Here is a 115,343-nt window from a genome sequence, read left to right as displayed (position 1 = left end):
ACATTATTGAATTTTTGTTATTTGTGAAGAAACGATGCTTGTTTGATTCTCATCATCTAAAACATAAGATGTTTTCCCATTTTTGAATGACACCGACAGGACACTTGCGGATTTTTCCTGTTTGTTTTCGTCAAGGTAAGTGACGGTTTTACCAATCAACATACTAGCCTGAAGCATTTGATTTTCGCTTGAGACTTCATTGATTTGAGAAATATTTGCCGGTTCCAGTTCTGTACCGTCTTCAAGCAAAAATGCTACGGTATCCTCCTTAAACTGGACAGATGCGACCTTTCCGCTTCCCTGCCGAACTGTCTCCTGTCCGTCGGCTGTTTCTATCTTATGCCATGTGATTTCCCTGCCTACGAACTGGCTATAGGAAATCATCTTGTTTTGCTGTTCAGCCTGCACAAATCTGTCAATGGATTTCCCCATATTTGTAATCTGTTCAAGGGTTGAAAAGGTTGCCATTTGGGCAATGAAATCTTTATCCTGCATCGGATTCAAAGGATCCTGATTCTGGAGCTGTGTCATCAGGATTTTCAGAAAGTCATCTTTTCCCAGAATATCTGAACCAGCTTTCCTATCTTTCTGAAGATTGGAAAGCAGATAAGAAGAATTAATTGAATTCACCATTTCCTTGCTCCTATGCTTCTGTATTTAGCAGTGCTTCCTCAAAGGTAAGATTAAAGTTCCCGTTATCTTCCTTCTTTTCACGTTCCCTATTGTCAGGCTGTCTTTCTTGCTGCTGTTGGGAATCTCTATTCAGGAAACGTTCCTGCTGGCTTTGTTGCTGAGAAACTTCAATCCTGTCTACTGAAAGGTTTTGTGCAGCAAAAGCCTGCTTAAGACCATTAATCTGTGACTCTAATGTTTCTTTTGCCGTACCAGAACTTGTAATGATTCTAGCCATCATCGTCTGATCCTTTTGGAATAACTCTATCCGGATGCTCCCGAGGTGTTCGGGAAACAGTTTTATGAAAAGCTTTTGTGTTCCGCCGCTGTTCATGAATTGAGACCTTGAAAGAATGGACTCAAATTGTTTGATTAATTGTTCTGCAGAAACTGGCTTATCTGGACCATTCATCATCAATGTCAACTGCTCGGATTTCGTCATTTGAGGAAGAAATGAGATAGCTCCTGTTTGTCCCTCGCTCTTTATGGACGCGCTAGATTCTATGAAACTATTACCTTCTGAAAAAGTTACTTTTTTCGCATTCATTAGGTTTAACTCTTTAGCTAACTGGGTAAAACGATTTTGGATATATTCCGTTTGGGCCATTCCTTTGTCAGGTTTTATTAGACCTGTCAACCCTTCGTTAATAGTCTGCATCGATTCCTTTATTGATGCTGAGTTTTTTGATTCATAACCGTCCGCATACTTGGACATCAGCTCAAAAAGTTTTAGAGCCTTAATTACTTGTGCGTCGTTTGCATCAAGCTTGGATGCTAGTTGTTTTTGGGGCAAATTCGCGATTCCCGCCAGCATTGCGGTTAATGAATCGAGCAATTCGCTTCCCGGATCGCTATCCGGTAATCCCTCATTGAAGCCCGACCATTTCTGCAGAAGAAGCTGAATTTGATCTACGCCTACTCCTAAGTGAGAAAGAGCCTGCTCTAGAATATTGCCGGGATCCGCCATTAGTGTTTCCAAAAGCTTTAACCCGTCTTCTAATTCCAGTAGGTCCCCAGTGTTTAAAAAGTCGGCAATATCTGTTAGCACAGCCAGTGATTTTGACTCCCGTTCTGATGTTTCAGCTGTCTTTGCGCTATTTGCTCCAGATACAACCGTTGCCATCATGCCAGCAAAACTGCCTGCGTTTTCACTCTTGCCGGACACAGACTGTTTACCAGCTGCCATTGTATTAACCAAACCAAGGCCGCCTATCTCCATATTTTCACCCCCTTTCAGATTTTCTGAGTTTAATTGCTGCCCGTTTCATTTGTTAATAACTCTGTATACTTGGCCGCTTCATCAGCTGGCATTTTCTCCATAATCGCAGCAAGCGTTTCAGGCTTTATATTAGTCAGAATTTTAACTGCTTCCTCTGTTTTCATATTGGAAATAATCGGTGCCGCACTTTTGGCTGACATCGTTTCATAGGTTTTGACGATTTCCCTGAATGCTCGCTTGTTGTCTTCCTGGATCGCTGTCAATTCCTCTATTTGTGCCTGAAGCTGGGCTTTCTCCAATTCCGTTCTTTTAAGCTGTGTATCCTTGCTTTCAATTTTGGACTGAAGCTGTTCCACCTTGGCTTCACGGTCCTTTATCTCCGCTTCCAGACTGACGATATTCTTTTGAAATTCCTCGACAGATGGCTGCTTATCCTCTTTTATGATTTCTGATATGAAAGGGACCTTCCCGCCGATATCCTTGGCTGTTTCAAAAATATTGATTCCAAGAAAAGAAAGGGCAACCAAAGCGACCACAATCGCAAATAAAATGGGTATTGCTACAACCAGCAAAAATCCCTGAAACTTACTTTCATGCTGACTTTCTTTTTCTTCCATACTCTGCGCCATTCGATCACCTAATTTCCCGGTTCATGTATTGCTGAATCGAGACTTCGTCCATCAACCTGCTCTCTGCATACTTTTCATTCGCAAGAAACTGGAGATGGTCTTTCTCTTTAATTTTTTCATATTTCTTCACTTCGATATTTTTTTCCATTAGCTGAATTTGTTGAAAGTTCATTATATTTCTCGCGTTCATAACAATTTTTTGATAATGGGCGATTGATTTTTCCAGATTGCCGATAAATTGTTGGTGGTGTCTAATTTCCTGTACCGGCAATCCCCCGAGAAGGCGATCAGACTGAAAGCTCTCGAGGTCCTCTTTTTTCTTTAAGAGATGATAGAGTCTTTCAGCTGCATCTTCGAATTTCTTGACTGAATCCTGATAAACGACTTGTGCCTCGTCCATTTCTCTCGACTTGAGCGAAAGGATCTTATCAAATTTGTATTGATAACGCATGAAACGATCAACCTTTCCTTACTAGCTTCAATAGGGCCTCTACACTTTCATTGATCGAGACCTTTTCATTGGTACCCTGCTTCAAAAAATCAAGTATAAGTGGATATCTCATTATAGCTTCATCGATTTCCGGAGATGTGCCTTTCTTATAAGCTCCAATATTGATCAAATCCTCGGAGTTAATATAAGTGCTTAGCAGTTCCCTCAATCTCTCTGCCGCCTTGACATGCTCATCACTGACAATATTGTTCATGATCCTGCTGATGCTTTTCAAAACATTCACTGCAGGGTACTGGCCTTTGTTGGCTAAATCCCTGTCCAATACAAAGTGGCCATCAAGGATTCCCCGAACTGTGTCCGCAATCGGTTCATTCATGTCGTCCCCATCAACGAGGACAGTATAAAATCCTGTAATCGATCCGAATTCATTTGTACCAGTTCTTTCGAGAAGTCTTGAAAGAATCGCGAACACCGAGGGAGTATACCCTTTCGTGGTTGGAGGTTCGCCAACCGCAAGGCCTACTTCACGCTGTGCCATGGCGACCCTGGTTACAGAATCCATCATGAGCATGACATTCAAGCCCTTATCACGAAAATATTCTGCGATGGCAGTTGCTGTATACGCCCCTTTGATCCGCATCAGTGCCGGCTGGTCTGAAGTTGCGACCACGACAATCGACCGCTTTAAACCTTCAGGACCTAAATCTCTCTCTATGAATTCCCTTACTTCACGTCCGCGTTCTCCAATCAGTCCGATGACATTCAAATCTGCTGTGGTGTTTCTGGCAATCATTCCAAGCAAAGTACTTTTCCCAACACCGCTTCCTGCAAAAATCCCAACTCGCTGACCGTTGCCAACTGTCAGCAGGCTATCAATCATCCTTACCCCGACTTCAATCGGCTCCGAGATTGGCGGCCTGCTCATAGGGTTGGGAGGATCCTGTTCGGTAGGTACGGATGCCAGCCCTTTTGGAAGACTTGTTTGATCCAATGGGACTCCAAGAGAATCTACAATTTTTCCAATCAATCCTGGTCCTGCTTTTATCTCAAGCGGTTTCATCGTCGTTTCCACTAGACTTCCAGGTGAGATATCATGAAGAGATGTATAAGGCATTAGAATGACACTTTCATCTTTAAAACCTACTACCTCGGCCTGGATCTTCCGTTTTTTCTTTGTGCCTACATGGATGAAGCAGACGTCTCCAATTGAACTTTCTGGTCCCTGTGATTCGATCATCAGGCCGACTACCCTCTTAACCCGGCCATAACGTTTAAAGCTATCCAATGAGTCGACATGGTGCAATAAATCCTCAGCCTTCACTATTGTTCACTCTCCAGAATCTCAAAAAGCTTGGTCTTGATTTCCTCCAACTGGCTGTCCATGCAAGCGTCTATCCTGCCATTCTCTGATTCAATCAAACATGCAGTCTCATCCAGTTCATCATCTGGATATATATAGAAAACAATTTCTTTTGGAAAAATGGCAATCAATTCATCTTTATGAGCAAGCAATTCCTGGTAGTGATCTGGGTGGACATGCAGTTGAATGTCCCTATAATCCCTTGCGTTTTTCAGGGCTCTTTTCACCAGTGGAAGGAAACCTTCATCAGCAGCCAGTTTTTCACCAAGAATTTTCCCAGCGATTTTCACACCAAGATTGAGTATCACTTTTTCGGATGAATCTATATGGTGCTGATAATCCCGTTTCGCTGCTTCAACAGTCTCTTGCGCGAACATTATTGTCTGTCGGTATTCCCCGTAGCCCCGGTTTCTGCCTTCTTGAAAACCCTGTTCATAACCGGATTGCCTGGCTTCTTCAGCGAGTAAATTTTTTTGCTGCTCCCACTGCTGCTTTTCCAGTTCAATTTGCTGACGAATATAATCGGCTTCTTCAACTGCCTGTGAAACAATGCGATTCGCTTCTTTTACCGCATTGTCGAGGATTCTATTCTTCTCAGCCTCTGTATGGGTAAATACATGTGAAACTTCAGATTCTCCAGTAGTTTCGAGCATACGAATGGAGATCACTTTCTTTTCGGCTGGCATAGCAGTGGTGAACTGTGATTTGATTAACCTAGACAATGATATCATCTCCCCCGCCACGGGCAATGACGATTTCACCAGCTTCCTCCAGTCGACGGATGATGGCTACAATCCTTGATTGTGCTTCTTCCACATCACGCAGCCTTACAGGGCCCATGTATTCCATTTCATCCTGGAAGGTTTCGACCATACGTTTAGACATATTTTTGAAGACTATTTCTTTTACCTCATCGCTTGATACCTTAAGAGCAAGCATGAGATCCTCGTTTTCACAGTCGCGAATGACACGCTGGATCGCACGGTTATCAAGGGTAACGATATCTTCAAATACAAACATGCGCTTTTTGATTTCCTCGGCCAGCTCTGGATCCTGTATTTCCAGGGCATCTAGAATTGTGCGCTCGGTTGCACGGTCAACGCCATTCAATACATCAACAACCGCCTCAATTCCTCCGGTTTGTGTATAGTCTTGAGTCACGGTCGCAGAGAGCTTTCTTTCCAGTATTTGTTCTACCTCATTGATGATTTCTGGCGAGGTACTGTCCATTACTGCAATACGGCGGGCAATATCTGCCTGGACCTCCTGAGGGAGTTCGGATAGTATCTGTCCTGCCTGAGCAGAATCCAAATATGAAAGGATAAGCGCAATCGTTTGCGGATGTTCATTTTGGATAAAATTCAGTATTTGTCCTGCATCGGCTTTACGGGCAAAATCAAATGGCCTTACCTGAAGCGACGATGTCAGCCTGTTTATAATCACAGCAGCCTGGTCAGTTCCCAATGCTTTTTCAAGCACGGTCTTTGCATATCCTATTCCGCCCTGGGTGATATAGTCTTGAGCCAATGCGATGTGATGGAATTCCTCCAGTATTTCTTCCTTGGCGCTGGAATCCACTTTTTTTACACCGGATATCTCCAGCGTAAGTTTTTCGATTTCTTCTTCGCTTAAATGCTTATACACAGAAGCAGAAACATCTGGTCCAAGCGAGATCAGGAGGATGGCTGCCTTCTGTTTTCCGGTTAACTCTTTTTGGTCTTTCCTCACTGTCGGTCCCCCTCCTAATCTTCAGAAATCCATGTCCGCAATAACTTCGCGAAATCCTCTGGCTTCTCTTTCGCCATTTTTTCCAGCTGTTTTTTCTTCATCGAACTCTCTGTTTCAAATTCCTTGTTCACATCCGGAACACGAATCGGTTCATACTTTTCTTCCATGACATACTCTTCTTCTTCGACGTTATTCTTTCTTGACTTCAAGAATAGCAGCAACAGAACAACGATTGCCGCAAGCAATAATCCGCCGACCAGGTATACCCACCAAGGAAGCTTTTCGACTGTGTTTTTCTCGAATGTAACCTTGCCATTAAAAGGCTGGACTGATACGACGACTTTGTCCTCGACCAATTCATCAGTCAGCTCTGTTCCAAGTGCCTCTTTATCGATTGTTGTCCTGACAATGGTTCCAAGGATTCTAGTAATATCTTCAACGCGTTCCTGAGGCAGTGAATTAGGGTCATCAGGCGTCGGCGGTTCCACCATCACTTGAATCCCCAGGTCTCTGACTTTGTACGGGCTTTCAGTTATTTCTTTTCGGATTCTGCTTACTTCATTATTTATAGTTTCTTCCACTCGTTCATAATCGCCATTCCCGTTTGCTCCCTCAAGATATTGGGATCCAGTCGTTTCACCTGGATTTCCGCCTTCAGGGATGCCTCCGGCCTGGTCTGCGTTTCCGGTAAAAGTCTCAGTAATTCGCTGGGCACTTATTGCGATACCTTCCATATTTTCTTTATCAACAGGCTCCACGAGGTTTTCTTCTCTGTTTTCCTGGGTAAAGTCTATATCGGCAGTTACTGAAACAACTACTTTTTCATGACCCATAAGGGTTCCAAGCATATTCTGGACTTGTCTCTGAACATCCCTCTCAATCTCTTGTTTGATTTCATGTTGAGAGGCGAATGTAGCCCCACTGGAATTTTTTTCATTTTTTAAGTCAAAATACTCAAAAAACTGATTCATGATGACGATATTATCAGTAGGCAGATTTGGAACACTTTTCGCAGCCAGATGATATAGTGCAGTGATCTGCTCTTCCTTGAATTGGTATCCAGGACTCGTATTGAGCACTATAGATGCCGAAGCAGGCTGAGCATCGTCAGTAACGAATATCCCTTTCTCTGGAAGATTGATCATTACCTTTGCATCATTGACTCCTTCAATGCCTTTCATCAAATTAGCAAGCTCTGTTTGCATTGCTTCTAACTTCAGGACCCCAAACTCATTATCTGTCATGCCCATCCCGGCATTCTGGCTAAAGAAAGAATAATCAATACTTCCCGATTTAGGAATCCCTTCAGCAGCCAGCTCTACCTTCAGGTTGTCAACAGACTGTTCAGGTACCATAATTGTCTTTCCGCCGTCAGTTATTTCTGATTCTATCCCTCTGGCATCAAGACTTTCTTTTATCGTTCCAGTTTCAGCTGGTGAAAGATTACTGTACAGTGGAACCAGTGAGGTCCTGGTTGTAAAGAAAGCTGTAAGGCCGGCAACTGTTAATATAAACAACACAGACGCACCAAGACTGATCTTTTGCTTTCTGGTACGTCCTTGCCAGAAATCCTTCATTGTATGTAGATACTTTTGAACGGTTTCTTTCATTTCAATCCCCCGGTTATTAAGTCTCTTCTTTTTTTACAGCTAATAACCGATATATCCTTAGTTTTTAGCCAATATTATTAAACTTGCATTCTCATTATTTCCTGATAAGCCTCGATCACTTTATTCCTGACTTCCATAGTGGCCTGCAATGTTATGCTTGCCTTTTGACTTGAGATCATTACCTGATGGAGATCAACATTCTCTCCGCGAGCCAATTTTTCTGTCAATACATCCGACTGAAGCTGAGTTTTATTTAAATTTTCTATTGATTGCTTAAGTACGGACGAAAAACTTTTCTGTGCTTCGTATGGTGTAGATGTGGGAGTAGACCCTTTTGTTTCAAACGGCTTAACCATTTGGGTTACAGAATTGATCCCAGCTGAGTTCATTTTGTTATCTCCTTACTTTCCTATTTCAAGTGCTTTCATCATCATGCCCTTTGAGGCGTTGAAAACTGTAACGTTTGCTTCATACGAACGTGTGGCGCTTATTAAATCCACCATTTCCCTTAATGGATCCACATTGGGATATGCAACATAACCGTCCGCATCAGCATCCGGATGCTCAGGATCGTATACCATTTTGAGCGGGTTTTCTCTATCTTCTATGATTTTTGTTACTTTAACTCCATTTCCTGCTCCTGAGCCATCTGTTCTTCCCATTGCTTTATTAAGGAATGAAGAGAAGCTGCCTTCGTTCGGCTGCATGACGACCATCTTCCTGCGATATGGCTCTCCATTCACTCCTCTTGTTGAATCGACATTCGCCATGTTGGATGAAATGACATCCATTCTCAGACGCTGTGCAGTCAACGCAGAAGATGTCGTATTCATGCTATGAAAGATTGTCATCCCTACTTACCTCCCCTTATGACCGATTGGAGAGAGTTGAATTTACCATTGATCCTCTCAGTCAGCGCATTATAGTAAATTTGATTCGTTGCCATATCGGCCATTTCTTTATCCAAATCAACGCTGTTTCCATTCTCGTTATAATTGATGTTTGGTTTATTGATGATTCCCGGCATCCTGTTTGGCCTGCTGCTGAAATCATAATGTCTCGAGTCTGATCTATGCGCTTGAAAGGATTGTCCCATCACTTCCTGAAATACCGCTTTAAAAGACACATCCTTCGCCTTGTAGTTAGGCGTATCAACATTGGCAATATTTTGTGAAATAACTTTCTGCTTTGCTGAAGAGTAATTCAAAGCATGTTCCAGGGTTGATACTGTATTGGAAAACAACTTCAATTTTTGCACCTCTCATTTACAATAAAGGATGATTTTGCTGAATTTTGTAATTCCTTGCTGAATTTCGTCATCATAACCCTAATTGTAAAGAATCTGAAATAATCTGTCTATGTACTTTCAGTTAATTTTTATCATGCATTATGCTCATTTTTCAAAACAGGACAAAAGACCTATAAGTTTACTTATTTTTATAGTTTATATAATACCCTCCATTTTTTTGTAAAGTTTTTTTAAATAAACAGGAAAAAAGAATTAAGAAAATAATCAAAAAACATCACCGACAAGGTATAATTACCTATCTGCTTTATTTGTTTTTCCATAATTTTCTTTATTATTTTCAAATAAGAATTCACGTAGAAACTCTTTGTGTAAAAATAATGAAATCAATTTGTAACATTCATAACTGTAAAAAAAAATAAGTTCTGGCGGTCATAAAATCGCAAAAAAAAAATCCGCTGATATTCAGCGGATTTTTCTTAGTTATTTTTGAGCTTTTCCAGTTCAAATAAAAACTTATCATTTAAAACTTTGATGTAGGTTCCCTTCATCCCTAAAGAACGGGATTCAATCACCCCTGCACTTTCCAGCTTGCGCAGTGCGTTAACAATTACAGAACGAGTGATTCCGACTCTGTCAGCGATTTTGGAAGCTACAAGCAAGCCTTCTTTTCCATTTAGTTCTTCAAAGATGTGCTCAATTGCTTCAAGTTCGCTGTATGAAAGTGAGCTGATTGCCATTTGTACTACAGCTTTGCTGCGTGCCTCACCCTCGATCTCTTCAGCTTTCTCGCGAAGGATTTCCATCCCTACTACTGTCGCGCCATATTCACCAAGAATAAGATCATCATCATGGAATTGCTCCTCAAGACGGGCAAGGATCAAAGTTCCAAGTCGCTCACCGCCACCGATGATAGGCACGATTGTTGTTAACCCGCTTTTGAAAAGCTCTCTGTTTTCAACCGGGAATGCTGTATACTCACTGTCCACATCCAAATTTGGGGATGTTTCCTGGATATTGAATAGATTCTTTGTATACTCTTCCGGGAATTGGCGGTCTTCGAGCATTTTAACCATACGCTCGTTCTCGATTTGCTGGTTGATGGCAAAGCCAAGCAGCTTTCCTCTGCGACTGACAACAAAGATATTCGCTTCAATTACTTCACTTAGTGTCTCTGACATTTCTTTGAAGTTCACCGGTTTGCCGGCAGCTTTTTGGAGCAGGGCATTAATTTTTCTAGTTTTTGATAGTAAGTCCATTGTTTGTTCCTCCTATTTGCTTCAAACAAAAATACATTTATTTTTTATACTGGCTTGTTTTAATCGAACAGCACAATAGGCAGCCTTTATTTGTCTACCCTATTGAGTATGCATTAAAACGGTTAACCACTACAATATGAACTGGCTTAAATCCTTATTTCTAGAGATAGCGCCAAGTTTTTCTTCCACATATTGCGGGGTGATTGCTACCTTTTCCAGATTAATATCGGGTGCTTCGAAGCTCAGATCTTCAAGAAGCTTCTCAAGGATTGTCTGCAGCCTTCTTGCTCCAATATTATCTGTATTCTGGTTTACTTCATATGCGACTTCCGCTATCTTACGAATAGCATCGTCAGAAAATTCAATTTGTATACCTTCTGTTTCCAATAAAGCTTCATATTGCTTTGTCAGCGCATTATCCGGCTCAATCAGAATCCGGTAAAAATCCTCAACGGTCAGCTTAGTCAGCTCAACTCGAATTGGGAAACGGCCCTGGAGTTCAGGAATCAAATCGGAAGGCTTAGCCATATGGAATGCACCGGCGGCAACGAATAAGATATGATCTGTTTTTACAGGACCATATTTCGTATTAACCGTCGACCCTTCTACTACCGGGAGTATGTCTCTCTGGACGCCCTCCCTCGACACATCTGCGCTAGAACCGCCTGAATTCTTGCTGGCAATCTTATCTATTTCATCAATAAAAATGATGCCCGCCTGCTCTGCACGATTTGTAGCCTCCTGGGTAACTTCATCCATATCAATCAACTTTTGGGCTTCCTCATTGATCAATAATTTTCTGGCTTCCCTAACAGGAAGCTTTCTTTTCTTTCTCTTTTTTGGCATCAGGCCGCTTAGGGCATCCTGCATGTTCATACCCATTTGTTCCATTCCTGAGCCCTGGAGCATATCAAACATGGAAGGTGCCTGTTCTTCTACTTCTACTGTAACCAGTTCATCTTCAAGTTCACCTTGTTCCAGCTTCTGCTTGATGTTTTTCCTTTTTTCAAATAACCCTAAATCCTCTGATTGACTTGTATCTTGTTCAGGCTGCTGCTGGCTGCCGCCAAACAGCATTTCAAGAGGGTTTTTATAATTCACGGATTTTTTTGCAGATGGCACAAGAAGTTCAACCAAACGTCGATTCGCGTTTTCTTCAGCTGGTTCCTTAACCTTCTCGATCTTTTCTTCTTTTACAAGCCTGATTGAGGTTTCAACCAGATCCCTGACCATTGACTCGACATCACGTCCAACATACCCGACTTCAGTAAATTTGGTTGCTTCTACCTTGACAAAAGGAGCGCCAACCAACTTGGCCATTCTTCTGGCTATTTCCGTTTTACCAACGCCAGTAGGTCCAATCATCAGGATATTCTTGGGGATGATTTCATCTCTAATATTTTCAGCGAGCAATCCCCTGCGATATCTGTTTCTTAGAGCAACAGCAACGGCTTTTTTTGCATCCTTTTGTCCGATGATATACTGGTCCAGCTTTTCAACAATCTGCCTTGGAGTTAAATTTGTCGTTTGCTTCACACTTATCACTCCCCTTTTCATTACAGTTCTTCCACGATGATATTGTGGTTTGTGTAAACACAAATATCAGCTGCAATTTCCAACGAAGATTTCGCAATCTCTTTAGCTGTCAAGTGTTCTCCAGCATATTGCTTTAGTGCACGGCCAGCAGACAAAGCATAATTCCCTCCAGAACCGATCGCGAGTATGCCATCATCAGGTTCAATCACTTCACCTGTTCCTGAGATAAGAAGCATATCACTATCATTCATTACAATCAGCATAGCTTCCAGCCTTCTGAGGACTTTGTCACTCCTCCACTGCTTCGCAAGTTCTACCGCTGCCCTTTGAAGATTGCCGTTGTATTCCTCCAGCTTTCCTTCGAACATTTCAAACAAGGTAAACGCATCAGCGACTGAACCAGCAAATCCAGCAATTACTTTACCATTAAACAACTTTCGCACTTTCTTTGCTGTGTGTTTCATCACTACAGCATTCCCAAAGGTAACCTGGCCATCGCCAGACATCGCACATTGGCCTTTATGTTGAACTGCAAATATCGTTGTAGCATGGAATTCCGACATCTCTTCGTCCTCCTTTTGGCTTATGCCCTCGGATGATGGGACATATAAATACTCCGTAAGTGCTCCTTTGTAACATGCGTATAAACTTGCGTCGAAGAAAGGAAGGCATGGCCAAGCAGCTCCTGGACAGTCCTCATATCTGCTCCATTACTCATCAAATGTGTCGCAAAGGTATGGCGCAATTTATGAGGATGGATTTTTCCTGTCAGAGCCGACTTTTCAATCAGTTTATTCAGGACTTCCCTGATCCCTCGGTCTGTCAGTGGTCCTCCGCGGAAATTTAAGAATAAAAAGCCGTGGTCATCCTTACCTTGCAGCAGGTCTGGCCTTCCATTCTTTATGTAGTCAAAAAGGGCATCTTGAGCAAAACTTCCGAAAGGAACATATCTATCCTTTTTCCTTTTCCCATGAATTAAAACAGTCGAAAGAGATAAATCAAGTTCCTTCACCTGGATTTTACAGCACTCACCTACCCGGATTCCCGTTGCATAAAGCATCTCCAAAAGTGCTTTATTCCTTTTTCCTAACGCAGTATCGGTTTCACAAGCCTGGAATAGCTGAGATAGTTCCTCTTCGTAAAAAAAATCTGGCAGCCGCTTTTCCAGTTTCGGGATGGATACAAGGGAAAATGGATTATCAGTCACCATTTTTTCCCGGAGCAGAAACTTGTAAAAGCTGCGCATGCAGGAGATTTTCCTTGCCACTGATTTTCTTGATAGCTGCTGATCAAACAACTTTGTAAGATAAATCCGTGTATCGGCATACTCGATCTCATCCAGACTGGCCAACCCTTGTTCAGACATGAACAAAAAAAATTCCCTAATATCATGTTGATAATGTTCAATTGTATATTGTGAGTAATTTTTCTCGATTTGTAAATATTCAATAAATAACTTTAAAGAATTGTTCACATTTGCTTCCATTTCGTCACCTCACAAGGGCTACTAAATAGTATCATATTTGTATAGCCCTCGCAATATAAATTACAAATTTTTCACAAATTTCTGAATTGTTTCCAATGCTCTGGAAGCATGCTTTTCGTTACGTTCTTGCTTAGCCCTAATTTTCTCAGGGAGATCAGGGAAAAGTCCAAAGTTTGCGTTCATCGGCTGGAAGTTTTTCGCATTGGTTGTTGTAATATATCTGGCCATACTGCCCATCGCTGTTTCATGAGGGAATTCAACTGGTTCTTCTCCTTTTACAAGGCGTGCTGCATTAATTCCCGCAATCAAGCCGCTGGCAGCTGATTCTACATAACCTTCGACTCCTGTCATTTGTCCTGCAAAGAATAAATCCTCTCTATTCCTAAATTGATATGTCGCTCTCAGAACCTTTGGAGAGTTGATGAACGTATTGCGGTGCATGACGCCATAACGGACGATTTCCGCATTCTCCAGTCCAGGTATCAAGCTAAGCACTTCTTTTTGAGGACCCCATTTCAAATGCGTCTGGAAGCCAACTATATTGTAAAGTGTGCCCGCAGCGTCATCCTGCCGCAGCTGGATAACTGCATATGGCCTTTTCCCTGTTCTTGGATCCTCTAGACCTACTGGCTTCAAGGGACCAAACAACATTGTTTTTCTGCCTCGTTGTGCCATTACCTCAATTGGCATGCACCCTTCAAAAAAGATCTCTTTTTCAAATTCCTTCAGAGGGACTGTTTCAGCCGCGATCAATGCCTCGTAAAATCTGTCGAATTCTTCTTCTGTCATAGGACAGTTTAGGTAGGCAGCTTCCCCTTTGTCATATCTGGATTTCAGGTAAACTTTCTCCATATCGATGCTATCCTTCTCAATAATCGGCGCTGCAGCATCATAAAAATAAAGATATTCTTCTCCAGTGAGCTGTTTCAATTGTTCAGACAATGCTGGGCTAGTCAATGGGCCTGTGGCAATGACTGTAGGCCCTGCCGGAATTTCTGTGATTTCTTCATTAATAACCGTTACATTAGGATGCTCTTTCACCGAATTCGTAACGTGGGCAGCAAATTCGTGACGGTCAACTGCCAAAGCACCGCCAGCTGGAACAGCACATGCGTCCGCCGCCCCAATGATGACAGAGTTCAGCATCCTCATCTCTTCTTTTAAAACACCTACTGCATTTGTTAATGTATTAGCACGCAATGAGTTACTGCATACCAATTCGGCAAATTTATCTGTATGATGGGCAGGTGTCTGCTTTACTGGTCTCATTTCATATAGATTAACTTTAATGCCTCTCTCTGCAAGCTGCCAGGCAGCCTCACTTCCTGCCAGACCGGCACCAATGACATTTACTGTTGCTTCAGTCATATCTCTATTTCCTCCATTGCTAAAAAAAGTAGTCCCAATTGTAAAATTATGTCTTGGTAACAACATTAATTTTTGAATTTTAGGCAAAATCACACCAACAGCCTTATCAAAAAGCTTATTATACCATCTGCCTTAACATAAAGCTTCTATTATATACTCCATCTTACTTACTTTTCCCTGATACCTGTACATTTTGCACTTTACTATACGAAAAAGAAAGAAAAAAGTTTCAAATCATAAAAGCGCAAGCGCCTTGGTCAGCCCCGACATCTTCTATACAAACATAAAGAGTGAGCACTGGGCTCACTCTAGCTTTGGGGTTCTTCTTTGTAATCACATTCTGTACACTGAACCTGGACACCCTTTTTAAGCTTCTTCTCGACAAGCATATTTTCGCATTTCGGGCATTTTCTTGCAAGTGGTTTGTCCCAGGAAAGGAAGTCACATTCAGGGTAACGGTCGCAGCCGTAGAAAATGCGGCGTTTTTTGCTCTTCCGCTCGATGATATTGCCTTCTTCACATTTGGGGCATTTGACCCCGATCTCCTTGACAATCGCCTTCGTGTTCCGGCAATCCGGAAAATTGCTGCAAGCCATGAATTTACCGTACCGGCCCATCTTAAAGACCATCGGCGAACCGCAGTGTTCACAATCTTCTCCGGCAGGTTCGTCCTTGATTTCGATTTCCTGCATTTCCTTCTCCGCTACTTCGAGACTCTTTTCAAAATCACGGTAGAAATCATCAATGACTTTAACCCAATTGATTTTCCCTTCCTCAACATGGTCCAAGTTCTCCTCCATTTTAGCGGTGAACTCCAGGTCGAGGATTTCCGGGAAGAACTCAAGCATTAATTCATGAATGACCTCGCCCAGCTCTGTAGGAACGAATCGTTTATTATCAAGGGATACATACCCTCTTTTCTGGATCGTATCTAGAGTTGGCGCATATGTGGATGGCCGTCCGATCCCCATTTCCTCAAGCGTCCGGACTAGCCTCGCTTCAGTATATCTTGGAGGCGGCTGTGTAAAGTGCTGTTTCGGCTCGATTTCTTTTTTGATGACCTCGTCTCCTTCCTTAAGGTCTGGAAGGAATTTATCTTTTTCCTCAACCTGGTCATCAGTTCCTTCTACATATACCTTCATGAATCCAGGGAATTTAACTTTTGAGCCAGTAGCACGGAAAGTGATATCCCCATTCATTAAATCAACACTCATCGTATCCATGATCGCTGAAGCCATCTGGCTGGCTACAAATCGTTCCCATATCAGCTTATAAAGCCTGTACTGATCCCTTGAAAGAAATTCCTTTATCTTATCCGGTACTTTCAATGTGCTAGTCGGCCTTATCGCTTCATGGGCATCTTGCGCATTGGACTGCTTCTTTTCTTTTCTGGCTTCTGTCTGTACGAAATTTTCACCATATTCGCTAATGATAAACTCCTTAGCTTCTCCCTGGGCAACCTCAGAAATCCTGGTAGAGTCCGTCCTCATATACGTGATCAAACCGACTGTTCCTTCTTTTCCAAGATCGATTCCTTCATAAAGCTGCTGGGCAAGCATCATCGTCTTCTTCGCGCGGAAGTTAAGTTTTCTTGCTGCCTCCTGCTGCAAAGAAGAAGTGATGAATGGCGGAGCTGGATGTCGCTTCCTTTCTTTCTTCGTCACTGAATTCACTGTGAACTTGTTTCCCTTCACTTGTTTGAGAATGTTTTTCACATCCTCCTCTGACTTCAGTTCTGCTTTCTCTTTGCCGATTCCATAAAAAGAAGCTTCAAATGCATTTTTCCCTTTAAGGAATTCTGCACCAATTGTCCAATATTCCTCCGGCTCAAACGCGGCGATTTCTTTTTCGCGGTCAATGATCATCCGTAAGGCAACTGATTGAACCCGACCTGCGCTCAACCCCTTCTTTACTTTCTTCCAAAGAAGCGGACTGATATTATATCCTACCAGCCTGTCTAGTGCACGGCGAGCCTGCTGGGCATCTACCAGATCCATATTGATTGCCCTTGGATGTTTGAATGATTCCTTGATGGCATCCTTGGTAATCTCATTAAATACTACACGGCAATCAGAATGTACATCAACGTCGAGACTTTGGGCCAAATGCCAGGCAATTGCCTCCCCTTCTCTGTCGGGGTCGGCTGCGAGATAGACTTTCTTTGCCTTTTTAGCAGCTGATTTCAATTCCTTGAGTACGGGACCTTTCCCTCTGATCGTAATGTATTTTGGGTTATAATTGTTTTTCGTGTCAATTCCCATCTGGCTCTTAGGCAAATCTATTAAATGGCCCATAGAAGCTTTCACTTTATATTTTTTTCCTAGATAACGTTCAATCGTCTTAGCCTTTGCTGGCGATTCGACGATGACTAAAAACTCTGACATCCAATTGTCCTCCTTAGAGGTTTAAAATTATCATTAATTATTATATACATATCTTAAAATTGTCAAATTTACCCTTAAAGTAAACGGTTTCAACTAATTTGGGGATTTTAAAATACCTGATGCAAAATGTATAACAGTTTTAAAATTATTTCAACCTTTTTGTTGCAAATTTTAATATAAATCTAAAATCCTCTTTCAAAAGCAGGCTGAAAATCCAGCTTATTTGTGCAAATATTTTCACGACCTAGCCCCAATATAAGGCTTTTTAGCATTATATACATTTCTCTTCTTATCATTCCACATTACTTCCCGAGTTCCTCCAGGATATCTTCAGAAGTTCTGATCAATTTTGCACCCTGCTGAATCAAATAGTGGACGCCATCAGAGTCAGGGGTCAGGATACTACCAGGAACCGCAAACACATCCCGGCCTTCATTCAATGCGAAATCTGCAGTAATCAGTGATCCGCTCTTCTTCCTTGCTTCAATAACCAGTGTACCCATTGAAAGGCCGCTGATAATCCTGTTTCGCATTGGAAAATGCCATTTTGCCGGCCGAGTGGCTGGAGGATATTCAGATATAACCAGCTGATTTTCCATCATAAATTCTGCCAGCTTAATATTTTCCCTCGGGTACAAATGATCAAATCCCCCTGCAATGACCCCGATCGTCTTCCCTCCAAGCTTTATGGCTCCCTTATGGGCATGAGCATCAATCCCTTTTGCGAGACCACTGACAATCATTATGTCCCTCTCTATTAATGAAGGAAATAAGTAGTCAATTGTCTTGATCCCATATTCTGTCGCATTCCTCGAGCCAACGACAGCAAGGCTCTTATTCATCTGAAGCAAAGAGACGTCTCCCTTTGCGAAAAGAATCCAGGGAGGCTGATAGATGGTCTTAAGTCTAGCGGGATAATTATCGTCAAAAATAGTAATCAAGTGAATATTCTGTGAGGAATAATGATAGAGAAGTTGTGCTAGGGAAATTCGCTGATGGTCTCTGAGGAGTTTTTGGGTTTGAGGCAGATAGGAGGCATATCCGGTTTCTTCATTATTATTGCTGGCAGAATCGCGTTTCAGGATTGAGTATATCGCTTTCCAGTTTGCATGCCTGCTGTGGACAAGCTGGATTAGCTTCTTATTAAAATCATCCATTTTCATCCCCCTGGGATTAATAAACAGCCCCTCTAGTTAGAGGGACTGCTTGTTAAATTATATTAGTGAGTTTTACACTTGTCGTACAGACCTTGCTCTTTCAATACGCCAATCAAGGTTTCACCCATAACAGATGGAGTTTCAGCAACCTGGATGCCGCATTCGTTCATTACGCGAATCTTTTCGTCTGCTGTACCTTTTCCGCCAGAAATAATCGCACCGGCATGACCCATGCGCTTCCCTGGAGGGGCAGTTCTGCCGCCGATAAAACCGACAACAGGCTTAGTCATGTTAGCCTTCACCCATTCAGCTGCTTCTTCTTCAGCTGTACCGCCGATTTCACCGATCATGATGACAGCATATGTTTCTGGATCTTCATTGAATGCCTTAAGGACATCGATAAAGTTTGTTCCGTTAACTGGGTCTCCGCCGATACCAACAGCTGTAGACTGGCCGATCCCTGCTTGAGTCAACTGGTGTACTGCTTCATATGTCAGCGTTCCTGAACGTGATACAACGCCAACATGGCCTTTTTTATGGATATATCCAGGCATGATACCGATCTTGCACTCTTCAGGAGTAATGACACCCGGGCAGTTAGGACCAACAAGGCGTGTTTTCTTCCCTTCCATATAGCGCTTAACCTTAACCATATCCAATACCGGAATATGCTCAGTGATACAGATTGCTAAATCAAGCTCTGCATCAACAGCTTCGATAATCGCATCCGCAGCGAATGGAGCGGGTACATAGATAACAGATGCGTTTGCGCCTGTAGCATCGACCGCTTCTTTTACTGTATTGAAAACAGGAACGCCTTCTACTTCAGAGCCGCCTTTGCCTGGAGATGTTCCTCCAACAATTTTTGTACCATATTCAAGCATTTGTTTTGTATGGAAAAGGGCTGTTGAACCCGTAATACCTTGAACAATGACTTTAGTGTCTTTATTAATGAATACGCTCACGTCAAATTCTCTCCTTTCGATCCTACTTAACTAATGAAACGATTTTTTCAGCGCCGTCTGCCATAGATTCAGCCGCAATGATATTTAAGCCAGATTCGTTTAGAATCTGCTTTCCAAGATCCACGTTAGTACCTTCAAGGCGAACTACAAGCGGAACTTCCAGCCCAACTTGCTTTGCTGCTTCAACTACTCCTGTAGCGATAACGTCGCACTTCATGATGCCGCCGAAGATGTTAACAAAAATCCCTTTAACATTAGGATCCGAAAGGATGATTTTAAATGCTTCCGTTACTTTCTCAGCAGTCGCACCGCCCCCAACATCAAGGAAGTTGGCCGGGTCCCCGCCATAATGCTTAACGATGTCCATCGTTGCCATCGCAAGTCCTGCACCGTTGACCATGCAGCCGATATTTCCATCCAAAGAAATATAGCTAAGGTCGTACTTAGATGCTTCGATTTCCTTTGGATCTTCTTCCTCAAGGTCACGGTATTCAAGTATATCCTTTTGGCGATATAGAGCATTCGAATCAAAATTCAATTTAGCGTCAAGTGCCATAACCTGACCGTCGCCAGTAACGACAAGCGGATTGATTTCAGCGATCGAGCAATCCTTTTCGATATACGCATTATATAATCCCATCATGAATTTAACAGCCTGGTTGACAAGCTCTTTTGGGATATTGATGTTGAATGCGATGCGGCGAGCCTGGTAAGGCATAAGACCTAATACAGGATCGATTTCTTCTTTGAAGATTTTCTCCGGAGTCGCTTCTGCAACTTCTTCGATTTCGGTTCCGCCTTCTTCTGAAGCCATCAGGACAACATGTGAAGTAGCGCGGTCAAGTACAAGACCTACGTAGTACTCCTTCTTGATGTCACATCCTTCTTCGATTAACAGGCGTTTTACTTCCTTGCCTTCTGGACCAGTCTGGTGAGTAACCAGTGTCTTGCCAAGAATTTCAGAAGCATATGTACGTACTTCATCAAGGTTTTTCGCTACCTTGACACCGCCGGCTTTACCCCTTCCGCCAGCATGGATTTGAGCCTTTACGACAACTACTGAAGACCCAAGCTCTTTTGCTGCTTCAACAGCTTCGTCAACTGTAAAAGCAACCTTTCCATTCGGTACTTTTACCCCATATTTTCTGAGGATTTCTTTTCCTTGATACTCATGGACATTCATTTCCCATCCTCCTATCTATTAGAAAAACACACTGATCACTAAGAGTTACACGGTGATCATTCATTCTCCTAAGTAGAAAATATAATTCATTTAAATTTTGAAAAAATAGACTGCGCTTTCATTTTATATAATGAAATATTGATTGTCTACCTTTATGAATTAAATATTTCCTCATTTTAAATATTGCAAAAAAGCTTCACAGCCATAGACTTACATCATAAAAAGCCGGGATGATAACCTTTCCCGGCTTTTTGCGTCGAAATTATAGTTAAAAAAACTATTTTTGTTTCATTTATCGATACCAGAAAATATTAATTTCGCTTGCCTGTTTGCTGGTCGAGATGATAGATAAAGGAAAAAACCTCTGCTACTGCCTGGTATAACTCTTCTGGTATTCTCTCATTTAATTCCAGCTGCGACAAAACTTCGACAAGTGATGGGTCTTCCTGAATGGGAATGTCATGATTCTTTGCTTTCTCAATGATTTGCTCTGCTACGAGACCCTTTCCCTTCGCCATCACTTTTGGAGCGTCCATACTTCCTGCATTATATCCAAGTGCTACAGCTGTTTTCCTCGTGTGCTTAGGAGTCTTCATATTTTTATATCCACTCCTGAATATTCTTTTTGCCCATATAATTCTGACAGACTCCGCTGATTCCATACTGCCTTTGATTCTCCTGGAGTATGAAAGTGGACAGAGGATAATTTGTAATCCAGTTCAGACAACTTCTTTTTCAATATCGGCGTCATCTGTTCGGCCATTTTCTTCAAAAATGGATGATCATTAAAAATCTGTAAACTCATCACTCGATTCTGAACCTGCATATCGACGATTGTATCATCAAGATTCTGTAACTTCAGATAGAAGAGCACGCGGCAGTAATCAGCGTCTATTTTTCCGTCTTCGGTCCTTTTGCCACTCCACTGCATTGTCAGATCTCTCGCGTTTCCCCCAAGAATAAATGGAACCTGAACGACCAGCTGCTGGATGGGGCCTGCCTCCTGCGAAAGCAGCTGAAATCCTGTCAGTTTATTTAGAAGCGGCTCCGCAGCTTCCCTCACCACCGGCGGAGGATTCTCATTCAACAAACGAAGAAGCAAAGATTTAAGTGTATCCGGTACTTGGAGCCTTCCACTCTCCCCAGCCTTCATGGCTTCACTAAGTTGCTGTTCATAAGATAGTCCCAGAGCGGAAAGGAAGCTCTTAATCCTGGAATCAGTCAGCAGTGAAGTGCCATTTTCACCAGGCACTAGAGTAGGTTCAGTTTTGACAATTGCCTCCGTTAACAGCTGTGCCTGCACACCTGTCAACGGGATAGACTGCTGCCGGCTGGCTGCCTCCAATAACTTCACTCCAGCCTGCTTCCAGTCAGCTTCCCCCCTCAGCAACAGAGGTAGAGTCCTGCCATCATTGGTGAGTGACAATAACCCCTTAAAAGCCTGTAGCCCTTTCTGTAAATCTCCCTCTTTGCCATTTGTTTGGTCAACAAGGAGCCTAAGAGAGTCCAATATGCGGTTAACAGCGACTGTTTTATCGTTTGTAGAGCCTGTTAACAACTGTCTTGCGGCTGGAATTTCACCATTCTCCAAGAGAGTTATGACAGACTTAACGAACCTTAGTCCTGCAGGCAGATCCTCTTGCGCAGTCTCTAGACTTTGAAGTTTCGATAACATCTGTTGCAACACGTTGCTTTCCTCGTTTTTCGATGGAACCGCTCCAAACCGTTTAAGCAGATCCAGTGCAGCTTGACTTTCCTTTCCATTGTCCTTCAGCCATGCTGAAACCAGGTGGTTCAGGGCAGTCTCTGATGTCAGAGACCTGTTTGATGGCAGCATCTCGTTCAAAAGCCTTCTTAGGCTGGCACCTGTATCTGTTTGGTTCACGGATTCCAAAGCCTTTCCCAGCTGTTCCATAAGAAGCACCAGTGACTGTTCCTTGGTGATCGTAGATAGGGCGTCGAATGAAGACCTTGTGACGGGAATACCCCTTGTCAGCATCATTTTTATGGCATCCTGACCGGCAGACAGGGAATCGGCTGTTTTTAGCCATTCTGACGCCTGCTTAAGGAGATCAATGTTAACAGGGAGTTGTTCCTTTATGAAAAAACGGATGAGCTCGAGATTTTCCTTTGTCGGCTGCATTGAAAATTCGGCCAGGATTTTCGTAAGGTTTCCTGACTGGCCCTTATCCTCTCCACTTGCACTGATCACCTTTAAATGGACCTTTCCTTCTCCAGACTGGACCTGAAACCAGTAGCGTTCATTTGCTGACAATGGCACTTCTAATTGCGCTACCATGATCTGGTTCCCAATTTGAACTTGAGCTACTTGGTCAGGATAAAGTTTTACTATTTTACCATTAATGATTTGTCCTGGACGAAATTCAGCAGCTTTTGTCTGCTGTGTTGTCTTAAGGTTAAATAAGCTTTTCAGTGCTCCTGTTTCCATATTTCACCCGCTTTGCCTAGTTCTGCTGGATACACTCTCTTACTGGAGCGAATGTCTTCCTGTGGTGGTCTGTGACGCCGTGCTCTCTTAAAGCATTTAAATGCCCAGCGGTTCCATATCCCATATTTGCATGGAACCCATATTGAGGGAACCGGTTACCTAGCTCCTTCATCAGCCCGTCCCTTGTTACTTTGGCAATGATGGATGCTGCTGCAATGGAGATGCTCCTGGCATCACCTTTGATTAATGCTTCATATGGATAAGGTGTATCCAGGCTGACAGCATCAATCAATAAAAAATCAGGTTTGGTCTCTAACTGTGCAACAGCATTAAGCATTGCTTTTTTGCTGGCCTGAAGAATATTAATCTCATCAATTTCTGCAGCCTCGATGATGCCGACCCCGACAGACAAGGCTTCCTCAATAATGATTTTAAAATATTCTTCCCTTTTGGCTTCTGTCAGTTTTTTAGAATCATTGATTCCCAGAAGATAAAAGTTCTCCGGCAGGATGACTGCTCCTGCAACCACCGGTCCGGCAAGCGGACCTCTGCCAGCTTCATCAATACCAGCAATTAAATGGAAACCCTTAGATCGATATTCCCTCTCGAAGGAAGTCATGTCGATGAACTGCTGATGGACTTGCTTTCTTTGCTCTTCTTGCTTCTCCCACTTCATAACGAGTCTTTGGACACCCTTGCGGTTATCTTTTTTTAATTGCTCAATGAATCGGCTGTCAACATCCTCTTCACTGAATAACCGGCGATCGATTTCGCCGATAGTCAAATTTTCCATATTCAACTTCCCCTAGCTGCTTCTTTATTATGTATCGTCAGTAGGAACGAAAAATAAAGGCCCTGGTTTCAGGACCTTTATTTTTCTTCTTGTTTTTCTGTAACTTCATCTTTTACCAGATCCTGAGGCCTTTCAAAGGAAAGAGGTCCTAATTTTTCAGTACGTATTTCCCTGATTACCAGTTCAGCGACTTTATCATAGTCGACATAACCCCCTGGCATTCTGCAGCCACGGAAATCGCCAATCTGGTCAAAAAGTTCAACGATTTCCTCAGGCAGGGCAGACAGCTTGTATCTTTCCTGCAGACGCTCAGGATAGCGTTTTTCAAGGAACCTTAGTGCATATACGGCCAAATCCTGGAGATTAAGGATGGTATCCTTGATTGCCCCTGTGACCGCGAGTTTTGTTCCGACTTCCTGATCCTCAAACTTCGGCCATAGGATTCCAGGAGTATCAAGGAGTTCAAGTTCCTTTCCCACCTTAATCCATTGCTGGGCTTTCGTTACACCAGGCCTGTTTCCGGTCTGAGCGATATTTCTCCCGGCAAGGCGATTGATCAATGTCGACTTCCCGGCGTTAGGGATGCCCACGATCATGGCCCGTATCGCCCTTGGCTTGACTCCCTTTGACTTCAGCCGATCGAATTTATCTTTAAGCAGCACCTTAGATTCCTGTACAATCGGCTTTAATCCTGTCCCAGCCTGCGAATTGATTGCAAGAGCGGTAATCCCTTTTTCGCGGTAGTAGCGGAGCCATTCTTCCGTGACAGCCTTGTCAGCCATATCCGCTTTATTCAATAACACAATTCTTGGTTTGTGCTGAATGATTTCATCAATCATTGGATTCCTGGATGAATATGGAATCCTTGCATCCACCAGTTCAAATATCACATCAACAAGCTTTAATTTTTCCGTGACCTCTCTGCGAGCCTTGGCCATATGGCCTGGAAACCATTGGATCGTCAAAGCAGCCACCTCCTATCTGTTTTACATCTCTGTTATCGGCGGCCGGTCCCTATCTAGTCTATTGTTCTAATATCCTCAATTGGCCAGTAGATGACATTGGTTTTTCCCAGCACCTTTTCGAACGGTACAGTGCCAATGTGCCGGCTGTCCTTGCTGAATCGGCGATTGTCACCCATTACGAAAAGATGGCCTTCAGGGACTGTTTCTGTTCCAATCTTCTCTTCTAGCGTGAATGGATCAGTCAACGGACCATCGATCACCTGTTTTTTATATTCTTCCAAGTATGGTTCTTCATATGCTTTGCCATTCACATATAGCGTATCATTTTTATATTCTATCTTATCCCCAGGCAGGCCAATCACTCTTTTTATGTAATCCTTGTTCTCGGGTGCGTGAAAAACAATGATATCAAATCTTTCAGGCTCTCCGATTTTATAGCTTAGCTTATTAACGATCATCCGATCCTGGTCATGGAGAGTCGGCATCATCGATAATCCATCCACCACTATTGGTGCAAATAAAAAGTATCGAATCACTGCTGCTAGTACTACAGCAATGAGAAGCGCTTTCGTCCATTCCCACAGTTCATTCTTTTTTTTCTCGGCCATTCTTTTCCCACCATTCTAAAATAAATGTAGTTTGAGTACATAACTTTATTTTACATAAGTCAGTCAAGATAAACACGATGGGCGATGATTTTTTAATTTTTATTTAACATTACAATGAATCATGTTCCATTCTCGCGAGCAGAAACTGAATGAAAAAGGAGCTTGGCTAGGCAAGCTCCTTTTTGACATTCATTCTTATCGAATTTCTTTAATACGAGCTTTTTTACCACGCAGGTTGCGCAGGTAGTAAAGTTTCGCACGGCGGACTTTACCGCGGCGGATTACTTCAAGCTTCGCAATTTTTGGTGTGTGAACAGGGAAAGTACGCTCAACGCCTACTCCGTAAGAAACTTTACGTACTGTAAAAGTTTCGCTGATTCCACCGCCACGACGCTTAATCACTACACCTTCAAACAACTGGATACGTTCACGAGTTCCTTCAACAACCTTAACGTGAACACGTACAGTGTCACCAGGACGGAAAGATGGAAGATCAGTGCGAAGTTGTGCTTTTGTGATTTCTTCGATTAATTGTTGCATCGTTTTCAACTCCTCCCACGAATGCTCTTGCACACTTTCATTGCAGCGGAACATTGTTATAAGCAGCATAAAGCACGTTTGCTTCAAGCCACAAGAAGTATCTTAACATAAACTAGGCCTGACTGCAATATTATTCATTAAGTTTTACTAACTCATCCAGCCACTTTTTTTGCTGCTCGGTCAGATCTGCATCCTCAAGAAGATCTGGTCTTCGATTCATAGTTCTTCTCAAGCTTTCCTTCATCCGCCACTCATCAATCAGCTTATGATTGCCAGAGATCAGGACATCCGGCACCTTCATTCCCCGGAAATCAGCTGGTCTGGTATAGTGGGGATGCTCAAGCAGGCCAGTACTGAAGGAATCCTGGATGTGCGACTCTTCGCTCCCCAGCACACCTGGAAGAAGGCGCACTACACTGTCGATCACCACCATAGCCCCCAGTTCTCCTCCTGTCAGGACATAATCGCCGATTGAAATTTCATCTGTGATGACATGCTCACGGATGCGTTCATCATAACCTTCATAATGGCCGCAGATAAAAATTAAATGCTCTTCCTTCGCCAATTCCTCTGCTTTTTTCTGCGTATACCTTTGCCCCTGGGGACACATGAGAATCACTCTTGGTGAAACACTTTTTGCCCGTTCTCTTAAATCCGTTACTGCATCGAAAATAGGCTGCGGCTTCAATACCATCCCAGCGCCGCCTCCATAAGGATAATCATCAACTGTCTGATGTTTGTTATCGGCATAATCACGGAAATTGACTACATTATATTTAGAAGCCCCTTTTTCAGCCGCCTTTTTTAGGATTGAATGGCCGAAAACGCCTTCAAACATTTCGGGAAAAATAGACAAGACATCGATATTCATCATGAGAGAAGCCCTTCCATCGGCTCAATCAGAATCATCTTTTCTTTGAGGTCAACTTTTTTCACGATGTCTCCGATATACGGAATCAGTATTTCTTTGCCCTTCGATCCCTTTACAACCCATACATCATTGGCGCCTGGCGACAGTATCTCAATAACCTTGCCAAGTTCTTCACCTTCTGTAGTTACCATTGTGCATCCGATAATATCCTGGAAATAAAACTCGCCTTCCTCAAGTTCTCCTCTTTGAGTTTCAGGAACCTTCAGAATGCCGCCCTTCATTCTTTCCACCTGATTGACATTGTCATGGCCCTCGAATGTCAGCAGGTTGAAGTTTTTATGGGTCCTGTGGCTTTTCACTACAAGCTCCTCAGGATCCTTAGAACCAGGCATGAATAAATATAGAGTGTTGCCTATCTTATAACGCTCTTCGGGGAAGTCTGTCCTAGAAATCACTCTTACTTCTCCTCGGATGCCATGAGTATTGACGATCTTACCGACATTAAAAAATTTCTCCATTCTTTGATCACCTCTCGCGTATTTCGGCCACGATGCCATCTTTTACAATAATAGTCTTTCCTGAAAGAAACCCTTCCCACTGGTCACCTTCATTTATTTCAACGATGCCCTGCAGCTCTGTTTCTTTAATTTCACTCCCAAGCGGAAGAATATGTAGTTGTTCTATTTGAAAATCCAAAAGCTTGATCTTTTCTTTATGGACTTTAATTTCTTGTTCGAAATGCTTTTTCAAGGTTTCAGGCGGAAACTTTTTAGATTTTTCGAGTTTCTTCATCTCAAATTTAAGCTGGTCACATTCCTTCTGAAGCTGCCGTTTTTTTGAGTGATACTTTTGGTGGATTCTTTCCCTGCTTTCTTCTGTCAGCACCTGTTTGACGATAATCGTTTGAAGTACCTTCAAAGCATTTCCCCCTTAAAGCTAACATCCTTTATGGCTGCGAAAATCTGTTTTAGAAGTGACTTTTCCTATATTAAATAATCCATACCATAAATTCCCTTTTGAGTTAATGGTTCTAGTCATTATTCCTATGTCGACTGGAGCAATGCCAATGAACTCTTCGGTTATTCATTATACATTAATTCTTGATAAATAGAAAAAAGGAGGGTCACCCCTCCCTTTAAAATACAATCATATAGAGTTATCTCCATCTGCAAACGCAGCTGATTGTCATTCGACGATTTCCAAGAAAATCTTCTTTTGCTGTGACGAGCCTGCTGCATAGACTACTGTTCGAATCGCCTTTGCAACGCGTCCCTGCTTTCCAATTACTTTGCCCATATCACTTTTGTTGACGGAAAGCTTGTAGGTTACGCGCTGATCCTCTTCATGTTCATTGACATGAACATCTTCCGGAAAATCAACAAGTGGCTTCACGATCGTCTCGATTAATTCTTTCATGGGCGTGTCCACAATTACTTGCTAAGCTTTGAGTTGTGGAATTTTTCCATGATACCTTGTTTTGAGAACAAGTTACGTACTGTATCAGATGGCTTAGCGCCGTCGTTTAACCACTTAAGAACCAATTCTTCGTTAAGTTCAACCTGTGCTGGTTGAGCAACTGGGTTGTAAGTTCCTACAGACTCGATGAAACGGCCATCACGTGGTGAACGTGAATCAGCTACTACAATACGATAGAAAGGAGATTTTTTAGCTCCCATACGCTTTAAACGAATTTTTACTGCCATTTTAAATAAGCACCTCCGAATAGTTTCACACAAGATAGAATAATACCAAATTGAAAACAGCTTGTAAAGTGTTTTTTCTTTACAGACTGAAATTACCGGAATTTTACATGTCAAAAAGGATTGAACGGCAGTTTGAATCCGCCTTTTTTCTTGCCTTTTTGCTGCATGTTCGTCATCTGTTTCATCATCTTTTTCATATCTTCAAATTGCTTGAGCAGACGGTTGACTTCTTGGATGGATGTACCGCTTCCTTTAGCAATCCGTTTCCGCCTGTTGGCGTTGATGATTTCGGGATGAGTCTTTTCATTCGACGTCATCGACTGAATGATTGCCTCGACATGCGAGATTTGCTTTTCATCGATTTGAAGATTGTTCATGCCTTTGATTTTATTGGCTCCAGGCATCATTTTGAGAATTTCATCCAGCGGTCCCATCTTCCTAACCTGGCCAAGCTGGTCCAGGAAGTCATCAAGGGTAAATGATGCTGTGCGCATTTTCTTCTCAAGCTCTTTCGCTTTTTCTTCATCGACGTTTGCCTGGGCCTTCTCGATCAGGGTAAGGACGTCGCCCATACCAAGGATTCTGGAAGCCATCCTTTCAGGGTGGAATGCTTCCAGTGCATCAAGTTTTTCTCCAAGGCCGACAAATTTGATTGGCGTATTTGTCACGGCGCGGATGGAAAGCGCTGCACCGCCTCTAGTATCGCCATCAAGCTTTGTCAGGACTACCCCTGTCAAGCCTAACTGTTCATTGAAGCTCTGGGCTACGTTGACAGCATCCTGCCCTGTCATTGCATCGACGACAAGGAAGATTTCGTCCGGCTTGGAAAGCTCTTTAATTTGCTTAAGCTCATCCATCAGGTTTTCGTCAACATGCAGCCGGCCCGCGGTATCGATAAGCACATAGTCATTGTGGTCTTCCTTCGCTTTAGCGATCGCCTGTTTCGCGATCTCGACGGGGCTGACCTGGTCGCCTAATGAAAATACCGGCATGCTAAGCTGTTTGCCAAGCGTTTCAAGCTGCTTGATTGCCGCTGGACGGTATATATCCGCAGCTACTAGCAACGGCTTTCGGTTGTATTTTTTTCGAAGAAGATTGGCAAGCTTTCCGGTCGTCGTCGTTTTACCTGCACCTTGTAGACCGACCATCATGATGACTGTCGGCGGACGGCTGGAGGCAGCAATCTTGCTTTGCTCCCCACCCATCAACTCGGTGAGTTCTTCTTTTACAACCTTGATAACCTGCTGTCCTGGAGTAAGGCTTTTAACGACCTCCTGGCCAATTGCCCTTTCAGTGACCTTCTTTACAAAATCTTTTACAACCTTAAAGTTAACGTCTGCCTCAAGGAGAGCCAGACGGACCTCTCGCATCATTTCTTTAACATCCGCTTCGGATACCTTTCCTTTGCCGCGGATTTTTTGCATCGTATTTTGCAGTCGGTCGGCCAATCCTTCAAATGCCATATCATGTGCCTCCCTAGTCTAATTTCTCAATCTCATCTACTAGTTCTCCCAAAGCGCCGGGGTCTCCATTTTCAGCAATGAGCTCTCTCACTTTTGAAAGCAGCCCGCTTCGCTTCTGGAATTTGTCGAACAGAAGAAGCTTCTCTTCATACTCCTCGAGCATCGCTTCGGTACGTTTGATATTGTCGTATACAGCCTGCCGGCTAACATCATACTCCTCGGCAATTTCCCCAAGAGAGTAATCATCAAGATAGTATAGAGCCATATAACTGCTTTGTTTTGGAGTCAGCAATGCCTGATAAAAATCATACAAATAATTCATGCGGTTCGTTTTCTCAAGCATTCATATTCCCCCATGTTAAGTGAAATACCTTTACATTAAGAGTTTACACACGTTCGTCTTACCTGTCAAGAAAAGTTCTTTACAGCAATTTACTGGTAAATCAAGATTCTTCGGCTGTTTCTTCTTCCTCTACCAGGTCAGCGAACAGGCCATAAACATATCTTTCAGCGTCGAATTCCTGTAGGTCATCCATTTTTTCGCCAAGACCGACAAATTTTACCGGAATATTGAGCTCTTTGCGTATCGCTAGCACAATACCGCCCTTGGCTGTCCCATCAAGCTTGGTAAGCACAATTCCGCTTACGTCGGTTGCTTCCTTAAAAGTCTTAGCCTGAATAAGTGCATTTTGGCCGGTAGTTGCATCCAGAACGAGCAGAACTTCATGTGGTGCGCCCGGCACTTCGCGTTCAATCACACGCTTTACCTTTTCAAGCTCCTTCATTAGGTTGACCTTATTTTGCAATCTGCCAGCAGTATCACAGATTAGAATATCAGCTTTTCTTGATTTCGCAGACTGAACCGCATCATACATGACTGCAGCCGGGTCGGAGCCTTCTGCCTGCTTGATGACATCCACACCAACGCGATCGCCCCATACTTCGAGCTGCTCAATTGCCCCAGCACGGAAGGTATCTCCAGCAGCAAGAAGGACATTCTTCCCTTCGCTCTTGAATTTGTGAGCCAATTTGCCAATGGTCGTCGTTTTCCCTACCCCATTCACGCCTACGAATAATATAACAGTCAATCCGTCTTCCTGAATGTTCAGCCTGAACGATTCATCCTCAGTACCGTCCTCATAGATTTCTACAAGCTTCTCGGAAATGACTGCCTGTACATCCTTCGTATCCTGGATGTTTCTGCGCTTGACTTCTTTTTTAAGCTCTTCGACTAATTCCATTACGGTATCAAAGCCGACATCTGCCTGGATCAAAATTTCCTCAAGTTCTTCAAAAAACTCCTCATCCACCTTCCGGTAACGTGAAACAAGATCATTTACCTTGTTGGAAAAATTGTCTCTTGTTTTCGTCAGGCCATCTTTGAATTTCTCTGTAACACTTTCAGTCTGTGTCGAAAACTTTTCTTTTAATTTCTTAAAAAAACTCACAGTCCATCGCCTCTCTCATTACATTTTGACAAGTTCTTTTGAATCCTCCAGCCTGACGGATACAAGCTTGGAGACACCTGATTCCTGCATGGTGACACCATAAAGGACATCCGCTTCCTCCATTGTACCCTTACGGTGGGTGATGACAATAAATTGCGTTTCATCACGGTATTTTTTCAAGTATTGGGCGAAACGGTATACATTGGCTTCATCCAATGCGGCTTCCACCTCATCCAGGATACAGAATGGAACGGGACGGACCTTAAGAATCGAGAATAACAGTGCAATCGCAGTCAATGCCCGCTCACCGCCAGACAAAAGCCCAAGATTCTGGAGCTTCTTCCCGGGCGGCTGTGCGACAATTTCCACACCTGTGTTTAAAAGATCATCAGGCTGTGTCAATTTCAGATCTGCTCTTCCGCCGCCAAACAAGGCCTGGAAAACAGACTCAAAGTGTGATCGGATGCCAGTAAAGGTCTGCTCAAAACGTTTCTTCATTTCCTGGTCCATTTCCTCAATAACAAGGAACAATGTGTCTTTTGCTTCCTGCAGATCGTTCTTTTGCTCGAGCAGGAATTCATAACGCTCAGATACCCGCTCGTATTCTTCAATTGCTCCAATGTTGACTGTGCCGAGCTCTTCAATCGCCATTTTGATAAGCTTCACTTTTCTTCTTGCTTCATCAGCCGGGATTGTCAGCGGATATTGTTCTTTAGCGGCTTCATAGGAAAGCAGGTATTCTTCCCGAAGATGTGCCAGCTTATTGTCCAGTTCTACATCGAGCCTGTTCAATTTCACTTCCTCATCCTTCAGTACTTCATTCATTCCTTTTTGCAGTCTTCTTAGTTCCTTCGACTCTAGTTCCTGATCCTCAAGTTTGTTTTGCAGCTCGAGACGTTCATGTCTTCTTGAGGCAATCAATTTAAGTGTTTCATTTTTATCCTGGAGCTTCTGTTTTGCTGCTTCCTCCAGCTGGGATTCACCAGACGAGCTATCAGTCATCTCTGATGATAGCAAAGAAAGATCTTCTTTCATGAAAGCCAATTTTCCTGATTGCTCTTCTGCCTGAAAGATTGTGGACTCCAGTTTTTCCTTCACATGGGTAAGCTGTTCCTTTTTGGAGGCCAGAATGATTTTCAAATCACTGATTTCAGAAATAAGCGTATCCTTGGAAGTAGAGTTAGAGTTTTTGAGCTCAGTCAATCTTTCTATTTCTTTATCTAATTGGACAAGTGTCTGCTGATGCTTGGCCAATAGCCGATCAAGTTCTGCCAGTCTCGATACCAGCTTTTCCCTGTCGGTATCCATCTGGGTCTTTTCAGAATCGTACACAGACAAACGTTCATTGATATTTTTCTGCTCAAGCTCGACTTCCCTAAGGTCGCCTTTTAGGGTCTGTTGCTTAAAACGAAGCTCTTCCCCTGTTTTCCTCAGTTCTTCCAGCCTCAATTCGCTTGAGTGGATATCCGCCTTCAATGCTTTGACCCTGGATTCTAGCACCCTTGTTTTTTCTTCCATATCGGCTAGCTTGTTGGTTAAATCCTCTAATTCGCCTTTTCTGCTTAAAAGAGAGGAGGATTTTTGCTTTACCGCTCCACCAGTCATCGAACCGCCAGGGTTAACTACATCTCCATCAAGGGTGACGATTCTGCTGCGATATTGCAGCATTTTTGCTATTTCGTTGGCACCCTTCAAATCCTTGGCAATAATAACATTCCCTAACAGGTTTTTGACCACCTCGGCATACTTTTCATCATATTGAATCAAATCCGCAGCAGTGCCGATATAGGCACTGTATCCCGAAAGAAGCGTGGTCTGCGAGCCGGTCAGGTATTTACCCTTTATGATACTGAGGGGGAGGAAAGTCGCCCTGCCAAATGACTTTTGCTTTAGATACTGGATGGCGGCTCGTGCATTCTCTTCAGTCTTGACAACAATATGCTGCATAGCGCCGCCCAGAGCTGTCTCGATTGCCGTTTCGTATTGCTTAGGCACGTTAATCAGCTCGGCAATTGCTCCTTCAACTCCCTGTAGTTTGGAATTCCTGGCTTTCAGCACCTCTTTTACTCCCTGGAAGAAACCAGAGTAATCCTCTTCCATTTCCTCCAGCATTTCCTTCTTTGATTTTGCCTGTTGCAGGAACTGATAAGCTTGATAGAGAGTTTTCTCTTGCTTTTCATAATTACTTCTTAAAGATTCCAGCTTTTTCTGTTCTTCAAAGAATAGCTTTGCCTGTTCTTCCAATTCTTGCTGTGCGGATGCCACCTTATCCTCGATTTCTGCTTTCTTTTCATTTATTTCATCGCGGATCCCTACAAATCTGTCATTGTCATGATCCAGTCTGGATCCTTTGGCTTCCTGCTGCTGCAGCTGCTGCTCGATATAGATTTTTTCATTTTTAGCGCTGGCCTGTTCATTCAGCACCTCGATGTAATCACTTTTGATTGAATCGATTTTAAGCTCGACATCTTCGCTATAGAGCTTTAAATGCTCCTGTTTTTGCTGCAGCTCTTTTTGGAGGGCACCGGCTTCTTCGCTCAATTCGAAAACAGCTTTCTTATACTCGGCCTTCTGTTCCTCCAGTCTGGCAATGGAAGAAGTCAGTTCTTCAATATTCTTTTCAAGCTGGCCTTTATTTTGCGAAGCATTTTTCTTTCGTTCCTTGAGGACTTCTCTCCTGCCTTCCAGCTTCTCGAGCTCCTCACTCGCATGCAGAAGGACATTCTGAAGGTCGCTGACCGATTCATCGAGTGCAGCTAAGTGGTCCCTCATCTTTTCAATTTCCGCTTCTTTCTTCTGCAAAAGGGCAGACTGCTTTATTTCATCTTCTTTATGGTGTTCCAGCTGTTTGGAAAGCTGCTCCCATCGGGCATGCAAATCTTCAATTTCATAGGCTGTCAGCGCTACTTCAATTTGCTCAAGCTCTTCCTTTTGCTGAAGATAATCCTTAGCAATGGAAGCCTGGATTTTTAACGGCTCAACCTGAGCTTCCAGCTCATGGATAATGTCTGTTACACGGTTTAAATTCTCCTGCGTTTCAAAAAGCTTGTTCTCAGCTTTTTTCTTTCGGGATTTATATTTAAGGACACCTGCCGCTTCTTCGAAAATCGTCCTGCGGTCTTCTGGCTTGCTGTTGAGGATTTCCTCAACTCTTCCCTGGCTGATAATAGAGAATGCTTCACGGCCAAGTCCTGAGTCCATGAATAGATCGACAATATCCTTCAATCTGCAGTTCTGTTTATTAATTAAATATTCGCTGTCACCTGAACGGTAGACACGTCTGGTTACACTTACTTCGTTGTAATCAAGCGGCAATGATTGATCTTCGTTATCAAGAGTTAACGTGACTTCTGCAAAATTCAGCGGCTTCCTGGAATCACTGCCGGCAAAGATGATATCTTCCATCTTCGAACCTCGGAGCGACCGGGCAGATTGTTCACCAAGAACCCATCGAATGGAATCTGTGATATTGCTCTTTCCGCTTCCATTGGGTCCCACGACAGCAGTAACACCCGGTACGAATTCCACAGATATTCTCTCGGCAAATGATTTAAAGCCGACTACATCTAATCGTTTTAAAAACAATAGGGCTCTCCCTTTCCTGTTACTTTTTATCTGAGATGTCGTAAGAAAAGCGCCAGCGAATAGGCCATTTCTAAGCCACCACTTCTCGGAGGATACATGGGGAAGCTATCCTGGGAAGAAAGTTGGCCAGGCTCTTATGCTCGACACTTCTCACTTTTTTGTATTAGTTAAGTTGTTAGGATCAATCTATTATGCTATTTAGCTGTCCTGCTCAGGGGCAGCCTCTATATGAGCCTTCAGCTTTTCAAGGGCCATCTGGGCAGCATGCTGCTCTGCTTCTTTCTTGGAGCGGCCAGTTCCTGTTCCTAATTCCTGGCCATTCAGGTAGACTCGTGATTCGAACTCACGGCTGTGCGCAGGTCCAATCTCCTTCATAATCCGGTATTCCAAGGACCCTGCGGCGTCACGCTGTACCAGTTCCTGTAGCTGGCTCTTAAAATCCATCACATGAGAAAAAGCACCGGCATTGATTTTTGGAAATACAATTTCTTCAAGAAATGTAGTGACTGTATCAATTCCTTTATCCAGGTACAATGCACCAATGAATGCCTCAAAAACGTCTGCCAGAAGTGCAGGCCTCGTTCTTCCGCCTGTCATTTCTTCTCCCTTGCCGAGTAAAACCAACTCTCCAAAGACTAACTCATTGGCAAACGCAACGAGTGACGGCTCACAAACTACAGCTGCCCGCAGCTTGGTCAATTCTCCCTCGCTCATCATCGGATATTTTTTAAATAAAAATTGAGATACAGTCAGTTCCAAAACAGCGTCCCCGAGAAACTCAAGTCTCTCATTATCCTCATGGGGTTTCCTGCGATGCTCATTCACATAGGATGAATGTGTAAAAGCTTGTTTTAATAGCTTGTCACTCTCAAAATGAATCCCGATTCTGTCCTGGAATTCTCTGAATTTTTGGTCCTTTGCGCGGATATTCTTCTTTTCTCTTTCTCTTCCATTGTTGCGCATGATTTATTCCACCTTGCTCATAATTTAAAGCTGTTAATTATGAATCGCATTTTTTCAATCCAACCGCAATTCATTACAGACTACTAACAGTTTACAAAAAATAATGTCCATAAAGCAAAAAAACTTGAAGTAATTCCAGCAGATTCCTTCCTTCTTCCGGCTTATTCCGTTATTACTAACTGGAATGTATCTTGGAAAGAGCACGAAGCAATCGAGAAAAACAAATAAAGAACTTTATGTAAAAAGCAATTCAGAAAAGACAAGAGCTTTTTTACAGAAGAAAGCCCCGTTTTTTATAAACGGAGCTTTTCAGTAAATAGAAATTACGCTTGGTTATTTATGTAGTTCACAGCGTCACCAACTGTACCGATTTTTTCAGCGTCATCGTCGGAAATTTCCATGTCGAATTCGTCTTCCAGTTCCATAACTAATTCAACAACATCAAGGGAATCAGCACCAAGATCATCTTTAAAAGATGCTTCTAAAGTTACTTGAGACTCATCTACTCCCAAACGGTCAACAATAATTTTTGTTACGCGTTCTAAAACGTCTGCCATGCTCGTTCACCTCCCCTCAAGCCATTATAGATGATTTTATATAATTAATAAATGGCTGCAATAATTTTTATTTTCATGATCCTGAAGATGCTCAGCAATGCTGAACGTTTACATGACCATGCCGCCATCCACATGGAGGGTTTGCCCTGTCATATAGGCACCGTCTTCAGATGCAAGGAAAATAACAGTCCGGGCAATATCCTTTGGCCCCCCAAAACGTGCCAATGGAATCTGCTTCAGCATTTCCGCCTTGACGTCTTCATTGAGCTTATCTGTCATGTCTGTCGTGATGAATCCTGGTGCAATGGCATTCACCGTGATTCCTCTTGAGGAAAGTTCCTTCGCTGTTGTTTTCGTCAGTCCAATCACTCCTGATTTTGCCGCGACATAGTTAGCTTGACCAGGGTTTCCACTGACACCCACAATCGAAGAAATGTTAATGATCCGGCCATTTCTCTGCTTCATCATTTGTCTCGTGACAGCTTTTGTACAAAGGAAAACACCCTTCAAATTGATGTTAATGACATCATCCCACTCGGACTCTTTCATTCTCATCAAAAGGTTATCTTTTGTTATACCCGCATTATTCACAAGTATGTCAAGCTTTCCGAAGCGTTCAACCGTTTCCTTGACCATATCAGTGACTGAGTCGGAGCTGGAAACATCTGCCTGAATCGCAAAAGCATCCCGGCCCATAGCTTTGATCTCATCCACCACTTCAAGTGCTTTTGCTTCGCTGCCCGCATAGTTGACAGCAACTGAAGCACCTTCCCTGGCAAGTTCCAATGCGATTTCCCTTCCGATTCCACGTGAAGCCCCTGTTACGAGTGCTGTTTTACCTTCTAGTCTCATTCCTCTTCCTCCTTCAATGCGGCAACGGCCGCTGCACAAGTTTCTGCGTCATAGATTGCGAATGTCCTTGCAGAGCGGTTCACTTTCTTAACGAGACCTGACAACACCTTTCCAGGACCAATTTCTACGAAAGTATCGACACCAAGTTCAAGCATTTTCGTTACGGAGTCTTCCCATAATACAGGAGAGTAAAGCTGCTCTATCAGTCTCTTTTTGATCTCCGCTGCTTCAGTAATTGGTTCAGCAGTCACGTTGCCGATCACTGGGATCGATGCATCCTTGAGAGTAACAGTATCCAATACTGACTCAAATCTCTCTGCTGCCGGCTTCATTAACGAAGAATGAAATGGCCCGCTTACATCCAAAGGAATCACTCTTTTCGCTCCAGCTTCCTTTGCTTGTGCAGAAGCTTCTTCCACTCCTTTTCTGGAACCAGAGATGACAATTTGCCCGGGGCAATTCAAGTTAGCAAGCTGAACAGCACTTCCGCCGGCAGATACCGTCTCGGTCACATCCTGAAGTTTTTCTCGATCCATCCCAAGAACAGCTGCCATCGTGCCTTCGCCATTCGGCACTGCTTCTTCCATGAGTTCTCCACGTTTACGGACAGCATACACAGCATCCTCAAAAGAAATCGCATCAGATGCTACCAGTGCTGAATATTCTCCCAGGCTGTGGCCGGCGGTGAAATCAGGTTTAATACCGAACCGGCTGAAATATCTGAGGATGGCAATGCTGGTCGTCAGCAGTGCAGGCTGCGCATTAGTTGTAAGTGTCAGTTTGTCCTGGGGGCCTTCAAAAATCAATTTGCTCAAAGACTCCCCAAGGACTTCATCCGCTTTTTTAAAAGTTTCCGAGACTGTTTGCTCTGATTGAGCCAGTGCCTGTCCCATGCCAACTGTCTGTGACCCCTGCCCTGGAAACAAAAACGCGATTTTTCCCATGAAAGATTCCCCTTTTACGTATTATTTTATGATTCTATTGAATGACGTCTTCTTGTCTCTCTACTGCCGTCCTGATGGTGCCAGATACATCCTTTTCAACCATTTCTCTAGCCTGTCGGATTGAGTTGAATACTGCATTCGCATCCGATGATCCGTGTGCCTTTATGACCGGGGCCTTTAAACCAAACAAACCTGCACCACCATACTCCGTATAATCCATTTTATTTTTCAACTGAGCAAGATCAGGCTTCAGAACAGCTGCAGCCATCTTGCTCTTCAAGCTGGAAGTCAGAGCGGTTTTCAGCATCTTAAATACTGACATGGCGGTTCCTTCAATTGTCTTCAGCACCATATTGCCGGTGAATCCGTCAGCCACGACAACATCTGCCACACCATCCAGTAAATCCCTCGATTCTACATTTCCGATAAAGTTGATGTCAGCCTCTTTCAGTAATTCGAAGGTACTCCTGACTAACTCATTCCCCTTCTTCTCTTCTGTACCGATATTAAGCAAACCAACCCGCGGTCTTTCTATCCCTCTTGCCTTCTCACTGTAGATGGATCCCATAATCGCATATTGAACGAGATGCTCCGGCTTAGCATCAGCATTAGCACCTACATCAAGCAGCAAGAAACCCTCTCCGCCAATGGTAGGAAGTGTTGGCGCAAGAGCTGGCCTTTCAATTCCATTGATCCGGCCAACTACGAACAATCCCGCTGCCATGAGAGCCCCTGTGTTTCCGGCAGAAATACATGCATCGGCATTCCCGTCTGCTACTTGCTGTGCCGCAAGAACCATTGATGCGGTTTTTTTCCGGCGAACAGCCCTGACTGGTTCATCTGTACCTAGGATGACCTCTTCCGTATGAAGGATTTCTATTCTTTCTTCATTCGTCAAATGCTCCCTGATTTTTTTTTCATCACCCACAAGAAGAATATGTATGTCTTTGAAATTATCTACTGCTTTCATTGCTCCGAGGACAATCTCTTTTGGTGCATTGTCTCCGCCCATAGCATCTACTGCAAGCCTCATCGCTTTTCATCCCTTACTTATCATTATTTGATCTGTACATTTCAAACTCACCTTTGAAGACAAGCTCATTGTTCACATAACTCATTACTTCTACTATTGTCCGGCCATTTTCATTATCTATGTTCGTGACCCTTGCTTTGGCGATGACCCGTTCACCTTCTTTTACGGATCTTGTAAACTGGATATTTGATTTTGCTGTCAGCGCCAGCTCATCGTTAATCACAGCCACCGCCAAAGAATTCGCCTGAGCAAACAAGTGGTGCCCTCTGGCAATTTTATTCCTTTTAAAAACATGTTCCCTTTTTATATCAAGTATTGATATTGCACTTTGGTCAAGCTCAATATCAATGATTTCTCCAATAACCTCTTCCAGCGGCAATGAACGGACTTCGTCTTCAAAACGTTTTTCAGCAACGTTCTTGATTCGCTCCCTTAGTTCAGGAATCGACAATTCGAGTCTGTCCAGCCTTATAGTCTGGATGCTGACAGCAAATTTCTCAGCCAGCTCCTCATCTGTTATAAATGGATTTTCTTTTATCGTTTCAGTCAACATTGACTGCCGATCTTTTTTATTGCGTTTCATCTATAAAACACCGCCCGAGCTATTAAGACTAGGTACTAATAGTAGTATATATATAATAAAAAAAGATTGCAAGAAGAAATATATTTATTAAAAAGGCTGACTTTGCAGCTGTCTCACTTTCCGCTGAGTCTCCTCTTTTCTTTGCTCCTGCGGGACTCACCTGACCAGCTGCGCCCGCCGGAGTCTGCGCGCCTTCCATTATAATCAACAGGTTATATAATTCAAAATTCAGCCTTTACAAGTCCATTAAAAAAGGAAGCAGATCACTGCCTCCCGCTCTATCATTCTACTAAATATAAATAGATTGGATGTAATCAATCCAATTTTTCATTCGCAAGGGCTCCAGACTCCGCCAGATACTCCCGCAATGAACGATATTTTTCACTTTGCCAAAAAGCTTCTGACTTGACCAGCAATGATGCATCATTCCTGGCAGTTTCAAGTGCACGATAATCATGGACCATGTCTGCTACTTTGAATTCAGGCAGCCCGCTTTGCTTTTTGCCGAAGAAATCGCCAGGTCCTCGCAGCTCTAAATCCTTTTCACTAAGAACAAAGCCATCATTCGTCTCAGACATGATTTTCATGCGCTCTTTTCCAACTTCACTTTTGGGGTCGGCGAGCAAAATGCAATAAGATTGGTCACTGCCGCGTCCAACCCGGCCTCTTAGCTGGTGAAGCTGCGCCAGTCCAAATCTTTCTGCATCATAAATCACCATTACTGTAGCATTCGGAACATTCACACCTACTTCAACGACAGTAGTAGATACAAGCACCTGGACTTCATTTTCACTGAATGCCTTCATGACCTGGTCTTTATCTTCTGAATGGAGCCGTCCATGCATTAAGCCTACAAGATAACGTTCCTTAAAATAGAAACTCAACGTGCTGTGAACATCAATCGCATTCTGGACATCCAATTTATCCGACTCCTCGATCAATGGACAGATCACATACGCTTGTCTTCCTTTTGCCAGTTCTTTTTCCATGAACGAGAGTACCCGCTCAAGCATTTCATGTTTGGCCCAATAAGTTTCAATTATCTTACGGCCAGCCGGCATTTCATCGATCACTGAGACATCCATTTCACCAAAAACGGTGATCGCCAATGTCCTCGGAATTGGTGTCGCGGTCATGAACAGGACATCGGGATTTTCGCCTTTCTCCCTCAGGACCCGCCTTTGTTCAACCCCAAATCGATGCTGCTCATCTGTGATGACGAGACCGAGTTTTTGAAAATCCACTTCATCCTGAATCAAGGCGTGCGTACCAATTAATACATCTATATCACCCTGTTTCAATTGTTCCAGAATCTCTCTTCTGCGTTTCCCCTTTACCGAACTTGTCAGCAGGGCTGTTTTCACTCCAAATGGTTCTAACAATTGTGTCAGGGACTGTGAGTGCTGTTCAGCCAAAATTTCTGTTGGGACCATTAACGCACCTTGATAACCAGCTGTCTTGGCGGAATACAGGGCAATTGCAGCTACAACTGTTTTACCTGAACCAACATCACCTTGAAGGAGGCGGTTCATGCGATAAGGAGATTTCATGTCACCAAGGATCTCATTGACTACCCGCTTTTGTGCCCCAGTTAACGGAAATGGCAGGCCGCTGATGAATTTTTTAAGCTTGTCCAATTCATATGAAATAGAAATTCCAGGACTCTGTTCCCGCTCCAGCTTCCTCAATGATTGCATCTTAAGCTGGAATAATAGGAACTCCTCGTAAACAAATCTCCTTCTCGCCTGCTTCATCTCATCGGAACCTGACGGAAAATGCATAATTCTCAGAGCATCCCTGCGGTTCAGTAATTTATATTTCTGAAGAAGCTCCGATGGCAAAATCTCGCCAATTTCGTGTCCGAACTGGGAGAATGCCTGTTTGATCAGTCTTCTGATGGTTTTTACCGTCATCTTCCCTTTCACCGCATATACCGGTTCAAAATCCTGACTTTTTGCATGCTCACCCACTGACATGTGACTGGCTGTGATTGTCTGTCTATGCTGGTCCCATTTACCAGTCACTGTAATTGTTTCACCAACAGCAATTTTTTGCTTTAAATAAGGCTGATTAAAGAATGTGACAATGATTAAGTATCGTCCAACAAGCATCCTGACAGTTAAGCGATTTTTTTTACGGCCATAGTATACAAGTGCCGGCTCACTGTGAACCTTCCCCTCCACCGTGACCTTCTCATCATGTTTTACTTCTGCCAGATCTTTCAGGCGATAATCCTCATAACGATACGGGAAGTATTCCAGCAAATCACCGACAGAGCTGATGTGCATATCCGCCAGAGTTTCCGCCATTTCATTCCCGATACCCTTAACTGCTGTTACTGGTTGCATTAATTGCTCATTCACGTTTATCAAGCGGTATGCCGAAATTCTTGGCCTTCAGCTCCCGGCCAATCGGTGTAGCCGCTTCCCCCCTCACGCTGTTCCTGTATTTCTCATTTACCCTTTTTGCCAGGGTTGATCCTTTTTGGGTAATGCGAGTGTTTTTCTCACTGCAGTCCCCATGCTTTTGCCCTTTTTCCTCATGCAGCACGTCTTCGGGCAATGCATACCCTTTGCTTTTACTGTTTTTCAACTTGCTGCACGTTTTCTGGTAGTGCAAACCTTTTCCTATTACCCTTTTTGCCAATATTGCACGCTTTAGGGTCATGGGTCTGTCATTACATTTAACTTTTCACATAAGATTCTATATATATTAAATCTCTTTATAAACAAAACGAAATAGAAGGGGATTCCCCTTCTATTTCTTAGTATCATATACCAATTTTATTTGTCCAGCAGGAGAGTCTCCCATGCAGGAATAATTTATTCAATTGCAAAAATGAAGGCGTATAATGGCTGTTCTCCATTATGAACCTCGATCTCCACATCGCCATATTTACCTTCTACAAACTCGACGATTGAATCAACATCTTCATCTGATGCGTCTTCACCTTTTAGGATTGTCAGGATTTCAGAGTCTTCATCCAGCATCTGTTCCAGCAGATCCTTCGCTGCTTTAACTTTGTCCTGATCTTTCAGCACGATTTTTCCATCCGCTAGACCCATGAAATCACCTGTTGAGATTTCAAGGCCATCGATGCTTGTGTCACGGACGGCATAGGTCAGCTGGCCGGTCTTCACATGCTGCATTGCTTCGGACATCGCTTCTTTATTTTCGGCAGGATCAGCTGATGGGTTGAATGAAAGCAATGCTGTCATTCCCTGTGGCACAGTTTTAGAAGGAATGACTACCACTTCTTCCTCTGCTACCTCAGCAGCCTGTTCCGCCGCCATTATAATGTTTTTATTGTTAGGAAGGATGATAACCTTTTTCGCATTTACCTCTTTAATCGCCTTGACGATATCCTCAGTACTTGGATTCATCGTCTGGCCGCCTTCAATCACCGCATTGGCACCGATGCTGCGGAAAAGTTCAGCAATTCCGGAACCCATCGAAACAGCGACAATTCCGTATTCCTGCTTTTCTTTCTTGGAGTCATTTGACTTTGTACGCAGTGGTGTAGTCGGTTCACCAACGATATCCGTGTGCTGCTGACGCATATTTTCGATTTTCATATTGATGAGGCTTCCGTATTTTTGTCCATAAGTCAGAACCTGTCCAGGCTGTTCCGAATGGATATGTACCTTTACGACCTCTTCGTCAGATATAACAAGGAGAGAATCACCATACTTACTTAAGTCCTGACGGAAATTTTCCTCAGAAAAATCCTTTCCTTCAAGCTTGACCATGAATTCAGTGCAATAGCCGAATTCGATGTCCTCCGTATTCATGTGACTCTGGATGCTCTTGTGATGCTCGGCGCTTACAAGGTCATTCATGTTCGGCATGGCAGATGGGGAATCAGGCAGCTTTTCGCCCTTCAATTCTGCAAGGAAGCCTTCATAAACGAATACTAGGCCCTGTCCTCCACTGTCGACGACTCCTACTTCCTTTAGGACTGGGAGCAGGTCAGGGGTACGGTTCAATGACGCTTTTGCTTCTTTCAGCACTTCTTCCATTAGGCCAATAAGACTTTGATGGTTGTTGGCAACGGCCACTGCGTGCCTGGCAGCATCCTTGGCAACCGTCAATATCGTGCCTTCTACAGGTTTCATAACCGCTTTATATGCTGTTTCGACACCTGCATTCAAAGCAGCGGCAAACTCTATAGAATTCACAGTCGGCTTACTTTCGATTGATTTTGCAAAGCCGCGGAACAATTGGGAAAGGATGACTCCAGAGTTTCCTCTTGCTCCCATCAGCAGGCCTTTCGCCAGGGCAGAACCAACCTTTCCGATATGTTCCTGCACATTGTTTTTTACTTCCTTGGCACCGGAAGTCATGGATAAATTCATATTCGTTCCTGTATCACCATCAGGAACAGGGAAGACGTTCAACGCGTCGACATACTTTGCATTCGCCGCCAAATGATTGGCACCCTGAATCACCATCTCCGCAAAACGTTTTCCGTCTAGAACATTAATAGACACAAATCTTTCCTCCTCTTACGGGTTCGTTACACGAACTCCCTGAACGTAAATATTGACCGAGTCAACAGCCAGCCCGACCGTTTTATCAAGGGTGTACTTTACCTTTGACTGGACATTGTGGGCAACTTCGGAAATTTTCGTCCCATAGCTCACAATAATATACATATCAATATGTACTTCCTCATTTTCCTGGCGAACGATTACTCCGCGAGTGAAATTCTCCCTGCGCAGGATATCTGTCAATCCGTCCTTGATCTGGTTCTTTGAAGCCATCCCGACAATACCATAACAATCAACTGCTGCACCGCCTGCAATTGTTGCAATGACATCATTTGATATATCAATTTGTCCGTACTTCGTTTTTAGCTCGATGGACATGATTCGTTCCCCCTTTGGAAAAATAGCATTATGCTACAGTTATTTTACTATAAGCCAATCAATTTTTAAAGTTATTCTGCACTTCCCTATATTATTCAGCAAGAATCTTAACTATATGTCAAGGTTTTTTTCTTTATAGCTTTTGCCAGAAGTATTGCAAATGGGAAATTTCTATGATAAATTATTAAAGTATGTCAGAGAAAAGGTTATCCTGTTTAATTCGCCGTTCTGACGATATGCAAATAATTGCAGCAAAAAATAGTATCAGCTTTTGTCAGTTAGGAGGGAAATCATATGCCACGTAAATGTGTAGTAACTGGTAAATCAACTCGTTCTGGTAACGCACGCTCTCACGCAATGAACGCTAACAAGCGTACATGGGGTGCTAACCTTCAAAAAGTTCGTATTCTTGTAGACGGTAAGCCTAAGCGTGTTTGGGTATCTGCAAGAGCTCTAAGATCAGGTAAAGTTGAACGTGTTTAATTAAAAAGCCGCAGATCTTCTGCCTGGCTCCAGCAGCCGGCAGGAAGCTGCACGGCATCCACCGGGGTGCCTTTTTTATTTGCCTGATTTTTGTCGCATTGCCACTCCGTTACTCCTCATTCTTCCCAATTGAGATCAAAATAATAGCACCCTGTTTCAAGGGTGCCCAAACCGAATATTTCATTCTTTATTATCTTTCAGCTAAGCGGTCTCAATCCTTTTTAAATGCACCTAACATCGCCCGTACGAGGCCCCCTAAAAATTTAGGAAGTTTGATTGTATAGAATCTCATACCGTCCCTCCTCACCATCTCTCGCCAAACCAGTCTTCTTTCTGCATCCCTATAGTATATTCAAGGGTATTCAAAATTTGCTCCTTCCAGGGGAAGAATTCATCTCCTCGAAAAGAACCCTGAGCTAAGTGAAGACATTTTAATCCCTGCTTCTTACAACTAATAATATGCCTTCAGAAAATGAAAAAGTACCATGACCTCTAATAAGTTCATTACTAATACATAGTGTCGACCCTATGGGAATATGACAATCATTTAAAGGGTATTTAAAATTTTCGAGCGACAGTCCGGAGACAGCCGGCGTGATTGGAAGGAATGAAATATATTTAAATTCGTCATTCGGTTCAGCAGTATAGCTTCCTGGTTTTTTTACATATAAAATGTTCTGGGTATCAATGATTTCTATGTGGACAGCAGAATTCTCCTGAAGGGGTTTGACCAGCAGCTGAATATTGGCCGTTAAATGATCCAGACGCCCGCCTGTTGCACCAAAGATGGCAATCGATGCTGGATTTTGGCAAAGAGCCCAGTTTAGAGCCAGCTCCATATCCGTCTCGTCTTTTTCAGGCCTGAATTTTTTAAGATCAGCAACCGCTTTTTCAATTTGTACCATCTCTTCATGTGAAACGGAATCAAAGTCGCCAAATGCCGCTGCCGGCTTGACTCCTGATTCCAATAAGTAGAATACGCCCCTATCAATCCCAACCCAGACTACTTCATTTCCATCGTGTAAATGAAATTCGGGAATCAAGTTACGCGGTCCACCCGCTACCAAGTTTATTTTCATCAAGATGATCTCCTTTAGTTCTGGACATTTCCTTTTCATTCTATTGAATAAAGCCAGCCTTTGACGGCTGGCTTTTATTTATGGTCTCAAGCTGGCAATTGCAGCTCCTCTGTCTTCTTTATTGAAAACAGCCGATCCTGCCACTAAAACATTCGCTCCTGCTTCTATAACAAGCTTAGCGGTTTCCTCGTTCACTCCGCCGTCAACCTCGATTTCCAAATGTGGATTCAGTGCCTCAGCCAGTTCTTTGACCTGCCTGATTTTCGGAATAACTGAAGAAATGAACTTTTGGCCGCCAAATCCAGGATTAACGGACATAAGCAGAACCATATCCACATCCTCGATGATGTGCTTCAGACTATCTACTGGAGTTGCAGGATTTAATACAACACCCGCCTTGGCACCAGTAGATTTTATTAACTGAATAGTCCTGTGCAGATGCCTGCACGCTTCTACATGCACTGTGATATAGTCTGCACCCGCCTTAGCAAATGCTTCGATATATTGGTCAGGATTTTCAATCATTAAGTGCACATCAAGCGGAAGCTTGGTAACCGGCCTGATTGCCTCAACTATCAGAGGCCCGATTGTGATATTTGGCACGAAATGTCCATCCATTACATCTACATGAATATAGTCTGCCCCGCCGCGCTCGACGTCCTTTATTTCTTCACCCAGACGGGCAAAGTCGGCTGATAAGATTGAAGGTGCGATCTTTACCATGTCAATACCTCGGCTTTCTATCTTTGATTTCTAACAAAAAGTCTTTATAATGCTCATATCTGTACAAAGGCAATTCACCTGAGTCGACTGCTGCTTTTACTGCACATTTAGGCTCGGCCATATGAAGGCAGCCGCGGAACTTACAATCGTCGCTGATTTTAGAGATTTCAGGAAAGCAAGAATTAAGTTCCTCGGCCTCAATTTCGGTGAACTCAAGGGAACTGAAACCCGGTGTATCAGCTACAAGCCCATTGTTAATGGAGATTAATTCCACATGTCTTGTTGTATGCTTTCCACGTCCCAGGTGGGAGGATATATCATCAGTTTTCAGTTCCAGATCAGGTCTGATGGCATTGAGCAGAGACGACTTTCCGACTCCAGACTGTCCTGCAAAAACAGATATCTTGCCTTCGATGTGAGGGCTTAGCTTCTCCAGCCCCTCTGAAGTTTCCGAAGAGGTAAAAATGACCTCATATCCCGCATTTCGATAATCTTCTGCAAATGCCTCAAGTCTCGACTTCTGCTGGTTATTTGTCAAATCCATCTTTGTAATGCAAATGATGGGCTCGATATGGTTATACTCAACAAGGACAAGGAACCGATCAAGCAGTGCCGTACTGAAATCAGGCTCTACTGCCGAAAAAACAAGTATCGCCTGGTCCACATTTGCAATAGGAGGACGGACAAGCTCATTTTTCCGTTCTTTGACTTCGAGGATATAGCCTTCTGTGTCATTTTCAGCTTGATAAACGACCTCATCGCCTACTAGCGGTGTAATCTTATTCTTGCGAAAAACCCCGCGTCCACGGCATTGCACTATCCCATCTTCATTCGCAACATAATAAAAACCGCTCAGCGCCTTGATAATTTTGCCCTCAGGCATAGCAACACTCCCTGTCTGTTAGTCTTTTGGATACTCAACGCTGCCACTATCAAAGATTTCTCCATCGCGTATGATTCGATAATCACCCTTTTTGCCAGGCGCGATTAGAAAATCAAGACTAATAACTGTGTCCTCTGTGATTTCAATCGTATCTATTGGAGTTTCATCTGTATGGTTTACGTCATTCATGTAAATCTTGATTTCCTGTGGAACGCCTTCTTCTTTAGGCTGATATGGTACAGTAATTTCAAGTGTCTTTTCTTTCGGAACAGGTTCCGGTCCTTTTGAAATGACGACACTTACCTTACTTCCTGGCTGCAATTGAGTTCCTGCTTCAGGTTTTTGTGAAATAACCAATCCGACGGGTACGGTATCATGAAACTCCTCCGTACTTTCAATAACAAGCCCAGTGGTGTCAGCATAAAGATCGAGATTTCTCTGGTTATATTCTTTTAAATCACCTAGAGTTACCAATTCCGGCCCCATGCTGATCTTGAATTCCAAAATTGTGTCCTCTGGAACGACAGATTCCCCACCAGGAGGATATTGTTCTAGAATGGTACCAGGCTCGCTATCATCATGCTCTTCGGTTTTTTTGATATCTTTAAAGCCTTTTCCTTCAAGCAGTTTGACGACATCATCGTAGATCCTGTCGGTGTAATCCGATAATTCAAGTTCTTCTTTACCGGTACTGATATACAAATCGATTTCATTACCCTCTTTGATCATTTTACCGGCTTTCGGATTTGTTCTTATGACATTACCTTCTTCGATCTCTTCATCGCTAATTTCTTTTTTATCACCAATAATAAAACCAGCTGACATGAGTTCAGCGACAGCTTCTTCTACTTCCATTCCGCTGACATCGGGCACTTCCTTATCCTTTGGCCCAAAAAGATCTGGACCAATCGTCACCATGACAATACCCGCAGTAAGAATGAGCAAAAACAAAACGGTTAGAATAATCGGCCACTTCTTTTTCTTCTTTTTCGCCGGTTTATCCTTTGGTGCCTGCTCCTGCGAACCAGGTGCATCTTTGCGGATGATGGTTTCATCAAGATTATGATAAGGGCGGTCATTCGTTATGATAGGAATTGCCTTGGTTGCTTCATCGTCCTCGGGTATGACAAATTTGTCCTCATTCAAACGCTTGCTGTCAAGTGCCGTCCTTAAATCCTCTTCCATTTCATCGACATTATCATATCGATGGAACGGATCCTTTGCAGTTGCCTTCAGAACAATATTCTCAACGCTTTGGGGAATTTGAGGATTCCATCTTTTTAAAGAAGGCGTCTCTGACTGAAGGTGCTTCAATGCAATCGAAACGGCTGATTCACCTGAAAAAGGAAGCCTGCCTGTGAGCAATTCAAACATGACAATCCCGATTGAATAGATATCAGATTTTTTGTTCGCCATCCCGCCTCTGGCTTGTTCTGGCGATAGGTAATGCACCGAACCGAGAACTGAATTCGTTTGGGTTATGCTTGTTGCACTCAATGCCATCGCAATACCAAAGTCAGTGATTTTGACAGTTCCGCTTGCGTCTATCAAAATATTATGCGGTTTAATGTCACGATGGACAATATGATTATGATGCGCATGTGAGATAGCGGATGTTAGTTGTTTCATGATGTCCAGGGCTTCCTCTACCGGGACTGGCGCATGCTGCTGTATGTATTGCTTTAAAGTCTGGCCATCGACATATTCCATCACTATATAGTATAGCCCGTCCTCTTCCCCGACATCATATATACTGACAATGTTCGGATGTGCAAGACTAGTTGCGGACTGGGCCTCTCTGTGGAACCTGCGGATGAATTCATCGTCATTGGCAAAATCAAGACGAAGCATCTTGACTGCCACATCCCTGTCAAGGATCATGTCATGTGCCAGATAGACATTCGCCATGCCTCCGCCGCCAATCATATCCTTGATTTTATAACGACCGCTGATTCTTTTTCCGATAATCATATTCTTCACCTGCCCTCGTTGAATTCCTGGTATTCGACGATTGCAAGAGTAATATTATCTTCGCCGCCGTACTGATTGGCCCTTTTGATGAATTCTGCAGCTTTATCTTCAAAAGACATTTCCTTGTCCGTTATGATGCTTTCCATCTCTTCCTGGCTCACTTTATTGGAGAGCCCATCAGAACAAAGCAACAATACATCTTCCTCTTCAAAGATAATCGTCTTAACATCCATCTCGACTGATTCTTCTGTCCCAAGGGCTCTCAAAAGAACATTTTTACGAGGATGATGCTCTGCATCTTCTTTTGAAATTTGCCCAGATCGAACAAGCTCATTTACAAGAGAATGATCTTCAGTCAACTGTTTGAAGCCTGATTCGTTCAGTAAATAACAGCGGCTGTCACCTATGTTTACAACAGTCGCGAATAGATTTGTGCAAATGGCCGCCACTATGGTTGTTCCCATGCCTTCACATTCAGTATTTTTCAAAGAGTGCTCATAAATCTTATGATTGACCTGTAAAACGGATTCTTCCAGCCAGTTTTCTGCCTCTTCTGCTGTTTGTATCTTCGCTGATGTTTCCCAGAGAACCTTCAGATGCTTGATTGTCATATCACTGGCTACATCCCCTGCACGGTGGCCGCCCATGCCATCTGCTACGATGGCAAGGCGCTGCCCGTGAGAATTCATAAAGATGCCGCCGTTGTCTTCATTATGCAGGCGAACCTTTCCCCTGTCTGTCATGAAAACAGCCTTCATCTTGTCACCTCGTCTCTTCTTTTCTTTCTTTCGCCCGAAGTTGTCCGCAAGCTGCTTCAATGTCATGCCCTTGTTCTCTTCTTATTGTTACATTCACTCCACGGTCGCGAAGAGTACGTTCAAATTTGAAGATTTGGCTCTTAGGTGTTCTTACGTAATCACGTTCAGGTACATAATTGACCGGTATCAAATTGATATGGCACTTCAACCCTTTTACAAGTTGTGCAAGCTCTTCAGCGTGTTCAACCTGATCATTCACTCCTCCAAAGAGCCCATATTCAAAGCTGATTCTTCGGCCGGTTTTGTTGACATAATATCGGACTGCGTCCATTAAATCCGGAAGCTTGTATGCACGGTTGATTGGCATCAATCTGCTGCGAAGCTCGCTATTCGGTGCATGAAGGGAAATCGCAAAATTGATCTGCATGTTTTCATCAGCAAATTGGTAAATCTTCGGAATGATACCGCTTGTTGATACGGTAATATGACGAGCACCGATATTCATTCCTTTTTCATGGTTCATAATTTTCAGGAATGAGAGCATACTGTCATAGTTATCAAACGGTTCGCCGATACCCATTATGACAATCGAACTTACTCTCTCATCTGTCTCATCAAGTGCCTGTTGTACTTTTACGACCTGGGCAACGATTTCTCCTGCTTCAAGGTTCCTTTTTAAACCGCCAAGTGTAGAAGCACAGAACGTACACCCAATACGACAACCAACCTGAGTAGTGACACAAACAGAATTTCCATATTCATGCCTCATAAGAACCGTTTCAATTGATACGCCATCTTGCAGTTCAAACAAGAACTTGATCGTTCCGTCAGATGATGTCTGCTGCACAATCGTACTCAGGGTTGTGAGCACAAAATGCTGCTCCAGCTTGTCCCTTAACTCCTTTGACAAATTGGACATATCCTCAAATGATGCTGCTCTCTTTTTGTAGAGCCAGTCATAAATTTGTTCTGCCCTGAATGGCTTTTCTCCTTGTTCCTTCAGCCAGTCTTTCAATTCGTTAAGCTGAAGGGAATAAATGGATTTTTTGACTGTTTTTTCTGTCGCTGATATTCTTGTTGTTTTTTCCTGTTCCATTATTCCACCTTCTTTCTCAAACAAGCAATGTAAAATCCATCAGAGCCAAAGTCCTGAGGAAGAATCTGTACATCAAAGCCATGTATTAAGGGCCTGATTGCTTCTGGCATTCTTTCTGCAAGTGTGGTATCTCCTGAAAATTCGGGATGCTCGCGTAAAAATTCTTTAATTACTTCCTGATTTTCTTCTCTGTCCACCGTGCAAGTGCTATAGACAAGCGTACCGCCAGCCTTAAGCAATGGGGCGACAGATTTGAGCAGACTCAGCTGAATTGATTGCAGCTGGCTGAGATCCTGTTCTTTCTTCGTATACTTCATGTCCGGCTTACGTCTCATTACGCCAAGCCCTGAGCAAGGGGCATCCAGTAATACTCGGTCAATCGATCCATGCTCGAATTGTTCGGCTGCCTGGCGGCTGTCCATTTTTTTCGCTTCTATATTTTCAAGACCAAGACGTTCAGCGTTTTGGGAAATAAGCTTTACCTTATGTTCATGGAGATCGAGAGAGATTACTTTCCCGCTATTGCCGAGTTTTTCAGCGATATGCGAGGATTTACCGCCTGGGGCCGCACAAGCATCGAGGATTACCTCTTCATCTTTAATGCCGAGTGCATGGGCAACCAGCATAGAACTCTCATCCTGAATTGTCAACAAACCATATTTGAATGCCTTCGAGGAGGCAAGGTTGCCCCGGAGGCTTTTGATTGCTTCCGGCAGAATCGGGCTCGGTTCCACATCAAAGCCTTCTTCAGCCAACAATTCCAGGCACTCTTCACGTGAAATTCTTGTCAAATTAACCCTGCCTGTCTGCAGCGGGGCAGTCAAATTCATTTCACACATTTCCCTTGTCTTTTCAATTCCGAACTGGCCAACCCATCTTGTGACTAACCATAATGGATGGCTAGTTTCTATTGATATTCTTTCCGCAGGATCTGAAATTGAATCGAGCGAAGGAAGTCCATTTCTCTGAATGCTGCGAAGGACTCCGTTCACAAGGCTGGCAATTCCCTTATGGCCGCGCCGCTTCGAAATTTCCACTGCTTCAAAAATCGCTGCCCTGTCTGGTATTTTATCTAAATAGACCATCTGGTAAACGGTCATGCGGAGCAGATTGACCACCCAGCTTTGCAGCTTCTTATTTTTCTCGATAAATGGCTTAAGGTAAAAATCAAGAGTCATTTTACGCTGTAAAGTACCGTATACCAATTCAGTCAGCAAGCCGATATCAATGGGACTAATTTCATATTTTTCAATAGCATTGTTCAGGAGCAGGTTGCTGTAAGCCTGGTTTTTTTCAACCGTTTCCAGGAGCTGCAATGCAGTATCCCTGACATTTTTCTTTTTACTCATTTTAGTCTCCTAACCTTACGCCGGGCTCTAAGTTCGCCCCTGCCCCGAGCAAAAATTGCCTTGCGTCCATCTTTTTCTTGCCTGCGGGCTGGAGTTGTGTAATTTTAATAACAGTATCATCTCCCGTCGCTACTACAAGACCGTCTTCTTCAATTCCTATGAGGGTTCCGGGTTGGCTGTTTCCTTTATAGTCCGACTTCACCGCACTCCACACCTTTATCACTGCCCCGTCCATTGTTGTATAAGCAACCGGCCATGGGTTCATGCCGCGAATATGGTTATAGATTTTATCACCAGGAGCGTTCCAATCAATTTTCTCCTGTTCTCGCTTGATATTCCAGGCAAAAGTAGCTTGATCATCATTTTGCGGAGTTGGTGTGATTTCACCGTTTAAAAGCTTTGGAATCGTTTCAGATAAAAGGTCTGCTCCAGCAGCGCTCATTTTATCATGCAATGAACCAACTGTATCTGTTTCCGTAATCGGTACTTCAACCTGCGTCAAGATATCACCTGCATCAAGCTTTTCAACCATGTACATAATGGTTATTCCAGTCTTCTCTTTTCCCTCAATGATCGCGTAATGGATCGGCGCACCACCGCGCAGTTCTGGCAATAGAGAAGCATGGACGTTTATGCAGCCATACTTTGGTGCCTCAAGGAGTTGATTTGGTAAAATCTGTCCAAAAGCAGCTGTGACAATCAGATCCGGTTCAAGCGCGAGGATTTTTTTCAGTTCTTCAGGCTGGCGGATTTTTTCTGGCTGATAGACCGGGATGCCATGCTTCACCGCTTCTGCTTTTACAGGAGGCGGTGTAAGAACCCGCTTTCTGCCAACCGGGCGGTCAGGCTGCGTCACAACACCGACAACGTCGTAGCCTTCCTCCAGCAATCTTCGCAAAACCGGTACAGAAAAGTCCGGAGTTCCCATAAATACGATTCTTGTCATTCCTGGTTCAACTCCTCTAACTCAGCTTCTTCGATATATTTTGATACCTTCGTGGTAAATAACACACCGTGCAAGTGATCGATTTCATGCAGAATTGCCCGTGCCAAGAATTCCTCCGCTTCGATCTCAAATGTCTTACCTTTCCGGTTTTGGGCCCTTACCTTTACATAGTTTGGGCGTGTAACCTCTCCGTATAAACCCGGAAAGCTTAAGCAACCCTCCGGACCAGTCTGCTCACCGCCGGTTTCCAGTATCACCGGGTTGACCATTTCGATTGTTCCATGCTCATCATCGATATCGACAATTGCAATCTGCTTTTTTATATCTATCTGAGGAGCGGCCAGACCTACCCCATCAAATTCAATCATGGTATCGTACATATCATCCAGCAATTTGGCCAGTCTTTTATCAAAAACTGTGACTTTTTCACATTCCTGTTCCAAAATTTCTGCCGGATAAGTAACTATTTTTCTTACTGCCAAAATAAATCCTCCAATAAATCCTTTATATATAGTATTAGCTTGTTCAATCTGCTTTTACCGTAAACTTTGACGTTTCCATAAAAAGTTATCATTACATCAGAATATATGGGTTCAAATCGACGGAAATCTGCAAACCGCCAGTTCCCATTTCCTGCTGGTAATGGTCGAGTACAGTTTTAAGAACATTGCTAAGTTCTGGTTCCTTTTTGTATTTTATCAGACATTGATAACGATATCTATCGTTGATACGAGGTATTGGTGATGCTACCGGTCCCAGTATGACTGCTTCCATCGAAAGCTTGGATGATATGAATTTTGCTATTTTTTCCGTAACAGCAACTACTTTCATCAATTCCTCATGGCTGACCGTCACAAGAGACAGGTAGTAAAACGGCGGATATTGATGAATCTTCCTCATGAGCATTTCCTGCTGGTAGAAACGGTCGTAATCCTGTGTGCCTGCTAATTCGACGCTATAATGTTCAGGTGTATAAGTCTGGATTACTACCTCACCTGGAAGTTTGTGCCTTCCTGCCCTCCCGCTGACCTGGGTGAGGAGCTGGAATGTTTTTTCCGATGAACGGAAATCAGGCAGGTTAAGCATCGTGTCTGCCGAAAGAACCCCAACAAGCGTAATATTAGGAAAATCCAGCCCTTTGGCTATCATTTGTGTCCCTAGTAAAATATCGGCCTGTCCTTCCTGGAAAGCAGTCAAGAGTTTTTCATGTGATCCCTTTCTCCCTGTAGTATCGACATCCATCCTGATGACCCTCGCTTCAGGAATCAGCTTGACGAGTTCTTCCTCTACTTTTTGGGTACCAGTTCCGAAATAGCGGATATGTTCACTATTGCATTCCGGACAAATTGTCGGCACCCTGTCCTCATGTCCGCAATAATGGCATTTCATCTGTTCATTATAACGATGATATGTCAGCGTGATATCGCAATGCGGACAATTCATAACATAACCGCAATCCCGGCACATAACAAAGGAAGAGTGACCCCGTTTGTTCAGAAACAGAACAGTCTGTTCTTTTTTTTCAAGCCTGTCTTTGATTTTTTCAAAAAGCTTTACCGAAAACATGGAACGGTTACCTGTTCTCAGCTCTTCCCGCATATCAACAATTTCTACAGAAGGAAGCGGCTGGTTGTTCATACGTTTTGGCAGTGACAACAACGTATATCTTCCTTTTTGCGCCCTGGCAAACGATTCGAGTGACGGAGTAGCGCTGCCGAGAACAACCGGACATGCAAAGGTTTTAGCCCGCTGGATTGCAACGTCCCTTGCATGGTAGCGTGGATTTTCTTCCTGTTTATAGCTTGTTTCATGCTCTTCATCAATAATGATGATGCCAATATTCTCGAATGGCGCAAATATGGCCGACCTTGCTCCAACGACAACTTTAACTTCCTTCCGCTGGATTTTCCGCCATTCATCATATTTCTCACCTGCAGATAATCCGCTATGCATGACAGCAACCAGGTCGCCAAAACGCTCCTTGAAACGAGTGACCATCTGGGGAGTCAATGAGATTTCCGGCACAAGCACAATCGCTTCTTTTCCCTTGCTAAGAACCTCCTGGATCGACTGCAAATAAATTTCGGTCTTGCCGCTTCCTGTTACTCCGTACAAAAGAAAGACTTCATGTTCTTCCTTTTCAATAGAAGAAAGGATAGGACTGATTGCTTTTTCTTGTGCAGCAGTCAATTCCAGGGCCGTTTTCCGTTCAAATTCCCGTTCTGAATAGGGGTCCCTGTATACCTCCATCTCTTCTACTTTCAGGATCCCTTTCTTAACGAGGGATTGAATCGATGCCTGGGAGACCCCCAGAGTGGAAAGCAGCAATCTCTGCTCCACAGGCTCGGGATGCTCCAAAAAGAAATCCAGGACTGCCTGCTGTCCTGATGCCTGTGCAGAAAGGCCGGCTCTTGCTTCTTTAAGCGGTTCCGCTTCAATGTTTGGATAAACATGTTTGAGCAGCTTTTTGCGCACACGGTCCTTCACTTGATAGACGACTTCAACCTTGCCTGCTGCAGCTTCCCTTTGCAGCTTTTGGACGAACCCCTTTGCAACTGCATCGTCCCATTTTAATTCACTATTTTCTTTAAATAGTTGTGCCAGACTTTCAGGGAGGTCACTTAACTCAATCCCTTTAGCCAGCATAATCTTTTTCTCATATTTTGCTTTTAGGGCAGCAGGGAGCATTGCCTGATAAGAGGAGATTTTATAGCTTAAGGTATGTTCAGTCAGCCACTCTCCCAACTGCAAAAGCTCCTCATTTAATACCGGTGTCAAATCCAGCGGTTCGATAATGGACCGCAGCTTTGAAAAGTTGGATCGATCCTTGAGTCCCGTGACAAAACCCTGGATTTTACGCGGGCCAAAAGGTACGATTACCCTTGTCCCAGGCTTGATGACATCTAAGAATTTATCCGGTATTTTATAATCAAAAGTCTTGTCTGTCTGCTTGGCAGGAACATCGACAATAACGCTTGCTATATTCATTAGCTTTCATCCTTCTTTAAAAGCAGGGCGACTTCTGACAGGATCCTGCGGGCAACATCCGTTTTTGCCATCAGAGGTAATTCCAGCTTACTTCCATCCGCCTTGAATATAGTCACTATATTTGTATCTGTGCCAAACCCGGCCCCTTCCTGCTTAACGTCATTTGCTACAATCATATCAGCATTTTTTCTGACGAGTTTGCCCTGGGCATGTTTTTCGACATCATTAGTTTCAGCCGCGAACCCAACGATGACCTGCTTCTCTTTTCTCTGTCCAAGTTCAAAAAGGACATCTTTTGTGCGCTCCAGTTCGAGTGCCTGATCGCCTTCTTTTTTCTTCATTTTTTCTTCATATATATATTTTGGCCGATAATCCGCTACAGCTGCGGTACCTATCAGGATATCCGCTGCACCGAAATATTCCAGGGCAGCGTTGTACATCTCCTCTGCGCTTTCTACTTCGATCAGCTCCGCTCCACCTGGCGGGTCAAGAGAGACCGGGCCGGAAACCAGAATGACTTTCGCTCCCATTTTCAAAGCTTCTCCAGCAAGGGCATAACCCATTTTTCCGGTTGAATGGTTGGTCAGGAAGCGAACAGGGTCTATTTTTTCACGAGTCGGGCCGGCAGTTATTAAAACCGTCTTGCCCGAAAGTTCCCCGCTCGGCTTATTGAAGAATCGGATGGCTCGCTCTACAATTGTCTCAGGTTCTTCAAGGCGTCCTTTTCCTGTATAGCCACAGGCCAAATATCCTTCTCCTGGTTCAATAAATTCATAGCCAAAATTCCTTAGCGTATCCATATTTTTTGTGACAGCCGGATGCTGATACATATGCACGTTCATCGCCGGAGCTATCCATACCGGTGCAGTCGCGGCCAGCAATGTCGTCGAAATCATGTTGTCAGCAATACCATTGGCAAGCTTGCCAATGATGTTTGCAGTAGCAGGAGCCACAATGATCAGGTCAGCCCAGTCTGCCAAATGGATATGTGCAATATTTTCAGGATTTTTTTCATCAAATGTATCAGTATAAACTTCACTTCGGGACAAAGCCTGAAATGTGAGCGGAGTGACAAATTTAGCTGCTGATTCACTCAGGATTACCTTCACCTCTGCACCAGCCTGCGTCAGCTTACTTGTCAGCGCAGCGCCTTTATAAACAGCAATCCCGCCGGTCACGCACAATAGAATCTTTTTACCGTTCAGCATGTCAGAAAACCCCCATTTTACAACAAACTATCATTATGATAGAACTATAACATTTTTTCACAGAATACGCATGAAATAGGCAATATAAGACAAAGGGTTTTGTCATTATTTGCGCTCTTAATTGAGAAAGTATTTTCACGGTGATTTTTTTGCAGTTTAGCTTCTCATGGTTTTATTGAACATACTCTATGTGACCTTTTGGGCTGCTTGTTGCGTATTTCGGCTTATAGAATGATTCTATGGGACCCTTTTGGCCTGCCCGGTGCTCGTTTGGGCTTATAGATTGAATCTATGTGACCTTTTGGGCTACTGGTTGCTCGTTTTGTGCTTATAGAATGTTGCTATGTGACCTTTTCACCTGCTGTTGCTCGTTTTTGGGCTTATAGAATGTTTCTATGTGACCTTTTCACCTGCTGTTGCTCGTTTTGGGCTTATAGATTGTTTCTATGTGACCTTTTCACCTGCTGTTGCTCGTTTTGGGCTTATAGAATGTTTCTATGTGACCTTTTCACCTGCTGTTGCTCGTTTTTGGGCTTATAGAATGTTTCTATGTGACCTTTTCACCTGCTGTTGCTCGTTTTGGGCTTATAGAATGTTTCTATGTGACCTTTTCACCTGCTGTTGCTCGTTTTGGGCTTATAGAATGTTTCTATGTGACCTTTTCACCTGCTGTTGCTCGTTTTTGGGCTTATAGTTGCTCGTTTTGGGCTTATAGAATGTTTCTATGTGCCCTTTTCACCTGCTGTTGCTCGTTTTGGGCTTATAGATTGTTTCTATGTGACCTTTTGAGCTACTGGTTGCGAGTATGGGCTTATAGAATGTTTCTATGTGACCTTTTCACCTGCTGTTGCTCGTTTTGTGCTTATAGAATGTTTCTATGTGACCTTTTCACCTGCTGTTGCTCGTTTTGGGCTTATAGAATGTTTCTATGTGACCTTTTCACCTGCTGTTACTCGTTTATGGGCTTATAGAATGTTTCTATGTGACCTTTTCACCTGCTGTTACTCGTTTATGGGCTTATAGAATGTTTGTATGTGACCTTTCTTGCCTTCTAAACATTCGTTTTAGAACTTTTCTATTTTTACCTTCATATATAATGAGAACCATCAGGTCTTAATATTAAATTGACAGAACAAAAAAATAACAACCCAATAAATAGGTTGTTATCAAGGTGTTATTCGTTGATATTTAACTCTTCGTGGCTTCCTGCAGTTTTGAAGTGAAGCTTTTCAGCGTTGATTTCTTCAAGTGCTTTACCGACGAATTTGTTGGAAACATACTTGTCGATTTTCGGATCCATGTGGACCTGCATGCTGCGTGCGCGCTTGGCTGCAACAGAAACCAATGAGTATTTTGAGTCAATTTTAGTCATTAATGAATCAATAGAAGGATAAAGCATTTATTCTACCTCCAGCATTTTTTTATAACGATGTTGAACTCGTTCCCTGCGGCAGTGCTCGGCAACGACGATAGACTTTACTCGTGCTGCTGCTCTTTCTACCTGGTCGTTCTCAACAACATAATCATACAATTCCATCATGTCAAGTTCTTCTCTCGCAGCTTTCATCCTGCCCTTGATGATATCCTCCGTCTCTGTGCCTCTGGTCACGATCCGGTTTTCTAGTTCTGAAAGGCTAGGCGGTGCCAGGAAAATGAACAGGCCTTCCGGGAATTTTCTCCTTACCTGGCTTGCTCCCTGAACCTCAATTTCCAGAAAAACATCTTTTCCAGCATCTAGCGTTTCCCGGACGTACTCAACAGGAGTGCCATAGTAATTGCCAACAAACTCTGCATACTCCAAAAGTTGGTCCTCCCTGATCATCTCTTCGAATTCTTCCCTTGTTTTAAAGAAATAATCTACTCCATTCCGCTCTCCTTCACGAGGAAGTCGGGTGGTTGCAGAAACGGAATATTCAAAAGCGGTATCCGGTTGGGAAAATAACTCTTTCCGAACCGTTCCTTTTCCAACCCCGGATGGTCCTGAAAGAACAATTAACAATCCTTTTTCCTGCATTAAAACGTCCTACCCTTCATCTATAATATCATCTCGGTCATTCAAGCGGTGTGCTACCGTTTCCGGCTGAACCGCTGAGAGAATGACATGATCACTGTCCATCACGATGACAGCCCTGGTCCTTCTTCCGTATGTAGCATCTATTAACGATCCTCGGTCACGAGCATCCTGGATGATCCGTTTGATAGGAGCTGATTCAGGACTTACGATTGAAATGATCCTGTTCGCTGAAACAATATTGCCGAAGCCTATATTTATAAGCTTTATTGCCATGATGGTCCCCCAATCATCAGTTATTTATTTTGGCCCTTACAGACCCTTTCTAAACGCTACTCTATATTTTGTACTTGTTCCTTAACCTTTTCAAGGAGACTTTTCATTTCGACAACTTCTCTGGCAATCCTTGAATCATTCCCTTTGGACCCAATCGTGTTGACCTCTCGATTCATTTCCTGAAGCAGGAAATCGAGTTTCCTTCCCAGTGGTTCATCCGCATTTAGAATTTCTTTAAATTGGTTCACATGACTTACAAGCCGGGCAATTTCTTCACTGATATCTGCTTTATCAGCAAAAAAAGCGGCTTCTGTCAGAATCCTGCCTTCGTCTGCATCTCCTTCTATGATATCAGACATCCTCTTTTTTAGCCTCTCACGGTACTGTTCGACAACATCGGGAGCAAATTGTTTCACACGCAAAATGTGATTGGTCATCAGGTGTATATACTGTAAAACATCCTTTTGAAGGGCGGCGCCTTCAAGCCTGCGCATTGCGACCAGCTGAATACCGGCTTCTTCAACCGCTGAGAGGACTAGCTGTTCCAGCTCTTCACTTTCCGCTTCCTTTTCATCAATATGTATGATTTCTTCCCTGTTGACAATATCGCGAAGTTCTATGTCTCCAGCTAAGCTGTATCTGTTTTTTATTTCGGATATGTTTTGGACAAATTCGTCCAGGGCTTCCCAGTCAATATGTACACTTCGGCTTACTATGCCTTCGCCCTCCAAAGTGACAAATACTTCGACTCTTCCTCTGTTTATATGCTCGCCAAGTTTCTTTTTGATTTTTTCTTCCGTTTTCAGGAGCTGCCTCGGCATGCGAATATGAAATTCACAAAAACGATGATTGACCGTTTTCACTTCAACAGTGACACTGAATCTTTCTGATTCTGTTTTGCTCCTGCCAAATCCAGTCATACTGACGACCATTCCAGACACATCCAATCTCTCCAAAAAGTCGAGTTCCTGTTGACACATGGAACGGGTAATATATGTAAAAAAAAAGAAAGGCAATAGAGCCTTCTCTATTACCTAACGGATTATATCATATTTCTCCTTGTTTTTCTTGCAAAAAATGTTCCTGCCAGTAAAAATGTTGGAACAGCCGATAAACCAAGGATCAATAGCCAGTCAGCAGGCTGGATAGAAACTGTATGGAAAATCGGCTGCAATACCGGTGAATAAATTACGCCAAGGACCATAACCAATGAAGAAATAACGGCCCAAACCAAATATTTGTTACCAAATGGATTGCGGGCAAAGATTGATTTCTCGCTTCGGCAGTCAAATACATGGATCAGCTGAGCCATTACTAGTGTTGTAAAGGCAATTGTCTGGGCGTAAATAAGTTCATCAGGGTTTCTTTTGTATACAATCATGAATGCAATCAATGTGACGAGACCGATCAAGAATCCTCTGGAAATGACTTTCCATCCTAAACCGCGGGAGAATACTCCTTCTTTAGGATGGCGGGGAGCCCTCTTCATTACATCGTCTTCAGGCTGGTCAAGCCCCAGAGCCATCGCTGGCAAGCCGTCTGTTACCAGGTTTACCCACAGGATTTGAATCGGCACTAACGGGAGCGGCAAACCTAATATCATTGCGAAAAGCATGACCAAAATCTCCCCAACATTTGAAGCCAGGAGATAACGGATGAATTTCCTGATATTTTCATAGATATTACGGCCTTCTTTGATGGCCGCCTTGATGGTGGCAAAGTTATCGTCGAGGAGTACCAGAGAAGAGGCTTCCTTCGCCACATCTGTACCAGTAATCCCCATAGCCACGCCTATATCGGCTGCTTTGATAGCCGGTGCGTCGTTTACCCCGTCTCCTGTCATCGCGACGATATGGCCTCTGTTTTGAAGTGCCTTTACAATTTTTAATTTATGCTCCGGCGAAACTCTTGCAAAAACTGAGACATCGTCTACAATATCTTCAAGCTCTGAAACTGACATCTCGGACAAAGTTTTGCCTTCTATCACTTTACTGTCTTTTGTTAAAATGCCTAACTGCTTGGCAATTGCCTTTGCAGTGATGACATGGTCACCCGTAATCATAACGGTTTTGATGCCTGCATCACGGCATTCTTTCACTGCGGTCTTCACTTCTGGGCGCGGCGGATCAATCATCCCCTGCAGGCCGATAAAGGTCAAGTCCTTTTCAGCTTCGTTTTCATGCAGGATAACATTGCCTTGCGGAATCGACTTAAAGGCTATCGCGATAGTTCTCAATGCATTCCCTGCCAGTTCGTCAATCGCTCCCTGGACTTTTGCTGTCAGCTCTTTCGTTAACCTCTGCTGTCTTTCATCCCAAAGAATCGAATCACTTAAACCAATCAGGACGTCTGGCGCTCCTTTGACCACTGCAAACTTTCTTCCTGATTTATCTTTAACTATCATACTCATCATTTTTCGCTTTGAATCAAAGGGGAATTCATTGACAATCTCAAATTGCTCGAGTAGGCCATTTTTTCTGTACCCTGCTTTCATCGCAGCAACCAGAAGCGCACCCTCTGTAGGATCACCATCAATGATGTATTCACCATCTTTTTCAATCATTTCAGCATGATTGCAGAGCATACCGAATGTAAGCAGCTGCTGCAAAGATTTTTCGCTCTGCGGATCTATACTCTTATCTTTATGGAAAAACAACCCAGTCGGGGAATAACCTACTCCATCTACTCTCCAGGTTTTGTTGCCGCTCCAAAGATGTGTTACGGTCATTTTGTTTTGTGTCATCGTCCCAGTTTTATCAGAACAAATGACAGATGCACAGCCCAGCGTCTCCACTGCTGGCAATTTCCGGACAATCGCATTCTTTCTGATCATCCTCTGGACACCCAGCGACAATGCTACCGTTACGATTGCCGGCAGCCCTTCCGGAATCGCTGCTACTGCAAGGCTGACTCCTGCCAGGAACATGGTATAGAGATCATGTCCTTGAAGGACACCAATTCCGACTACCAATATTGTCAGGAACAGTGCAGCAGTGATGAGGATTTTTCCCAGTTGTTCCAATCGGCGCTGCAATGGCGTTTCCTGTGCTTCAGCACTTTGCAGCAAGTCGGCAATTTGCCCCATAGCCGTTTTCATACCTGTAGCTACAACCACACCGGTGCCGCTCCCTCTGGTGACCATCGTGCCCATAAATGCCATATTTTCCATATCACCAAGACCTGGATTTGGAATCCGTAACGGACTAGTGTTTTTTTGCACAGGGACCGATTCTCCAGTAAGCGCTGATTCTTCAATTTCAAGACTCCAGGATTCTATTAATCGGATATCGGCACCAATCCTGTCCCCACTGGCAAATTTCAGGATATCGCCTGGGACGACTTCCTTCGATGGAACCTTTGTCCACTCTCCGTCCCTTAACGCATGGACCTGTGGCGCAGACAATTCCTTTAAGGCATCCAGTGACTTTTCGGCTTTTCTTTCCTGGAAAAATCCCAAAATACCATTTACCAGAATGATGGCGATAATCGCAATCGCATCAACCATCTCACCAAGAAGGCCTGATATTAAGGTTGCCGCCAAGAGGACCAGCACCATAAAATCCTTAAACTGGCTGAAGAATAGTAACAGGGCGGATTGCTTTTCGCCTTCCGCCAGAGCATTATACCCATGCTGTTCGCGTCTGCGTTTTACTTCCTTTTCATCCAATCCTTCTGTAAAATCTGTTCTTAAGGCACTAGCAATTTCTTGTTCATTCATCTCATGGAACTTCATGGGGCCATCACACTTCCTCCTTGTTTGTCCTACTCTAAAGAAAGCTTATTCAGCCCTGTCCAAAAAAATGATAAGATGTTTATAGAATAGAATAGCGGAGGCGACTGTCCAACTCCGACAAGCGCTGGAGGACCTGACAGTGAAGTCGTTCTTTGACTTCATTGGCAGGGCCGAAGCGACTCGAGGAGTTAGGAGCCGCAGCTGGACACTATAAAAGCGGAAGCGCCTTGTCAGCTCCGACAAGCGCTGGAAGGCCGACCGGTGAAGTCGCTCTTTGACTTCATCGGTCGGACTGAAGCGACTCGAGGGGCTAGACGCTGCAGCTGGACAATATAAAAGCGGAGGCGACTTGGCCAGCCCCCTTTGAAGGAACGCTAGATAAAAGAAAAGGATGTAATTCAAATGTCATTTGACGGATTGTTTACCAGAGCGATTACAAACGAACTTTCCTCCACGCTTAAAGGAGGAAGAATCAATAAAATACACCAGCCATTCAAAAACGAAATTATTCTTGCTGTTAGAGCGAATGGAGTCAACCATAAGCTGCTGCTGTCAGCTCACCCAAGTTATGCGAGGGTCCAGCTTACGAATGAGCAGCATGAGAATCCTAATGAGCCACCAATGTTTTGCATGCTTTTACGTAAGCATCTTGAAGGTTTTATTATTGAAGATATCATTCAGGCTGGGCTGGACAGGATGATCATTTTTGAAGTGAAGGGCAGAAATGAAATCGGCGATATTTCATATAAAAGGCTGATTATTGAAATCATGGGTCGTCATAGCAATATTATCCTGGTCGATAAAAGCAGGAATGTGATCCTTGACAGCATCAAGCATATTTCCTTTGCCGTTAATACACACCGGGCGATCATGCCTGGCCAGGAATACATCATGCCGCCACAACAGGAAAAAATGGACCCACTGGAGGCGCAGGAAGAAGATGTGCTAAGGATGATTGATTTCAATGCTGGAAAGCTTGATAAGCAGTTGGTTGCTAATTTTGCCGGGGTATCTCCGGTACTGGCAAGAGAGATCATATATAAGGCAGGTCTCGCCAACCGGACAACTCTGCCTAAGTCATTTATATCCACAATGGAAGAGCTAAGAGAGCATCATTATAAGCCGTCAGTCACCTATGGCAGCAATAAGGAAGCTTTTTATCTCGTTCCCCTCGAACATTTAAAGGGTGAGACAAAATCTTTCGAGACGCTTAGCCAACTGCTGGATCGCTTTTACTTTGGAAAAGCAGAACGTGACCGAGTCAAACAGCAGGGGAACGATCTTGAACGGCTGCTTGCGAATGAGAAAGAAAAGAACGAGAAGAAAATCAAGAAGCTTGAAGCTACCCTGGAGGACGCAAAAAAAGCAGAACAATTCCAGCTTTATGGTGAATTGCTCACTGCTAACATCTTCATGGCACAAAAGGGAATGAAAGAGATTTCTGTCATGAATTATTACGATGAAAACGGAGCTTCAATTACTATTCCATTGGACCCAAGGAAAACTCCGTCGGAGAATGCCCAAAAGTATTTTACTAAATATCAAAAGGCTAAGAATTCTGTCAATATCGTAAAGGAGCAAATCGAATTAGCACAAGCCGAGGTTGCCTATTTCGATTCCTTGCTGCAACAGGTTGAGGCTGCTTCGCCGAAGGATATTGAGGAAATCAGGGAAGAATTAATCGAAGGCGGATATATACGGGCGAGGCAGAAAAAAGGCAGTAAAAATAAACAGAACCTTAAACCTGTTCTGGAAAAATACCGTGCCACTGACGGGACGGAAATACTGGTAGGAAAAAATAATAAGCAGAATGATTATTTGACAAACAAAGTAGCGGCACGCGATGAAATATGGCTGCATACTAAAGATATCCCCGGATCTCATGTCGTGGTCCGCAGCAAAGAGCCCTCAGAAGAAACCATAGTTGAGGCAGCCCAGATTGCCGCTTATTTCAGCAAAGCAAGGAATTCCAGTTCGGTACCTGTAGATTTCACAAAAGTCCGGCATGTTAAGAAACCTGCCGGTGCCAAACCAGGGTTCGTTATTTACGAACAGCAGCAGACTGTATATGTGACACCTGATGAGGACATGATTTTAAATTTTAAAAAATGACATATGAAGAACCCGCCTATCATGGCGGGTTTGTTATTGTTTGCTTTTCAGAAATGGAGAAACCTAATTATATAAGTTTCGGATAAAAAATTATCAAGCTTCGAATAATAATTTCATCTTAACTTAACACTTAAATAATATGCAGGATGAAATTATTATCGGAGGTTTTTGCATTGAAAGATATCACCCATAAAGTTTCACTGACATCTGGAGAGTTAGCGAACCTTTGGACTCAATATATGAATGATTCACTATCCATTTGCATACTTACCCATTCTATTAATAATTTGCAAGACGAAGACATCAGGAGCCTCCTTGAATTTGCGTTAAGCATCGCTAACCCCCACCTTGTTAAGATCGAAGACTTCCTAACCCAGGCTGGCTTTCCAATTCCAAAAGGCTTTACCTTGGAAGAGGATGTAAACCTTAATGCTCCTTCCTTATTTTCCGATACCTTCATGCTGGTTTATATGCATATTATGACTTTACACGGAATGACTGGTTATGCCGGGGCTGTTGGGACCTCCGTCCGTGCTGACCAGATTTCATACTTCATCCGATGCAATAAAGAAGCAATGGAATTATACGAGAGAACTGTGCATTTAATGCTGGAAAAAGGGATTTACAGCAGAACTCCTTATATTAACAGTCCCAATCAAGTAGATTTTGTAAACAGCCAGAGCTATTTAACTGGCTGGTTTGGAAAAAAGCGGTCATTGAATGCCATGGAAATCAGTGGTCTTAGTTTTAATATGCAAAAGACAGCGGTTAAAGTAGTATTAGAAATTGGATTTGGCCAGGTTTGCCGATCAAAAGAACTTCAAAAATATTTCAATAAAGGGAAAGAAATTTGCTTGAAACACTTTGAAACCTTTAGAAGTTTTTTGCTAAAAGACAATTTGTCCTCACCTAATTTATGGATTTCGGAAGTTACCAATTCCACTGTTGCTCCTTTTTCAGATAAGCTGATGTTATTTCATATAGAGACATTGATATCCGCGGCAATAGGGTTTTATAGTGCAGGTTTGTCAGTTTCTCAAAGACGGGATTTGGCACTGGAGTATACAGGACTAATCACGGAAATAGGTTTATATGCTGAAGATGGAGCTGAGCTTCTAATAAAAAATGGCTGGATGGAACGTCCGCCAATGGCAGGTTACATAGGAGACCATAAATAACCTAAAGCATCCATTTATATCCTGTGTAAACTTCTGAATAATCCCCATTATAATAAAACATGCAGCCTTATCTTTTGGCTGCATGTTTCTTTAGATTTTTTTTGCTGTTCCCCACTCTGAAGGATCCTTACGCCATTCAGCAAGACTTTCAACATTTTCTTTTGTGATTAACCCTTTTTCCTCTGCCAGGTTAGAAAGAGTGGTAAAGTCCGTCAGGGAAACAGCTGTTATTCCAGCAGATTTAAGCTGCTGCTGCCCTTTCTCAAGTTCATATGTAAAAATAGAAACAACTCCCAGTACATCACAGCCTGCTTCACGCAGGGCATTCACTGCCTCGATTACGCTTCCTCCGGTTGAAATTAAATCCTCAACAACTACGACTTTTTGACCCGCTGTCACTTTCCCTTCAATCTGGTTCCCTTTTCCATGACCCTTAGCTTTAGAGCGAACATAGCTCATTGGCAGATTAAGCAATTCACTGACCCAGGCCGCATGTGGTATACCTGCAGTAGCTGTACCTGCAATCATTTCTGCATCAGGGAAATGCTCGACAATCAAATTCCTCAGCCCTTCAGCCACTTTTCTGCGGACTTCAGGATATGAAAGTGTGAGCCGGTTGTCACAATAAATTGGCGACTTCATGCCAGAGGACCACGTAAACGGATTTTCCGGCTGCAAGCTGACCGCCTCAATTTCCAATAACGCTTCTGCTATTTGTCTTTTCATATGCCTGCACCCTTCCATTCATTTTTAATTTTAAGGTAGCTTTCAAGCGGATCGGCAGCTCTTGTTATCGGCCTCCCAACAACTATTGCAGAGATTCCTTGTTGTCTGGCAAACTCAGGAGTTGCGGTTCGCTTCTGGTCTTGCAGTCCGCTTTGAGCTGGCCTGATTCCAGGTGTAACGGTAAGGAATTCAGTTCCCATCCTTTCATGAATAGATCTAGCTTCCTGTGGTGAACACACCACGCCATCCAGCCCTGACCTTTTGGCTAGTTCAGCATAATTTAAAACGGATTCTTGCAATGATACTCGTATAAGTTGTTCTGAACTCACCTGTGCTTCAGAGTTACTTGTCAGCTGGGTCACCGCAATGCAATCTGGCCGCTTGACGCCCAGCGGAGTGCCAGCATCCAGTCCATCAATCGCAGCCGCCATCATCTCAGAACCTCCGGCAGCATGCAGATTAACAAGGTCACAGCCCAAACCTGCGAGTACCTTCATCGCACTTTTCACGGTGTTAGGAATATCATGAAGCTTCAGGTCCAGGAAAATTCTATGATTATGTTTTTTAACACTTCAATAATCGATGGTCCTTCTGAATAAAAGAGTTCCATCCCAACTTTTAGAAAAAGCTGTTCATTACCGAATGGCTCTAGGAACTGCAGCACATGCTCCTTGTTTTGAAAATCAAGTGCGATAATAAGCGAGTCTTTCATTCTTCTTCCAGCTCCTTCCTGTTAGCTCTGATATATGGTCTGCCCCAAAACTTGCAATCAACTCTGGCAGTTCTTCAATGATTTTCGGGCATACAAATGGATCCACGAAATTCTGTGTTCCTACGGCAGCCGCACTTGCACCTGCAAGGAAAAACTCTAAAACATCTTCCGCTGACTGGACTCCTCCCATGCCAATAATCGGGATGGAAACATGCTGGCTGACTTCATATATCATCCTGATGGCAACTGGTTTAACAGATGGACCGGATAATCCTCCGGTTTTATTTGCAAGAACTGGCTGTCCTGTTGCCAGGTCAATTCGCATTCCAAGCAAAGTATTGATCAATGTTAGGCCATCTGCTCCACCATCCTGGACCGCCTTTGCAATGCTGACAATGTCGGTAACATTTGGGGAAAGCTTTACATACACAGGCACTTCAGAAACTTCTTTTACCTTTCGAGTCAGTGCTTTGGCCATGTCCGGGTCTGTTCCGAAAGCTATTCCCCCTGTTTTGACATTTGGGCATGAGATATTCAGCTCGAGAGCATGGACATTAGGAGCCTTTGACAATTGGGATGCTACCTTTACATAATCCTCTTCTGTTGACCCCGCGATATTCGCTATGATTGGTACATCGAACTGCTCCAGCCATGGAAGTTCCTCATTGAAAACCTGATTCAGGCCTGGATTTTGCAGGCCGATGGCGTTCAGCATCCCTCCGGATGTTTCGGCCACTCTTGGGGTAGGATTGCCGAACCGGGGTTCGGGTGTTGTTGCTTTAATCATGATGGCACCGAGCTGATTAAGATCAAATAATTGGCTGAACTCTTTGCCAAAACCAAAGCAGCCAGAGGCGGGCATAACCGGATTCTTCAAATTGAGTCCAGGCAGCTTGACTGATAACGAACTCATATGACAACCTCCCCTGCTTTAAACACTGGTCCATCGCTGCATACCTTTTTATATGTAAACCCTTTTGGATCTTCTTTCAGATGGCAGACACATGCAAAGCAAGCCCCTATTCCGCAGCCCATGCGCTCCTCAAGTGACAAATATGTTTTCGGCGCATATTGCCCATCCTCAATGGCTCTGAGCATCGGCGTAGGCCCGCAGGCAAACACGATATCCACTGATGCATTCAGGCTGGTAAGGACGTCCGTAACAAACCCCTTCCTGCCGTAAGAGCCATCCACAGTAGCCACGTATACCTCACCGTATTCAGCGAGTTCTCTTTCGTAAAATACGGCACTTTCTGTTTGGAAACCGATGATGCTTACAACATTGACCCCATTTCTGGCAAGCTGTTTAGCCAGTTCATACATCGGAGGCACACCAACCCCTCCTCCTACAAGCACTGCTGTTTGTCCCGGCTTTGCTTCTTCCACCGGAAAGCCATTCCCCAAAGGTCCCAGGACATCGATTGCCATCCCTGATGATTTTTCAGCAAGCAGGGAAGTCCCTCTTCCCTGCCTCCTGTAAATAATCGTAAACGTTTCCTGATTGATGGACGATATGCTGATCGGCCTGCGCAACAGAGGATCTAACCCATCTGCTACTTTTATGTGGACAAACTGTCCGGGCTGCTTCATTTCATGTGACATTCCGCCGCTCAGGACAAGTTCGAAAATATTGTCGGCGATTTGCCTATTACTCTCTATCCTGCAGATTTCCTGCCTGATCATAAAAGTACACCTTCTTTTACGGCATCCATCGGCTTTAAGGATTCTGCTGAAAATGTCATTGATTCTATGACTCTTAAAATTGCTTTCGCAGTATCAAGGGAAGTGAAGCATGGAACGCCATTTTCAACTGATTCCCGGCGAATCCTGAAGCCATCCCGTTCAGGCTGCTTGCCTTTTGTCAGCGTGTTGATGACCATCTGCGCTTCTCCTGTACGAATCACATCAATGAGGTTCAGTCCTTCTGAGCCAATCTTGCCAACGGTCTTTACTTTTATGCCTGCTGTTTGCAGGTATTTCGCCGTGCCCTCAGTCGCCATCAATTGATAGCCAATATTCGAGAATCTTTTGGCCAGTGCAAGTGCTTCTTCTTTATCCTTGTCAGCCACTGTAAGAAGTACAGTTCCAAACTCCCTGAACTTCATTCCTGCAGCAACCATCCCCTTATATAAGGCTTTTTCCAGAGTGGTATCCTTGCCCATGACTTCTCCAGTCGATTTCATTTCAGGCCCTAATGTAATATCTACCCGGCGCAATTTTTCAAACGAGAATACTGGTACCTTGACAAAGACTCCCTCTTGCTCCGGCACGATGCCTGTTCCATAGCCCTGTGAGAGAAGGCTTTGGCCAAGGATTACCTTTGTCGCAATTTTTGCCATTGGCACGTTTGTAATTTTGCTCAGGAATGGTACAGTACGGCTGGAACGCGGGTTCACCTCGAGTACGAACACTTCTTCATTGGCAATGACATATTGGATATTCAGCAAACCGACGATTTTCAGCCCTCTCGCAAGGTCAATCGTGTATTGGACCAGTTTCTTTTTTACTTCCTCACTAAGGCTTTGCGGAGGATAGACTCCAATCGAATCACCAGAATGCACTCCGGCTCTTTCGATATGTTCCATGATTCCAGGTATCAATACGTTTTCACCATCAGAAATCGCATCGACTTCCACTTCTTTTCCTGTCAGATAACGATCGATCAGCACAGGATATTCAGGATTGACCTTCACTGCGTTTTTCATGTAATGAAGCAGTTCCTTTTCCTTGTAGACGATTTCCATCGCCCTGCCGCCAAGCACGTAGGATGGACGCACCAGGACTGGATAGCCAATTTCAGCAGCAATGACAGCCGCTTCTTCCACAGATTTTGCCGTGCTTCCTTTTGGCAGTGGAATTCCCAGATTCGAGAGTGCCTGTTCAAACTTGTCACGGTCCTCTGCTCTGTCAAGGTCTTCAAGAGTTGTCCCCAGGATGCTTACACCCCTGTCAACCAGTTTCGATGCAAGATTGATTGCTGTTTGCCCGCCAAATTGGACAACTGCGCCAATAGGCTTTTCGAGGTTGATGATATTCATGACATCCTCAATTGTCAGCGGCTCAAAGTACAATTTATCCGAGATGCTGAAATCAGTTGAAACTGTTTCAGGATTGTTATTAACGATGATTGCCTCATATCCGGCTTCCTTGATGGCTTTAACGGAGTGGACAGTTGCATAGTCAAACTCAATTCCCTGCCCAATCCTGATTGGTCCGGATCCCAGGACAATCACACTTTGTTTGTCGCTGACAACTGACTCGTTTTCTTCCTCATATGTGCTATAAAAGTATGGTGTTTCTGATTCAAATTCAGCTGCGCATGTATCGACCATTTTATAGACAGGCAGCAGGTTCTGTTCAAGACGCCATTGATATACCGCCTTTTCTTCTACATTCCATAATTCAGCCAGTACCTTATCGGCAAAACCTTTTTGCTTTGCTGCCCTTGCCGTTTCCAAATCGAACGGCCTTTCAGCAACCTGCTGCTCAAAAGCTATCAATCTTTCTAATTTATAAAGGAAGAATAAATCGATTTTGCTCCAGCTATGAAGCGTTTCAATTGTATTCCCTCTCCTGATGGCCTCTGCCAGGTAGAATAGTCTTTCGTCACCAGCTTTACGGATTCTCTTTTCCAGCAATTCATCGTCAATTTCATTTCTATTGTTAAGAGTGAGATGAGTAACGTCCGCTTCAAGGGAACGAACCGCCTTAAGTAGAGACTCTTCAAAGTTACGGCCAATCGCCATCACTTCCCCAGTAGCTTTCATCTGCGTTCCGAGCGTACGGTTCGCGGATTCAAACTTATCGAATGGCCAGCGAGGAATCTTGGTTACAACATAATCCAGCGCCGGTTCAAAGCAGGCATATGTTTTGCCAGTCACAGGATTCAGCATTTCATCAAGAGTTAAGCCTACGGCTATTTTTGCTGCAAGCTTGGCGATTGGATAGCCAGTCGCTTTTGAAGCCAGAGCGGAAGAACGGCTGACACGAGGATTCACTTCGATAACATAATAATTAAAGCTGTCCGGATCAAGCGCCAGCTGTACATTGCAGCCTCCTTCAATCTTGAGTGCCCTGATGATTTTCAGACTGGCATTCCTAAGCAGCTGGTATTCTCTGTCGCTCAATGTCTGACTTGGAGCTACAACAATGGAATCACCCGTATGGACACCAACAGGATCAAAGTTTTCCATATTGCAGACCACTATCGCATTATCATTGCTGTCTCGCATCACTTCGTATTCTATTTCCTTGAATCCAGCGATACTTTTTTCTAGCAGACATTGACCGACAGGACTGTTTTTGATGCCGCTCGTCACGATTTCGATCAGTTCTTTCTCGTTGCTGCATATGCCTCCGCCGGTTCCACCCATTGTAAAAGCAGGCCGGACAATCACTGGATAGCCAATTTCCTCCACAAAAGCGTATGCTTCATCAAGACTGTGTATGATATCACTATCCGGAACAGGCTGACCCAGTTCGTTCATCAGACTTCTGAACAGCTCCCTGTCTTCTGCTTGATTGATGGCTTCAAGCTTTGTACCTAGAATCTCCACACCGCATTCTTCCAGTACACCTGCCTTGGACAGTTCAACAGCTAAGTTCAGTCCTGTCTGGCCGCCAAGTGTCGGAAGGATGGCATCTGGGCGTTCCTTGCGGATGATCCGCGCCACAAACTCAAGAGTAAGCGGCTCTATGTATACTACATCAGCGATTTCAGTATCTGTCATGATGGTTGCCGGATTCGAATTGACGAGAATGACCTTATACCCTTCTTCACGAAGTGCAATGCACGCCTGTGTTCCAGCATAATCAAATTCCGCCGCCTGTCCAATGATTATAGGACCAGACCCGATTACTAGAATACTATTTACATCTTTACGCTTTGGCATAATTGACAGCCTCCTTTTTTTTCTGCTTTCACTAGCTCGATGAATTGATTGAATAATCCGTTCGCATCTTCAGGTCCAGGTGATGCTTCCGGATGATATTGGACAGTGAATGCTGCTGCATTTTTATGTGCAAGTCCTTCAACAGTTCCATCATTCAAAGCAAGATGGGTAACTTCCAGCTCTGTCCCAGTGACAGAATCCTCCGTTACTGTATATCCATGATTCTGTGAAGTCAGAGCCACTTTTCCTGTACGTAAATCCTTGACAGGGTGGTTGGATCCTCGATGGCCGAATTTCATTTTTTCCGTATCCGCTCCGCATGCTAGTGCGAATAATTGGTGACCCAGGCAAATTCCGAACAGCGGAACCTTGCCAAGCACACCCTTGATCATTTCAATGGCTTCAGGCACATCCTTCGGGTCCCCAGGTCCGTTTGAGAGCATGATGCCATCTGGGCTTAAACTTAGGATCTCATCAGCGGCTGTATTATAAGGGACCACAATGACATCACAGTTCCTGTCATTCAGTTCTCTTAAAATCCCATGCTTCAGTCCGAAATCCACAAGAACGACTCTATGGCCGCGGCCCGGACTAGGGTATGCTGTCCTGGTCGATACTTCCCTCACCTGATCCTTTTGCAGTGTTTCCCGTTTCAAAGAGGCAGCCATCTCTTCTGCATTTACATCTAATCCGCAAATGGCCCCCTTTAAAGTGCCATACTTACGGATGATTTTCGTCAGCTTTCTTGTATCGATTCCAGCTATTCCCGGAATGTTCTTCATTCCCAGGTAATCATTCAAAGGCATCTCCGAACGCCAATTGGAAGGGAAATCAGCATTTTCCTTCACAATCAGGCCACGGACTGCGGGACTGATTGATTCAAAGTCATCCCTATTGATTCCATAATTGCCAATCAGCGGATAAGTCAATGTTACGATCTGTCCACAGTACGATGGATCTGAGAGTATTTCCTGGTAACCAGTCATACCTGTATTGAAAACAACCTCACCAATTGTCGATGTCTCACTTCCAAATCCTTTTCCTATAAAAACTGTGCCGTCTTCTAAAATCAGCTGCTTCTTCATGCTGTTACAACTCCCTTTTCCCAGACTATTTTTCCTTCAGCAATCGTCAGTACAGGCCATCCCTTGCAGTGCCATCCGCCAAATGGTGTATTCTTTCCTTTGGTTAGGAATTTTTCTGGATTGATTTCTCTTTCTTCGTCCAGGTCAATCAGCACAATGTCTGCGGGTGAGCCTTCTTTGAGCTCACCGTATGGAAGCCCAAACACCTGAGCAGGCTTGATTGTTAAAAAGTCGACCAGCTGCTTCAATGTAATGATGTTTGTTTTAACAAGATGCGTATACAAAAGCGGGAATGCTGTTTCAAGTCCGACAATCCCGAATGGCGCCAGTTCGATTCCCTCTGCTTTTTCAGCACTGGTATGCGGTGCATGATCTGTCGCGATGAAATCAATTGTGCCATCAAGCAGGCCTTCAATTAAAGCCTCCTGATCCTGTTTGCTCCTGAGCGGAGGGTTCATCTTATAATTTGCATCGTTTCCTGGTATGTCGTCTTCACATAAAAGTAAATGATGCGGAGTGACTTCAGCGGTCACTCTTATGCCATACCTCTTCGCATCCCTGACTGCCCTGACGGATTCTTTCGTACTGATATGGCAGACATGGTAGTGGCACCCTGCCTCCTCAGCAAGAAGGATGTCCCTTGCAATATGTACTGACTCACAAACTGACGGAATTCCGTGAATTCCTAGTTCTTCAGCTTTCTTCCCCTGGTGGAGCGAGCCTTTATTGATCAATGTATTGTCTTCACAGTGAGCAACGATAGTCATGTCAAGTTTTGCTGCCCTTTTCATTGCTTCAAGCATCATACCTGCTGACTGAACCCCTACCCCATCATCGGTGAGGGCAAATGCTCCTGCTTCCTTCAGTTCACTAAAATCAGTTAGCTCCTGTCCAAGTTCTCGAATAGTGATTGAGGCATAGGGCAGAACCCTTACATAACCCGTTTCCTGAATCCTTTCCTGGAGCCATTCCATCTGGGCCTTTGAGTCAGGGACAGGTCTTGTATTAGGCATGGCAGCAACTGTAGTAAAACCACCCTTTGCTGCAGCAAGTGTCCCTGTAGCAATCGTTTCTTTCTTTTCTCCGCCAGGCTCCCGCAGGTGGACATGCAGGTCAATCAGCCCTGGTGCTACCAGCTTTCCTTCTGCGTCAATTATTTGATCAGCCTTTGAGGAGAGGGGGCCAACCTGTGATATTATTCCGTTTTCTATGAAAATATCCATTGTTTCAAAACCGTTTTCAGTAAGCAGTTTGCCATTTTTGATTAGCATTGACATGATCCATTCCCCCATTCTTGTTTTCAAGTGCTCTTTTCAAAACAGCCATTCTTATATACACGCCGTTTTCCATTTGCTTAAATATTCTCGACTTTGAACATTCCACTAGTTCATTTGCAATCTCTACTCCGCGGTTGACTGGTGCGGGATGGAGAATGATACTGTCTTTTTTCATCATTTTTTCCCGCTCGCGGGTTAATCCGTATCGTTGATGGTAATCTTCTTTTTCAAATAGAATTTTTCCATCATGGCGTTCATGCTGGACACGCAGAAGCATAACAACATCTGCCTCGCGGATAGCGTCATCCACTTCCATATACTCGCATCCGTGGGGGAGTTCAGATAAGTTCACCCAGCTTGCAGGACCGGAAAAAATGACCCTGGCCCCGAGCCTGATAAGAGCATCGGCGTTGGATCTTGCCACCCGGCTGTGCAGGATATCGCCAATGATGGCTACTTTGATTCCCGTGAACCGGCCAAATTCCTGTCGGATGGTCATAAGATCCAGCAGTGATTGTGTGGGGTGATGCCCCCTTCCATCTCCCGCATTGATGATGGGGATTGATATTCCTTGTTTGAGCTCAGAAAAGTAATTGTCCGCACTGTGCCTGATTACCACTGCATCAGTGCCAATTGCTTCGAGGGTCCTGACTGTGTCATACAATGTCTCTCCTTTTAAGACGCTTGATGTCTGCACCTCGAATGGAATAACCTCAAGCCCCAGCTTTCGTTCAGCCACTTCAAAACTCGATTTCGTCCTTGTACTGGGCTCAAAGAACAAATTGCTGATAAAAACCTTTTCATTGGGCTGCCATGTCTCCCCCATGGCGAATCCTGTTGCACTTCCAAGAATTTCTTGGATTTCATTAATGCTCAATTTTGATGTTGTCAGCAGATCCCATTTCATGATCAGTCCGCCCCCTTTTATGTAGAAAAAAGCACCCTGTCTGTTCAACAGGGTGCTTTGCATGAACTTGCCGGCATAAATCCGCTGAATCGCGAATTTATGTGCATGTTGAATAAGCCGGTTCGCCCATGACACCCTTTTAAGCCTCTCTGGACCTTTTTAAAAGGTGAAACTATGCTACATCGTTCTTTTTCTCAGTTTTTTTTTCCGTTTCAACTTCAAACATATCTTCTTCAATTTCCGGGCGTCCTGGAAGGATGATGTTCAGAACTACACCGATGATTGCTGCCAGAGCCATACCTTGAATTTGGAACTGTTCTGATACCTTAATGAATGCCCCGCCAATCCCAATAACCAGGATGACTGAAGAGATAACAAGGTTACGCGTGTTGCCAAAGTCTATTTTGCTGTCTACCAGCATTCTTAATCCTGATGAAGCGATGATTCCGAACAGCAGGATGGAAACCCCACCCATTACCGGTGTAGGAATCGAGCTGATCAAAGCAGTGATTTTACCGATGAATCCGAAGACTGTGGCAATAATGGCGGCTCCAAGCAGGACATAAACACTGTACACTCTTGTGATTGCCAGCACTCCAATGTTTTCACCGTAAGTTGTTTTAGGCGGTCCGCCGATTAAGCCTGAAATCATGGTTGCCATGCCGTCTCCCATGATAGAACGGTGCAAGCCAGGTTCTTTAATATAGTCTCTGCCGACTACCTTGCTCAGGACAAGCTGGTGGCCGATGTGTTCTGATAATGTCACGATTGCTACCGGTACCATCAGAAGGGCGATTTCCATTGTTACTTTCACTTTGTAGTCAACGAATGGGATGATGAAGTCAGGCATCTCAAACCATCCGGCTTTTTGGACTACTGAGAAGTCTACAATTCCAATAAACAATGAGTATACATAACCGACGATTATCCCTGCAAGGATTGGCACCATGCTCATCATGCCTTTTCCATATATCGAGAAGATGATTGTTGCTGCAAGTGTGACTAGAGCTGCAGAAAAGTGAAGCAGGCTATACTCGGTCGTGCCAGGAACATTCATCGCCATGCTGACGGCTGTACCAGCAAGTGCAAGCCCGATGACAATGATAACTGGTCCAACAACAACAGGCGGCAATAACCTCATAATCCAGCGATAGCCGGCTTTTTTAATAATGAGAGCGACCGTTCCGTAGACGAGGCCGGCCAGGAAAGTTCCGATCATTGCGGCACCCGGGCCGCCGCCTGCTTTTGCTGCAATGACAGGAGCAATGAAGGCGAAGGATGAGCCAAGGTAAGCCGGTACCTGGAATTTAGTGATGATCAGGAATGCTATTGTACCCAGTCCGCTTGAAATCAAAGCGATTGCCGGGCTTAAGCCTACAAGGTATGGAACCAGGATTGTGGCGCCAAACATCGCGAATAAGTGCTGAAGACTAAGTGTGAACCATTGGAATGGTGTTGGGATATCTTTAATATCTAGAATTGGTTTGTTCATTTTTATTCCCCTCTCTTTTATAAAAACAAAAACCCTCTTTGCCAGAAGGTGCAAAGAGGGTATGGGCAAAAAAAGCCCGCACAAAGCCATAAGCCATGTGTTCCCCCTTCTCAGCCTCTCTGGACTGCTTTTAAAAGGGCACTATTTATTTATCATAAATGCTTACTCGTTCTTCCTGGTCTACTTCCTGCAGTTCGACAACGATTTTTTCAGCGCTTGAAGTCGGTATGTTCTTGCCTACAAAGTCTGCTCTGATTGGAAGCTCCCTGTGTCCCCTGTCAACGAGGACTGCAAGCTGTATGGTAGCCGGGCGCCCGATATCGATCAGGGCATCCATCGCAGCCCGTACAGTCCTGCCAGTGTATAGGACATCGTCTACCAGAATTACTTTCTTATTCGAAATGTCGACCGGAATATCCGAACCCTTTACTTCCGGTTCCTGGTCACTCGTCTTTTTTGTCAAGTCATCACGATACAGTGTGATATCAAGGTCTCCTACGGGTATTTCAGCACCTTCAATTTCCTGGATCCGATCGGCGAGCCTTTTGGCGATAAAAATCCCTCTGGTTCGGATTCCAACGAGCACGCAGTCTTCGATGCCTTTGTTTCTTTCGATAATTTCGTGGGCAATCCTCGTTAATGCTCTGCGGATTCCTTGATTATCGAGCACAACCGCTTTTTCTGTCACTTGTTTTCACTCCTTCTCTTTCTATGGTTGAAAACGGATATGTTCAGTAAAAAACCCTCCTGCCAGTTTGGGCAAGAGGGTAAACGTGTAGTGTCAGCTGCAGCAGAGCATCAAGAAAATGCCTGTTGCAAATCCGTTTCCTTCTCAGCCTCACGGGACTGTCTTAAAGGACTTATTAAACTATAGTCATCTTAAGACACTTGCAGAACTTTGTCAATGATTTTCTCTTAAATCATTTAAAAGGTCTATGAAATATTCAGGCATCGGCGCTTCAAATTCAATATACTCACCGGTTCTCGGGTGATCGAAACCAAGCACGCCTGCATGCAGTGCCTGGCCGCCGATATCAAGTGTCTTTTTAGGACCGTATTTAGGGTCCCCGGCAAGAGGAAAACCGATATACTTCATGTGCACACGAATCTGGTGAGTTCTTCCTGTTTCGAGCTGGCACTCAACTAAGGTAAAGTCCTTAAAGCGTTCGAGCACATTAAAATGTGTCACAGCATGTTTTCCTTTATCGACGATCGTCATGCTCTGGCGATCCTTAGGATCACGTCCAAGCGGAGCATCGATTGTGCCATGGTCATGCTGAATATTGCCGTGGACAAGTGCCTTGTATTTACGGGTTACCGTTTTTGCCACAAGCTGGTTCACCAGGCTTTCATGGGACAGATCGTTTTTAGCCACCATCAATAGGCCAGAAGTATCCTTATCGATCCTGTGGACAATACCCGGGCGTAAAACACCGTTAATCCCGGATAGATCTTTACAATGGGCCATCAATCCATTCACCAGGGTACCTGTCATATGTCCAGGTGCTGGATGGACAACCATTCCTTTAGGCTTGTTTACAACCAGTACATCCTGATCCTCGTAAAAAATTTCGAGGTCCATCTCTTCAGGGATGACATCCAGTACCTCAGGATCCGGGATGATGATTTCCAGCCTGTCATTCAGGCTGCATTTATAATTTGTTTTCACCTGTACTCCATTAACCAGCACGCTGCCATCCTTGATCCATTGCTGGACCTGGCTTCTTGACCACTCAGGATCAAGCGTTGAAATAATCTTATCTATTCTGTCACCAGCCTGTTCTTCACTGATGATGTGTTCCATTTTCTCCATAAGCTTTTCTTTTCGCCTCTCTCTCTTCCCTGATCATATCAATCATCAGCAGACCCACACCAATTACCAATGCAGAATCGGCAATATTGAAAATAGGGAAATCGTAACCGAAAATATATGTGTTGATAAAATCCACCACTTCTTTCCGGTATACCCTGTCGATGAAATTCCCAATCGCCCCGCCAAGCATGAAACCAAGCGAAACACCAAGCAGCATCTTGCCTTTGGCTGCCTTCTGAATATAAATGACAAGGCCAATCACCACAACAATCGTTATGACATAAAAGAACCACATTTGCCCCTGCAGGATTCCCCATGCCGCCCCACGGTTGCGATGAGAAGTGATGTACAAGAAATTCTCTATAACCTTTATGCTCTCTCCAAGCTCCATGTTTTTCACAATGAACCATTTAGTAAGCTGGTCAAGCAAGATCACAAACAGCGCAATTATGTAATAAAACACAAAGGTAACCTCCACATCCATCATATATACCTTTGCATTTTAGCACATAAAAGATTAAAACGACAGATTTTATAAGCTTTTATGATGTTAATGACATTGAAAGGTGGTAAAGCACCTTATTAAGGTTAAATTTGTATTAAAATCTGTGAAGTACAATCATGATTTTCAGTGAACTCGAAAAACTTTTTTTGGTGAAAAAATATTTTTATTGCTGTTTTTCGATGTTTTAATGAAATCGTTATTCGCGAAGAATTAATTTTATTGCCGACTTGGAAACTTGCAACGGAATTTTCCATTTCGTTTTTTGTTTTTCCCAAACCCCTGACCAAGTGGCACAAAAAACTCACGAATATATTGGTTTTCGGTAATATTGTTCCATTTGGTTTAATTCACTGGCTGATCTAGCTGTTGGGATTGTCTGTAAAAAATCGTATGGGAGATATTCTCCAGATAATTCACATTTTCCATACTCTCCATTATCCACTTTCTCCAATGCTGCTTCGATATCGCGAAGTTCATCTTTTATATATTTCAAAATTCTTACGTCTCTATCGCCATAGTTCAGGTACGTTAACAATTCTGTCTTCGTTTCGCGGAGCTCATTGTAAATGTAATCAAGATTACTTTCCATATATCTGCCCCCGTTCCTGTTTACAGCTATTATTTCCACAGGCAGGATGCTGACTCAACTTAACTTTTTACATGTACTGCAGGATTTCCCAAGCAGGATGTTATTTGGCATACATAAAAAAACTCCGGGGCCAAAAACCCGGAGTCATGTATTATTTAGTAATTTTCTTTTACTACTGTTGCACAGCGCTCACAAAGTGTTGGATGTTCTTCAACTTTACCCACTTCTGGTGTGACAACCCAGCATCTTTCACAAGTTTCACCTTCAGCTTTGGTTACAACGATTGCTGCGTTTTCAAGCTTGATGGCATTTTCTGGAGCCTGGTCATAGCTTCCTGCAACTTCAAAGCCTGAAACGATGAATAGCTGGCTTAAGTTTTCAGAGATTGCGTCAAGAAGCTCTTTTGTACTGTCGCTTACATATAATGAAACTTTTGCAGTCAAAGACTTTCCGATCACTTTTTCGTTTCTCGCTTCTTCAAGCGCTTTAAGGACATCGTCACGGAGTTTCATGAAGGCATTCCACTTTTTCTCAAGTTCTTCCCCATTCGCGATTTCCTTAGCTTCTGGCATATCTGTAAGCTGAACGCTATCTTCCTTCGCTGATGGAATGAATGCCCAAACTTCATCCGCAGTATGAGAAAGGATAGGTGCAGTCAGCTTCACTAATGCAAGCAAGCTTTCATGCAAAACTGTCTGGATTGCACGGCGCTCAGCATTATCTGCTGCTTCGATATACAGGACATCCTTCGCGAAATCCAGATAGAAGGCACTCAAATCAAGTGTACAGAAGTTGTTGACCGCATGGTATACGCCTGCAAATTCATAGTTGTCATAAGCATTTCGTACATATTTGATTAGCTTGTTCAGTTTGACGAGCATGAACTGGTCCACTTCGCGTAACTGTTCGAATGGTACGGCATCCGTTTCAGGATTGAAGTCTGAAAGATTGCCAAGCAAGAACCTGTATGTGTTGCGGATTTTACGGTATACTTCAGCAACTTGCTTAAGGATTGCGTCAGAAACACGCACATCTGATTGATAGTCAACAGATGCAACCCAAAGTCGAAGGATGTCTGCACCTAACTGGTTCATGACCTTGGCAGGAACAACGACGTTTCCGATTGATTTACTCATCTTGCGGCCTTCACCATCCAAAGCAAAACCATGGCTGAGAACTCCTTTATATGGTGCCTTGCCAGTTACTGCAACGGCTGTTGATAAAGAAGAGTTGAACCAGCCGCGGTATTGGTCAGAGCCTTCAAGATAAAGGTCTGCCGGACGCTGGAGGTCATCGCGTTCAACAAGCACTGCCTGGTGAGAAGATCCGGAATCGAACCAAACATCCATGATGTCCGTTTCTTTTGTAAATTGGCCATTAGGACTTCCAGGGTGGCTGAAACCTTCTGGCAGCAATTCCTTCGCTTCTTTTTCAAACCAGATATTTGATCCATGCTCACGGAATAGATTTGAAACATGTTCGATTGTTTCGTCAGTGATGATCTCCTGCCCGTTCTCAGCGTAGAATACAGGGATAGGAACACCCCATGCGCGCTGACGGGAGATACACCAGTCGCCGCGGTCACGGACCATATTGAACAATCTTGTTTCGCCCCATGCAGGAACCCATTTTGTTTCCTCAACAGCTTTTAGCAGCTCGCCTCGGAAATCTTTAATGGATGCGAACCATTGTGCTGTAGCACGGAAGATAACAGGTTTCTTCGTTCTCCAGTCATGCGGGTAGGAGTGTGTGATGAAGCTTAGCTTCAATAAAGCGCCAGCCTCTTCAAGCTTTTCAGTGATTGGCTTGTTTGCCTGATCGTAGAACAATCCTTCAAAGCCTTCTGCTTCAGCCGTCATAACACCCTTATCATCAACAGGGCATAAAACTTCAAGGCCATATTTCTGGCCAACATGGAAGTCATCTTCACCATGTCCAGGAGCCGTGTGTACGCATCCTGTACCAGCATCAGTCGTAACGTGCTCTCCAAGCATGACAAGTGAATCACGGCCATACAATGGATGTTTTGCAAGAACGCCTTCAAGCTCCTTGCCTGCAAATTTCTTGACAGTAGAGACACTATCCCAGCCGATTTCATTCGTTACTGCTTCAAGCAGTTCTTCAGCAACAAGGAATTTCTTTCCGTCGGCTTCAACCACTACGTAAGTCAATTCGGGGTGTACAGAAATACCCAGATTTGCAGGAATCGTCCACGGCGTTGTTGTCCAGATGACAATTTCAACATCCTGGTCTAAAACACCCTTACCGTCTTTTACAGGGAAACCAACATAGATGGAAGCTGAACGTTTATCCTGGTATTCAATTTCTGCTTCTGCCAGTGCGGATTCACTTGATGGTGACCAGTAAACCGGCTTTTTACCTTTGTAGATATATCCTTTTTTGGCCATCTCGCCAAACACCTTGATCTGCTGTGCCTCATATTCAGGCTTCAAAGTGATATAAGGATTTTCCCAGTCGCCTCTGACCCCAAGACGCTTAAACTGCTCACGCTGGTTGTTGATCTGCTCATATGCATATTCTTCACATAGCTTCCTGAATTCAGCGACTGTCATTTCCTTGCGTTTTACACCTTTGTTGGTCAATGCCTGCTCAATCGGCAAACCATGTGTATCCCATCCGGGAACATATGGAGAGCAAAAGCCGCTCATTGACTTATAGCGAACGATAAAGTCTTTTAAGATCTTGTTTAATGCATGGCCCATATGGATATCTCCATTCGCATATGGAGGTCCATCATGAAGGATGAACAGCGGGCGTCCTTCCGTGTGCTTTTGGACTTTTTCATAGATATTCATTTCTTCCCATTTTGCCTGGATTTCCGGTTCCCTGTTTGGAAGGTTCCCGCGCATTGGAAACTCAGTCTTCGGCATGAGCAATGTGTCTTTGTACTCCATTTAATTGATCCTCCTAATTTTACCGTTGCAGCCATGAAATAACGATTCCAGGAAAATAAAAAAACCTCCCCATCCCTGGAAAGGGACGAGAAGGTTTTATTCCCGCGGTACCACCCTAAATAGACAAGAAATCTTTATCCTGTCCTCTTAGCATTCTTAACGCGAATGTCACGCCTGCACTTACTGATCCTGTATGGATGTTCAGCTCGGAACTATCGGGTGATCTTCTGGCAATCCGCTTGCAATGGGCTTCCACCTTCCCCATTTCGCTGAAAAAGCAAGCAACTGGAACGCCGTACTGTCCCTGTCATCGTTTCTGTCATGTAATGCACTTTGTTATGAAATTATATGCGAAATAGCGCGTCTGCGTCAAGCCAGTGAATCTTCTTCTTCTCTTGCAGTCGCCTTTAATTCTGTTGAATCCAGTTCATATTCCAGCAGGTGATCCCAGTCATCTGTGTTCAGCATATCAAGCTGTGCTTCAATCAGCATCTTGAATCTTGTCCTGAATACTTTGGATTGTTTTTTCAACTCTTCAATCTCCAGGGCAATTTTTCTGGCCTTTGATAATGATTCGTTGATGATCCTGTCAGCATTCTTTTCTGCTTCCTTGATAATCAGCTTGGCTTCTTTTTGGGCATTGCGGCGGACTTCTTCTCCCGCTTCCTGTGCGATGACAATCGATTTATTCAATGTTTCCTCGATGTTTGTAAAGTGTCCAAGTCTTGAATTCATTTCATTGAGCTTTTCTTCAAGCTCTTTTTTCTCTCGGATTATTAGTTCATAGTCCTTGATGACTTGATCAAGGAACTCATTCACTTCATCTTCATCATACCCGCGAAATCCCTTATTAAATTCTTTGTTGTGTATATCTAACGGCGTTAAAGGCATTACGCCACCTCCCATTTCGTTATAATCCTTTATGTACTTAAAGCAATGATTCGACAAAAACACTAAAAATCCTTCTTCTTTACTATATAATTATTTTTTTCTTCCGGCAATAACTCGATATTTATCTTTCTTTGTTTTCCCATCAATTGTGATGATTTTCGCACGTCCATATCCACGCGCGGAGATGACATCGCCTTCACCGCAGTCGAAGGCAGTGTTCTCAATCGCAGTCCAGTTTACTTTCACATGCCCATGCTGGATCAAAAGCTGGGATTTTTGCCGTGAGAGATTAAAGAGTGTGGACATCACTGTATCAAGTCGTAAAGATGATATCGTAGTATTCATTTCATTCCATACCTCATCGATCGTCAAGGCGTTTGCAAGCGGCTGTTCCGTCAGCTTAATGGATGCCCTCCCTACTGATTCCAATTGAAGACGGATATAATCTGCAATTTCTTCAGCTGCAAAAAATTGGACCGTATCCCCGTCAATCAGAATGTCGCCAAACTTTCCGCGCTTCAGTCCCAGGGACATCAGGCTCCCGAGTACCTGCCGGTGTTCAATGTTCACGAACTTGCTGGCGTACTCGATGCCAAACAGTTTAATTTGGAAATCCTCTTGCTTTACCTCCAAATACTCAGGAAAAAGGAATGCCCGTTTTCGTTCAGTTCCTGGTGCACCCCCAAATAATTCCCACTTCACGTCAGGATGTTTTCCGATAACAACCGAAAGAATCTGCTGTTCACGGGGATCCAAAAAGTCCGTCAGCTTTGGAGCATAATTTTGCTCAACATATTCTTTCCAATTAATGACCTGGTCGATAAATTCCCGTTCCTCAGGACGAAAATGCTGGTAGATACTCATTTCGTTCTCCTTCTAAGTCTTGATAGAAAATAAGCAGGGCCTGAATCAGACCCTGCGAAGTTCCTTGATATTAGAACCATAGAGCCAATTGCCGTAATCCATCAACTGCAAAACGCAGCACCAGAAATGCGACAATTGGTGAAATGTCAATCATGCCGATTGAAGGCACGATCCGGCGGAACGGCTCCAGAAATGGCTCGCAAATTCTCGCCAGGAACTGGCCGATCGCTGTTTCCCTTGCATTAGGGAACCATGACATGAAAATATAAATAATCAGCGCCCATTGGTAAAGACTAACTAACTGAGCTATGATACCTATCACTAAATCCATTAAATCTACCACCTCGACTCTTGGTAATCCCGCTCCTGCATCAGTTCAGAAATATTCCCTGTTACTTCCACATTATCCGGGGTACATAAAAAGATATTCATGCCAATCCGCTGGATATCTCCGCTGATTGCATAAACAGTTCCGCTTAGGAAATCCACAATCCTTCTCGCCTGGTCTTGTTCAATACGCTGCAGGTTTACGACAACAGCCCGGCGATTCTTCAAATGGTCAGCGATTTCCTGTGCTTCAGCATACATCCTTGGTTCCATAAGGATAACCTTGGATGCTTTTTGAACGCTTTGAAGGCTTACCACATTCTGCTTTTGCTGGACAGGCTGTTTGCTAGGCTTAAAGGGTTCCGTTTCTTCCTCGAGCATTTCCTCATCATTATAGTCATATTCATCTTCCAGGAAAAAAAATGTCTTTATTTTTGATTTTAAGCTCATATTATTGCACCTCCGATTCATTGCCTACCAGGGCTGTACCGATTCTCACCATAGTGGAACCCTCTTCAACCGCTATTTTAAAATCATTTGACATTCCCATTGACAATTCATGGCATGGAGCATATTCCAGTCTAAGCTGTTGGATCTCTGCCTGAAGATTTTTCAGTGTTCTGAAGCAACTTCTGATTACCTGTTCATCTTCAGTAAATGGGGCCATCGTCATTAATCCGCTTACTTCTATATTCGGGCACTGCTTCAAATCTTGTACAAATCCAGTGACATCATCCGGATTCAGTCCATGCTTGCTCTCTTCCCCAGAGGCATTCACCTGAATCAGGCATTTAACCTTTGAGCTTGCTCGTTTGTTGATTTCCTTTGCAAGCGACAGCCTGTCCAGTGAATGGATATATGTAACGTGGTCTATGATACTTTTGACTTTTCTTGTTTGTAAAGTCCCAATAAAATGCCACACAGGCTTGTCCTGCAATTGGCTGATTTTATGGAGCAAACCCTCATCCCTATTTTCACCGAGATGGATTACACCCGCGTCAATCGCTTGCTTTGCCCTTTCTGGGGAGACATATTTCGTCACGGCAATGATTTTCACCTCGTCCTTGCTCCGGCCCGAAGCTTTACAGGCATTTGCTATTTGACCCTGGATAACCTCCAGATTTTCTGCGACATTCATTATGGACGGCTATCCTCCTTCCACCCGATATATGCCATCATGCGGCCTGCATTCCCCTTATCCCGTCTATGGGAATAGAAATGCTCACTATGGCAGCTGGTACAGTAATCGGTTACTTCTATATTCTCGTCTTTGACACCGGCCTTCACTAAAATAAGGCGGTTTAATTCTTTCAAATCGAGAGAATATTGTCCTTCACTAACTTGATTATATGGTAAGTTCTCGACACCATCTAGTATATTTTTCACTAAATTAATGACTCTCTCATCAACAATATAACATTTTTTGCATATTGATGGGCCAATAATGGCAGAAATTTTTTCGGTTTTTGCCCCATTTTGCTTAAATTTGCTGATCATCTCGTCTGCAATGCCATGAACAGTGCCTTTCCATCCGGCATGCGCGACACCAATCAATTTTATTTCCGGCTCAATAAAATAAATGGGTACACAGTCTGCGAAACAAAGAGTCAGCAGAATACCTGGTTCAGCTGTGAAAAAGCCATCGGTTCCCGAGTAAGAAGATGCATAATCACTCGAGCCCCTTCCTTGATCGGATTTGTCGACTTTTGCAATGCAGATGTCATGGGTTTGTTCCGCTCCTACCCAACTGGAAAGCGGAAAATCGATCTTTTCAGCCAGAAGGAGACGATTCTCGCAAACAGCCTTTTGTTCGTCTCCAACATGGAAACCGAAATTCAAACCGGAGAAAGCCTCCAGCTGGCTTACTCCGCCATTCTTTGTCGTAAAACCGGCTTCCAGGCCAGGATGACGATCCATCCACTTTTTTATCATAAAATATTCTTGACTGCCGATGATGAATGGCTCCATCCTTTTTACCTCACATGTTTTTTGTCTAGTTTATCATATACACCCGGCAATACAACAGAATTACGAAGCTAGTCTTCCCGATCAACCTGCTCCTGATATTCCCCGCTGTCCTTATACCGGACCAAAATAACATCTTCACCTATTTTCAAAATATTCCTCCAGGGGATTATGACCTCATCTTCCTTTCCGAAGAAGCCAAGAACCTTGCCCGAACTTCCGATTACAACTGCCTCGATTTTCCCGGTATTCAAATTAATTTCAAAATCCTCAATATTCCCAAGCCTTTTTCCATCGGAAACATTCACGACATCCTTCACTTGAAACTCGGTAACCTTTACCATGCAGATCCCTCCGGATTTCACTGTGGTGTTATCCACCCCTTATATAGCATTATATGAAACAGAAAAAGATGTATGAGTATATGTGATTTCCATACAATTGAAAAAGCTGCCCTTGGAAGGCAGCTTAGCTTTGAATATTCTTATTCATCTGTTTAATGGCTGCTTTTTCAAGCCTTGAAACCTGGGCCTGTGAAATCCCGATTTCGTCTGCAACCTCCATCTGAGTTTTACCCTGGAAAAATCTTTTCCTTAGAATCAGCTTCTCTCTTTCGTTCAGGCGCCTCATGCCCTCTTTCAATGCAATTTCCTCTATCCAGTTTGTATCCTTATTACGTTCGTCACTCAGCTGATCCATAACAAATATTGGATCTCCGCCATCATTATAGATTGGCTCGAACAAGGAGACTGGATCCTGAATGGCATCAAGGGCAAAGACTATTTCCTCATGCGGCACTTCGAGCACCTTGGCAATTTCTTCAGCAGTCGGCTCTCTTGAAGCCTCACTCATCAGCCTTTCGCGTACCTGCAATGCTTTGTAAGCTATATCCCTAAGTGAACGGGAGACTCTGATTGGGTTATTATCTCTTAAATACCGTCTGATTTCTCCAATGATCATCGGGACGGCATAGGTAGAAAACTTTACATTCTGCCCCAGATCAAAATTATCAATGGATTTCATAAGGCCTATACACCCGACCTGAAACAGATCGTCGACAAACTCGCCCCGGTTGTTAAAACGCTGGATTACACTTAAAACAAGCCTTAGGTTCCCATTCACAAGTTTTTCTCTTGCTGTGATGTCACCGCTTTGCATCTCTCTAAAAAGTTTTCTCATTTCCTCGTTTTTCAGAACGGGAAGCTTAGATGTATCAACACCGCAAATTTCAACTTTGTTTCGTGTCAATCTTTTCCCTCCTCACAGGAGCTGCTGTCAAAATTCAGTATCTCCGCAGGGAGGAAAAATATGCACTATTTACCTTTAGGTTAGTCTGACAAAAGGAAGATTCAGCCAGCAAACCCGCTAAGTAATCGATATTTTTAAAGTAAAAATTTTTTTAAAAAAATTTTACTGTTATACCATTTTATTGAATTCTTTTCTTAAGCGCTTAATAATTCTCTTTTCCAAACGAGAAATATATGATTGTGAAATACCCAGCATATCGGCAACATCCTTTTGCGTCTTTTCCTCACCGCTTCCAAGGCCGAAACGCAATTCCATAATCTGCTTTTCACGGTCAGAAAGCTGCTGAAGCGCTTTTACCAGCAATTTTTTATCAACATTCGATTCGAGATCCTTCGTGATAATGTCGTCATCTGTACCTAGAACATCAGACAAGAGCAGCTCATTTCCATCCCAGTCGATATTCAGAGGCTCGTCAAAGGATACTTCAGAGCGAAGTTTATTGTTCCTCCGCAAATACATCAGGATTTCGTTTTCGATACACCTGGATGCATAGGTAGCCAGCTTGATTTTTTTCTCTGGATTGAATGTATTGACCGCCTTGATCAGTCCGATTGTTCCAATGCTGATTAAATCTTCAATATTGATTCCTGTATTCTCGAATTTACGGGCAATGTAAACAACTAATCTAAGGTTTCTCTCTATAAGAATCGACCTGGCAGCTTTGTCCCCGTTTGGAAGTTTATTTAACAGTACCTCTTCCTCTTCTTTCGTTAAAGGAGGGGGCAAAGCTTCGCTACCGCCGATATAATATATTTCATCTGTTTTCAGGCCTAGTTTCATTAATAATTTATACCAGTAATAGGATATCCGAAGCCGCAAATTTTTCATTGATTGTCCTCCTTCTAAATTATGTATTTCTGAGTATAGTAATATTAGCTTACCATCACCTTGGACTCTGACTTTGCCATTCCCGCCAGCATCTTAGGGTGGATAATGCATTGGAAGCTTCCATCTCCCGATAATTCCTGTGCTGTAAAAGAAATCAAGCTTTTTTCGGCCATATAAATATCCTCATCAGTGGTGATTTTGATTTCGTCCGGATTGAAGGCAATGATTAATTTATGCTCTTGTCCGACTACCTTGCATGGTATGATTCTCATTCGATTTTCGAGGTGCTGTGAAAATTGTCCATCACCTGTTAGGACACAATCAGGATCTTCGGCTATCTTTCTAATTTCATTTGGTATGCTATCCAAACAGTGTGCAATCGACAAAATCATTACCGGCATTTTGGTGATGGGGTCGTATAACTGATTTCCGCTGTCAATCAACCCTTTAATGTTAAAATTCATCTCCATGAAATGGACTTCGACTTCTGCCAGTGAATCATATTGAATCTTTGTCATTTCAAATTGCTCAATGTTCCGCCTGGAGAAATGCCAGGCCAGCGGAAAACCCAATAATACAAACAGCCAGCTTACTGGGTCGCCGAATCCTTTGATTTGGTTCATGGCGACATTTGTGGCTAGATCCATATCAAACTGGATGAAATAATGGACCCCCGTCAACGTACCACCCAGGAGGAAAGTCGCAACATAAAAAGTCATAAGTGCTTTAATGAAAAAACGCATTCTCTTGTAACCAAAGGCTGTAAGTACCATCATAATTGAAAAGACCAATTTTCCCGCTGGGTGCCCGGCTGCTGCATGAATTGGCGTAATCGATAATATAATGACCAGTGAACCTATAGCTCCTCCTGCAGCCAAACGCCAGAGCTTGACCTGCCTTTTCAGGATGATGGCAGTCAAATATAGAAGGAACGTATCGAACAACAGGTTCAACGCCCAAATAACATCCAGATAGACCTTCACCTCTCATCCCCCTGTACAGAATTGCAGGTGCCTTGATTTCCTCTTAAATGAATTCTTACAAACCATAACCTATTTATCTAAGGAGCAAATAGATTTTTGGCTGGAAGGATAACGAGTGGCACCGGGCAAGGTGGCAGCAAATCACCTAGGTTTGCCCCTTGCTCTATCATTCCGTTACGAAAAAGTATATCGTCAATGTGATATGAAGTGTGTCACTTTCTGGCAACAAAACTACAGAGATTTTCACTTATCCTTTCGGATTTTGTCAATTTTCAGATATTTTATTTAGCGAGGAAAAAAATGCGTGGATTTACTAGTCCTGAATTCCTTCAACGATATTTTCATTTAATCAATCTGGCAGATTCCAAACAATAGAAAAAGGCATAGCCTTATCGGCTATGCCTTAATGTTATAAAATTAGCGTCGTCTATTGCGGTTGCGCAGGAATGTTGGAATATCAAGAGCATCATCATTCTGGGAAGATTGATTGCTTCTTGGAGCTTCCTGCTGGATTTCTTCACGTTTTGGCTGTTCGCGCTTGATTGCGCCCATTACCGGCTTTTGCTGGCCTCCAAAACCAGGTCTTGTCGGTTTTGGCTGGACAACTTCCTCATTGAAGCCTGTAGCGATGACAGTAACAATGATTTCATCTTTTAAGTTTTCATTGATAACGGAACCAAAGATCATGTTGACATCCTGATCTGAAGCAGAAGCTACAATATCTGCCGCCTCCTGCACTTCATACAGGCTAAGATTTGTGCCGCCTGTAATGTTCATCAGGACACCTTGTGCTCCATCAAGTGATGTTTCAAGCAATGGTGAAGAAATAGCCTTCTTAGCAGCTTCTGTTGCTCGGTTTTCACCTGAAGCAACACCAATGCCCATCAATGCCGAACCTTTATTGGACATGATTGTCTTCACATCAGCAAAGTCAAGGTTGATTAAACCAGGTGTTGCGATTAAATCAGAGATACCCTGTACACCCTGGCGAAGAACATTGTCTGCTTCACGGAATGCTTCGAGCATTGGAGTGCTTTTGTCAACAATCTCAAGCAAACGGTCATTCGGGATGACAATTAGCGTATCCACCGCTTCTTTCATCGAAGAAATTCCTCCGCCTGCCTGTCCGGCACGCTTGCGCCCTTCGAAAGTAAATGGACGGGTAACTACACCAACTGTTAAAGCTCCAAGGTCTTTCGCAATTTGAGCGATGACAGGAGCGGCACCTGTACCAGTACCTCCGCCCATACCAGCAGTTACGAACACCATGTCTGCACCTTTCAGTACTTCTTCAATCTGCTCTTTGCTTTCTTCGGCAGCCTTCTTCCCTACTTCAGGATTAGCGCCGGCACCAAGTCCGCGTGTTAATTTTGCACCGATTTGCATTCTAATCTCGGCTTTGGAAAGGTTCAACGCCTGTGCGTCTGTATTAACCGCAATGAACTCCACACCCTGTACACCGTGTTCGATCATTCGGTTAACCGCATTATTTCCGCCGCCGCCAACACCGATAACTTTTATAGTAGCAAGTGAATCTAAATTCGTATCAAATTCCAACATGACAAATCCTCCTAATTCGTCGATTTCCTGTTAGCTCTGATTATTCAAAAAAGTAGCCAAGAAATTTTTTCATTCTTGAGGAGACTTTTTCTTCAGGCTGTTTCTCAGGCTTCGATTTTGGATGCGGCTGTTTTTGAACTCTCTTTTCTTTCGGTTCTACTTCAGTAAACGCTGCTTCCATTTTCTTCCCTTTTAATTTCGCGTTTTTATAAGCAAATTGGATTAAGCCTACTGCAGTTGTATATTGGGGTTCCCTGACGCCAATATAGTCTGGAATGGCAATCCTCACCCTGCTTTGGAAGATGTCCTGGGCAAGCTCAAGCACTCCTTGCATATTGGCTGTTCCCCCAGTCAGGACAAATCCGCCAGGCAGGTCCCTGATGTTCATCTGTTTCAACTCATCCTGGACAAGGGAGAATATTTCTTCCATTCTTGCTTCAATGATATCCGCTACTTCCAGCTGGTTGAACTGCTGCTGCTGGTCACTTCCGATGATTGAAACTTCAAATATCTCTTCTTCGGAAGCATGGTCATAAAAGGCATGTCCATGCTTTAATTTTAATTTATCCGCTTCTTCAGTTGTAGTGCGCAAACCGATTGATAGGTCCTTGGTAATATGGTCGCCTCCAACAGGAATGACAGAAGTCCCTCTTAAGTGCCCATTTTCGAACACCGCTACTGTTGTTGAACCGCCGCCAATATCAATCATGGCGACACCCATATTCTTTTCGTCCTTTGAAAGTGCGAAGGCACCTGCAGCAAGTGGCTGAAGGCCTATATCAACAATTTCAAGTCCAGCACGCTCAACACAACGGAGAGTATTATGTAAGATTGTCTTTGATCCTGTAATGATCGTTCCTTCCATTTCAAGCCTGACACCAATCATGCCTCTTGGATCATTGATCTCATCAAGACCATCAACGATAAATTGCTTTGGAATCACGTCTATTATCTCTCGCTCAGGCGGGATCGATACCACCTGTGCAGCATCAATGACTCTCGCTACATCCTCATTTGTAATTTCGCGATTGTCGCTGGACACCGCAACCACACCATGGCATGGCAACAGTGAAACATGATTGCCGGTGACACCTACAATCACCTGGTTAATCTTCAAACCTATCATTCTTTCAGCCTGTTCGATTGCCCTCTTAATAGAATGAACGGTTTCATCTATATCAACAATGGAGCCCTTTCTTAACCCTTCGGACTTCACATTGCCAACACCAATTATATTCAAAGTGTCATTGACCATTTCCCCAATGATAACCTTAACACTGGATGTACCGATGTCAAGACTGACATATATATCATTGCTGTTCATTCTCTGGCACCTCCTTCAACAATTCCTATTGTTTGAACAACAATTTCCTTCTGCTATCTAATTGCGTTTCAATTTTAATTACATTACTTTATTCGTCACAATTAAATATTTCCCTTTTAAAATATCATTTTTTTTTCTACTTTTCACTGCCCGTTGACCATTTTGTCAACAAAATTCTTCTGATGACTGCTATATTCTGGAACAGCCTCACCCCGAAGGCAAAAACTGCTGCTAAATACAAGTCTACACCAAGATGAACACCTAGAAAAGCTAAACTTGCTGCCAATACTATATTAAAAAAGAAACCTGATACAAAAACTTTCTCATCATATATATTTTGAAGCTGGGCGCGGATCCCGCCAAACAATGTATCGAGGGCTGCAAGGATCGCTATTGATAGATAGTTCGAGTATTCTTCAGGAATTCGGATATCGGTGAGCAGTCCGATGATGACACCGATGATCAATCCCATTATTGGAAGCCACATTATCCGTTGCCTCCCCCTTTTTCTGTTTTAGCGGATTCCATATATCTGATCCTGATTGTATCCTGATAAGCCGGTACAACCAGATCGCCAACCGGCCTGTTAACCTTCACTTCCAGGTTATCAATAAAAAAATCCTCAGCAACCGCAGATACCTTCATACGATTATATAATTTTTCAGCTGTATCCCCATTATCGGTAATGATCTTCACTTCTAGGGGAAACCGGTTTAGGGAATGGTTGTTGATTTTCGTGACCCTGTTGATATCCCTGATGACAGTTGTATTGATGACCCTCTCGCCATCAACAGATACGTGCTTCGCACCATACATGTTCAATTCATTTAACAGCCTTTTTAGCAGATCTGGAGAAACCGAGGGAGGGTTGTCCCCTTCGGCAATCAGGTTGAAAGCAGGTTCAATCGACAGAGAGAGACCGGGTCCCGTCACTTCTGTCAATCCAGCTTCATTCTTTAGCTCAGCAAGTGTTTCACGAAGGACTTCTTCCTTGCTTTGCTGCCGTTCAGTTTCATACTTGGCGATTTTTTCTTCGTTCGACCTGATTTCGAAGAGCAGCTTGGACTGCAATTCCTTTTCTTTCATCAGGTCCTCCCGAAGCTGCCAGGTGTCACGTGTATCCCTGACTTCTGGTTCCCTGACTGTTTGGAACTGGATGGCCACCATCAATCCGATGATTGCAGCAATCAAGCTGAAGCTGAGATTTTTAGGTCGGCCCATAGTTTTCACCTTGCTTTCTTTAGGCCATTAACTTTGTTTTTTTATTAAGAGGCCCTTTACACCATCTTCATTCCAATTTCGGCAATGGAAAAGGAAATACGCTTGGCGTCATTTCCCGAGAATGGGTTCCATTGCAATATCTGTCTTTTCTTCCAAAGAAAAAACAATCTGGTCATTTACAAGCTGATCTTTTACCCCACCGGTAATGTTTAAAGCGGAGGAAAGAACATCGGGGTCACCTATTGCAGTGATTTCAAATGGGGCAGGATGCTGGTAGCCATCAACAGTGATAACGGGGCCAGTACACAAAATATATGAATTATGCGCAATTCTCTGCCCGTTCACAGCAATTGCTGCTGCTCCTGAAATGTAGAGTTCATTAATCACCTTGAATACATGATGCTCATGGACAAGGTAATTATTGATATTCTCTTCATCAGGGTTGTACTCTCCATCAGCAAGAGTTACTTTTACACCTTCTCCGCTGACCTTTACCTTCCCGAGGAACATACGGTATTTTTCTGCGTCTTCAGCCATGTTAAAAAACACTTGGGCTTCCTTGGACAGGCTGGTTTCAATTTCCCTCACCTTTTCCTGCTTGGAATTCAACTCTTTTTGAAGCTCCCGGTTTTTTTCTTCCTGTTCAATCAAATCATTTCTCAAGCTGATGTGCTTCTCCCACTGCCTGTCAGTCAGCCCTTTGCCGTTGTCAGTGTCATTCTGGGTGACACGGAATGAAAAAGCGACCATGAAGCCAAGCACCAGGAATACGACTGAAAGAACTACACGGTTACTGTTCATTTTCTTTTTCAATTTCAACTTCTTCAGCTTCCTCTGCTTCATATGCTTTAAAATAAGAGCCAACTTCGAGATCGATTACTCCCTTTTTACCCGGGTCAAGCTGGCTGACAATGGACGGATAATGTTCCATTTTTTCCGAAAAAGTCCTGAGCGTCGCATTTACTTCGAAACCATCATTCATGTACAGCTTAATAAGATATTTATCTGTTTTCACCGGTTTTGAGTGGATTTCAGAAATGGAGTTTATAACCACTTCCGGCAATTTCTCAAGAGAAGCAATCATTTCATCCAATACTTTTCCTTCTTTGAACCCTATTAAAATAGGGGCATTGACAGGAATTTCATCAATTTGCTTTTCACCAAGTATATTTCCATTTTCAAGGACCGGGTAGAAATTTTTGCCTTTTGATATGTAAGCAAGACGGTCATACTCCTCAATATCGATTGCCACTGTATTTGGCAAAACAACATCGACTTTTGCCTTCTTGATTTCCTGGATTCGCTCCAGCTTCTTTTCAATCTCTTCCCTGCTGACCTTCCACACATTAGACTCCAGCGACAGCCCGCTTTTTCCAATGATTTGTTCATAGGTATATGATTGGTTACCGGAAACCGTAATTTCCTTCACCCTGCTCAGTGGCGATTGGAAATAAATAATACCAGCAATCATTATAAAAAACAAAGCTAGCAGCATAATCAGCCGGCGGTTGGCCTTCTTGCGTCTTTGATGTTTCAGTTTCGGAATCCGGTCTTCAATTGAGACGATTTTCCCCTTTTCCATTTTCAATCCCCTCTTTATCGGCTGAACCCATTCCTTTAACGATCCATCTATTATCAGAGCCTTACAGGTTAAAGCCATCATTATAGTACTTCATTAGAAAGGAAGCTTGTCCAGTCATCAAATTAATCACTGTAGGACAAGGCTTTTTTGTATAAGTCTTTGGGCTCTTTTCGAGAAGAATTCCGAGTCGGAAATACATTAACATGTCATTAAAACTTTAATGATAATGAAAAGAGCCTTGGACAAAGATAACTAACGGCACGAGGAAGATTCATGGCGTTTTCGCATCTAATCTAATGAAATATTATATCACAGTATTTGACAGCCTGAATGATTTTCCTGCTATTTCCGGCCGATAATTTCAACCTCAGTCTCCATTTTAACCCCATGCAATTCAAGGACTGTATCCTTTACATGCTGAATAAGACCAAGAACATCCTCCGCTTTGGCATTTCCTTTATTGACAATGAAATTCGCATGAAGTTCGGATATCTGTGCGCCGCCGATTTGATGGCCCTTCAAACCGGATTTCTCAATTAAATTACCAGCATAATTCGGAAGGGGATTCCTGAAAACACTGCCGCAGCTTGGATAATTGTATGGCTGGGTCTCTTTGCGATAATCCTTGTTTTTCTGGAGCTCTGATACGATTTTTTCCCTATTTCCTTCCTTCAGCTGGAATACTGCAGCCACTACGATGCCAGGACGCTCCTTTTGAAGGACTGATGTCCGGTAGGAAAACTTCATTTCTTCATTTGAGAGCCACTCCAGTGATCCATCCTCAAACAAAACATACGCTTTCTCGAGAATTTGTGAGATATCTGACCCGTGGGCCCCAGCATTCATATATACTGCGCCGCCGATCGAACCCGGGATTCCTCCTGCGAATTCAAGTCCGGACAGGCCTTTACGACTGATTGTAATTGCAAAGTTTACAAGTGAGAGACCGCCGCCTGCGGTAACTCTTGTGCCATCAATCTCCAACTCATCGAGGCCAGAGCCAAGTTTTATGACTGCTCCTTCGATTCCTTTGTCCGATACAAGAAGATTGGATCCTCTCCCGATTACCGTTAGCCCGACTCCGGACTCCTTGATGGCTTCCACAGCCTTTTTCAAATTTTCTATTGATGAAGGCTCAATAAGTATGTCTGCGGGACCGCCAATTTTCATCGATGTATGGTTTGCCAGCGGATCGTTTTCCTTTACCGAACCGATATTCAATTCTCTAAGTTTGTTAGCCAGATCCATCATAAATTACCTTCCTTTCACGAGACAGCTTTATTCAACCAGTTTATGCAGCTGCATCCCTATAGGCTACTTCGATGCCAATTCCTCCATCAGTCGATAGAGTCTTTGAGCTGCATCTGGTATCCCAAGTTTCCTTGCTGCTTTTTTCATATTAGCCAGCTTCTCCTCCTGCCCGAGAATCTGGTCAATACTCTCTACCAGCCTCGGCCCTGTCAGATCTTTTTCCAGGAGAAGGCGGGCTGCTCCATTTTCACTCAAGGCACGGGCATTCTTTTCCTGGTGATTATCCGTAACATATGGGCTTGGAATCAATATACTTGGTATTCCCAGGGATGTCAGTTCTGCAAGGGTAGTCGCTCCTGCCCTTGCTACAGTCAGATCGACACCAGCCAGCACCTCAGGCATATTGTGAATGAATGGCTTGATGATTACATTTTCCGGATTTCCGACAAGCTCGACTTCTTTCTGTACTTCCTCGAAATGCACGTCACCCGTCACGTATAAAACTTGGTATGGTTTACTGCTCAATTCTGTCAAACTTTTGATGACTGCTTCATTGATCGGCCTTGCACCCCTGCTGCCTCCAAATATAAGAACTGTAGGAACCTTGAGCTTAAGGCCTGCAGATAATCTACCTTTAATCCCGTCCTGTCCCAATACTTCCGACGCTCTGGGATTACCGGTCAATTCAACCTTATTATCCGGGAAGAATTCCCTTGCTTCCTCAAAGCAGATTGCCACCTTATCTACATAACGACTCAGGAATTTATTTGTTAATCCAGGTATACTGTTTTGTTCATGAACAATCGTAGGTATACCCATTTTGGCAGCTGCATAGACAACCGGACCACAAACATATCCGCCCGTCCCGATGACCACATCAGGTTTGAATTCCTTCAGCATCTTTTTACTATCTCTGACTCCTTTGAGGAATCGCAGTACCGTTTTTACATTTTCAAAAGAAATTTTTCTTTTAAAGCCCGTGATATGTATTGATTTAAAAGGAATATTCTCCCTCGGTACAAGCTTGCTCTCAAGCCCTTTTTCCGTTCCTATGTAGAGAAACTCAACATCTTGTTCTTTCTTTTGGATTTCCCTTATCAGTGCAAGCGCAGGATATATATGTCCACCTGTACCGCCGCCGCTAACTGCAATCTTCATTTTCCACACCTCAGCAACTTATCTCTATTTTACCCCTATCCATCTTGCATGGAATCTCCAGGAACTGTCCAGGAGCAATATAAATAATTATCAAAAGTGCCCTATAAAAAGGCACTCCCCGGTTTTACCCTATTCTACTATATTCTAAACTCCAGAACAGTTTTTAAAGATATTGTTATTTAAATGTAATATAGCATGAACATAGCCATATTCCTAACATATTTATAGATTATGTCCCACATTTCTAATCCTTTCAGTATTAATTCCCAAAAAGAAAATACTCACAAACAAAAGACCCTGATTGCCAGGGTCTTTTGTTTGTGCATTGGCCTTAATACCTTGAGTGGCGGCTGATATTCAACAGGACCCCTATAGCCATCAGCATTAAAGTCAGGGAAGATCCACCGTAGCTAAGGAAAGGGAGTGTAATTCCAGTGACAGGCATAAGACCTGTGACTACACCGATATTGATCATTACCTGAATGGCAATCATCGCAATAATGCCGGTTGCAAGGAATGTACCAAACAAATCAGGTGCCCCGAGGGCAATCCTTATCCCCCTCCAAAGCAGTAAAGAGAATAAAAGGAGAATCAAAGAGCCTCCAATGAATCCAAGTTCTTCTGCAAGAATCGCGAAGATAAAATCTGTCTGCGGTTCTGGCAGATAAAAGAACTTTTGCCGGCTCTGTCCCAGCCCCAGTCCAAACAATCCTCCTGGACCAATAGCATAGAGTGATTGAATCATTTGAAACCCGCTTCCAAGGGGATCCTGCCATGGATCAAGAAACGATGTGATCCGTTTGATCCTGTATGGTGCAGAAGCAATCAGGCCGACAAACCCCGCAACACCGAGGAGGCCGAGACCAACGAAATGACTGATCCTTGCTCCGGCGATAAAGATGATCACTACAGAAGTTCCGACCATAACTGTTCCTGTGCCCAGATCAGGCTGCAGCATTATCAGGCCAAATGCCAAAAAGACAAGTCCCAGCGATGGGAGAAGACCCTTTTTAAAAGAGGTGATTGCCTTCTGGTTCTCTGATAAAAACTTTGCTAGAAAAGCTATCATCGCAATTTTCATGAATTCTGAAGGCTGGACAGAAAAGGCGCCTACTCCGATCCAGCTTCGCGACCCATTCCGTACATTTCCTATTCCAGGAATCAATACAAGAATTAAAAGGACAAAACAGATAATTAATATGACTTTCGACCAAGTCCGCCATGTCCAGTAATCAATATTCATAATAAAAAACATCGCAATGATTCCAACTCCGGCAAACAGCATCTGCCGTTTCGCAAAAAAGAAAGAGTCATTAAACTTATAGTCTGCCCAGACAGCACTGGCACTGTAGACCATGATCAGGCCCACAGTCAAAAGCGCAAAGGTAACAATCATGAGAAAAATGTCTGGAGTCGTTTTTTTTGTTGGCAATGCAATACACCTCGGCTGTATGATTTAGGGCTCATATGCCGCTTCCCATCAGCCTGCGGAAGGCCAGGCAGCCAAAGTCATGCTGTTCAAGACAAGCCCTTACTTAAGCTTATGCACTGCCTCGATAAACATGTCTCCCCTGACCTCAAAAGTTTTATATTGGTCCCAGCTGGCACATGCCGGTGAGAGCAGGATGACATCGCCGGGGTCTGAATGTTCAAATGCAACGGGAACGGCTTTTTCCACATTATCGACGCGGAGGATCGTTTTTATTCCCGCCTCCTGTCCAGCCTGTCCCACTTTTTCAGCAGTTTGTCCAAAAGTTATTAATACTTTGACGTTTTTTAGTGATGGCACAAGTTCATCAAAGGAATTGCCCCTGTCCAGTCCGCCAGCAAGCAATACAATCGGCGCATCAAAAGCTGCCAGTGCATTTTCTGTTGCGAGTATATTCGTTGCTTTTGAGTCATTATAAAATTTTCGTCCATCTAAATTTGTGACGTATTGAAGCCTGTGCCGAACACCTGCAAAGGATGTAAGCACCTTGACAATCGCATCCTGATTTCCGCCGGAGAGCAGTGCCGCAGCCACAGCCGATAAAATATTCTCAAGATTATGCTTGCCCGGCAATACAATATCCTTCGTTTCGATAATCTGCTCACCATTGAAGCAAACCCAGCCTTCTTTCACAGATGCCCCTGTGTCCAGTACTTTTTTCGTTGAAAAAGGAACGATTTTAGCTTTTGAAGTACGGGCAATATCCATAACTTCTTCCTGGTCTGCGTTAACGATGAAGTAATCCTCTTCTGTCTGGTTTTTCGTGATCAGCGCTTTCGCTGCAACATATTCATCCCTCGTACCGTGATAATCAAGATGAGCATCGTACAGGTTAGTGATGATGGCAATCCGCGGCCTAAATTGGTCGATTCCCATTAATTGAAAAGATGAAAGTTCAATGACTATCGTATTCTCCTCTGTAGCTTCCTGGGCAACACCGGAGGCAACCGTTCCAATATTCCCCGCAATCATTGGCTTTTTATTGCCCGCTTCGAGCATTTCAAAGATCAGCGTTGTTGTGGTTGTTTTTCCGTTTGTACCCGTGATTCCTACAAGAGGGGCTTCAGAAACCTGGTAGGCCAGTTCAACCTCAGTAATAATCGGTATTCCATTTTCTATAGCCTTTTGGATCATAGGATTATGGTAAGGGATCCCAGGATTCTTGACGACCAGCTCAAAACCTTCGTCCATCAATTCGATTGGATGGCTTCCGCAGACAACCTTGATTCCCTGTTCCAAAAGCGCTTGTGCTTCCGGATTTTCTGACAAAGGCTTGCTGTCATTGACTGTAACAAAAGCTCCTAGTTTATGTAGCAGAGCAGCGGCACTGACTCCACTCTTGGCAAGGCCAAGTACAAGAATTTTTTTATGTTGATATGTTTTAATATGTTTCATCTAGATCCACACCTCAATATAAATTCCAAGGATTGCGAATAGGAGGCCAACAGTCCAGAATGTGACAACAACCCGCCATTCAGACCAGCCAATCAATTCATAGTGGTGATGAAGCGGGCTCATCCTGAAAATCCTTTTTCCTGTTGTTTTAAATGAAATAACCTGGAGGATAACAGACAATGTTTCAATGACAAAAATGCCGCCTATGATGATCAGGATTATTTCAAGCTTTGCCAGGATTGCAACAGTTGCAATCGCACCGCCCAAAGCAAGTGAACCGGTATCTCCCATGAACACTTTCGCAGGGTGTGCATTGAATACAAGAAAACCTAAAACAGCTCCGACAACCGCCACTGAAAAGATCGACAGCTCGTATTGCGATTGGCTCCAGGCCAGTACAGCAAAAGCACCAAATGCAATCGCTGCGGTACCGGAAACCAGCCCGTCAAGCCCGTCCGTCAGGTTAACGGCATTTGAGAAACCCACCATCCAGAAAATAATGAAAAGTGCGTATCCCCACCCGAGGTCAAAAGAAATATCCGTTAAAGGGATGCTGATTTCTGTTGAAAAATCACTTTGCTGGAAAATGAAATAAAAAATGACGGAAATAATGATTTGGCCAAACAGTTTTTGCTTGGATGTCAATCCCAGGTTCCGTTTCATTACGACCTTGATAAAATCATCCATGAAACCGAGAAGCCCAAACCCCAATGTGACAAATAACAACAGATAAGTTTCCACAGTCGGCTGTGAGAACTTACCTGTCATGATTAGCGTAGTAATTGTAATCGAGATTAAAATCATAACGCCGCCCATTGTAGGGGTACCAGTCTTTTTCTGGTGTGATTTCGGCCCTTCTTCCCTAATACTCTGGCCAAATTTAAGCCTTCTTAAAAAAGGAATAAATACTGGTGAAAGCAGAACCGTAATTAGAAAACCCATTAATATTGTGAAAAAGATAACTTGCTCCAGCATTCTATTCCTCACCTGCCTTGCTCTGATTGCTGCCAAATGCATTGATTTTTTCGGCCATCACAGCTATATCATATGTTTCATCCGTTTGATTAAGAAGCCCTTTGTCGCTGAAAATGAATTCCGTTTTTTCCTTGGTTGCTTCGTGTTGAGTCAAATAATTCAAATATAAATTCATAATTTCCTCTAAGCCTTTCAAATTATCTTGTGTATAAAAAATGGGGAAGTGATTGGGAGCATAAGTCGGAACCTTCTCTCCTTCAGGCCAAAGAGCTGCTACGGCACCATTCGAAATGGCTTCCTGTAACGTTCCTGATTCTGATGATAAAGGAACAAACAGCCCTTTTGGCTGTCGGGCTCCAGCAAGGCTGCTTACTGATTGAAAGCGAATATTTTCATCTTTGATTCCAGTCGCTTTTGAAAACAGACTTGATACATCCTGGTATGTCAGCATATTACCTCTCCTCTATCGCCTCACGCGCAACAATCCTATCATCAAAGTCAAAAGTTCTGTCTCCAATTTGCTGATATGTTTCATGGCCCTTCCCAGCAATCAGGATCACATCTCCTGAAACGGCATTCTTAACAGCATGCTGGATGGCTTCTTTCCGATCGATAATAGAAATATAAAACTCTCCCTTTACTCCTGCTTCCATGTCTCTGATGATTTCAGCCGGATCCTCACTGCGTGGGTTATCGGAGGTGAAAATGGCGTCTGTAGAATATTCACAGGCGATTTTCGCCATGAGCGGCCGTTTCGTGCGATCACGGTCTCCACCGCAGCCGACTACACAAAAAATCCTCTTTTGCGCAAATTGCTGAACGGTCTTCAGTACATTTTCCAGACTGTCTGGAGTATGGGCGTAGTCAACAATTACGGAGAAATCCTGCCCCGCATCGACGACTTCAAATCTTCCCGAAACCCCTTTGACACTTTCAACTGATTCGATGATTGTCTCCAGGGAAACACCGGAAACAAGAGCTGCTCCAATACTTGCAAGTACATTGTAAATGCTGAATTTGCCAATCAGCTGGATGTTCACTCTTGTTACGCCAAATGGGCTGACTAAATCAAATGATGTTCCACTGGCTGTCATTGATATATTTGTTGCCTGCAGGTCGGCATGGTTGTCAATCCCATACGTCAATAAGTGGGCTGATGTCAGTAAAGCAAATTCTTCGCTGGCCGGATCATCCGCATTCAGGACAGCAAATTTCGGTTTTTCATGGTTAAAGGCATTTCCAAGCTGCGAAAACAGAAGCCCTTTAGCCTTTTTGTACTCTTCCATTGTTTTATGGTAGTCCAAATGATCCTGTGTGAGGTTCGTAAAGACAGCGACATTGTAGTCAGTACCATGAACACGGCCATAGACAAGCGCATGTGATGATACCTCCATCACGGCAGTATCGACTTTGTCGTCTACCATTTTCTTGAACGTCTTCTGGAGGGTGAGACTCTCCGGAGTTGTGTTCTTGACTTCAAAGGTTTGTTCGCCAATCTTAGTATACATCGTCCCTATCAAACCCGTTTTTTGTCCAGCATCCTTGAAAATCTTTTCAATAATGTGACTTGTCGTCGTTTTTCCGTTCGTCCCCGTAATTCCCACCATATGAAGCTTCTGGCTCGGCTGGCCGTAAAAAGCATCAGCAAGCACGGCCATTGCCCGCATTGTGTCCTTTACAACAATCACCGGGACATTAACAGGAATTTCCCTTTCAGCAAGGACAGCTGCGGCTCCATTTTTTACAGCCGATCCTGCAAAGTCATGACCATCAACTGTATATCCCTTAATACATATGAATAAACTTCCTGGAGTCACTCTTCGGTTATCATTTTCAATCGAAGTAATGTCGGGATTTTCTCCCTTGTAATCCACGAACGGGTGTAAATAACCAATCAATTCGTGTAATTTCATAAATATCAAATCCTCTCAAACAACATGGCGACTTTTATTTTACATGATTAGGCTGAATTTAGCCATTGTTGAGCTGAAAAGTCCTAGCCCTTTTTATAATAAAAAAAATGTAACCGATACCTTAAGTCCTGCATGCAAAAGCAGCGGCGGATGAAGGATCCTGCCGCCGCCTGCTATCAATCATTCATATATACCCTAATAGTTGAGCCTTCCTTGATTTTCACTCCAGGTGAAGGAAGCTGTTTGACTACTTTCTCCCCATCTCCAGCAATATCAAGTTTGAAATTGATCAGTTGCTGTCTAAGTTCTGTCTTGGATAATCCAATCAGGTCAGGCACCTCTACTAAAGGCGTATCAAGCCATGTCAATTCCTTTTCAATCTGTTCCTTTCTCGGCGGAACCTCCATCGCCCTCAGGCTATCCTCCATGATATCACCGACAATAGGAGCTGCAACAACACCGCCGAACTGGACAGTACCTTTCGGATTGTCTACTGCAACATAAATAACGATTTGCGGATCATCCGCAGGGGCAAAACCAATAAAGGAAACGATATGGTTATTTTCAAGATAACGGCCATCTTTTGCCTTTTGCGCGGTTCCTGTCTTGCCGCCAACCCTGTAAGAATCTACATAGGCATTTTTCCCGGAGCCTTTTGCAACGACACTCTCGAGCGCATGCCTGATTTCTTTAGAGGTTTCTTCGGAAATGACTCTTCTTTTCGCCTGCGGGGTCTTTTTCATGACAATCTCCCCAGAGACCGGGTCAATCAATTCTTTCGCAATATAAGGCGTATAAAGTATGCCTCCATTAACAGCTGCTGAAACGGCTGCAACTTGCTGAATCGGTGTTACGGATACACCCTGACCGAAGGCAGTAGTTGCCTGTTCAATCGGACCTACTCTGTCAAGGTTAAAAAGAATTCCTTTGCCCTCTCCCTGAAGGTCAATGCCTGTTTTCTCACCAAATCCAAAATCCTTTACATATTTAAACAGCTTTTCTTTTCCGAGTCTGTCCCCAAGCTCGACAAATCCCGGGTTACATGAATTCTCGACAACTTCCAGGAAGGACTGGCTTCCATGGCCGCCCTTCTTCCAGCATCGAATCCTCGCACCCGCCACTTCCACTGAACCAGAATCATGGAAATGATCTTTTTCAAGATTGACCTTCCCCTCTTGAAGGGCAGCCGCCAGGGTAACAATCTTAAATGTAGATCCTGGTTCATAAGTGCTCCAAATTGGCAGATTTCTGTTATATACTTCGGGAGGGACATTCCTGAAGTTTGCAGGATCAAAATCCGGCCGGCTCGACATTGCCAGGATTTCACCATTATTCGGGTTCATTGCGATTGCTATTATTCCATCGGGATTGTATTTGGCCTGGGCAATATCCAGTTCCCTCTCAACGATTGTCTGTACCCGGCTGTCGATCGTCAGCTTCAGGTCCAGCCCGTCCACCGGCGGCTCGTAATCATCTGCCATATTGTGCATCCGCTGCTGTTTGGCATCAGCATAAAATTGCACGGAACCTTTTTCCCCTTTTAATTCCTTGTCATAAAAGAGTTCCAGTCCCATCAATCCTTGGTTATCGACTCCTGCAAATCCAAGAACATGAGACAGGTAGCTTCCATATGGGTAATGCCGCTTGGAATCTTCTCCAATATAAATGCCTTTAATATCCATCGCCCTTATTTCTTTAGCTTTTTCGTGAGAGATTTTCCTTCCCTCAGGTATTCTCTCAATCATCGCTTTTTTAGTAATATGCTGATAGGCCTTTTCCTTTGGCATATTCAATGCCTTTGCCAAAAATTCAGCTGCCGCTTCCGGATCCTTAACTTGTCGTGGTACTACATAGACTGTCGGTGCACTGATATTCGTTGCCAGCGCCACACCATTCCGGTCCGTGATTTCCCCCCGCTGAGGTTCGAACGGGACATTCCTGCTCCACGAGTCCTTCGCCTTCCCTGTCAAAAAATCACCGAGCATAAATTGCACATAGCCAAGCCGGACATCTATGATGAAAAACACCAATATCCCAATCACAAGAACGAGAGCCAGCCTTTTTCTGACCGTCACATTTGATACACGCATATATTAAACGAACCTCCCCCTATAATTGTTCCGATGAAAACAAGGACACTCGTTCAAATATATGCTTGTACGATTTTGAATATAACAAGAAGTGGAGACAGGCTAAGAGTAATGTAAAAGTGCGGATTAGTTCGGACAACTATTAGATACGGCTTCGCTCTTTTGTACTAACCTGAAGTTACTCCGGATAAATTATTGAGTTATCAGCGCCTTTTTGTCTGAAGATGAAGTTACTTCTGACAAAAAAGAGAGACCGGCGTTGTTTTGTCTGAACCCTGGGGTAACTTCGGACAAAACCAGGGAGACCTGTGCTCACTTTGTCCGAATCCTAGACTCCTATAAGATCCTTGGGTGTATTAAGATGAAAATACAAAAAAACAGAGGAAGGGCTCAGCCGCCAACTTCCTCTGTTTCTTCGCTCTTTTCTTCTTTTTTCAATGAATTCTCGAATTGCTGGAGTGGTGTTTCCAACTCCACAATGAGATTTTCTCCTTCATTGATCGGTAATCCTGGTTTTAGGCTTTGTTTTGTTACATAGCCGCTGCCAGCTTTGTTTAACTTGATACCTGTTATTTGTGCGAGCTTCATAACATCCCTTAGCGACCAATCTGTCAGATCCGGGTAGGTCATGGTGCCTGAAGCTTTTATAAGGATCTTTTCTCCTTCTAAAGCCACTATATCAGCCTTTGGTGATTGCCCCTCTACTTGATTGCCATCACCTATTATCACTATTTCAAATCCTTTGGATTCAAGCAGCTTCTTTGCTTCTCCCGGCTCCATCCCCGTTATATTCGGCACCCGACTTGAATCAGCTTTTTCCATGGAGGCAGGCTTAATGTTCAGATACTGGAGACTGCTTTGCATCACTGACTTAAATATCATAGATGTTGGAATCGAGCCTTTGAAATAGTGGTCAATTTCCGGCTGCTGGACCGCGACATAGACAATCAGTTTAGGATTATCTTTAGGTGCCATTCCAAGGAATGAGAATAGATAGTCATTTGGCCCGTTTAGGTATTTACCATTTTGTGTAAGGTTAGCAGTACCTGTTTTCCCCGCAACCTTATAACCATCTATTGCATATGATTTGCCAGTACCATGCTCAGATGTTATGACTGTTTCTAGTACATCACGAACCTCTTTTGCCGTTTCAGCGGATATCGGCTGTCCAACTGACTCGGGTTCAGTTTGTTTTACTATCTTACCAGTATTCGGGTCAACTATTTTATCAATTACTCTAGGCTTCATCATGGTTCCGTCATTGGCAACAGCAGTAGCAGCCTGAATCAGCTGAATTGGAGTCACTGTAGAACCCTGGCCATATGAAGTAGTTATTTTTTCAATCGGCCACTTATACTGGATTTTTCCAACAGCTTCATTTGGCAGTTCTATTCCAGTAGGGTTATCGAATCCAAACTTCGTCAAGTATTCCCTAAATTTTTCTGTGCCGATTTTTTCATTTACCAACTTGGCAACCGCTACGTTAGATGAACGCTGAATGCCTTCAAGATAGGTAATCGTTCCCCATCCCTGACGGCCATTGTGGTCACCTATACTTCCTGATTTTTCGGTAACTTTATAGGAACCTGATTTATAGAGTTCGCCCGGATTCCATTTTTTCTCCTGAACGGCTGCAGCAAGCGTGAAAACCTTCATGGTTGAGCCCGGCTCAAGAGGAGTTTCAACAATTTCGTTATGCCAGCTGTTATCCAGGCCTTCTCTAGTTGTCGGGTGGAAGGTAGGACGCTGGGCCATTCCAAGTATTTCACCAGTTTTAGGATCGGCAACGACTGCGAGGATTTTTTTCGGCTCGTACTCCTTATCAACTCGATCGACAGCATCCTCTACAAAAGTCTGGATTTTTTTATCGATCGTTAGATAAATATCATCGCCATCCTTTGCGGGAGTCACTTTTTCTTCCGCACCGGGAAGCAGGAAGCCCCATAAGTCACTTTTAAAGGAAATGGATCCATTTTCACCAGTCAATTCATCGTTCAATGTTTTTTCCACACCAAGCTTGCCTGAGGTGATCGTTTTGTGATCCTCTGTTTCTTCCTTTTCTACAAAGCCCACCAAATGCGATGAAAATACACCGTTTGGATAGAATCTCTTTGAATCTCGTAAAAAAGTAATTCCCGGCAGCTTTTCCTCTTCAATTTCACGCTTGGTCTGATGGGTAATATCCCGGCCTGCCTTTCCGAATTCAACCTGCCAGGCTCCTTTTTTGGTCAGCCGTTTGTATATTTCCGACTCATTCATATCTATATACTTTGCCAGCACGGAGGCTGTTTTGGCTGGATCGCTGACATGCTTTGGTTTCTTTTTATTCGTTGTCACCGAATCATCTAGGATGGCGACAAGCGTATAAGAAGTAGTATCCTCAGCAACGACTTCACCTTTACGGTCAAAAATCGTGCCTCTGACAGCTTCGATTGTTTTTTCATTGGAGTATTTTTGTTGTGCCTTTGCCGCCAAAGCTTGTCCATGCACCTCACCCGTGACCTGGATGGAAACAAACCTGAAAATCAAGATAAAAAAGAGCAGGCTGAATATTACGAATAATACCGCTGCTCCTGCATTCATATTTGGCTGTTTCTTGATCATCAGTTTTCAACACCTTTAACATTGTTTTCATTCAATGTTAAGCCGAGCTTTTCTGTTACCTCTTTAATTCTTTCATAGGTACTTAACTCGCTAATCTGGACTTCAAGGTCACTATTAGTCTTTTGCTGCTCCTGAATATTGCCTTCAATGATTTGGATTTCCTTGTTGACTTCGTAAATGGCTGCTTGTTTTGATACCATGAATGTTGCACCGAAGCAGACAATTGCTCCGAAAACAAACATCAGGATTTTTTCGCCGGGCGTTAGAATCGAATTTCTTTTTGCCGGTGCTTTTGCTGGTGCCTGAACTGTACGTTGCTGCTGCTCCTGCTGCAGTTTTCTAGCCAGATTGCTCATCATTTTCCCTCCTGAAATTTTATATTTTTATTTTTTTGCTTTTTCAGCGATCCTTAACTTTGCAGACCTTGCCCGGTTGTTGAACTCGAGCTCTTCCTCTGAGGGAAGGATTGGTTTTCTGGTAATTAGTTTCAATTTTGGCTGATACTCTTCCGGAATGATTGGCAGCCCAGGTGGAAGCGGCGGTGTTTCGCTCGCTTTTTTGAGGGTGACTTTGCAAATCCTGTCCTCCAGTGAGTGGAAAGTGATGACGCTGATCCTTCCTCCAACGGCAAGAAGATCAATCGCCTGCTCTAAAGATTTTTCGAAAACGCCAAGTTCATCATTAACCGCGATCCTTACTGCCTGGAAAACTCTCTTTGCTGGATGGCCGCCTTTTCTCCTTGCTGGTGCTGGAATCGCGTCCTTAATTAACTCGACAAGTTCACCAGTCGTTTTGATAGGAGCATTTTCTCGCGCAGCTTCAATCTTCCTTGCGATCTGTTTTGAAAATTTTTCTTCTCCGTATTGGAAAAAGATTTTGACCAATTTTTCATATGGCCATGCATTAATTACATCATAAGCAGATAATGGCGCATCCTGGTCCATCCGCATATCAAGCGGGGCATCATGATGATAGCTGAAACCGCGCTCTGGCGTGTCAAGCTGGGGTGAAGATACTCCGAGATCGTAAAGAATCCCGTCCACTTCTGTAACCCCTTGATTTTCAAGCTCGTCCTTCAGGTGAAGGAAGTTGCTTTTAATGATTGTCAGCCTGTCTCCATACGGAGCAAGCTTTTCTTTCGCATTCGCAATCGCGACATCGTCCTGGTCAAACGCATATAGCTTTCCTTTGTCAGATAGCTTGGACAAAATCAATTCACTGTGGCCTGCGCCACCGAGAGTGCAATCCACGTATGTACCGTCAGGCTTGATATTGAGCCCGTCTACTGTTTCTTCCAGTAAAACTGTTGTATGTTTGAACATCATGATCCACCTTTCCAATCGAGGAGCAGGTAATATTATATCAGAATAATGTTACCCTTAAATATCAAATCCAATCATATTTTCCGCAATTTCAGCAAAAGATTCCTCAGATTCTGCGAAATAATCTTCCCAGATGGCTTTGCTCCAAATTTCAATTCGATTGGAAACCCCTAAAATCACACATTCTTTCTCAAGCTTGGCGTATTGCATCAATGGGGAGGGAATATTGACTCTCCCCTGTTTGTCAATTTCACTCTCGGTAGCACCCGAAAAGAAAAAACGGGTAAATGCACGCGCATCTTTTTTAGTCAGCGGAAGCCCTTTTAACTTTTCCTCAATCACTGACCATTCAGAAACGGGATAGCCAAATAAACACTGGTCAAGCCCACGGGTAAGAATGAACATTTCTCCCAGGTTTTCACGGACCTTGGCAGGGATGATCAATCGGCCTTTGCTATCAACATTATGATGGTATTCACCCATGAACATGCCACTACCCCCACTTTCTAAATACAATGTACCACATTCCCCCACTTTTCACCACCTTATTTTAAATATTCTCCCCACTGCCATGAAATCCTTCTAGAAATCTTAGTTTCCATGAATTTCTTTTCTGCTTTCTCATATTTTCTCCTGTTGCATTTATTTTGATAAAAGCATGGTTTCCGCCTTTTCCCATATAGCCGTTTAATCCATGATTTAAAGTAAAAAGGATGCCCTCTCTCATGCAGATAAGAACTTGCCAATAAAAAAAGCTCCATCCCATAAAGGATGAAGCCTGTATTACATTTTTATGATTTTGTGGGTTCCGTCGAACTCATAATGAAGCTTTAACAATTCCGATATCAGGTTTAGGCCGTATTTATTAAAATAGTAGAATGGGTTCCACACTCTTTCCTGCGGAGACCCGTCTGGTCTTAAGGCATTTTCTACTCTTGAGAATTTACGCAGGATATGGTCATTCTTACGGCAAATTGCATCAACAATTTTATTCTCCATGAATTCCATCTGATTTAGAAGGATGGATTCGTTCTTTTCCAGCATCGGAAACAAGACCGGGTCAATTCCGTTTGCTCTTTCGCGGATGGCTTTATATTGATCTGTCAGCATTGCTTTAGCATTTGCAAATAATTCTTCGACTTCCCGATCCTTTAGGGAGTCAATGAATCTTAGTTCATGACCGCTTGTTCCTGAAATCAAAACTTCTCTCAAGTCGAGTTTCAATTCCTCCAGATCAGATTCTATCGACCTTTCGAGTAAGGTGATGTTGAGTCTTGGAACGAGTGGAGGCATTTGGATACCGAAATGTTCGAAAACAAGTTTAAGTTCTGCCCAGTAGGCAATTTCCCCAGGACCTCCAATGAAGGCAAGCGTCGGGAACAGCCATTCCTGCATTAATGGACGTGTCACTACATTGTTGCTGAGTTTCTCTGGGAATTCGTTTGCAATCTCGACCAGTTTATCATATGTGAAGCTTACTTCCCCATTTTTACCGGCGAACCCCCCACTTTGTGGGTCAAACTGAAGCAAAATTCGCTCATTTACTTTCTCATCATAATAGAACAAATTGGCCGAGTTTTCATTTATATCAATCATATTCGAAAAACCAGCGGCTTCGGTCTTTTCCTGCTGACCCAGGACCGCTGATGTGATTTTGCGATGATTTTTTATTTGATCGATAAAATAATCTTTTTCAAGCTTTCTAAGTTCCCTATTCCCGGAATCAACAATCAGCAATCCAGAATCCTTGAAAAGGTCCATGATGATTGTTGCAAAAAAATCAACGAAGGATTCTGCATTCTTTAATGATTCAAGAACAAATGCCAGTACCTCCTTCGTGTGTTTTGTCTCACCAAAGGTTTCTACGATTCCCTCGACCCAGGAATAACACAAATCACGATTGATACAGACTTCTGAAATCATCTTCTTCTCAAGGTTCTTTTCAGGATAAACCCATTTCTCCTGCCTGTTTTCCTTCATGACGTAAACATGGTTCACTTCCTGGTAGTCGTGGTCTTCGCCTGCAATCCAGAATACAGGTACGACCGGTATACCCAGCTCATGTTCTTTCTGTTCTGCCAGCTTTATAATCGAAATTACTTTATGGATCGTATAGAGTGGTCCTGTCAGGATACCAGCCTGCTGTCCACCAATGACGGCAACGCTGTTTTCTTTTCTGAGTTTGCCGATGTTCTCAGTAATTTGATCAGACTGTGCATATCTGTTCATAAAGGACTGAATATGGTCGGCAAGCTCTGACCTCATAAAACTTCTATTTTTCAATTCATCCAGGCGATGAACATAAGCATTTTTGTCTGTAAAATTATAATGAAAGAAGCTCTGCAGTTCAGGGCTCCCAGCAAGGTAATCTGTCGCAAACCGGTTCGCGGCCGGAAGAGAGAGATTCAACATCTCCATTAAATTGTACTTCCTTTCTCGTTAACAATTTTCACTGTAATGAGTATAGCATTGTTTGAAATGAAAAGAAAAAAACTTTGCCTTTCGAAATTTCTAAAATCAAAGTTTATTAGAAATGTACAAGTATAGTACCAAAGAGGGCTTGATCTTCAAAGGCTGAAACCCCATAAAAAATACTGGACCTCTTAGACCGATCCAGCATTCAATCAAGCAAACAAAAAAGTCAGGCGCTTATACAAACCGAATAGCACAAGGATGATATAGGCCGAACTGAAAAGGAGAAAATTAAAACGCCAATAGCCCTTGAATACCTTTGGCAGGACGATTTCCTCTTTATACTGCCAGTGAATCCAGACGAATAATGCCGCCAGTCCAAACAAAATAATCAATATCAGCCACAGGAAAGATTTTTCCCAGATGGTGAGAATCAAAAAATGAACAGACAATACAAGCAAAATAGTGCTGAAGTCAATGGCCAGATTAACTGAACGCCGGTGGTTTCTTGTAATTTGCTTGGTAATGATGAACACAGCGAGGTATCCAATTATAGGGACTGTGATCAATATGGCAACCAGTGCGGAGAAGAATCCCGGCATTATGCTCCCTCCCTTTCTTGCTCCTTCCCCTTGATGCAATGATAATAGTTATGTATTAATGGAGCTTTGATATTTTTGCTTATTGATAATTCGAGCAAATAACCAAGGATGGCGTCAATCTCTGTTTGTCTGCCATTTTCTATATCCTTATACATCGACGATTGATTATTTGCCGTTTTTTCACAAACTGTTATCAAGTTCTGGAGGTACTCTTCCTGATTCTCCAGTCCAAGTACGAGGGTACACTCCGAGAACATTTGCATTAATATTTTAAAGTAAAAAGAATTGCTGATCAGCTCGCCATTCCTAACCTTAAGGATGGCAGTCAATGGATTGATAACCGCATTTACCACCAGCTTCTTGATAAGCATATCTTTATAATCATCTTCAAGAATAAATGGAAAATCAGCAGGAGCGATATTAATTAATTCTCCAAGAGGCCCTGCATCTCCTCTAAACACTGCAGTTCTGGTAACCGCGATGCCATTATGATGGACCGTGTAGTCATTTGCCCTAACTGCTCCATGTTCGACCGAACCCACATAAATAGCAGGAGCTGATATCTCCGGGAGCAACTTAATATGACCATAGCCGTTTTGCAAAAAAAGAATGCTGTTTTTCGCATTGGCCTGTATTTCTGTCATTAAGCCTGTAAGCTGATATTGCTTAACGGCAACAATCGTTAATTCCTCATTTCCCTTCCATTCCTGGATGGGGGCTGCCGGAACTTGGACGGGAGGCTGCACGATGCCTCCTTTTACAAGAGAAAGTCCCTTCTCATTGATTCGATCTGCTTGCTCCTGTGTCCTTGTATATATTGAAACATCGTTCTTGATGCTCAGGTAATAGGAAAATAATAAACCTAATGAACCGCCGCCTATTATCGCTATTTTCATAAGAACCCCTCATTAAGGAGTCAGCCGCAACCCTATCTGCGCCGCTCCTGGAAATCTGCCACTTTAGTCATATTTTAGCAGAAAGAATGCTTTATTAGGAAGCAAGGTTTAAGGTTTTTTCATTTAATTTGTGAGCTGGAGAAAAATGAAACGGAGTCCCTAAGGGATCTCCGTTTCATTTTTATACTGGATAGACAG

General features: G+C 43.5%; 111 protein-coding genes, 1 pseudogene and 1 other annotated feature (1 of these 113 only partly in view). Of the genes and pseudogenes, 3 read left to right on the top strand and 109 right to left on the bottom strand.

Translation table 11 applies throughout. The features are described from left to right. Positions 1-3: 3 nt before the first annotated feature. The 45 genes from flgD to B5X77_RS12915 form a co-directional block, all read right to left on the bottom strand. The gene (flgD, locus tag B5X77_RS13135; RefSeq protein ID WP_079508432.1) at positions 4-633 is read right to left on the bottom strand and encodes a flagellar hook assembly protein FlgD; all 630 of its coding nucleotides are present in this window, start codon (positions 631-633) and stop codon (positions 4-6) included. A 10-nt stretch (positions 634-643) separates the two neighbouring features. Next, positions 644-1,891 (bottom strand): flagellar hook-length control protein FliK, encoded by a 1,248-nt coding sequence (locus tag B5X77_RS13130; RefSeq protein WP_079508431.1) that lies wholly within the window; start codon positions 1,889-1,891, stop codon positions 644-646. Positions 1,892-1,920: 29 nt separating this feature from the next. Continuing rightward, positions 1,921-2,520 (bottom strand): MotE family protein, encoded by a 600-nt coding sequence (locus tag B5X77_RS13125; protein ID WP_079508430.1) that lies wholly within the window; start codon positions 2,518-2,520, stop codon positions 1,921-1,923. A gap of 4 nt (positions 2,521-2,524) precedes the next feature. Beyond that, positions 2,525-2,971: a flagellar export protein FliJ gene (gene fliJ / locus B5X77_RS13120; protein WP_079508429.1), complete on the bottom strand. Its 447-nt coding sequence runs from the start codon at positions 2,969-2,971 to the stop codon at positions 2,525-2,527. Positions 2,972-2,978: 7 nt separating this feature from the next. After that, a complete protein-coding gene (gene fliI / locus B5X77_RS13115) occupies positions 2,979-4,292 on the bottom strand; it encodes a flagellar protein export ATPase FliI (protein WP_079508428.1) in 1,314 nt (437 codons plus the stop codon). Further along, on the bottom strand, positions 4,292-5,062 hold the full coding sequence (gene fliH / locus B5X77_RS13110) for a flagellar assembly protein FliH (protein ID WP_079508427.1): 771 nt from the start codon (positions 5,060-5,062) through the stop codon (positions 4,292-4,294). The genes fliI and fliH overlap by 1 nt, the downstream gene beginning before the upstream one ends. Next, positions 5,046-6,059, bottom strand: coding sequence for a flagellar motor switch protein FliG (gene fliG, locus B5X77_RS13105; RefSeq protein WP_079508426.1), 1,014 nt, complete (start codon positions 6,057-6,059; stop codon positions 5,046-5,048). The genes fliH and fliG overlap by 17 nt, the downstream gene beginning before the upstream one ends. A 14-nt stretch (positions 6,060-6,073) precedes the next feature. Next, positions 6,074-7,669 (bottom strand): flagellar basal-body MS-ring/collar protein FliF, encoded by a 1,596-nt coding sequence (gene fliF / locus B5X77_RS13100; RefSeq protein WP_079508425.1) that lies wholly within the window; start codon positions 7,667-7,669, stop codon positions 6,074-6,076. 77 nt (positions 7,670-7,746) lie between these two features. Next, entirely contained in the window at positions 7,747-8,058 is a 312-nt protein-coding gene (gene fliE / locus B5X77_RS13095) for a flagellar hook-basal body complex protein FliE (protein WP_176167312.1), read from the bottom strand. Between the two features lie 12 nt (positions 8,059-8,070). Next, positions 8,071-8,520, bottom strand: a complete 450-nt coding sequence (gene flgC / locus B5X77_RS13090) for a flagellar basal body rod protein FlgC (RefSeq protein WP_079508424.1) — start codon at positions 8,518-8,520, stop codon at positions 8,071-8,073. A gap of 2 nt (positions 8,521-8,522) precedes the next feature. Continuing rightward, positions 8,523-8,918, bottom strand: coding sequence for a flagellar basal body rod protein FlgB (gene flgB / locus B5X77_RS13085; protein ID WP_079508423.1), 396 nt, complete (start codon positions 8,916-8,918; stop codon positions 8,523-8,525). A gap of 476 nt (positions 8,919-9,394) precedes the next feature. Further along, positions 9,395-10,174, bottom strand: coding sequence for a GTP-sensing pleiotropic transcriptional regulator CodY (gene codY / locus B5X77_RS13080; protein WP_079508422.1), 780 nt, complete (start codon positions 10,172-10,174; stop codon positions 9,395-9,397). A gap of 129 nt (positions 10,175-10,303) precedes the next feature. Then, the gene (hslU, locus tag B5X77_RS13075) at positions 10,304-11,731 is read right to left on the bottom strand and encodes an HslU--HslV peptidase ATPase subunit (RefSeq protein ID WP_176167311.1); all 1,428 of its coding nucleotides are present in this window, start codon (positions 11,729-11,731) and stop codon (positions 10,304-10,306) included. Next, entirely contained in the window at positions 11,731-12,273 is a 543-nt protein-coding gene (gene hslV, locus B5X77_RS13070; RefSeq protein WP_079508421.1) for an ATP-dependent protease subunit HslV, read from the bottom strand. Before hslV ends, hslU begins: the two co-directional genes overlap by 1 nt. Before the next feature lie 20 nt (positions 12,274-12,293). Continuing rightward, positions 12,294-13,196: a tyrosine recombinase XerC gene (gene xerC, locus B5X77_RS13065; protein WP_079508420.1), complete on the bottom strand. Its 903-nt coding sequence runs from the start codon at positions 13,194-13,196 to the stop codon at positions 12,294-12,296. Between the two features lie 60 nt (positions 13,197-13,256). Next, positions 13,257-14,564, bottom strand: coding sequence for an FADH(2)-oxidizing methylenetetrahydrofolate--tRNA-(uracil(54)-C(5))-methyltransferase TrmFO (gene trmFO, locus B5X77_RS13060; protein WP_079508419.1), 1,308 nt, complete (start codon positions 14,562-14,564; stop codon positions 13,257-13,259). A gap of 308 nt (positions 14,565-14,872) precedes the next feature. Continuing rightward, on the bottom strand, positions 14,873-16,948 hold the full coding sequence (gene topA, locus B5X77_RS13055) for a type I DNA topoisomerase (protein WP_079508418.1): 2,076 nt from the start codon (positions 16,946-16,948) through the stop codon (positions 14,873-14,875). Between the two features lie 302 nt (positions 16,949-17,250). After that, entirely contained in the window at positions 17,251-18,105 is an 855-nt protein-coding gene (gene dprA / locus B5X77_RS13050) for a DNA-processing protein DprA (RefSeq protein ID WP_079508417.1), read from the bottom strand. Positions 18,106-18,167: 62 nt separating this feature from the next. After that, positions 18,168-19,070 (bottom strand): succinate--CoA ligase subunit alpha, encoded by a 903-nt coding sequence (sucD, locus tag B5X77_RS13045; RefSeq protein ID WP_079508416.1) that lies wholly within the window; start codon positions 19,068-19,070, stop codon positions 18,168-18,170. 22 nt (positions 19,071-19,092) lie between these two features. After that, a complete protein-coding gene (sucC, locus tag B5X77_RS13040) occupies positions 19,093-20,253 on the bottom strand; it encodes an ADP-forming succinate--CoA ligase subunit beta (protein WP_079508415.1) in 1,161 nt (386 codons plus the stop codon). Positions 20,254-20,564: 311 nt separating this feature from the next. Further along, a complete protein-coding gene (locus B5X77_RS13035; protein ID WP_079508414.1) occupies positions 20,565-20,849 on the bottom strand; it encodes an EscU/YscU/HrcU family type III secretion system export apparatus switch protein in 285 nt (94 codons plus the stop codon). Beyond that, entirely contained in the window at positions 20,846-22,702 is a 1,857-nt protein-coding gene (locus B5X77_RS13030; protein WP_079508413.1) for a hypothetical protein, read from the bottom strand. Before B5X77_RS13030 ends, B5X77_RS13035 begins: the two co-directional genes overlap by 4 nt. Before the next feature lie 16 nt (positions 22,703-22,718). Beyond that, a complete protein-coding gene (locus tag B5X77_RS13025; RefSeq protein ID WP_079508412.1) occupies positions 22,719-23,495 on the bottom strand; it encodes a ribonuclease HII in 777 nt (258 codons plus the stop codon). 77 nt (positions 23,496-23,572) lie between these two features. Further along, complete coding sequence (gene ylqF, locus B5X77_RS13020; RefSeq protein WP_079508411.1) at positions 23,573-24,460, bottom strand: ribosome biogenesis GTPase YlqF; 888 nt, start codon at positions 24,458-24,460, stop codon at positions 23,573-23,575. Between the two features lie 53 nt (positions 24,461-24,513). Continuing rightward, the gene (gene lepB, locus B5X77_RS13015) at positions 24,514-25,068 is read right to left on the bottom strand and encodes a signal peptidase I (protein WP_079508410.1); all 555 of its coding nucleotides are present in this window, start codon (positions 25,066-25,068) and stop codon (positions 24,514-24,516) included. Positions 25,069-25,263: 195 nt separating this feature from the next. Further along, positions 25,264-25,608 carry a 50S ribosomal protein L19 gene (rplS, locus tag B5X77_RS13010; RefSeq protein ID WP_079508409.1) on the bottom strand — a complete coding sequence of 115 codons (345 nt, stop codon included), beginning with the start codon at positions 25,606-25,608 and terminating at the stop codon, positions 25,264-25,266. Positions 25,609-25,738: 130 nt separating this feature from the next. Further along, positions 25,739-26,479 carry a tRNA (guanosine(37)-N1)-methyltransferase TrmD gene (gene trmD / locus B5X77_RS13005; protein ID WP_176167413.1) on the bottom strand — a complete coding sequence of 247 codons (741 nt, stop codon included), beginning with the start codon at positions 26,477-26,479 and terminating at the stop codon, positions 25,739-25,741. Further along, positions 26,479-26,997 carry a ribosome maturation factor RimM gene (rimM, locus tag B5X77_RS13000; protein ID WP_079508407.1) on the bottom strand — a complete coding sequence of 173 codons (519 nt, stop codon included), beginning with the start codon at positions 26,995-26,997 and terminating at the stop codon, positions 26,479-26,481. Before rimM ends, trmD begins: the two co-directional genes overlap by 1 nt. A gap of 7 nt (positions 26,998-27,004) precedes the next feature. Next, a complete protein-coding gene (locus B5X77_RS12995; protein ID WP_079508406.1) occupies positions 27,005-27,397 on the bottom strand; it encodes a YlqD family protein in 393 nt (130 codons plus the stop codon). Between the two features lie 267 nt (positions 27,398-27,664). Next, complete coding sequence (locus B5X77_RS12990; RefSeq protein WP_023614919.1) at positions 27,665-27,895, bottom strand: KH domain-containing protein; 231 nt, start codon at positions 27,893-27,895, stop codon at positions 27,665-27,667. A 14-nt stretch (positions 27,896-27,909) separates the two neighbouring features. Next, positions 27,910-28,182 (bottom strand): 30S ribosomal protein S16, encoded by a 273-nt coding sequence (gene rpsP, locus B5X77_RS12985; protein ID WP_079508405.1) that lies wholly within the window; start codon positions 28,180-28,182, stop codon positions 27,910-27,912. Positions 28,183-28,292: 110 nt separating this feature from the next. After that, complete coding sequence (gene ffh, locus B5X77_RS12980; RefSeq protein WP_079508404.1) at positions 28,293-29,645, bottom strand: signal recognition particle protein; 1,353 nt, start codon at positions 29,643-29,645, stop codon at positions 28,293-28,295. A gap of 13 nt (positions 29,646-29,658) precedes the next feature. Further along, positions 29,659-29,988, bottom strand: a complete 330-nt coding sequence (locus B5X77_RS12975; protein WP_079508403.1) for a putative DNA-binding protein — start codon at positions 29,986-29,988, stop codon at positions 29,659-29,661. Between the two features lie 100 nt (positions 29,989-30,088). After that, positions 30,089-31,093, bottom strand: a complete 1,005-nt coding sequence (ftsY, locus tag B5X77_RS12970) for a signal recognition particle-docking protein FtsY (RefSeq protein ID WP_079508402.1) — start codon at positions 31,091-31,093, stop codon at positions 30,089-30,091. An 18-nt stretch (positions 31,094-31,111) separates the two neighbouring features. Next, the gene (smc, locus tag B5X77_RS12965; protein WP_079508401.1) at positions 31,112-34,678 is read right to left on the bottom strand and encodes a chromosome segregation protein SMC; all 3,567 of its coding nucleotides are present in this window, start codon (positions 34,676-34,678) and stop codon (positions 31,112-31,114) included. Between the two features lie 198 nt (positions 34,679-34,876). Continuing rightward, positions 34,877-35,641, bottom strand: a complete 765-nt coding sequence (gene rnc / locus B5X77_RS12960) for a ribonuclease III (RefSeq protein WP_079508400.1) — start codon at positions 35,639-35,641, stop codon at positions 34,877-34,879. A 323-nt stretch (positions 35,642-35,964) separates the two neighbouring features. Further along, on the bottom strand, positions 35,965-36,198 hold the full coding sequence (locus B5X77_RS12955) for an acyl carrier protein (protein WP_079508399.1): 234 nt from the start codon (positions 36,196-36,198) through the stop codon (positions 35,965-35,967). A 108-nt stretch (positions 36,199-36,306) separates the two neighbouring features. Further along, complete coding sequence (gene fabG / locus B5X77_RS12950) at positions 36,307-37,050, bottom strand: 3-oxoacyl-[acyl-carrier-protein] reductase (protein WP_079508398.1); 744 nt, start codon at positions 37,048-37,050, stop codon at positions 36,307-36,309. Then, positions 37,047-37,994, bottom strand: a complete 948-nt coding sequence (gene fabD / locus B5X77_RS12945) for an ACP S-malonyltransferase (protein WP_079508397.1) — start codon at positions 37,992-37,994, stop codon at positions 37,047-37,049. The genes fabG and fabD overlap by 4 nt, the downstream gene beginning before the upstream one ends. Before the next feature lie 34 nt (positions 37,995-38,028). Further along, complete coding sequence (plsX, locus tag B5X77_RS12940; protein WP_079508396.1) at positions 38,029-39,027, bottom strand: phosphate acyltransferase PlsX; 999 nt, start codon at positions 39,025-39,027, stop codon at positions 38,029-38,031. A gap of 13 nt (positions 39,028-39,040) precedes the next feature. Then, positions 39,041-39,610 carry a transcription factor FapR gene (gene fapR / locus B5X77_RS12935; protein ID WP_079508395.1) on the bottom strand — a complete coding sequence of 190 codons (570 nt, stop codon included), beginning with the start codon at positions 39,608-39,610 and terminating at the stop codon, positions 39,041-39,043. A 314-nt stretch (positions 39,611-39,924) separates the two neighbouring features. Then, the gene (gene recG / locus B5X77_RS12930) at positions 39,925-41,958 is read right to left on the bottom strand and encodes an ATP-dependent DNA helicase RecG (protein ID WP_373887811.1); all 2,034 of its coding nucleotides are present in this window, start codon (positions 41,956-41,958) and stop codon (positions 39,925-39,927) included. A gap of 7 nt (positions 41,959-41,965) precedes the next feature. Next, positions 41,966-42,229, bottom strand: a complete 264-nt coding sequence (locus tag B5X77_RS12925; protein ID WP_139378353.1) for a hypothetical protein — start codon at positions 42,227-42,229, stop codon at positions 41,966-41,968. A 203-nt stretch (positions 42,230-42,432) separates the two neighbouring features. Next, positions 42,433-44,100: a DAK2 domain-containing protein gene (locus B5X77_RS12920; RefSeq protein ID WP_079508393.1), complete on the bottom strand. Its 1,668-nt coding sequence runs from the start codon at positions 44,098-44,100 to the stop codon at positions 42,433-42,435. A gap of 15 nt (positions 44,101-44,115) precedes the next feature. Further along, a complete protein-coding gene (locus tag B5X77_RS12915; RefSeq protein ID WP_041965977.1) occupies positions 44,116-44,478 on the bottom strand; it encodes an Asp23/Gls24 family envelope stress response protein in 363 nt (120 codons plus the stop codon). 294 nt (positions 44,479-44,772) lie between these two features. On the opposite strand from B5X77_RS12915, the gene rpmB reads away from it, so the two are divergent. Next, a complete protein-coding gene (gene rpmB / locus B5X77_RS12910) occupies positions 44,773-44,961 on the top strand; it encodes a 50S ribosomal protein L28 (protein ID WP_023614934.1) in 189 nt (62 codons plus the stop codon). A 211-nt stretch (positions 44,962-45,172) separates the two neighbouring features. On the opposite strand, the gene spoVM is transcribed toward rpmB, so the two are convergent. From spoVM to B5X77_RS12825, 17 genes are all read right to left on the bottom strand, one after another. After that, positions 45,173-45,253, bottom strand: coding sequence for a stage V sporulation protein SpoVM (gene spoVM / locus B5X77_RS12905; protein ID WP_023614935.1), 81 nt, complete (start codon positions 45,251-45,253; stop codon positions 45,173-45,175). A 139-nt stretch (positions 45,254-45,392) separates the two neighbouring features. Next, a complete protein-coding gene (locus B5X77_RS12900) occupies positions 45,393-46,040 on the bottom strand; it encodes a thiamine diphosphokinase (protein ID WP_079508392.1) in 648 nt (215 codons plus the stop codon). Between the two features lie 78 nt (positions 46,041-46,118). Beyond that, positions 46,119-46,763 carry a ribulose-phosphate 3-epimerase gene (rpe, locus tag B5X77_RS12895; protein ID WP_079508391.1) on the bottom strand — a complete coding sequence of 215 codons (645 nt, stop codon included), beginning with the start codon at positions 46,761-46,763 and terminating at the stop codon, positions 46,119-46,121. Between the two features lies 1 nt (position 46,764). After that, positions 46,765-47,646 (bottom strand): ribosome small subunit-dependent GTPase A, encoded by an 882-nt coding sequence (rsgA, locus tag B5X77_RS12890; protein WP_079508390.1) that lies wholly within the window; start codon positions 47,644-47,646, stop codon positions 46,765-46,767. A gap of 18 nt (positions 47,647-47,664) precedes the next feature. Next, positions 47,665-49,617, bottom strand: coding sequence for a Stk1 family PASTA domain-containing Ser/Thr kinase (gene pknB / locus B5X77_RS12885; RefSeq protein ID WP_079508389.1), 1,953 nt, complete (start codon positions 49,615-49,617; stop codon positions 47,665-47,667). A 5-nt stretch (positions 49,618-49,622) separates the two neighbouring features. Then, complete coding sequence (locus tag B5X77_RS12880; RefSeq protein ID WP_079508388.1) at positions 49,623-50,375, bottom strand: Stp1/IreP family PP2C-type Ser/Thr phosphatase; 753 nt, start codon at positions 50,373-50,375, stop codon at positions 49,623-49,625. A gap of 4 nt (positions 50,376-50,379) precedes the next feature. Next, on the bottom strand, positions 50,380-51,471 hold the full coding sequence (rlmN, locus tag B5X77_RS12875) for a dual-specificity RNA methyltransferase RlmN (RefSeq protein ID WP_079508387.1): 1,092 nt from the start codon (positions 51,469-51,471) through the stop codon (positions 50,380-50,382). After that, the gene (gene rsmB, locus B5X77_RS12870) at positions 51,471-52,820 is read right to left on the bottom strand and encodes a 16S rRNA (cytosine(967)-C(5))-methyltransferase RsmB (RefSeq protein WP_079508386.1); all 1,350 of its coding nucleotides are present in this window, start codon (positions 52,818-52,820) and stop codon (positions 51,471-51,473) included. The genes rlmN and rsmB overlap by 1 nt, the downstream gene beginning before the upstream one ends. Before the next feature lies 1 nt (position 52,821). Next, on the bottom strand, positions 52,822-53,766 hold the full coding sequence (fmt, locus tag B5X77_RS12865; protein WP_079508385.1) for a methionyl-tRNA formyltransferase: 945 nt from the start codon (positions 53,764-53,766) through the stop codon (positions 52,822-52,824). Then, positions 53,763-54,248, bottom strand: a complete 486-nt coding sequence (gene def / locus B5X77_RS12860; protein ID WP_079508384.1) for a peptide deformylase — start codon at positions 54,246-54,248, stop codon at positions 53,763-53,765. Before def ends, fmt begins: the two co-directional genes overlap by 4 nt. A 91-nt stretch (positions 54,249-54,339) precedes the next feature. Beyond that, positions 54,340-56,754: a primosomal protein N' gene (gene priA, locus B5X77_RS12855; RefSeq protein WP_079508383.1), complete on the bottom strand. Its 2,415-nt coding sequence runs from the start codon at positions 56,752-56,754 to the stop codon at positions 54,340-54,342. Continuing rightward, positions 56,754-57,962 carry a bifunctional phosphopantothenoylcysteine decarboxylase/phosphopantothenate--cysteine ligase CoaBC gene (coaBC, locus tag B5X77_RS12850; RefSeq protein ID WP_079508382.1) on the bottom strand — a complete coding sequence of 403 codons (1,209 nt, stop codon included), beginning with the start codon at positions 57,960-57,962 and terminating at the stop codon, positions 56,754-56,756. Before coaBC ends, priA begins: the two co-directional genes overlap by 1 nt. Before the next feature lie 1,174 nt (positions 57,963-59,136). Continuing rightward, entirely contained in the window at positions 59,137-59,361 is a 225-nt protein-coding gene (gene rpoZ / locus B5X77_RS12845; RefSeq protein ID WP_079508381.1) for a DNA-directed RNA polymerase subunit omega, read from the bottom strand. Then, entirely contained in the window at positions 59,362-59,976 is a 615-nt protein-coding gene (gmk, locus tag B5X77_RS12840; protein WP_079508380.1) for a guanylate kinase, read from the bottom strand. It lies immediately after the preceding gene. Positions 59,977-59,985: 9 nt separating this feature from the next. After that, the gene (gene remA, locus B5X77_RS12835) at positions 59,986-60,249 is read right to left on the bottom strand and encodes an extracellular matrix/biofilm regulator RemA (protein ID WP_023614949.1); all 264 of its coding nucleotides are present in this window, start codon (positions 60,247-60,249) and stop codon (positions 59,986-59,988) included. Positions 60,250-60,305: 56 nt separating this feature from the next. Continuing rightward, positions 60,306-61,181 (bottom strand): YicC/YloC family endoribonuclease, encoded by an 876-nt coding sequence (locus B5X77_RS12830; RefSeq protein ID WP_079510228.1) that lies wholly within the window; start codon positions 61,179-61,181, stop codon positions 60,306-60,308. A gap of 110 nt (positions 61,182-61,291) precedes the next feature. Further along, positions 61,292-63,982, bottom strand: a complete 2,691-nt coding sequence (locus B5X77_RS12825; RefSeq protein WP_079508379.1) for a calcium-translocating P-type ATPase, SERCA-type — start codon at positions 63,980-63,982, stop codon at positions 61,292-61,294. Between the two features lie 402 nt (positions 63,983-64,384). Here B5X77_RS12825 and B5X77_RS12820 point away from each other — a divergent pair, with 402 nt between their 5' ends. Then, positions 64,385-66,094, top strand: coding sequence for an Rqc2 family fibronectin-binding protein (locus B5X77_RS12820; RefSeq protein ID WP_079508378.1), 1,710 nt, complete (start codon positions 64,385-64,387; stop codon positions 66,092-66,094). A 173-nt stretch (positions 66,095-66,267) separates the two neighbouring features. Beyond that, the gene (locus B5X77_RS12815; protein ID WP_079508377.1) at positions 66,268-67,272 is read left to right on the top strand and encodes a DUF3231 family protein; all 1,005 of its coding nucleotides are present in this window, start codon (positions 66,268-66,270) and stop codon (positions 67,270-67,272) included. A gap of 90 nt (positions 67,273-67,362) precedes the next feature. On the opposite strand, the gene pyrE is transcribed toward B5X77_RS12815, so the two are convergent. From pyrE to B5X77_RS12585, 47 genes and pseudogenes are all read right to left on the bottom strand, one after another. After that, entirely contained in the window at positions 67,363-67,998 is a 636-nt protein-coding gene (gene pyrE, locus B5X77_RS12810; protein WP_079508376.1) for an orotate phosphoribosyltransferase, read from the bottom strand. Beyond that, positions 67,995-68,710 (bottom strand): annotated as a pseudogene (pyrF, locus tag B5X77_RS12805) (orotidine-5'-phosphate decarboxylase). Before pyrF ends, pyrE begins: the two are co-directional and overlap by 4 nt. After that, a complete protein-coding gene (locus B5X77_RS12800; protein ID WP_079508375.1) occupies positions 68,682-69,623 on the bottom strand; it encodes a dihydroorotate dehydrogenase in 942 nt (313 codons plus the stop codon). Before B5X77_RS12800 ends, pyrF begins: the two are co-directional and overlap by 29 nt. Continuing rightward, positions 69,620-70,393, bottom strand: coding sequence for a dihydroorotate dehydrogenase electron transfer subunit (locus B5X77_RS12795; RefSeq protein ID WP_079508374.1), 774 nt, complete (start codon positions 70,391-70,393; stop codon positions 69,620-69,622). The genes B5X77_RS12800 and B5X77_RS12795 overlap by 4 nt, the downstream gene beginning before the upstream one ends. Then, on the bottom strand, positions 70,390-73,602 hold the full coding sequence (gene carB, locus B5X77_RS12790; protein WP_079508373.1) for a carbamoyl-phosphate synthase large subunit: 3,213 nt from the start codon (positions 73,600-73,602) through the stop codon (positions 70,390-70,392). The genes B5X77_RS12795 and carB overlap by 4 nt, the downstream gene beginning before the upstream one ends. Then, the gene (locus B5X77_RS12785) at positions 73,581-74,687 is read right to left on the bottom strand and encodes a carbamoyl phosphate synthase small subunit (RefSeq protein WP_079508372.1); all 1,107 of its coding nucleotides are present in this window, start codon (positions 74,685-74,687) and stop codon (positions 73,581-73,583) included. The genes carB and B5X77_RS12785 overlap by 22 nt, the downstream gene beginning before the upstream one ends. Then, the gene (locus B5X77_RS12780; RefSeq protein ID WP_079508371.1) at positions 74,684-75,964 is read right to left on the bottom strand and encodes a dihydroorotase; all 1,281 of its coding nucleotides are present in this window, start codon (positions 75,962-75,964) and stop codon (positions 74,684-74,686) included. The genes B5X77_RS12785 and B5X77_RS12780 overlap by 4 nt, the downstream gene beginning before the upstream one ends. Continuing rightward, a complete protein-coding gene (locus B5X77_RS12775; protein ID WP_079510227.1) occupies positions 75,927-76,871 on the bottom strand; it encodes an aspartate carbamoyltransferase catalytic subunit in 945 nt (314 codons plus the stop codon). Before B5X77_RS12775 ends, B5X77_RS12780 begins: the two co-directional genes overlap by 38 nt. Before the next feature lie 172 nt (positions 76,872-77,043). Beyond that, on the bottom strand, positions 77,044-78,363 hold the full coding sequence (locus B5X77_RS12770) for a solute carrier family 23 protein (protein ID WP_079508370.1): 1,320 nt from the start codon (positions 78,361-78,363) through the stop codon (positions 77,044-77,046). Then, on the bottom strand, positions 78,338-78,460 hold the full coding sequence (locus B5X77_RS23740; protein ID WP_257391806.1) for a hypothetical protein: 123 nt from the start codon (positions 78,458-78,460) through the stop codon (positions 78,338-78,340). Before B5X77_RS23740 ends, B5X77_RS12770 begins: the two co-directional genes overlap by 26 nt. A gap of 48 nt (positions 78,461-78,508) precedes the next feature. Beyond that, complete coding sequence (gene pyrR, locus B5X77_RS12765; RefSeq protein ID WP_079508369.1) at positions 78,509-79,051, bottom strand: bifunctional pyr operon transcriptional regulator/uracil phosphoribosyltransferase PyrR; 543 nt, start codon at positions 79,049-79,051, stop codon at positions 78,509-78,511. Between the two features lie 213 nt (positions 79,052-79,264). Further along, on the bottom strand, positions 79,265-80,176 hold the full coding sequence (locus B5X77_RS12760; protein ID WP_079508368.1) for an RluA family pseudouridine synthase: 912 nt from the start codon (positions 80,174-80,176) through the stop codon (positions 79,265-79,267). Next, positions 80,148-80,639, bottom strand: a complete 492-nt coding sequence (gene lspA, locus B5X77_RS12755; RefSeq protein ID WP_079508367.1) for a signal peptidase II — start codon at positions 80,637-80,639, stop codon at positions 80,148-80,150. The genes B5X77_RS12760 and lspA overlap by 29 nt, the downstream gene beginning before the upstream one ends. Before the next feature lie 343 nt (positions 80,640-80,982). Then, on the bottom strand, positions 80,983-81,270 hold the full coding sequence (locus B5X77_RS12750; RefSeq protein WP_079508366.1) for a TraR/DksA family transcriptional regulator: 288 nt from the start codon (positions 81,268-81,270) through the stop codon (positions 80,983-80,985). A gap of 155 nt (positions 81,271-81,425) precedes the next feature. Beyond that, positions 81,426-84,185 carry an isoleucine--tRNA ligase gene (ileS, locus tag B5X77_RS12745; protein WP_079508365.1) on the bottom strand — a complete coding sequence of 920 codons (2,760 nt, stop codon included), beginning with the start codon at positions 84,183-84,185 and terminating at the stop codon, positions 81,426-81,428. 78 nt (positions 84,186-84,263) lie between these two features. Beyond that, positions 84,264-84,505: a binding site (T-box leader), on the bottom strand. A 49-nt stretch (positions 84,506-84,554) separates the two neighbouring features. Further along, positions 84,555-85,076 carry a DivIVA domain-containing protein gene (locus B5X77_RS12740; protein WP_079508364.1) on the bottom strand — a complete coding sequence of 174 codons (522 nt, stop codon included), beginning with the start codon at positions 85,074-85,076 and terminating at the stop codon, positions 84,555-84,557. Positions 85,077-85,166: 90 nt separating this feature from the next. Then, entirely contained in the window at positions 85,167-85,940 is a 774-nt protein-coding gene (locus tag B5X77_RS12735) for a YlmH family RNA-binding protein (RefSeq protein WP_079508363.1), read from the bottom strand. 70 nt (positions 85,941-86,010) lie between these two features. Then, complete coding sequence (locus B5X77_RS12730; RefSeq protein WP_079508362.1) at positions 86,011-86,271, bottom strand: YggT family protein; 261 nt, start codon at positions 86,269-86,271, stop codon at positions 86,011-86,013. Between the two features lie 5 nt (positions 86,272-86,276). Next, positions 86,277-86,717: a cell division protein SepF gene (locus tag B5X77_RS12725; RefSeq protein ID WP_079508361.1), complete on the bottom strand. Its 441-nt coding sequence runs from the start codon at positions 86,715-86,717 to the stop codon at positions 86,277-86,279. A 1-nt stretch (position 86,718) separates the two neighbouring features. Beyond that, entirely contained in the window at positions 86,719-87,405 is a 687-nt protein-coding gene (locus B5X77_RS12720) for a YggS family pyridoxal phosphate-dependent enzyme (protein WP_079508360.1), read from the bottom strand. Beyond that, positions 87,405-88,235: a peptidoglycan editing factor PgeF gene (gene pgeF, locus B5X77_RS12715; protein ID WP_079508359.1), complete on the bottom strand. Its 831-nt coding sequence runs from the start codon at positions 88,233-88,235 to the stop codon at positions 87,405-87,407. The genes B5X77_RS12720 and pgeF overlap by 1 nt, the downstream gene beginning before the upstream one ends. A gap of 68 nt (positions 88,236-88,303) precedes the next feature. After that, positions 88,304-88,576: a YlmC/YmxH family sporulation protein gene (locus B5X77_RS12710; RefSeq protein WP_079508358.1), complete on the bottom strand. Its 273-nt coding sequence runs from the start codon at positions 88,574-88,576 to the stop codon at positions 88,304-88,306. 124 nt (positions 88,577-88,700) lie between these two features. After that, positions 88,701-89,480 (bottom strand): RNA polymerase sporulation sigma factor SigG, encoded by a 780-nt coding sequence (gene sigG, locus B5X77_RS12705; protein WP_079508357.1) that lies wholly within the window; start codon positions 89,478-89,480, stop codon positions 88,701-88,703. A 168-nt stretch (positions 89,481-89,648) separates the two neighbouring features. Next, on the bottom strand, positions 89,649-90,368 hold the full coding sequence (gene sigE / locus B5X77_RS12700) for an RNA polymerase sporulation sigma factor SigE (RefSeq protein ID WP_041966016.1): 720 nt from the start codon (positions 90,366-90,368) through the stop codon (positions 89,649-89,651). Between the two features lie 44 nt (positions 90,369-90,412). Beyond that, positions 90,413-91,351, bottom strand: a complete 939-nt coding sequence (gene spoIIGA / locus B5X77_RS12695) for a sigma-E processing peptidase SpoIIGA (protein WP_079508356.1) — start codon at positions 91,349-91,351, stop codon at positions 90,413-90,415. A 417-nt stretch (positions 91,352-91,768) separates the two neighbouring features. Then, positions 91,769-92,911: a cell division protein FtsZ gene (gene ftsZ, locus B5X77_RS12690; RefSeq protein WP_079508355.1), complete on the bottom strand. Its 1,143-nt coding sequence runs from the start codon at positions 92,909-92,911 to the stop codon at positions 91,769-91,771. 40 nt (positions 92,912-92,951) lie between these two features. Next, entirely contained in the window at positions 92,952-94,235 is a 1,284-nt protein-coding gene (gene ftsA / locus B5X77_RS12685; protein ID WP_079508354.1) for a cell division protein FtsA, read from the bottom strand. Between the two features lie 136 nt (positions 94,236-94,371). Beyond that, positions 94,372-94,722 carry a small basic family protein gene (locus tag B5X77_RS12680; protein WP_079508353.1) on the bottom strand — a complete coding sequence of 117 codons (351 nt, stop codon included), beginning with the start codon at positions 94,720-94,722 and terminating at the stop codon, positions 94,372-94,374. Next, positions 94,722-95,456: a DUF881 domain-containing protein gene (locus B5X77_RS12675; RefSeq protein ID WP_079508352.1), complete on the bottom strand. Its 735-nt coding sequence runs from the start codon at positions 95,454-95,456 to the stop codon at positions 94,722-94,724. Before B5X77_RS12675 ends, B5X77_RS12680 begins: the two co-directional genes overlap by 1 nt. Before the next feature lie 108 nt (positions 95,457-95,564). Then, the gene (locus B5X77_RS12670) at positions 95,565-96,299 is read right to left on the bottom strand and encodes a DUF881 domain-containing protein (RefSeq protein WP_079510226.1); all 735 of its coding nucleotides are present in this window, start codon (positions 96,297-96,299) and stop codon (positions 95,565-95,567) included. Continuing rightward, entirely contained in the window at positions 96,247-97,038 is a 792-nt protein-coding gene (locus B5X77_RS12665; protein ID WP_079508351.1) for a cell division protein FtsQ/DivIB, read from the bottom strand. Before B5X77_RS12665 ends, B5X77_RS12670 begins: the two co-directional genes overlap by 53 nt. 342 nt (positions 97,039-97,380) lie before the next feature. Continuing rightward, positions 97,381-98,289 carry a UDP-N-acetylmuramate dehydrogenase gene (gene murB / locus B5X77_RS12660; protein ID WP_079508350.1) on the bottom strand — a complete coding sequence of 303 codons (909 nt, stop codon included), beginning with the start codon at positions 98,287-98,289 and terminating at the stop codon, positions 97,381-97,383. Between the two features lie 63 nt (positions 98,290-98,352). Further along, entirely contained in the window at positions 98,353-99,447 is a 1,095-nt protein-coding gene (murG, locus tag B5X77_RS12655) for an undecaprenyldiphospho-muramoylpentapeptide beta-N-acetylglucosaminyltransferase (protein ID WP_079508349.1), read from the bottom strand. Positions 99,448-99,778: 331 nt separating this feature from the next. Beyond that, positions 99,779-100,879, bottom strand: coding sequence for a stage V sporulation protein E (spoVE, locus tag B5X77_RS12650; RefSeq protein ID WP_079508348.1), 1,101 nt, complete (start codon positions 100,877-100,879; stop codon positions 99,779-99,781). A 99-nt stretch (positions 100,880-100,978) separates the two neighbouring features. Further along, on the bottom strand, positions 100,979-102,331 hold the full coding sequence (gene murD / locus B5X77_RS12645) for a UDP-N-acetylmuramoyl-L-alanine--D-glutamate ligase (RefSeq protein WP_079508347.1): 1,353 nt from the start codon (positions 102,329-102,331) through the stop codon (positions 100,979-100,981). Then, complete coding sequence (gene mraY, locus B5X77_RS12640) at positions 102,332-103,306, bottom strand: phospho-N-acetylmuramoyl-pentapeptide-transferase (protein ID WP_079508346.1); 975 nt, start codon at positions 103,304-103,306, stop codon at positions 102,332-102,334. A 1-nt stretch (position 103,307) separates the two neighbouring features. Beyond that, positions 103,308-103,757 (bottom strand): hypothetical protein, encoded by a 450-nt coding sequence (locus tag B5X77_RS12635; protein ID WP_079508345.1) that lies wholly within the window; start codon positions 103,755-103,757, stop codon positions 103,308-103,310. Position 103,758: 1 nt separating this feature from the next. Beyond that, positions 103,759-105,219: a UDP-N-acetylmuramoyl-L-alanyl-D-glutamate--2,6-diaminopimelate ligase gene (locus tag B5X77_RS12630; protein WP_079508344.1), complete on the bottom strand. Its 1,461-nt coding sequence runs from the start codon at positions 105,217-105,219 to the stop codon at positions 103,759-103,761. Positions 105,220-105,395: 176 nt separating this feature from the next. Continuing rightward, positions 105,396-107,309 (bottom strand): stage V sporulation protein D, encoded by a 1,914-nt coding sequence (locus B5X77_RS12625; protein ID WP_079508343.1) that lies wholly within the window; start codon positions 107,307-107,309, stop codon positions 105,396-105,398. A gap of 390 nt (positions 107,310-107,699) precedes the next feature. Then, positions 107,700-109,913, bottom strand: coding sequence for a penicillin-binding protein (locus tag B5X77_RS12620; RefSeq protein WP_079508342.1), 2,214 nt, complete (start codon positions 109,911-109,913; stop codon positions 107,700-107,702). Continuing rightward, positions 109,913-110,272 carry a cell division protein FtsL gene (gene ftsL / locus B5X77_RS12615; protein ID WP_306807353.1) on the bottom strand — a complete coding sequence of 120 codons (360 nt, stop codon included), beginning with the start codon at positions 110,270-110,272 and terminating at the stop codon, positions 109,913-109,915. The genes B5X77_RS12620 and ftsL overlap by 1 nt, the downstream gene beginning before the upstream one ends. Positions 110,273-110,296: 24 nt before the next feature. Next, entirely contained in the window at positions 110,297-111,235 is a 939-nt protein-coding gene (rsmH, locus tag B5X77_RS12610) for a 16S rRNA (cytosine(1402)-N(4))-methyltransferase RsmH (protein ID WP_079508340.1), read from the bottom strand. Between the two features lie 57 nt (positions 111,236-111,292). Further along, the gene (mraZ, locus tag B5X77_RS12605) at positions 111,293-111,724 is read right to left on the bottom strand and encodes a division/cell wall cluster transcriptional repressor MraZ (RefSeq protein WP_041965510.1); all 432 of its coding nucleotides are present in this window, start codon (positions 111,722-111,724) and stop codon (positions 111,293-111,295) included. Between the two features lie 294 nt (positions 111,725-112,018). Further along, the gene (gene bshC / locus B5X77_RS12600; RefSeq protein WP_079508339.1) at positions 112,019-113,653 is read right to left on the bottom strand and encodes a bacillithiol biosynthesis cysteine-adding enzyme BshC; all 1,635 of its coding nucleotides are present in this window, start codon (positions 113,651-113,653) and stop codon (positions 112,019-112,021) included. A gap of 206 nt (positions 113,654-113,859) precedes the next feature. Continuing rightward, positions 113,860-114,249, bottom strand: a complete 390-nt coding sequence (locus B5X77_RS12595; RefSeq protein ID WP_079508338.1) for a DUF3397 domain-containing protein — start codon at positions 114,247-114,249, stop codon at positions 113,860-113,862. Further along, positions 114,249-115,145 (bottom strand): 2-dehydropantoate 2-reductase, encoded by an 897-nt coding sequence (locus B5X77_RS12590; RefSeq protein WP_079508337.1) that lies wholly within the window; start codon positions 115,143-115,145, stop codon positions 114,249-114,251. The genes B5X77_RS12595 and B5X77_RS12590 overlap by 1 nt, the downstream gene beginning before the upstream one ends. A gap of 181 nt (positions 115,146-115,326) precedes the next feature. Then, positions 115,327-115,343 carry the end of an acyl-CoA carboxylase subunit beta gene (locus B5X77_RS12585; RefSeq protein ID WP_079508336.1) on the bottom strand. 1,525 nt of this gene lie beyond the right edge of the window, so only the last 17 of its 1,542 coding nucleotides appear in the window; the start codon falls outside the window, past its right edge; the stop codon is at positions 115,327-115,329.

Origin of the sequence: Mesobacillus jeotgali, from assembly GCF_900166585.1 — a bacterium.
Classification (GTDB): Bacteria; Bacillota; Bacilli; order Bacillales; family Cytobacillaceae; genus Mesobacillus; species Mesobacillus jeotgali_A.
The sequence above is the reverse complement of the archived record's forward strand: the minus strand, read 5'-3'. Positions and strand labels throughout refer to the sequence as shown.

Bases quoted from the DNA above. Each gene is read 5' to 3' on its own strand.
- B5X77_RS12975 (WP_079508403.1), bottom strand. From the start codon at position 29,988: ATGCTTGAGAAAACGAACCGCATGAATTATTTGTATGATTTTTATCAG.
- ftsA (WP_079508354.1), bottom strand. From the start codon at position 94,235: ATGAACAGCAATGATATATATGTCAGTCTTGACATCGGTACATCCAGT.
- murG (WP_079508349.1), bottom strand. From the start codon at position 99,447: ATGAAGATTGCAGTTAGCGGCGGCGGTACAGGTGGACATATATATCCT.
- B5X77_RS13030 (WP_079508413.1), bottom strand. From the start codon at position 22,702: ATGGAAACAGGAGCACTGAAAAGCTTATTTAACCTTAAGACAACACAG.
- B5X77_RS12820 (WP_079508378.1), top strand. From the start codon at position 64,385: ATGTCATTTGACGGATTGTTTACCAGAGCGATTACAAACGAACTTTCC.
- B5X77_RS12785 (WP_079508372.1), bottom strand. From the start codon at position 74,687: ATGAAGAAGCAGCTGATTTTAGAAGACGGCACAGTTTTTATAGGAAAA.
- B5X77_RS12730 (WP_079508362.1), bottom strand. From the start codon at position 86,271: ATGGATTTAGTGATAGGTATCATAGCTCAGTTAGTTAGTCTTTACCAA.
- rsmH (WP_079508340.1), bottom strand. From the start codon at position 111,235: ATGTTCAAACATACAACAGTTTTACTGGAAGAAACAGTAGACGGGCTC.
- rplS (WP_079508409.1), bottom strand. From the start codon at position 25,608: ATGCAACAATTAATCGAAGAAATCACAAAAGCACAACTTCGCACTGAT.
- B5X77_RS12795 (WP_079508374.1), bottom strand. From the start codon at position 70,393: ATGATCAGGCAGGAAATCTGCAGGATAGAGAGTAATAGGCAAATCGCC.
- hslV (WP_079508421.1), bottom strand. From the start codon at position 12,273: ATGTCGGAATTCCATGCTACAACGATATTTGCAGTTCAACATAAAGGC.
- dprA (WP_079508417.1), bottom strand. From the start codon at position 18,105: ATGGATGATTTTAATAAGAAGCTAATCCAGCTTGTCCACAGCAGGCAT.
- lepB (WP_079508410.1), bottom strand. From the start codon at position 25,068: ATGGCCGAGAAAAAAAAGAATGAACTGTGGGAATGGACGAAAGCGCTT.
- rsmB (WP_079508386.1), bottom strand. From the start codon at position 52,820: ATGAGTAAAAAGAAAAATGTCAGGGATACTGCATTGCAGCTCCTGGAA.
- B5X77_RS12760 (WP_079508368.1), bottom strand. From the start codon at position 80,176: ATGGAGAAAATGGAACACATCATCAGTGAAGAACAGGCTGGTGACAGA.
- gmk (WP_079508380.1), bottom strand. From the start codon at position 59,976: ATGCAGGAAAAAGGATTGTTAATTGTTCTTTCAGGACCATCCGGGGTT.
- rpsP (WP_079508405.1), bottom strand. From the start codon at position 28,182: ATGGCAGTAAAAATTCGTTTAAAGCGTATGGGAGCTAAAAAATCTCCT.
- fabG (WP_079508398.1), bottom strand. From the start codon at position 37,050: ATGAGACTAGAAGGTAAAACAGCACTCGTAACAGGGGCTTCACGTGGA.
- B5X77_RS12740 (WP_079508364.1), bottom strand. From the start codon at position 85,076: ATGCCTTTAACGCCGTTAGATATACACAACAAAGAATTTAATAAGGGA.
- ftsL (WP_306807353.1), bottom strand. From the start codon at position 110,272: ATGATGAGCAATCTGGCTAGAAAACTGCAGCAGGAGCAGCAGCAACGT.
- murB (WP_079508350.1), bottom strand. From the start codon at position 98,289: ATGATGGATCTGGCTAACAAACTTAGAGAATTGAATATCGGTTCGGTA.
- rlmN (WP_079508387.1), bottom strand. From the start codon at position 51,471: ATGGAACAGGAAAAAACAACAAGAATATCAGCGACAGAAAAAACAGTC.
- murD (WP_079508347.1), bottom strand. From the start codon at position 102,331: ATGAAACATATTAAAACATATCAACATAAAAAAATTCTTGTACTTGGC.
- B5X77_RS13130 (WP_079508431.1), bottom strand. From the start codon at position 1,891: ATGGAGATAGGCGGCCTTGGTTTGGTTAATACAATGGCAGCTGGTAAA.
- codY (WP_079508422.1), bottom strand. From the start codon at position 10,174: ATGGACTTACTATCAAAAACTAGAAAAATTAATGCCCTGCTCCAAAAA.
- priA (WP_079508383.1), bottom strand. From the start codon at position 56,754: ATGAATATAGCAAGCGTTATTGTCGATGTTCCTGCCAAGCAGACAGAC.
- B5X77_RS12680 (WP_079508353.1), bottom strand. From the start codon at position 94,722: ATGTGGCTTCCAATAATGGGATTGATCATCGGTGTCATCATCGGACTG.
- sigE (WP_041966016.1), bottom strand. From the start codon at position 90,368: ATGAAAAATTTGCGGCTTCGGATATCCTATTACTGGTATAAATTATTA.
- B5X77_RS12780 (WP_079508371.1), bottom strand. From the start codon at position 75,964: ATGTCAATGCTAATCAAAAATGGCAAACTGCTTACTGAAAACGGTTTT.
- fliE (WP_176167312.1), bottom strand. From the start codon at position 8,058: ATGAACTCAGCTGGGATCAATTCTGTAACCCAAATGGTTAAGCCGTTT.
- coaBC (WP_079508382.1), bottom strand. From the start codon at position 57,962: ATGCTGAACGGTAAAAAGATTCTATTGTGCGTGACCGGCGGGATTGCT.
- trmFO (WP_079508419.1), bottom strand. From the start codon at position 14,564: ATGACTGAAGCAACAGTAAATGTCATTGGTGCCGGTCTGGCAGGAAGT.
- B5X77_RS12635 (WP_079508345.1), bottom strand. From the start codon at position 103,757: ATGCTGACATACCAGGATGTATCAAGTCTGTTTTCAAAAGCGACTGGA.
- B5X77_RS12800 (WP_079508375.1), bottom strand. From the start codon at position 69,623: ATGAGTTCGTTATCAGTCAAGCTGCCTGGACTCAATTTGAAGAATCCG.
- B5X77_RS12915 (WP_041965977.1), bottom strand. From the start codon at position 44,478: ATGTCCATCGAGCTAAAAACGAAGTACGGACAAATTGATATATCAAAT.
- sucC (WP_079508415.1), bottom strand. From the start codon at position 20,253: ATGAATGTCCATGAGTATCAAGGAAAAGAAATCCTCAGAAAATATGGG.
- B5X77_RS12770 (WP_079508370.1), bottom strand. From the start codon at position 78,363: ATGAACAAACCAATTCTAGATATTAAAGATATCCCAACACCATTCCAA.
- B5X77_RS12670 (WP_079510226.1), bottom strand. From the start codon at position 96,299: ATGAAGCAGAGGAAGCTGAAGAAGTTGAAATTGAAAAAGAAAATGAAC.
- rpoZ (WP_079508381.1), bottom strand. From the start codon at position 59,361: ATGCTTTATCCTTCTATTGATTCATTAATGACTAAAATTGACTCAAAA.
- B5X77_RS12735 (WP_079508363.1), bottom strand. From the start codon at position 85,940: ATGAGTATCTACCAGCATTTTCGTCCTGAGGAACGGGAATTTATCGAC.
- mraY (WP_079508346.1), bottom strand. From the start codon at position 103,306: ATGCTGGAGCAAGTTATCTTTTTCACAATATTAATGGGTTTTCTAATT.
- B5X77_RS12775 (WP_079510227.1), bottom strand. From the start codon at position 76,871: ATGAAATGGGATCTGCTGACAACATCAAAATTGAGCATTAATGAAATC.
- rsgA (WP_079508390.1), bottom strand. From the start codon at position 47,646: ATGCCTGAGGGCAAAATTATCAAGGCGCTGAGCGGTTTTTATTATGTT.
- carB (WP_079508373.1), bottom strand. From the start codon at position 73,602: ATGCCAAAGCGTAAAGATGTAAATAGTATTCTAGTAATCGGGTCTGGT.
- B5X77_RS12990 (WP_023614919.1), bottom strand. From the start codon at position 27,895: ATGAAAGAATTAATCGAGACGATCGTGAAGCCACTTGTTGATTTTCCG.
- spoVM (WP_023614935.1), bottom strand. From the start codon at position 45,253: ATGAGATTCTATACAATCAAACTTCCTAAATTTTTAGGGGGCCTCGTA.
- flgC (WP_079508424.1), bottom strand. From the start codon at position 8,520: ATGACAATCTTTCATAGCATGAATACGACATCTTCTGCGTTGACTGCA.
- B5X77_RS12625 (WP_079508343.1), bottom strand. From the start codon at position 107,309: ATGCGTGTATCAAATGTGACGGTCAGAAAAAGGCTGGCTCTCGTTCTT.
- trmD (WP_176167413.1), bottom strand. From the start codon at position 26,479: ATGAATATCGATGTCTTGTCTATTTTTCCCGAAATGTTTGAAGGCGTT.
- fliH (WP_079508427.1), bottom strand. From the start codon at position 5,062: ATGATATCATTGTCTAGGTTAATCAAATCACAGTTCACCACTGCTATG.
- B5X77_RS13025 (WP_079508412.1), bottom strand. From the start codon at position 23,495: ATGGAAAATTTGACTATCGGCGAAATCGATCGCCGGTTATTCAGTGAA.
- fabD (WP_079508397.1), bottom strand. From the start codon at position 37,994: ATGGGAAAAATCGCGTTTTTGTTTCCAGGGCAGGGGTCACAGACAGTT.
- B5X77_RS12720 (WP_079508360.1), bottom strand. From the start codon at position 87,405: ATGAATGTCGCAGAAAATCTGGAGGTTATCCAGGGTCAAATAGCAAAT.
- B5X77_RS12750 (WP_079508366.1), bottom strand. From the start codon at position 81,270: ATGGAAAGTAATCTTGATTACATTTACAATGAGCTCCGCGAAACGAAG.
- rnc (WP_079508400.1), bottom strand. From the start codon at position 35,641: ATGCGCAACAATGGAAGAGAAAGAGAAAAGAAGAATATCCGCGCAAAG.
- B5X77_RS12830 (WP_079510228.1), bottom strand. From the start codon at position 61,181: ATGGTCGTCAGTATGACTGGATTTGGCAGGAGCAAAACAGAATCAGAA.
- B5X77_RS12665 (WP_079508351.1), bottom strand. From the start codon at position 97,038: ATGGAAAAGGGGAAAATCGTCTCAATTGAAGACCGGATTCCGAAACTG.
- flgD (WP_079508432.1), bottom strand. From the start codon at position 633: ATGGTGAATTCAATTAATTCTTCTTATCTGCTTTCCAATCTTCAGAAA.
- ftsZ (WP_079508355.1), bottom strand. From the start codon at position 92,911: ATGTTGGAATTTGATACGAATTTAGATTCACTTGCTACTATAAAAGTT.
- pgeF (WP_079508359.1), bottom strand. From the start codon at position 88,235: ATGGAGCCATTCATCATCGGCAGTCAAGAATATTTTATGATAAAAAAG.
- fliJ (WP_079508429.1), bottom strand. From the start codon at position 2,971: ATGCGTTATCAATACAAATTTGATAAGATCCTTTCGCTCAAGTCGAGA.
- ileS (WP_079508365.1), bottom strand. From the start codon at position 84,185: ATGGAGTACAAAGACACATTGCTCATGCCGAAGACTGAGTTTCCAATG.
- pyrE (WP_079508376.1), bottom strand. From the start codon at position 67,998: ATGAAAAGACAAATAGCAGAAGCGTTATTGGAAATTGAGGCGGTCAGC.
- B5X77_RS12630 (WP_079508344.1), bottom strand. From the start codon at position 105,219: ATGAAATTACACGAATTGATTGGTTATTTACACCCGTTCGTGGATTAC.
- B5X77_RS12880 (WP_079508388.1), bottom strand. From the start codon at position 50,375: ATGAAGGCTGTTTTCATGACAGACAGGGGAAAGGTTCGCCTGCATAAT.
- bshC (WP_079508339.1), bottom strand. From the start codon at position 113,653: ATGGAGATGTTGAATCTCTCTCTTCCGGCCGCGAACCGGTTTGCGACA.
- hslU (WP_176167311.1), bottom strand. From the start codon at position 11,731: ATGAAAAGGGGAGTGATAAGTGTGAAGCAAACGACAAATTTAACTCCA.
- B5X77_RS23740 (WP_257391806.1), bottom strand. From the start codon at position 78,460: ATGGCTTATGGCTTTGTGCGGGCTTTTTTTGCCCATACCCTCTTTGCA.
- rpmB (WP_023614934.1), top strand. From the start codon at position 44,773: ATGCCACGTAAATGTGTAGTAACTGGTAAATCAACTCGTTCTGGTAAC.
- rpe (WP_079508391.1), bottom strand. From the start codon at position 46,763: ATGGTAAAGATCGCACCTTCAATCTTATCAGCCGACTTTGCCCGTCTG.
- B5X77_RS12620 (WP_079508342.1), bottom strand. From the start codon at position 109,913: ATGATCAAGAAACAGCCAAATATGAATGCAGGAGCAGCGGTATTATTC.
- B5X77_RS13125 (WP_079508430.1), bottom strand. From the start codon at position 2,520: ATGGCGCAGAGTATGGAAGAAAAAGAAAGTCAGCATGAAAGTAAGTTT.
- remA (WP_023614949.1), bottom strand. From the start codon at position 60,249: ATGGCAATAAAGCTTATAAATATAGGCTTCGGCAATATTGTTTCAGCG.
- recG (WP_373887811.1), bottom strand. From the start codon at position 41,958: ATGCAACCAGTAACAGCAGTTAAGGGTATCGGGAATGAAATGGCGGAA.
- B5X77_RS12955 (WP_079508399.1), bottom strand. From the start codon at position 36,198: ATGGCAGACGTTTTAGAACGCGTAACAAAAATTATTGTTGACCGTTTG.
- rimM (WP_079508407.1), bottom strand. From the start codon at position 26,997: ATGGAGAAATTTTTTAATGTCGGTAAGATCGTCAATACTCATGGCATC.
- xerC (WP_079508420.1), bottom strand. From the start codon at position 13,196: ATGGAAGCAAATGTGAACAATTCTTTAAAGTTATTTATTGAATATTTA.
- B5X77_RS12675 (WP_079508352.1), bottom strand. From the start codon at position 95,456: ATGGGCCGACCTAAAAATCTCAGCTTCAGCTTGATTGCTGCAATCATC.
- pknB (WP_079508389.1), bottom strand. From the start codon at position 49,617: ATGATTATCGGAAAAAGAATCAGCGGTCGTTATAAAATCAAGGATATG.
- fmt (WP_079508385.1), bottom strand. From the start codon at position 53,766: ATGACAAGAATCGTATTTATGGGAACTCCGGACTTTTCTGTACCGGTT.
- fliF (WP_079508425.1), bottom strand. From the start codon at position 7,669: ATGAAAGAAACCGTTCAAAAGTATCTACATACAATGAAGGATTTCTGG.
- B5X77_RS12825 (WP_079508379.1), bottom strand. From the start codon at position 63,982: ATGAAGTTCCATGAGATGAATGAACAAGAAATTGCTAGTGCCTTAAGA.
- topA (WP_079508418.1), bottom strand. From the start codon at position 16,948: ATGTCAGAGTTTTTAGTCATCGTCGAATCGCCAGCAAAGGCTAAGACG.
- mraZ (WP_041965510.1), bottom strand. From the start codon at position 111,724: ATGTTCATGGGTGAATACCATCATAATGTTGATAGCAAAGGCCGATTG.
- B5X77_RS12900 (WP_079508392.1), bottom strand. From the start codon at position 46,040: ATGAAAATAAACTTGGTAGCGGGTGGACCGCGTAACTTGATTCCCGAA.
- B5X77_RS12590 (WP_079508337.1), bottom strand. From the start codon at position 115,145: ATGAAAATAGCGATAATAGGCGGCGGTTCATTAGGTTTATTATTTTCC.
- plsX (WP_079508396.1), bottom strand. From the start codon at position 39,027: ATGAGGCTTGCAGTAGATGCTATGGGCGGAGACAATGCACCAAAAGAG.
- B5X77_RS12710 (WP_079508358.1), bottom strand. From the start codon at position 88,576: ATGGTAAAGGTTACCGAGTTTCAAGTGAAGGATGTCGTGAATGTTTCC.
- B5X77_RS12725 (WP_079508361.1), bottom strand. From the start codon at position 86,717: ATGAGCTTAAAATCAAAAATAAAGACATTTTTTTTCCTGGAAGATGAA.
- B5X77_RS12595 (WP_079508338.1), bottom strand. From the start codon at position 114,249: ATGCCGGGATTCTTCTCCGCACTGGTTGCCATATTGATCACAGTCCCT.
- fapR (WP_079508395.1), bottom strand. From the start codon at position 39,610: ATGAAACGCAATAAAAAAGATCGGCAGTCAATGTTGACTGAAACGATA.
- ffh (WP_079508404.1), bottom strand. From the start codon at position 29,645: ATGGCATTTGAAGGATTGGCCGACCGACTGCAAAATACGATGCAAAAA.
- B5X77_RS13035 (WP_079508414.1), bottom strand. From the start codon at position 20,849: ATGAAGACTCCTAAGCACACGAGGAAAACAGCTGTAGCACTTGGATAT.